Source organism: Vibrio ishigakensis (assembly GCF_024347675.1).
GTDB lineage: Bacteria > Pseudomonadota > Gammaproteobacteria > Enterobacterales > Vibrionaceae > Vibrio > Vibrio ishigakensis.
On sequence record NZ_AP024882.1, the window covers coordinates 864,513 to 977,847 of the forward strand.

Below are 113,335 nucleotides of genomic sequence, written 5' to 3' on the forward strand. Positions count from 1 at the left end.
TCTATGGCAGTGGAGGCAGACTTATCACCGGTAAAACAGGCGAAGCGCTGATGCCCTTGCTTCGCCAAATATGCGACTAAGTCGCTGGCTGCTTGTTTGTTATCGGTACAGACTGAGCTTGCGTATACATTGGGTACGTGGCGGTTGATAAAGCTGAATTCTATGCCTCGGTTTACATACTGATTGATCAGCTTGGCATCGATATTGGCACTGGCCAAGATCACCCCGTCAACCTGATATTGGTCAATAAGAGGCAGGATATCATCCACGCCTTTTTCATCCTGATTGAACAGAACTACACGCTGATTGGCCGCGCGCAGTAACTCAAGCAATTCCAGTAATAGCTTTGAATAGAACTGGGGGTTGTGTGAGATAGGTTGAATGACTGCGATGCAGTTGGAGTGGCTTGAAATCAGCGCTCTCGCCATCTCATTAGGTACATACCCAAGCTGCTTAGCCGCTGCAAGGATCTTCTCTTTCTTCGCCGCTGAGATAGAGCCGTTCGCTGAAAACGCCCTAGAGACAGAGGCTTGGGAAACACCCGCTAGTTTGGCAACATCTACTGAGTTGGCTTTTCTTCTCTTTTCCATCAAGTGTTTCCGTATCTTGTGCTGGTGCCATAGGTTACTAAAAACTATGAACTTTTTCCGCTACTTGTTTGAACCCATTAATAATCATGGCGTGTTCTGAGCTAATCGCAAACAGACTGGTTCCTGTTTCTTGCCACCACTTGAGCTGGTCAGTATTGGCGAGGAAGGTGCCCACTGGCTTGTTGTGTACTTTTGCGCTCTCGCAGATCTTAAGGCATGCAGACATTACTGGCTCGGCGTTAGGGTCGGTTTCCCCATAGGCCACGGTTAGGTCAACGCGTCCAATAAATAGGGCTGTAATTCCCTCTACCTGTGCGATCTCATCAATGTTCTCAACACCATCGATATCTTCAATCTGAGCGATGATCAGAGGTTCTTTATTTTGCTCTAGATGTTTTGAGATGGTGCTGTTGCCAAATAGGGCAGGTCTTGTAGAGCCAGCGAAGCCTCGACCGCCGTCACCGTACCGGCTTAGCTTAACCAGTTCGCGGGCTTGCTCTGCGGTTTTGATGTGCGGAACTTGTATGCCGGTAGCGCCACTATCCAATACGCTGAGTATGGTCGAAGCATCGGCATTAGGAATGCGCACAATGCAGGGAAGGCCAGCTAATCGACAAGTGGCGATACATTGGTCCAGCTCGCGCTTACCAAAGGGAGCGTGCTCCGCATCCAGAATCACGTAGTCTAAGCCGGATAGTGCTAGAACCTCCATGATGATGGTGTCGGGGGTTTTAACAAAAGTGCCAACTAACTGTTTTTTATCTTTAATATCAGTAATAAGGGACATAGGTACTCCAAAAAAGGTAGCCACATGGGCTACCTTATACAGCGTGGATTTATGCTTCTTCTGCCTTGTAACGACGAACGCGGATGTCGGCCTGCTCCTTATGACCGGCAAAGCCCTCGAGAGCACATAGACGTGAACAGTATTCACCTACGGTCAGTGATGCTGCTTCTGTTACGCGCTGATAGGTACAGGTCTTGATGAACTTGCCTACCCATAGACCACCTGTGTACTTGGCAGCTTTGTTGGTTGGTAGGGTGTGGTTGGTGCCGATAACCTTGTCACCATAAGAAACGTTGGTCTCTTTACCTAGGAATAGCGCGCCAAAGTTAGTCATGTTATCTAGGAAGTATTTAGGATCCTTAGTCATCACCTGAACGTGCTCAAATGCTAGCTCATCAGCTACCTGAACCATCTCTTCATAGGTATCACACACGATCACTTGGCCGTAATCTGCCCAAGATTTAGCCGCAATGTCGGCGGTAGGTAGGATAGTAAGCTGACGCTCGATCTCCTTGATGGTCTCTTCGGCAAAGGAGCGTGAGTTAGTCAGTAAAACAGACGGTGAGTTGTAGCCGTGCTCTGCTTGACCCAGTAGGTCTGCTGCTGCCAACTCTGGATCACAGCCAATCTCATCGGCAATTACTACCGTTTCCGTTGGGCCTGCAAACAGGTCGATGCCTACGCGACCAAATAGCTGGCGCTTAGCTTCTGCCACAAACGCATTACCCGGGCCTACGATCATATCCACTGGCGCAATCGTCTCAGTGCCGATAGCCATAGCGCCGACAGCTTGAACTCCGCCCATGCAGTAGATCTCGTCAGCGCCAGCCATAGCCATAGCCGCGACTACATAGGTATTTGGTTTACCTTCGAATGGAGGCGCACAAGCGATAACGCGCTTAACGCCAGCAACTTTAGCCGTAAGTACACTCATATGCGCTGAAGCAACAAGTGGGTACTTACCTCCTGGGATATAACAGCCAGCGCTGTTAACTGGGACGTTTTTATGACCAAGGATAACGCCCGGTAAGGTTTCTTGCTCTACGTCTTGCAGGGATGCTTTTTGGATTTCCGCAAAGCGACGCACCTGAGTCTGTGCAAAGGCGATATCTTCTTTTTCTTGGTCGGTCAGCGCATCTACGCAAGCTTTGATCTGCTCATCTGTGAGACGGAAGTTTTCTGGGCCCCAGTTATCAAACTTCTCTGATAATTCGCGAACCACGCTGTCACCTTCTTTTTCGATGCGACCTAGGATGGTTTCCACTGTTTGGCGAACAGACTCGTCATTGTTTTTAGCAACTTCAACGTCGATTCCATTTTTTACGTATTCGATCATTTCTAATTTCCTTTTGATAAATCTACACAGATGGCGTTAGGTTTGGAGTAGTGTTGTTCGTTTTTTGGCGTCCAATCAGGATCATTGCAACCACAGTGGCTGCGGCTGCTGCCTTGATCCAGATGACTGGACTAAAGATGGCGACCGCTGGGATGGCCCAGAGTAACCAGCTGTATTTGTTTTGCGTGATAGGGTAAGCCGCCAATAGAGATGAGAAGGCGATTACCTGCAATATGGTGATGACCAGCATAGAGACGATGCTGATAGCCGAGCCCTCAAGCAGCAGTTCAGGGTTGAATAGAAATAGCAGTGGCAATAGATAAGCCGTTCCGCCCAGCCTTAAGGTGTAGCCGGCCACTTTGTGCCACGGGTCTTTACTGATGGCTGCTGCAACGAATACCGAGATACATACAGGTGGTGTAATTACAGATAGAGCCGCGTAGTAAAGCACGAATAGGTGTACTGTTAGTGCTTCAAAGCCTTGCTGAATAAGTGCCGGAGCAAATACTGCAGAAACCAGTACGTAAGCAGCTGAGGTTGGAAGGCCCATGCCAGCAATTAGACACACGATAGACATTAGGCCAGCAATCAGTAGTACATCTCCGTTAGCAAAATCTAGGATGATATTGGTGATGGTCACACCAACGCCGGTTAGGTTCACCATGGCAACGAATACCTGCGCAGAAACCAGCAAGATACCCACAACTACAACGCCTTTACCGCCATCGATAAGTGCCGCCTTGATGCTAGATAGCATCTCACCTAGAGGTTTCTTCTGAATGACGCTACAGGCTACATAAGCACCCACGTTACCCATGATGCCAAGGCAGGCTGTCATGTTGATAGAGTAGCCGTTGATAACACCCACAATGATACCGCCGAAGGCACATACGATAGGGGTGATACGGTGCCAAACCAGTGATTCGCGCCAGTCTGGAAGCTCATCTTCAGAGACCTTGCCAAAGTTAGACTTCTTCGAGATAAGGTGAACCGTGTTGAAGATGCCAAAGTAGAGCAAGATAGCCGGAATGAAGGCTACCGTGATGATGGTCCAGTAGTTCACACCTACAAGCTCTGCCATTACAAAGGCTGCAGTGCCCATGATAGGTGGAGCCAACTGACCACCGGTTGATGCCATTGCCTCTACCGCACCAGCAAATGGGCTCGGGTAGCGCAGACGCTTCATTAGGGGGATAGTGAAGTTACCGGTTGTCGCTACGTTCGCCACAGAGCTTCCACTGATTGAGCCAAATAGACCTGAAGCAATGGTTGCAATCTTAGCTGCGCCGCCCACGCTAGAGCCACTGATGCGCGATGACATATCTAGGAAAGTTTGACCAGCACCTGTATGCAGAAGGAAGCTACCAAACAGGATGAATGAAGCTAGGGTAGTGGAGGCGATATTTACCAGCATGCCCCACATGCCGCGGTCTGAAAGATAGATAACCTCGGTCAGATAAAATATATCAAAACCGCGGTGACCCATGACTCCGCTGATGTACTCGCCAAGGTAGGCATAGGCGAGAGCCAGTCCCACTAGAATAGGGAATACAGGGCTAGCGCAGCGACGGGAAAGCTCCAGTAGACCGACCAAGGCAGAGCAAGCAATCCAGACATCTACCTGCTCAGCAAACGGCAGGTCGTTCATTATGGTTTCGAAGTTAACGATAATGTAGCCAACGCCGGTCAGTACCATGCCTACGATAGCAGTATCGATAACCAAACCCAGAGGGCGCCACCGCTTCTGGTCGCCCAATGGATAGAGTAGTACCGCCAATACAGTGATCAGGGCTACGAACACCGAGCGCTGTATCAGGGTTTCAAAGGTGCCGAAGAAGGAGGTGTAGAATATGAATATCCCGATCGCCCCCCCAACGATTGGAATGGCCATTTCGCGCAATGATTGAGGGGATTTGGTTGCAGTTTCCATCTTCATATACCTCCTGTAACGGACCGATTAACCTTCGATTAGATTTGCTGGTACTTCGTAGCCTTGCTCTTGGAAGTACTTAACTGCACCTGGGTGTAGCGGTGAAGTAGCATATTTCAGTGTCTGCTCGATTAGGTTCTCGCCTTTAACTGCAGGGAAAGCCGTTGCTTGCTCAACCTCGTCTTCCATTACTGACTTCACTATGTTGTAAGCCGTTTCTGTATCCAGTTTTGGAGATGCAGATACACCGATCACAAAGCCCCAAGTCTTGTATGGGCCACGGTTAACCAACTTGTCTCCTGGCATATCAACGATGGCAACCTCAGGATGGTTTTCGCTGATGGCTTTCACTTCAGTGTCGTTTAGACCAATCGCAGTAAGAGGGGTAAAGGTACCGATGTCGGTCGTAAGCGCGTCGTAGCGGTTACCCACAGAGGACTTGATCATGCCGCAGATGCGGTTGTCTTTGATGCCATTGGCTAGCTCACCGTTTGAACCTCGAACCCACTCAGGCTCAATGCTCAAGGTCTTCATGATGGCAAGAGTTGTTGCCTCTGTAGCCGAACCACGCATACCGGGACCAAGGCGGATACCAGTCAGTTCAGTTAGAGAGTTAACCTCACAGTCTTGGCGAGCAATAATGTTTTGTGGCGCTGGGTTATAGGTCCAAAGCAGTTGTGATTTGATTGGACGCTTGAAGTTGTCTTGTCCGTAGTACGCCTTGTGCAATACGTTCGAGGTGATTAGGCCGATGTCTAGTTGGTTACGGTCCATACGGCGCAGGTTATCCACGGTAGCACCGGTTTCGATTACTGATACCTTGTAGTCATCATGGTTTTGCTCAACCACCTTCTTGATAGACGCAAAGTAAGCGTAGTGGGCAGACTGAGCGTTAGTCGCGCCAAAAGCGAGTCGAGTCTCTGCATGTGCATTAACGGCAAATGCACCAACAGCTAGGGGAAACAATAGGGATTTTAGTAGGCTGACCTTCATGGTTATTCTTCCTTTTTTGTATACGTATACATTTCTGTTTCAAGCGCAATTATAAAAGCACAAAAAAACCGCATCTCATGTGACCAAAACCACAATAATCTGTTGTTATAATGTTAATGAATGGTTTCTGGGTTGGAGATCACAATCTTTATTCACCCACTGAATTAGATTTACATCAGGTTTTGAATAGGTATTCGGAGAAGGTATGAGCAAGGCAACTTTTATTACAGGTGGAGTGGGAAAGATAGGCAGAGCCATCTGTATTTCGCTCGCTAACCAAGGCTATAAGGTGTTCTTCACCCATAGAGGAAGCGAGGCTGGAAAGGCCAATGCCAGTGCATTGCTAGAAGAGTTAAATGGAGAAGGCCACAAGGCAGTTTGTGTCGATATCACCGACCATAAAGCCTATGAATTAACACTACGAGAGGTGATAGACGCAGATCAGGCTATCGATCTTGTGATCAACTGTGCCGGTACCACCCAGTTTGTCGCGCCGTCTGATCTCGATGGCTTGAGTGAAGAGCTGGTGGATAGGATATTTCAGGTAAATGTGCGTGCTGCGATTACAACAGTAAGATTGTTAGAACCTCACCTTCAGCTCTCCGATAACCATCCGTGCATTATCAATATCAGTTCGATTGCGGCTAAAACCGCTATCGGTAGTAATATCGCTTACTGTGCCAGTAAGGCAGCTATGGACAGCTTGACCATGTCGTTGGCGAGAAGCCTAGGACCAAAGATACGCGTGTTGTCGGTTTCACCGGGTCTTGCGGATACCGACTTTGTGAAGGGGGTAGACACCCGTTGGCGCGATGAGCAATTAGATAAGACGCCACTTAAGAGCTTGGTGTCACCAGAGCAGGTGGCAGAGGCGGTGCTGAGTGCCAAAGAGCACCTATTGTTTACTACAGGCGCAGTGATTCCTGTGGACGGTGGTCGCCCTCTAAACTAGTTAACTTCCCTTAGGCTAGGCTGAAATTTCAGCGAGATAACCGAGGTATAGCAAGAGTCTAGGCATTGGCCGCAGCCGATGCAGGATTCTTGATCTATTTGTGGGGCCTTGTCTTCATGCCATGCTAGCGCATCATAGCTGCAGCTATCCTCACAACTAGCGCAGTAACTGTAGATATTCTCACAGCTATTGCTAACAGTAGCGATTAAGCCGGTTTGAAGGTTAGCATTGGATAGCGCGAGGCTTGGGCAAGCGCTTTGGCATGCACCGCACACAATGCAACTTGAGTAATCGACTTCAATGCTCGCCAACCCATCCTTTATGCTGATGATGTTTGGCTCACATACCGCAACGCACTTTCCGCAACCATCGCACTCTCGCTGAAACATCGCTTCGGCGATGGCATAGGGCGGGCGAGGTGCTGCAGGCTTAGGTTCAAATTGAACCTGAGGTCTGCCAAATAGGTGACGTTTATTGAGGTCGACTTGCTCTGTCATTACTTAGCCTGTACCGCTTGGTTGATAGCCATAACTAGATTTTGGCTAAAGTGGCCTAAGGATTGATAGCTTGAGCTTTTCGCGTGCTGATTAAAGCGCCCAATAAATTGTTCAAACCAGGTATTTAGGTGCTTATCTAGTAGCGTGGTTGCACGGTCGATACGGCCTTGCTCGAGCAAGATACCCAATACCATCAGTATCAAGCCTACTTGATCCTCGGGCTCATTCTGTGCCGTGTTGAAGTCGAGGTTACACTCTCGCAGAAAGGCGCGAAAGGCGAGGGTAGACTCACCAAATACCACTTCTTCTTTATCGAGATAGACAGAGCCCCATGGCGGCGCTTCCATATCGCCTATACCGGCTAGCAGGGTATCGTGTTCCGCTTGAAGCTCAGTGAGGTCACAATTGGCAAAGGCTTGAATTAGGTCATTCAGCCCTTCAATTTCAAAATCTGCAGAAACAAACGAATCAAGTAGGTTTGTCTCTTGATACTGGCTTGGCCGATAGTAAAAAAGCGCGCCTGTGAATTTGCATAGAGCGCTGTAGTCAGCAAAGTTAAGTTCAGTTAGTTTCATCATATAAAAAAGCCCGAGGCGAAACCTCGGGCCTCCGTTTTAGTACAGACCAGCGGTAAAGTGCATACCGTAGAAGACATTGCGACCGGCAAGCTCTGCAACCATCAGCACCACAAAGGTGATGCAAAGCAGTGCTGAGCGAGTCGATTTACCCAGTGCAGAGAACGCCGAGATGATCCACAGCACAATTGCTACAGCCGATAGCATTACCTGAGCGGTCAGGTAGCCAGATAGGCTTTGCAGTTGACTAATACCTTGATGGATAGCAGTAGTGACACCACTAAAGAACAGGGTTTGTAGAACAATCGATGCTAGGTGAAAGGCGATAAAGGTAATGCCGATCAGCGCCAGCGCTTTGGTAGCGCAGCCTCGCGAAAGGCCCAGAACCTGAACTAGGGTTGCCGCTAGCAGCACGCCTAGAGTTAGTACGGTAAACCAGAACTCGACGAAGGTATTCATGCTAAACCAGGTCGGTACTGACGGGATGTAGTAGACGTTCGCCATAGCAAACATAAACACAACACCCACTACCACAGACAATGCGGTTAGTAGTTTCTGGATAGCTCGGCCGCCAAGGTTTAGTAGCGATGTGAGCCACGCAAGGCCGGCTAGGGTCAAGAAGCTTGAGCCAGTCAGGATCTCGTTGGATAGTGCCGAAGCGCCTACGCGGTTAAAGGCGTTGAACGCTCGTAGCGGCGAACCAAGGTGCGTGGTAGAGCACATAAAACCGATGGCCATAAAACCAAGGATGATAAAGCGTGCGATATGAAGTTCTCGCGATGGCTTATCTAGGTTCTTCCATTGATACAGGCTAAGGGCGATATGCGCACCTACCGCAGTTTGTGCCAACGTGGTAAAGCCTACCAAAGGCAGTTCATAAATCATTATTTAACCTCCCTTGGGTTTTGTAGGAAACCACTGCGGTCATCGGTGGGACGACCGTTTGGATTAAGCTTCACAATCAGGTTAGGGCTAGTGATGCGAGAGTCTGGAAGTGGCGCCACATCAGCGTTGCTACCGTATTTAGCGCGCAACTCGTTGATTGGACCAAACTCGATAGCACGCAGTGGACAGCTGTCTACACATACTGGCATTAGGCCTTCGGCAACGCGCTCAAAGCAGCCGTCGCACTTAGTCATGTGGCCTTTCTCTTCGCTGTACTGTGGCGCGCCATAAGGGCAAGCCATGTGGCATGACTTACAACCAATGCACACGCTCTCATCTACAACTACCAAACCGTCTTCTTCACGCTTATGCATAGCGCCCGATGGGCATACCTTGGTGCAAGCAGGGTGAGTACAGTGGTTACAAGAGATAGACAGATAGTAAGCAAACACATTCTGTCTGAATGCGCCGTCTTTCTCGGTCCAGTTGCCGCCCACGTATTCGTAAACGCGGCGGAAGTTGCGGTCGATACCTAGGTCTTTGTTATCTTTACAAGACATCTGGCAGGTCTTACAGCCAGTGCACTTGCTAGAGTCGATATAGAAGCCGTATTGCTGTTTAGGAGTCATTATTTAGCCCCCATCTTTTTGATAAGTGACACTTCCACAAGGTTGGTGTGGCTCGGGTTTGATTTAGCCAGAGGGCTAGGGCGCTGAGTGGTTAGAACGTTGATGGAACCTGCCTGATCGATACCCTTGTTGTTCGGGGTATACCAAGCACCTTCACCCAGTCCGGTCATGCCAGGCATGATGCGAGGGGTTACCTTAACGCGAACGTGCATCTCACCATGGGCGCTACGCACGCTAGCAAGGTCGCCGTTTTCTAGGCCGCGAGACTGTGCATCCATAGGGTTGATCCATAGCTCTTGTGGTGCGGCTGCTTTCAGAACGTCTACGTTAGCGTAGGTAGAGTGCGCACGTGCCTTGTAGTGGAAGCCAGTTAGCTGAAGTGGATATTCAGAGCGTTCTTTTGCATCCCAACCGTTAAAGGTTGAGTGGTACTCAGGAAGCGCGGTTACATGCTCGTCTTCATCGAGCTCCCACGTGTTAGCGATCTCAGCCAGTTGCTCTGAATAGATCTCAATTTTGCCCGATGGAGACTTCAACGGGTTGGCAATTGGGTCGCGACGGAAGTCTTCGAACGCCACGTGTGGACGGTCGAACTGCTTCTTGAAGATGCCCTGCTTACGCATATCGTTATAGCTTGGCAGGTTCGGATCTTGGTTCTGTTCTAGGGTCAGGGCATACAGATGTTGTAGCCACTGCTCTTGAGTGCGACCCTCGGTGAACTCATCGAATACGCCCATGCGTTTAGCCACACCAGACATGATCTCGTAGATAGGCTTACATTCAAATCTCGGCTCGATAGCTTGGCTAGCAAAGATGAAGTAAGGCATAGAAGCTGCCGCGCCATCCATACAGAAGTCCGATTGCTCTGAGGTCGTGCAGTCAGGAAGCACGATATCCGCATACTTGGCTGACGCCGTCATATGGTTATCGATCACTACGATCATCTCACACGCCTTCTCATCTTGCAGGATGTCATGAGTGCGGTTGATGTCTGAGTGCTGGTTGATAATGCAGTTACCCGCATAGTTCCAGATAAACTTGATGTTGCTGTTCAGCTGATTAACGCCCTGCACGCCGTCCGTTAGGTCGGTCATCTCGGTGCCGCGTACAATCGCATCTGTCCATAGGAACATAGGGATAGATGCCTTGATTGGGTTACTCAGGGTCGGGAAGCGAACGAACGGATAGCTGTGATTACCTTCACGGGCGCCAGTACCACCACCTTGCAGGCCTACTTGGCCGCGAAGCAGTGACAGCATCATAATAGCTTTACACGCCTGCTCACCGTTTGCTGAACGTTGTAGACCCCAACCTTGAGTGATGTAGATGCGTTTCGCATCGCCGATCTCACGAGCTAGCTTGATGATGATATCCGCTGGAATGCCAGTGATAGGCTGAGCCCACTCTGGAGTTTTAGCGGTACCGTCAGGGCCCGTACCTAGCACATAGTCTTTATAGCTTCCGTTCTCTGGCGCGCTCTCTGGCAGCGTTTTTCGGTCATAGCCGATGCAGTAGGTATCAAGGAATTCTTGGTCTACCTTGTCTTCGGTGATCAGCACGTGCGCAATAGCTGCAACTAGGGCTGCATCTGTACCGTGCTTGATTGGAACCCATTGATCTTCTCGACCTGCAGCAGTGTCGGTATAGCGAGGGTCGATACAGATGGTGCGAGTACGGCTGATGTTTTTGCCATCCACATAGCTATGCACCTGACCACCACCCGACATACGAGTCTCGGCAGGGTTGTTACCGAACATCAGGCAAAGGTCGGCGTTTTGAATATCGTCGATGCTGTTGTTGTCTACCCACTGACCGTAGAAGTACTTAGACATCCATTCGATGTTAGCCGCTGAGTAGTCACCATAGTGGTTAAGATAGCCACCGCACAGGTTCATCAGACGCGCAACCAAGGTTTTACCCGGGGCCCAACTCTTGGTCACTGTGCCGCCAAGGGTACCTGTGCCGTAGTTTAGGTATACAGCCTCGTTGCCGTGCTCTTTGATGATGCGTTTTAGGTTGTCCCCTATGGTGTCGAAGGCTTCATCCCATGTGATGCGCTTAAACTTACCTTCACCACGCTTGCCCACACGTTTAAGTGGGTATTTCAGACGATCTGGTGAGTAAACACGACGGCGCATAGAGCGACCACGCAGACAGGCACGGACCTGATGATAGTTGTTGAAGATATCATCGCCGGTGTTGTCGGTTTCAACCCATTTGATCTCACCATCAACCACGTGCATGCGCAGTGGACAGCGAGAGCCACAGTTCACCGTACATGCCGACCAAACAATCTTTTCATCCTGTTTAGGAGGTGTTGGTTTAGCCTCGGCTTTAGTTGAGAAGGGAAGAGAGATAGCGTTGCTAGCCAGGGCTAAAGTGCCCAATGCGCCACTGCCTTTGAGAAGGGTGCGCCTTGAAAGAGTAAATTTATCTTCCGTAGCCATGAGGCCTCCAGTGCGAGCTTCGATGAGGCAAGACCTCACAAAAACTAGGTGAATAATTCTGCGCACAGTATCTACGGAGGTATTCAAGGAATCTTGATTGAAATCAATTTCTTAAAATGGGTGGGAGCAAGCTTAAATTGCAGTTTTGATATGAATTCTTCAAGGGAATAACTGACTTAGCACCGGGTTCGCTTACTCAATAAAGATTTTTGAGGCGGGAGGTTGAGATGGCTTCTGTAGTATCACCAGAGATAAGTCAAAACTGGCCTATTTTCTCCAATCTAATCTGTCTTTTTGAGATTTTTATGAAGTATTCACTACTGAGTTTGATGTGTGTATTTAGCCTACAAGTAAATGCCACACTCGTTCCGGACATACCCCACAAGGACTCCAACCCATTCTATCCAATTCTCGAAGAAGTCATCTTGGAGGGTAATACTAAGAATATTGATGTGAACACCTTGTCTTGGTTTTACCTGTCTGCTGATAGCCCTAAACAAGGTGATCCAGCACTCTTAGCCGATATTATTTTTATTATCGATTCTATTCTGACTGCTCCACAAGGGGATGACGTCAATATAGTGATATTTGATACTGCTCGAGTGCTAGACGCCATAGACCAAATCTTACTTACTGAACCTAATGCTTTGTCAGATGAGTTGTTAGCTCGCTGGTGGCCGTATCTTGAGCAAAATATGCACACCATCTATGAAAAGAGACGTAACCCTGAACATAAACCGAATGAACACGGTCTCAATTACCCGAATCCTGATGCATTTGCTCTGTTGGCTGTGAGTATTGCAAAGCGCTACTTTGAATTGGAAGAGCCTGATCTGTTTGAGGCTGAACTCCTGCAAGGACTGTCGGACCATCTTTATGCCGATGGTGCATGGTCCTATCTGTTCGAGAGCAATGAGGAGCCTGCATACCATGGTGTCGTATTAACCGGCCTAGCTCGATACTATGAGAGAACGGGGTCTGTGGCAGCGCTATCCTTGTTGGTTCGTTCAGCACCCTACTATCCACTCAGCGTTGAGGTGGGTGGGGTGACAGAAGGCTCTACATCCCCTTATTGGAAACATCGTTGGGACGTCATCTTTCCTTGGTTCCCTGGACTTATCGCAGGTACGACCCATGATGCGGCTAATCAGGCGCTCTACCAATCCATCCTAGAGCACAATCACAGCTACGATGTTGACTATGGAGAAGTAGCCGAAAAGAGTGATCCTCATTCGCAAATGTTGAGGATGGCGGCATCTAATTATAAAAATGACATTGAAGTAACTACGTTGCCTGATGATTACCTCGTTTGGGATCGCAATATCGAAGGGCCTAGAGCCAGACATGGCGACTGGTCGTATACCTTTACAGGGCGAGACCTAGAGAAAAATCGAGGTAAATATACCTTCTTCGGAACCATGGTAACCGATACAAGCAACGGGCTATACCCACTCAGTGGAGCGGTACAGATAGTCATGCCAAGTGTTTATCACAATAGCCAAGACAGTTACATTCTTGGGATGAACGATGTAAACCGTATCAAGATTGAAGAGGGCGTGTCTTATATGACCACGGTCTACGATCTTCAAGAACCGGTTTCTGGAGGAGGAGACTCTCGAGCGGTGCCATGGCGAGGTATACAGCTTTGGATAGCTGATAGTGAGCGAGCCGCAGGTCTGGTCTGTATTGAGCCTAAGGTGCCACAAATTGCCTTTGGCTTAGAGGCAACCATACGTATTGGAGCTGGAAGAGGCTTGCCTTTCAAAGGGTTGACTTATTCTGAGCTAGAAGACCACGACAACATGTCCTATTCGCGAGGAAAGCAGGACGTAAGAATCGTATCGCATAATTTTGAAGATGTTATCACTAGAGATGCGCCAGATGATTATCGCGGAGAATCTGACGATATAGTACTGAGGGATAGTGTTCGGGTGCAGGGTACAGAGCATCATTACACTGACGAGAGGCACTGCATGACTCTTGAGATTAAGCCCGCTGATTCAGAATATATTCAAGTGAGTAGCGAGGTATCAAAAACAGAATTGAGCTTGAATATGGGCAAGTACCAATTACGTCTGTAGCAAGTTTAGAGCCTAGGCTTTACCTAGGCTCCTAGATGCTAATGGCTGGGTGCCTTGCTGACATTGGCGCTCTTTGGAATACGCACCAAAAATAGTAACGGCACGATCAATACGAACAGCAGCGTTATAAAGGTAAAGGTATGCACGAAAGCCAGTATCTCCGACTGTTTGTGTACCTGCTCTTGCAGTATGGTTTGTGTGGTAGGGTCGTTTAGCGATTTACCCGTTTCAGCAAGCCAAGTCTGCAGGTTTGGGTTGTATGGTGTGATGGACTGACTTAGGGCATTCCATTGCTGCTGTGCATCGCGGAACTGGAAGGTTGTCGCAATAGAGATGCCAAACGAGCTCCCGATAGTCCTGAATAGGTTAAAGATGCTGGCACCCGCTACGCCTTGCTCTGGAGTAAGCGTTGTGTAGGAGATGGAAGACAAACCACTGAACACTAGGCCCATACCACAGCCTTGGATAAGGCTAGGGAAAATAATCCAGAAGAAGTCGATGTTCTCTGAATAGCGAGACATGATAAGCCCTGCAATACCGCATAATAGCGCTCCGAAACCTACCGATCCTTTTAGCCTAGAGTTATTCATAAACTTGGCGGTAGCAATCAGGGTGATGGCAGCTGCGATACCGCGAGGCGCCATTAGAAAGCCTGTGGTATCTACCGGATAATCTAGAACCCCTTCTAGCATCATTGGTAGTTGCGCGGTCAGACCAAACAAGGCACTGACGAAGATGGCCATCATGGTCGAGCCTAGGGCGAGGTTTCTGTTACTTATCATCCAGATAGGGGCTACCGGACTTCGAGTCTTAAAGCTTCGATAGACGAAGAACACAATGCCGACAATAGCGACAAGCAGGCTCGCCTGAATCATACGCGATTCGAACCAATCCTTCTGGTTCCCTTGGTCGAGCACTAGCTGAAGCATACCAATACCAATCGCCATAGAGATGATGGTTGGCCAATCTATCTTAGCCTCGCGTTTGTTAGAGATGTGCACAAAGAAGTAGATCATCAGCAAGCAGAAGATGCCCACAGGTACGTTGACATAGAAGACCCAACGCCAATCGGTGTTTTGGGTGATGATGCCACCCACCGTTGGACCTAGGATAGGGCCAAGCAGGATACCAATACTGAAAATAGACATGGCTTTGCCACGCTCTTCAGGTGGGAACACCGCAATTAATAGTGACTGTGAAAGCGGGATTACTACCGCACCAAACGCACCCTGAATAACACGGAACAGCACCATGGCTTCGATAGACTGTGCCTGACCACACAATGTTGATGAGACAATAAAACCAGTAACCGCAACCAACAGGAGTTTGCGCTCACCTAACTTGCCTGAGAAGAAACTGGTTAGCGGGATAAATACCGCTTCCGCCATGGTGTATGAGGTTAATACCCAAGTGATGGTATCTGAAGTGGCGCCGAGGGAGCCTTGCATCTGTGGCAAGGCTACGTTGGCTATGGTCATGTCGAGCAATACCATGATGGCCGAGGTCATGACCCCGATGACGATCATCCATCGCTGGAATGGAGTGATATCTTGCACCCTTATTCTCCAGCTGTGGTGTCTACGGTAACTTCAGTGCTTGCGCCGATACGAAGTTGTGGTTTGGAAGCAAGGTCGTCGGTGATCTCAATCTTAATTGGGAAGCGTTGGCCGATCTTAACCCAGTTACCAGTCGCGTTTTCTGGTGGTAATAGCGAGAATGCGGTACCAGAAGCAGGAGAGATCTTAGCTAGCTTGCCGTGCCACACTACATCAGGGTACATATCTACCTTAATCTCTACTGATTGTCCTTCACGAAGGCGAGGCATCTGAGACTCTTTAAAGTTGGCTTGTACCCATTGGCTGTATTGCTTAACAAGAGGAAATAGAGGCTGACCAGTCGCGGCAAAGGTGCCAAGGTGAAGCTTGATATCGCCTACATAGCCATCAAACGGTGCGCTGATTTCTGTATAGCTTAGGTTTAGCTCAGCTTGAGCCAGTTTAGCCGCAGCTTGCTGAACCATAATAGATTCTTCACCCTTACCACCTTGCGCATCGATAGCTTGTTGCAGGTTAGCTTGAGCGGCATGTAGATGTGCCTGAGCATCGGCTAATGTGGTGCGGTCGGTATCCCCTTGTTTGATAGGAACCAATTTTTGCTCAAGGAGTTTCTGGGTACGGCGATAGTTTTTCTGCGCGTTCTCTAGATTCGCTTTCGCTTCATTCAGTGTCGCGATGGCCGCGTTTACGCCAGATTCTTGAGACTTGTTGGTTTGCAGCGCTGCTGAATAGGCCGCTTGTGCCTCTTTCACTGCTAGTTGATATGGGGTTGGATCTATGGTGATTAGGTGATCGCCCATGTGCACGAACTGATAGTCGTCTACAGAAATCTTAGTAACTCGACCATTCACAAGCGGTGCTACCGAAACGACCTTGCCATGAACGTACGCATTCTCTGTTGATGGGTGTAAATCACTGTAGTGCCAGTAGTAAGCCAAAGCACCTACAACACCTAAAACAACAACCGCGGCCAGGTAGCCTTTCAAATACTTTTTCATAACAAATCCAAATCGGGTCGCGTGATAGGGAAGGAATAAGAATCATCACGCGTATAAATCGCTCGACCCTAACTATAGGGAGATCGCCGACTTATAGATATGCGAAAAAGTGCACACTTAATTTCAAAAAATGTGATCTGGACCGACCTGATTTAAAATGTCCTAGTGAATGACAGGCTTGAGTTTTCCACCTCGATCACTGATGGATCCCTTTGGGATTGCTGCCCTTATTTCTCTAAGATATGTGTCCAGATACTCGGTTTGGTTCTCGGTGAATTCAAGATACAGTTTGGTGCGGCGCTTAAGTAAGTCCTCAGCGGTGAGAACAAATTCCACATCCATGAGATAGTCCACTTCAACCTTGAATAGGCTGTCAGAGAACGCGAGCCCAAGGTCCCGCTTAGATTGAATGGAGTTGGTGAAGTTCAAGGCGCGAGTACCATAGGCTTCTACCCAACGTTTGATAAGGGACTCTTCCAAGAATGGCATCTGTTTTATGAGGTCTGCTGTCAGCTGCTCTCTATCAAAACCTTCCGCACCTGGGAGCAGGGTTTGGTCTGTGGTGCATTGGTCGATATGCGGGAAGATGGGCTTGAGCTTTTCCATGGCCGCGTTTGCTAACTTGCGATAGGTGGTGAGTTTCCCCCCAAATACCGACAGTAGCGGGGCAGTTTGTTGATTGTGTTGCAGCGTTAATGTGTAGTCACGGGTAATAGCCTGAGGCGAGTCTGATTCGTCGTCACAAAGCGGTCTCACACCACTAAACGAGGCAATGATCTGCTCCTTAGAGATCTGATTTCTAAAGTGCTGATTGACCACGTCTACTAGGTAATTCACCTCTTCGTCATCGATATTAACTTCTCTTGGATCGCCCTTATATTCCACATCTGTAGTACCAATGAGCGAGTATTTATCTAGGTAAGGAATAACAAATACGATGCGCCCGTCCTTGTTTTGCAGGATATAGGAATACTCTTGCTGGTGGACTTTAGGCACTATGATGTGTGAGCCCTTTATAAGTCGGATACCCATAGGTGAGCGAGTGTTTACTTGCTCAGTAAGGAAACTTTTCACCCAAGGACCGGTGGCGTTTACCAAGGCTCGACAGCGACGAGTAAAACTTTGGTTAGTTCGTTTGTCGAGGATCTCTAGAGTCCAGATCTTGTCCTCTTGAGTAGCACTGACGACCTCGCAGTAGTTTCTTACCTCCGCACCACGCTCTTGGGCGTGCATAGCATTGAGAGTGACTAGCCTTGCATCATCCACCCAGCAATCTGAGTACTCAAAGGCAACCTTAAACTCATCAAACAAAATGCCGTCTTGACTAAGGGATACCTTCTTTGAAGCCGGCAGAGTATTGCGAGTGCTTAGATAGTCATACAGATACATGCCAGCGCGTATCATCCAAGCAGGACGTAGATAGGGTCTGTGAGGCAGACGAAACCGCATTGGCCATGCGATATGAGGGGCTTTTTTTAGGATTACTTCGCGCTCGGCGAGTGCTTCGGAGACTAAGCGGAATTCATAGTGTTCAAGGTAGCGTAGGCCGCCATGAATAAGTTTAGAGCTTGCCGATGAGGTGGCAGAGGCAAAGTCAGAGGCTTCAAACAAGGCTGTGGAAAGTCCTCGTTCTGTGGCATCTGCTGCAATACCGACACCGTTGATACCACCGCCTACCACGATAATATCGAGGATTGGATCCGTGCTCATATCCTTGCTACTTGCCATACTCACCTCTCCATGGAAACGTTTACATGTAAACAGTTAACTAAACAGATTATAGGTTTCGTACGGAATTAATGAGAGCTATGAGCGATTTTGTACAAGAAAATCGTTTAATTTTTAGAAGGTGGGATCTAGGCTGAATTTCACAAGCAAACCCAGCCTTTACCCAAAGTAATTGGAGATGCAGGTAGGCGGCCAATGAGCCAAGCGCCTGAGCATAGATATACTATGTGATGGTGTTGGCGAGTGCCAGCCAACACCCCTGCATCTTCAAGTACGACGGGTAAACGTTAGTTGCTGTTTACGTACTCTTTGAAGCGAGCCTTGGTCTCAGCGTCAGCCTTGCTGTACCAGAAGTGAAGCATCTCTTCAGCTGTATTAGCATCTACGCTTTTAGCTGCTGGGCTGGTCTCTTGTAGCGCAGGCTGAGTAACACCCGAGGTGTTTTGCTGTGCCTGTTGAGCGGCGGCGATAGTCGCTGCAGTACCAGTCAGGGCCACAGCTGCAACACCGCCATTAGCGTTGTAAGTGATCAGCTCTTGCGGGTAGTCACGACCAATCTGCATACCATTGTGGATCAGCTTGTCTTGCTCGAACGCTACTGGTTGGTCAAGGCTGTCTAGCAGCTGCCAGTTAGCTTCTTTGTCGAACTTCAGCTCAGCTTCACGTAGGTTACGATATTTAGGGAATTCAAACTTCAGCTGTTCCTCTTCAGCGTTGAATTTCGCCACGATTACTTGAGAGTTGAACTCGTCACGGTCTTTACCATTTTTGTAGGTTGGTACATAACGGAAAACAATCTGGTTTTCGCCGTCAGGCATGGTGACTTTTTTGTCTGAAGAGAAGAAACCGCCTTCTACCTCTGGCTTCTCTCCATTAACCAAGATTAGGTCTACTTGATCGGTTAAATCTAATGTAACAGCTGCAAAAGTTGGGGCAGCTAAAGTTAGGGCTAGTCCGCTTAGCAAAACTTTTTTATACATAGTTTTTCTCTACTCTTATGTTTTTAATTGTTCGTCTTAGTTAGTGACGAAAGTTCCTTACCGAGAGCCTTGAGTTCCGGCAACATGCGGTGAATTAAATCCAGTTGTTGCAAGATCATCTGCGCCGAAGAGCCATCGCTCTCACGCCATTGTGACAATCTTTGCTTGATTTGGTTCTCATCAAATTGCTCTTCTGAGACCTCTTGATGCTGCAACACCTGCTCAATAGCATCGAGCTTAACATGAATCGATTGATATGCATCTATTACTAATTTGTGCGTTGTCGCATCATCGAGACGAGTTCGGTGTGCACCAAGGGCAGAAATGTAGCTGAGTAGCGCATGATTCAGAGTTAGAACTCGGAAGCTTAAATCACTCGAACCTCGATACTTGCCGGGCTCAGCCAACATATTGGTGATGGCGGCGCTCAGTTGTGCATCGTTATTGTGCGCCGCACGTCTTGCGATGCGATAGGCTAGGTCATCGCTCTTACCTAAGCGGTATTGCGAGATGATCTGTCCTAGATATTCTTTGTTTGCTCGAATGGCGCTAGCCATAAACTGAGGGATTTTCTTTGCCTGCCAGTCAGGAAGAACAAAGTACACAGCCCCGACCGCCAACGCACTGCCTATCAGGGTATCCACAAGTCTTGGCAAGATAACCGCATAGCCGATACCCAGTTGCGAGAACAGGAACAGCACCAAGATGGTGATAAAGGTGGTGGCATAGGCGTAGTTTTGGATGCGAAAGGCAAAGAAGAGCACACTGCTTATCACGATAACAAACAGCTGTCCTTCAACCTCTGGAATTAGATTTAGCAGTAAGACACCTGCAACCAAGCCCACTAAGGTGCCGCCGATTCTATGGAACAGTTTCTGCTTGGTGGCGCTGAAGTTTGGTTGGCAGACAAATAGGGTAGTGAGCAAGATCCAGAAGCCATGCTCTATGCTGAACACCTCTATGATGCCGTAACCTATAGTCAGCGCTAGCGACATACGCACAGCATGGCGGAATAGTTGAGACTTTACAGTCATCGCTGAGCGCACGTTTTGCCACATTTGGCCTGCGGTATGCGCAGTTCTATCGTCCAGATGGTTCTCGGCATTGCTCGCATCTGGATTGTTGATGTTATTGAACAGCTGATCCACGGTGCACAGGTTATTGAATAGGAACTGGAGCTGACTCAGAGAATCTTTCCATACAGGATTATTCTTCTCGCGAAGCGCCGCCATTGACGCTTGCAGTTCGTCTAGAGCAAGGGTGGTATGTTGGCTTCGCTCAAATGGAATACCTAGCTGCAAGGCTCTGCCTATACTTCGACATTCGCTGGCATAGGCTTGCAGCAGGTGCTTAAAGCGAAATAACACATCTGAGCGTTCGAAATGGCTGGCGAGCTCTTGGTAGCGATAGTGGCTAGAGCTCAATCTTTCATGGATATCCTGCACAATAAAATAGATGCGTAGAAAGCGATCTGATGGGCCATCCACATGGCCTCGGTTAGAGCGCTTGAGTAGCGTCTGACGGCAAAGCTCTAATGCTGCTACGGTATTGGCATTCTGCCTAGCTGCTTCTATACGCATTGGCTGAGGGTTCAGTCGCTGAACCGGGTGGAACAGTTTGCTCTTGGTATCTATGTAAGTGGCCAGCGTCTTAAAGGTCTCAGCAAGGCTGTTTTGCACCGGTTGCATTGGCCAAAAGCTCTGCCAAATCAACGACAGCAGGTAATACCAAGCGGCGCCACTAAGAAGCAAGATAGGTTGATACCAGATACTGGCGCTGTGCTCAGCACCTAGCATGGTGTAGATGGCAATCAGCAAAGAGCCAAAGGCGATACTGGCGTACCTAGGGCCAATAGCGCCGAGCATAATAAAGGCAAAGGTTGAAACGAATAGACCTAATGCAAACAGCGGAGGCGATGGAAACAGTATCTCGATAGAGAGACTAGCCAACGCAAAGCAGATAAAGGTGAGCAGAAGGGCGCGCAATCGTCCCCAGAAGTTGTCATCGGTTTCGGCAAGAGCCGCAGCGATAACGCCCAGAACCAGCGGATTGATGATGGAGTATTGCTCAAAATACCAACAAGGAATCACCACACCTAACATGGTGACTAGGATCTGAAGGCTGTTGTTGATGGTTTTGTTGGCCCAATATTGGCGAAGGCTTACAGCTGCTGGCACGGCACTTTTTGCAGTCTAATGAAACGGTTAGGCACATTGTCGTGAAGTTTCATACTTGTGTCGAGTTTCTGTGAACAAAAAATTCAACTATGGGTAATTAAGCCCAATCGTAGTAAACTGAAATCCTTAGCAAGTTAGCTTTGCTCCAATTCTTTGGGGCATTTTTATTTAAGGACGAGTTACCCTCTATGCAGTTGCAAGCTACAACCGCTGCCCAGTTTTTTCTTCAAAGTGAATATTTCGACGTTCAACTCGAGCGTGATCAGTTGATCCTTTCTGCCCGTGAAAGCAAGACCACCATCCCATTCTCAGAGTGGAGCGGCAAGACTTCGGTCAAGCGTGGCTTGATATGGGGTAGTGTGACCTTTTACGGCTATGAGCAAGATAAAACGGTTTCTGCATGGCAAATCCAGGGATTACCTTGGACAGCGGCCAAGTCTTTAGCGCGCACTGCGGTTCAATATTATGAGAAATGGCACAGACTTCAGTGTCGTCAGCTCAATCTCTATCTGCCGAAATGGCAACAAAAGCTCGACTTACTGCGCCGTCAGCCTTCGTATCTTGCCTATTCTGAACTGCTAGCTTGGCAACAGATGGTTATCTCAGACTTAGCTGAGATGGAGATCTCCCAAGATGAGGCCGAGCAACGTATGCCTGATGCTATGGCGGATATTCAGCGTTGGATGACAGATGACCCTGAGCTCTTAGAAGAGCGCAACGATATCTGGCTTCAGAATGAGATGCAGAATTGGCAGGTGCTGTTTGCCCAGATTGAGAACTCGCCACTAAATACTTCACAGCAAAAAGCAGTGCTCCTAAACAATGACCATAACCTTGTACTTGCAGGTGCCGGCACGGGTAAAACTAGCGTACTGATGGCTCGCGTGGCTTATCTGCTACAAAGCCACCAAGGCCAAGCGGAAGAGATGGCATTGCTTGCTTTTGGTCGCGACGCTGCAAACGAGGTTTCAGAGCGCTTAGCCAACAAGATAGGCATTACCGCTCAGAAGGTGAATGTCAGCACCTTCCATCAGATGGCGCTCAAGATCATCTCTGATGTGGAAGGTGGTGCCCCTGCGATCAGCTCTCTGGCTACTGAAGAGAAACAAAAGCTGCAATGGTGCGGTGTTTGGCTAAAAGAGCATTGGGTCAATGCGACAAACTTTAAGCGCTGGCAGAAACACCTCTCTCTATGGCCGATTGCTTATCTTAACGGTGATGAAGAGCTGGTTAATCAGTCAGAAAACCCGAAACTGCTGGCTTGGCTTAATCAACAAGTTGAGCAGTTGATGACCATGAATGTGACCAAGAAAGCCATTCAGCAACAGATCATCGACCATCCAGAATACTCTCGCCTAAACAGCGAATTGCAACTGGCTTGGCCTGCTTATCAAGCATGGAAGCAATACCTAAAAGAGCAGAATGAGCTCGACTTCCACCTAATGATCGAAAAGGCCACCCAGTACGTTGCCAAGAACAAGTTCAAGTCGCCTTGGCGTTTCTTAATGGTGGACGAATACCAAGATATCTCTCCTGCGCGCCTGGCACTGCTTGAAGCCTTGGTGAATCAGCCAAGTGACAAAGGAAGACGTTCGCTATTTGCCGTGGGTGATGACTGGCAGTCTATCTATCAGTTTGCTGGCTCAGATGTAAACCTAACCACAGAGTTTGCTATCCGTTTCCCATACTCCACTACCCATGCGCTGGATACTACTTATCGCTTTAACTCTCAGATAGCTGAGATTGCCGGTGACTTTATCACCCAAAACCCAGCTCAGCTTGCTAAAGATCTGACTGCACATAAAGAACAGAAACAAAAAGCCGTGACCGTGCTGGCAGAAGATAAGCTGGCGCGCTGCCTGGCAAGGGTTAACAACACACCGAAACCACTCAAGGTCCTTGTACTTGGTCGTACCCATAAGCAAAAGCCAGAGCAATTCGAACTGTGGCAAGAGGAATACATAAACCTTGAGTTTACCTATATGACTTGCCATTCGAGCAAGGGTAAAGAGGCGGATGTGGTTCTGATTGTTGGTGCAGACGAGAACTTCTTCCCGATGAAAGAGCGAGCGCCGCACTTGGATGCTGCCCTTAAATCAAGTAATGAAGAATACCCATTCGCTGAAGAGCGCCGCTTGTTCTATGTAGCCATGACTCGAGCAAAGAACGAGGTGATAGTCAGCTATAGTCATCAGCCATCTCCGTTTGTCACTGAATTGCTGGAAGGCGATTACGCGATTAAGAAGAAATAACAAAAGGGGCTTAGGCTCCTTTTTTACCACTTAGACTTAGAGGTCATAATGAAATTAGATGCGGTGCTTTGGGATTACGATGGAACCTTAGTTAACTCTGTTCCTAAAAATATAGATATCACCAAAACTATCTTATCTATTGTTGCTCCGCATTTGACTGGAGACTTTTTACCTAAATATCTGAGAGATGAAGATTCGTATCATGAAGCCAATCACGGAGCCAAAAATTGGCAGGAGCTCTACACCGACTACTATGGTTTGACTCATGATGAAATGATTCTTGCTGGAAGTATGTGGGCCGAGCATCAAGAGACGAATACGACCGAGGTAATACTATTCGATGGTATCAAAGATGTGATTACCGAATTCGCTATGCTTCCCCATGGTATTTGCTCACAGAACTCTCAAAGCAACATACGTCGTGTATTAGATAACAGCGGTATTGGGAAACCGTTCAAATCTATTGTCGGCTATGATGATGTATCTAGTGGGAACCAAAAGCCGGACGCCTTTGGTGGTATCAAATGTTTAGAGTCCATATTTGGCCATACTGATAGCCAGTGCCTCATGTATATTGGTGACCATGAAGCGGATGTTAAGTTTGCTCGGAATCTACAAAGCGCACTCGGTGATAACAGGAAAGTAATCTCAGTGGCTGCGAGCTACAGTCGCTCTGAGCCAGAATCTTGGCAATGCCAACCCGACTATACGGCACGCTCAGTACAGGATCTTTTCCAAATTATTGGAAAGTATGCGTAAGTTTCAAAGCTTCTGTGCTTTAATAGCGCCCTTAAAATAAGTGGAGCCTAAGCGCAGGCTCCCAGAGGAAATATTTATGTCTGAAAATAAAAAGTTTGCGGTTCGCACCATCGAAAAACGCAATGGCTGGTGCGCGGAGATCGTTCGCCAAGTAACGGCTCGCAGAACCACAGTCTCAAAGCGTGAGATGGGCTTCGCAACAGAAGCTGAAGCACAAGCTTGGGGCGAGAAAGAGCTAGAAAACTTTGTGAAGAATCAGGTTGAGCGTAACAAGCGTAAAGCACAGGAGCGTAGCGCTCGAGGTTCTGAATAGTAATGCATCAAGGCGCTTTGCTGTGAGTCGTTAATAAGAATATCTATAAAAGGGCTTAGGCCCTTTTTTTGTAGCTACAGAACTGAGTAGCCTACGTTGAAGTACATTGTTTCAAGAACTTGAACTAGGTCCGTTAAGTGAGAGTTAACTGCTTTAGAATCATTGCCATAGTCAAATCATGGAATAACAAGCAGATTTTCAAATGGATAGCAGTAAATCAAATATAGCGGATTCGAATGGTAATAAACTCAGTCTTGGTGTGGTTGGCCTGACCCATACCCATGTGCACTGGTTGTTTGAAAGCGAGCGAAGAGGCGAGTTCGAAGTCGTTGGTATCACAGAGCCAAACAGGGACTTAGCTCAGTCTTATGCCGAGCAGTATGGCTTCGACATGGCTTTAGTTTTTGATGATATGAATAGCATGCTGGAGCATGGCTCACCAGAGGCTATTGCCGCATTTGGAAGCATCTATGAGCATTTGGAAGTCGTTGAGTGTGCGGCGCCCCTAGGTATCCATGTCATGGTTGAAAAGCCTCTTGCGGTGAGTATGGAGCACGCCAATAAAATGCATGAGTTAGCGGTGAAGCACGATATTCATTTGCTGACCAACTATGAGACGACCTGGTATCCAACAAATCACAAAGCCGATTCGGTCCTTTCGCAGGGCAGTATAGGGCAACTGCGCAAGGCCGTTATTTGTGATGGTCACCAAGGCCCAGCAAAGCTAGGTGTAAATAAAGAATTTCTTGATTGGTTAATCGACCCTGAACAAAACGGTGGCGGAGCCATCACAGACTTTGGTTGCTATGGTGCGAATCTAATGACTTGGCTGACAAAGGGCGAACGACCAGTTTCAGTGACCGCGATAACGCAACACTTTCAGCCTGAAGATTATCCAGATGTGGATGACGAGTCGTTGATCATCCTTAAGTACAAAAATGCCAATGCTGTGATTATGGGTTCTTGGAACTGGCCGTTCCCGCGCAAGGATATGGAGCTTTTTGGTACACAGGGTAAGCTTGTCGCACACGACAAAGAGTGCATCGACATCGATTACTTAGACGCAGATGGTGTCGATAAAAATGAGGCTTTGTCGCTATCAGAACGCCCTGTACCTCTTGATGACCCATTCAGTTATTTCAAAGCTGTAATTCGAGGTGAGATTGAGTGTCAGCCACATGATTTGTCAGCACTTGAGAACAATATGCTGGTGGTAGAGATTCTGGATGCGGCTCGCGAGAGCGCAAAGACAGGTCGAACAATCACTTTATAGAGGGCTCATTAACTGCCAAGACAACTAAGCCCCGAATTATCGGGGCTTTTGTGTTTAGTGGTGACGCTGAATAGTAACTAGTTTGCTTGTTGCTGAATATCAGCCAGTAAACTAGTTAAGCCTTGAGATAGAGCTGTCACCAAAGCCGGATACCCGTCCTCAGCTAACGGCTCTTCAATATCAAACTCCCCATGCTTTTCGCCCAGTTGCCAGCTACCTTTCAGCTCTGCATTACCGGTATATGAGCCATTAAAGCGCTCAAACTCGATTTCAAGCATGGGTGCGTCTGTTGTGTGTGGCATCTGATACTGTTCAACTTTGTCTTTCACCAACTCTCTCAGGTTGTCAGCCCAAACGTTGCGGTTAGCGACTCTGATTTCAGTTTCTGACAAACGATATACAATCCCAGGGCCTTGCAGATAGCTAGGCATCTTGATGCTGACGCTATCAAACACCAACTCTGTTGAAGGCTCAGTGCTCGGTAGGAGATAGGTCTTTGTCTCGTTAGATCCGCCACTGCTGCAACCGGCTAGGAGAAACGCTAATACTAGAATCCATTTCTTCATTATTTATCTCCTCGGGTTGGAATTGGGTCTGGCTTGCCATCATCGCCAAAGACAAGGGCGTTTGGCTTCTCATTTACTTTTTTCAGCACAGGTTCTAGCTGTTGCATTACTTGCTCTAGCTCGGTAACCGCGCTTTGTAGCTGTTGATACATAGGTGAGTTGGCATCAAATCCAGCAAGGGTGGTTTGCAGCTGCTCTAGGCTCTGATTAAGCTCTGCTGGGATCTCTTTTGTTTCAGGGTCTGCAAGAATAGCCTCAAGGTCTTGAGCTACCTTATCTGCGGAGTTGAGCGTGCTTTGAGCTGCTCTTAGGGTGCCATTGAGGCTGTTCACAGTGTCCTCAAGGGGCAAGCCATTGACCTTGTCTAAAAACTCACTGATTTGACGTTGGATCTGGGCAAATCCACCGGCGATAACAGGAATGACTTCATAGCCAAGGAATTCCTCTATTTTTCCTTCACCGACATCCTCATAGAAATCTAGGTCAACAAATAGGGCGCCTGTGACTAGGTTCCCTGTCTTAAGTGTGCCCCTCAGGCCTTGTGCTATTTGGTATTCGAGCCTTTCTTTAAACTGCTTTAGGTTGGTTTGACGCAATACCTCTGAAACACGTTCAACCTCGATGCGGATTAAGACAGGGATACGCTTACTTAAGGTGCCATCTCCCGAGATTGGAAGGGGCAGCGGAACGGTTTCTACCGTACCTATGCGCACACCTCGATACTCTACAGGTGCACCTGCTCTTAGTCCTCTGACTGACTCTTCAAACAACATTACGAAGTGCAAGAAGTCAGAGTATTTATGCTCGACCACGTCTGTGTAGTCTTCAAACAGCTTGAACTCTTGCATACTGGTTTTCATCTGCGTGCCTGCTTCAATGTTTTCCGGAACATCAAAGGCGACACCGCCAGTGAGTACTGTCTCTAGCGAGCCGACTTTCACGTTAAATCCGCTTGCGTTCAACTTCACATCGATACCTGACTCTAGCCAGAACTGGGTTCTCTCGAACACTAGGCTATCGTAAGGTGCAAAGATAAACAGCTGATACTTGGCGAGGCGGTTTTCATAGTCGTAGCTGGTTTTTTCTACTCGACCTACGGTAAAACCGTGGTGCAGGACAGGCTCTCCAACGCTTAGCTTGTTTGCTTCGCTATGAGTTAAAACAACACGTATGCCTTTAGCATCAGGGCTGGCAACTGGAGGTAGATCTAGCACCTCAAATTCAAGCTTTTGGTTGTTCGAAAGCCCTGGCTTGAGCCTGATATAAGAACCAGATAGCAAGGTCTCTAGGCCTGATATACCACTAGCGCCTATATGGGGCTCAACGATCCAGAACTGCGAGTCTTCACGCAACATGCGCTCAGCCTGCTTATTTATCTGAGCCTTGGCAATAATGTGGTCGTAGTTCTCACTCAAACGCACTTTAGTGATAGTACCAACGGTAACGTTGCGCGCTTTAATCTCGGTTTTGCCTGCGACTATGCCAGAGGCGTCAGACAAGATGAGCGTCACTTCCGGACCTCGGCTGTTTATATATTGAAACAGCATCCAGATACCCATGCCGAAGGCAAGTATGGGCACTATCCAAACTGGGGAGAGGCCTTTGCGTTTCTTGATACTTGCTTGAGAATTTTCCATGTATATTTCCCTTTAGCGCCACATCATACGAGAGTCGAAGATCATGGCTGACAACATGGTGAATATGACCACAGCAGCAAATGAGAGCGCCGCAGGGCCGGGATAGATGGCCATCAGGCCTTCTAGTTGAACTAGAGCCACCAAGATGGCGACCACGAAGATATCTATCATCGACCAACGGCCAATGAATTCGGTTATGCGATAAACCTTAAGAAAGCGGTACGATTCTGAATGAGGCATGTTCCTCACTCGCTTGGCGTTCCAGTAGAGGTAGGCAAGGGCGAACATCTTGGCCATCGGAATGAAGATGCTAGCGAAGAAAATCACTGCCGCTATAGGATAAGAGCCCATATTCCACAGCAAGATCACACCGCCCATGATGGTAGAACCTTCTGCGTGACCGAAAGCAGAGGTGTACATCATCGGATAGAGGTTTGCTGGCACGTAGAAAATGATAGAGGTGAGTAGGAGGGCCCAAACCAACTGCAGATTATTCTCTGGCTCGAATCTAAGCAGATGTGCATGACAGCGCTGACAATGATGTGTGTAGACGCTGTAGTCGTGGATAAGGCCACATACATGACACGCCAGGTGTTCTTTTTGTTGGAATACACTTCCGCTTAAGGCTTGTTTGGATTCGCTTACTGGGAATAGCTGGCTCCAAACCCAGTGTAGATCTGAGATGGCAATAGTTTTTACCACCAGAACCGTAAACACGGTAAACGCCCAAAAGGAGATCCCCATTGAGACCTCCGCCAAGGAGGCAATCTTAACTAGGCTCACCAGAACGCCAATAAGAAACACATCCACCATCAGCCACGGCTTTATTCTCGAGAGACTCTTAAGTATCCCTTTTTGAACACTTTTGTACTTGTTCCCAAGCCTTGCAAAAGAGATGCAAGAATAAAGATAAAGTACGCAAACTAAATAGATACCTGGCAGGATGAGAACAGACGCGAGTAGGATAAACCCGAGAGCCGTGTTATCGAAGGTGCTGAGCACCTCTGCGGATTGATAGAGACTGATTTCCTGCGAGATCCCCTGAACACTGAATGACATAAAGGGATATGCAAGGCTTGCCACAAAGGCGATAAGACTCGCCAGTGCATAGCTGATTGGGCCATGTACTGGGTCTGTATCTGAGCTGAGTAGGTGATGATGACAGCGAGGGCAGGTGGCGTGTTCACCTGGGTTTAGTTCCGAGACTTCACTGGCCATTCCACATTCATGGCAAGACAACACTGGCACGGTTAAGAGGCTCTCCTTGTCCTTTTCACTAGCGCATTAAAACTGAAAAATGCAGGCGCGCGTTTTCGCACCTGCATCCTATAAACATAGACTTATCTATTGATAATCAACAACTTTTGATGCGTTTAAGGCATAGCCCATTGTGATATCGCTCGCACCATCCACGATATAGATGTTCTCTGTTTTTAATTCTGAGCTGATGGTTCCTTCAACCCAGACCGGATACTGAACGGTTCTCATCTCATACCCTTCAGGATAAGACACGCGAACGATCTGATTGGCCGGTGGTGGAGGCATGTGTATACAAGCGCCCGCAACAGGAACCAACAGAAATTCGGTTGCGACCATGGCATCTTTAAATTCGATAGGAACGAGGAAACCCGGGATGCGCACCTTGGTACCATCGAACTCAGTGGTGATGGTCTCAGCCGCTTTCTTCTGTGATGCGATATAGTCAGCGCGAAGTTGCAGTAGCTCATCGGCATCGACGTTTTCTTTCTTTAGTTCCGCCTTTATCTCTTCAATGCGTTCGGCATCACGAGGATTGCTAGAGTGCATCAGGGTAAAGATGCGTTGCAGTTTAAGCTTGTGCTCATACGACAACTCTGGGAGCGTGATGTGCGTTTGAGCCACTTCTGGCCTTAGGTTCTGCCAATCCAGAGTAACAGGCTCGCTGGCAAAACAAGTAAAGGACCATAACGCTATTAATGTGGTGATAATTCTTTTCAAACTGTGTGTCCTTACATCGAGTTCAAAACATCTGAACTAAGGCAGACCCACCAACTCGTGACTGGTGGGTCTGTTTACCTAGTTAAAGGGTGTTCTTGTAAATAACCCCATCTTTCATGATCAGCTTGATGGTCTCTGGGCTGTCTGGGCGTTTGTCTGCGCCAAACCATTTGTCACCAGTACCCACCACCGAGAAGTCCTCTAATGGGTTACCGTCAAGAAGCAAGATGTCGGCATAGGCACCGGTTTCGATGACCCCCAGTTTTGCTTCTGGATAAGGGTTAGTAAAATCACCTGTCAGGGTTGCAATCTCACCGCCTACCGAGGTCAGTGTTTTCATCGACTCGTAAGGGCCGAAGAAGTCATTGTTGAGCTTCTTCTCATAAGCGATCTGTATGTTGCAGGCATCCACTGAGCCCACACAGTCTGTTTGGAAACCACGCTTAACTGGACACTTCTTCATGTTTGGAATGTAGTTCTTGAAGGTCTCAGTTGCCGATTGTGCTTTACGGAAACTTGAAGGCACGTTTTTGATTGCCGGTATGTCCATTAGACCAGGGTCAAAGGCGGTGAGGTTGGTCGTAATGTAGGCGCCTTTTTCGTTCATGACTTCTGCAATGTCACAGTCAAAGGCAAAGCCGTGCTCGATAGACATTACGCCCGCATCCAACGCGCCAAGGATGGCCTCTTTTCGATATGAGTGCGCCATTACATAACTGCCGTAACTATTAGCGACTTCCACTGCAGCAGCGATTTCTTCTGGCGAACCCGCCAGCAACTGCCATGGGTCGAATGCTGAAACCACACCACCAGACTGCATATATTTCAACTGAGTCGCGCCCATACGGAAATTGTTGCGTCCGTATTTTTTAACCTCTGCAACGCTATCGACCTCTTGAGCTAGATTCAAGCGACTCATGTTTGAGGATTGGCCGACTGGAGCAGTGTAATTAGCAAAATCGGCGTGGCCACCACGAGTACTCAAGAAGGCGCCTGATGGGTAGTAACGAGGACCAACAATCTGCCCAGCGTCGATGGCGCGTCTCAAGCCGCCATTGGCACCACCGGCGTCACGCACTGTGGTGAAGCCTTGCATCAAGTACATTTCCGCCATGCGCGTTGCATGGATAGCAAAGTCTTCCCAAGTAGATCCAGATTCCATTGCTGGAAGGCTAGGGCCCATCAGCATCAAGTGAGCGTGGTTTTCGATAAAGCCAGGGGTGAGGGTTTTACCTGTACCATCTATAACAGTGGCATCAGCACCAACGCTGATCTCTTTGGCAGAGATGGTTTTGATTTTGTTACCTTCGACCAATACGTGATGATTTTCGTAGAGTTTATTCTCTGTGCCGTTGAATATATCAACGTTCTTGAATACCGTTTGCGGGAGTTGTGCTTCCTCTGCCGCGAAAGCCATAGACGTCATCATAGCCAGTGACGACAGGAGAAAAACCTTCTTCATTTTTATTCCTTCCTTTGAAAGTATCTCTTTGTTATCAAACAGATTACTGCTGTGTAAAAACTAGCCTACATAAGAGTTAAGTACATGGGTAGGCAGGGGTCAAAAGAGGTTCGCCTGTTTTTCTGCCTTACTCATTATTAACTGGTGTCTCTCAGCGAGTTTCCTTACGGCAAAGACACAAAACTGATCACTAGTGGGAGAGGTTTATTCGTGGATTTGATGAGTAGCTTGGCTTACAAGGCAGTGAAAACTAAGTTTGAGAAGTTATTCAGCGCCTGTGTGCCTATCAAAAATCAAACAGTTACTGAATAACATCTGCTCAAGGTGATGATGATTTGCTCTGTGAAATGGTGGGATTAGTATGGCTTATCGTGGAGCAGTTTTTGGATTTTTGATTTAATGTATTGATTTTTATGAATTTATTTACTTTGCATGAGAGCGGTTCACATGAATTAAACTAATGCATTAGATAAAAAAGCATAGATTGCATTTTTCGCAAGCGGCTAAATTTCGTGATCTTGATCGCCTTTTTTTATTGCTCTAGTGTGCGAATCATTAGCTGGCTTCGTCCGTTTTGAATCCAGCTGACCGATTCATCACTGGCAACTGGAGCATTGCTTTGACGATAAAAACACTAACTAACGAGCAGAAAGCCTCGTTCTCCTTGCTGATAATCCAGACGTTCTCGACCCTTGGATTTGCAGTTCTTTATTCAACCCTAGTTCTTTACGCAACAAAGGAACTGGGATTCAGCGACGCTGACGCCACCATCATCATGGGTGTGTTCGGTGCATTCAACTACGGCCTGCATCTTCTTGGTGGACTTCTTGGCGGTCGTTTGATGAGTAACCGTAACCTGTTCATTATCGGTATGGCGCTACAAGTAGCCGGTTGCTACGGCATCGCGCAGTTTGGACAGCCTGGCCTGTATTGGGGCTTGGCATTCTTCCTAACCGGTAGTGGCCTTAACGTTACCTGTATCAATATGATGCTGACTCAGCGTTTCCAACCGGATGATCCTACGCGTGAGACCGCATTTCTTTATAACTATGCGGGTATGAACCTAGGTTTCTTCGTTGGCTTTGCGGTGGCGGGTTACTATCAAAATCTTGCGGACTATAAATCACTATTTATGTTCGCAACGCTGGGCAACCTAGCCGCGGTTGTTGCTACTGGTATCTTCTGGAAGCACATCGGCGATTTGACCACACCGCTTGTAGGCAAGACCAAGAAACAGTGGCGTAATGCCTTTGCGCTGGGCATCTTGGTAATTGCTGTTTTGGTTCCTGTAATCAAGTTCTTGCTGGTTTCGGCTGCATTCTCTAGCCAATTGGTAGTGGTTATTTCAGTTCTGGTGTTCCTGACTATCCTAGCGCTTACTCTGAAACACAAGCACAAGGCTGAGAAAGGCCGTATGGTTTCTTATCTTGTGTTGGCGCTTGGCTCATTGATTTTCTGGTCTCTGTATCAGCTAGCGCCTATGGGGTTATCACTGTTTGCTGACCGCAATGTAGATATGGTGGTTGACGGCTTTAAAGTCGCGCCTCAGTGGATCCAGAACATCAACACAGTTGTAATTGTGGTAGGTGGTCCTTTGATGGCGACGCTGTTCAATAAACTGCGCGCCAAAGGCTACAACATCGACATCCCGCTACAGTTCTCGGCGTCTCTCGTCTTTATCGGTGCAGGTTTCTTGGCTCTGCCACTGGGCATCATGCATGCGGACAGTGCAGGTATGGTTTCTATCACTTATGTGGCAATCAGCTATGTATTGCAGAGTATCGGTGAGCTTCTGATCTCTCCAATCGGTTATGCCATGGTGGGTAAGCTTGCTCCTAAGAACTATCAAGGCGGCATGATGGGTGCTTGGATGTTGGTAACTGGCGTGGCATCTATCATCGCGGCTCAGTTCTCCGAGATGATGCCGGGACAGGGTCCGGCTATCGTGACCGATGCTGGTTACTCTTCGGTATTCAGCGGTCTAGGCATAGCCGCAGTGGCTGGTGGTATCGTTTTAGTGTTATTAACTCCAACACTGCGTCGCTTGATAGGTGACAAGGTAGCAGCATAAAACAAGCGCCCCTCAATTGAGGGGCGTTTTGCTTAGGTTTCAGGTTTATCAACCATATGCAAATGCACATCTTGTTGAGGGAAGGGAATAGAGATGCCTTCTCTGTCGAAGGTGAGTTTTACTTCTTTGGTCACATCCCAATACACATCCCAGTAGTCATCGGTTTTCACCCACGGACGAACGATAAAGTCGACCGACGAGGTATTTAGGGTATGAACGCGAATATTTGGCTCAGGCGTTTTAAGAACCGCAGGATGTGCCACCACGATATCAGTCAGTATCTTCTCTGCTTTTAGCAAATCATCGGCATAGCCAATGCCAAACACCATATCGACACGGCGCAATCGTTCGTGGGTAACGTTCTTGATTACATCGCCCCATATCTTGCCATTGGGGATGATGATGATCTGATTATCGAAGGTTTTGATGGTGGTGTTCACCAAGCTCATGTGACTTACCTTGCCATCTACACCGCCCGCAAATACAAAGTCCCCTACATCGAATGGACGATAGATAAGCAGCATCATGCCGGCCGCGAAGTTGGATAGAGTGTCTTGCAGAGCGAAACCAATGATAACGCCAGCAATACCAAAGCCGGTAAGCACAGGGGCGAGGTTTAACCCCACCTGAGACAAGGCGATCATAATACCTATGATCCACACTATGTTGCCGGACATGCCAATAAAGAAGTCCTGCATCAGTTGTGAAAGATTAAGGTTCTTGGACTCAACCGTTTTACTGGTGATTTTCCTGACCAGTTTTACCACCATCTTGGTAATGAGTATCAGCAGAATAAAAATGAACAGCTGAAATAGGTGCTGAGGAGCGGTGGTGCCAAGCCAATCCCAAACCGATGAAGACCAGTGGGTAAGGATAGATAGGATAACCTTACCCTCGAATAGGTCTTGAGTAATGCTGCCTGTAACCTCAAACAGCAGTCGTTTGTATTCTGAGGTATCAATACCGAGTTGATCCGACACGCTTATTAAGGTGGTTAAACTCTCCACTGCAATGCTTTGACGCTGCTTAACCACTAGTTGAGCCAGTTGCAGGCCGGCTTTCTCCGACTCAGGGGCTACCGAAAGCTGTTTACCAATCACACCGATCTGTTGATTAAGGTATTCAACAGAAGCAGAGGTGAGGCGTAATTTCTGCACTACAACACCTCTAAACTGCGCTTCCGCTGCGCTCTCGTCAACGCCGAGAGTCTGTAGCCATTGGATATTCTGCCAACTAGAATTGGTGACGCTGTTGAGATAGTGTTGCAGCTCTTGAAAGTCGTTGATAAGGGAGAGACGCTCTTCGTTTTTGGCTGCATCAATCTTTGCATTCAGTGCCTTGATTTTCTCCTCTAGGTAAGTGTTAGCGCCTTTGGAGTAGCTTTTCTGGATCTCTATCTGTGCAATCAACTCTTCTTTGGGAATAGAGTTTTGATTTACAGCCGTCGCAAGAATTGCTCTGAGTTCCTCGTTTTTTTGGAACAATTTAAGCTGTAAGGCATCTGTGGTATCACCGCTGGAGATAGCTAATGCGTCTGAGAGCTCTTTAAGGTCCTTATTGACCTTGTTCAGCTCATGCTCGATACGCGATTTGGACATGGTAGCGACTGCCTCTTCGGCGAGGCTATTGCAGCTGAACATCATTACCAGCCAGAGCAATACTAGCCTAGCGAGTCCCTTGCGTGACGAGATTTCCATATACCCTTCTTAAAGACATTAGGGTCTGTTGACCTTTTGAGTTCGTTTTTGTAGCGAGTTGTTGGGCTTTTATACAAGGCAGACACTTTTAGGTGTAGTGGTTCTACATGAAAAGTGTCTAACGCGGTAGAAATGCCCAACAAACGCTACCCGAAGGGCTCGGCCAGAGACGATTTACTCTTTGTTGAGGCCCTTTTGCTTAGATGACTAGGCTACAAGAACCTCGCCGCGATTAAATCGTCTCTGACTCGAGCAAAACTCAACCGCAAAAAGTCAACAGACCCTAGCAAGTCTCGGTTTAATAAGACGTTACCAAAGAGTGTACAACATAAATGAGCGTTCATAGTGAGCTAGATACTTGTAATGCGCACAAAAAAACGCCCCTCGATTGAGGGGCGCTTACTTATCTATTTGTTTAGCTTAGAAACGTAAGGGATGTTTCTAAGTTCATCTTGCCAAGGCAGTCCATAACCCACCAGTAGGTCATCGTTTTCCATCTCATAGGCGTAGTATTGCGGTACTGGAATATCGACACGGCTTGGCTTTACAAACAAGGTAGCGATCGAGAGTGATTTCACCTTGTAGTTACTCTGAATATGTTCAACCAGGCGTTTCATGGTGCCACCTGATTCGATAGCATCATCGACCATGATGACATCCTTGCCTTCAATAGCGATGTTCTGGTGGAAAATTATCTCAGAGCTATTATTTCTATCGCCGGGCGTATGGGGGCAAGAGATGTAATCCATCTTTATCGTGAAGTTAAGCTTACGCACTAGATCAGCAGTGAACAGAATGCCGCCAGGCACAACCGTAATCACAACCGCATCTTCAAAGGTTGTATTCAGCTTATTGGCAACGATTTGAGCGCCATCAGCAATCTGCTGCTCGCTAAGAACCAAGTCACCTAGGTGTGGATGAGTCATGTGTATCTCCAAATATTAGAACTGTTAATATCCTATACCCACTACGAACATGTCGGTGGAATATAGGCAATTCTTGAGATCTATTTGGCGTTATACATGCGCTCGAAATTCTTTGGATTCCAGCCAATCATGATTTGGTCACCAATCTTGAGCACAGGCAATGAGCGAGCACCGATTGCGTCTAACTCTTTTCGGCCACGTTGCATCTTGGCGTTGGTTAAGCGGTATTTATAGCCCTTTGAATCAAGGTAGCGTTGAGCATCTTTGCAATGGGGGCATTTGTCTTTAACGTATAGGACGAGTCGTTTCATTTTCTTACTTCCAAAAATAGAGCCACTCGATGGTGGCTCTTTAGATTCGCTTAAGTGTATCAGACTCTAGATACGCTTGTTTAGATATGCCTGATAATCAGGGATTTCAATCTCTACTTCTTGCTCGAGCATAGGAGAGTTGAACAGGAAGTTAGCAGTAGCGCGGTTGGTTGCCACTGGGATGTTCCACACACTAGCGATACGTAGTAGAGCTTTTACATCTGGGTCGTGTGGTACCGCGTTTAGTGGATCCCAGAAGAACACCATCATATCGATCTTGCCTTCAGAGATAAGTGCGCCAAGTTGTTGGTCGCCCCCCATAGGACCGCTGATAAGCGGAGTGACATCTAAGCCAGTTTCACGCTTTAGAAGGTTACCTGTGGTGCCGGTCGCGAACAGGTTGTGCTTTTCTAGCTTGTCTTTGTTTTCTTGTGACCAGCGGATTAATTCTTGTTTGTAGTGGTCGTGGGCAACTAGAGCGATCTGTTTGCTCTGTTTCATCACGCGAGTAGTTTTTTCCATTAATGGAGTTCCTTGAACCTTTCTTTAAACTGATTCGATAGTAACACTCAATCGAGCAACGAAGGGACAGCAAAGTGCATTTTTGTGTGTCAGTTTGTACAAGATTTGCTCATTTAAACGGGCTGGGAGGTATATTTAGCCCAAAATCACCATGAATATAATAAATAGACCTAAACAAATTCATTATAAAATAGATTTATAACTCCGAACTTATATTAATTAATAGATGAAGTTTAGAGACAAATTTATATATCTATCTAGAGCCTCTTTATTGCTTGAAGAACCATTTTTGTAAGGTCGCTGGCTCATTAATGAAAATCTAAATTGCAGGATTAGCCCTAAGCCCTTTGCTGGTAAAGGCGTATACTTAGCGCAGGCAATGATTCATAGCGCAGAGGAGACGGTATCTTCTGCCTATATGACTCGAGGCAGACACCTAGGGAAAGGCTAGTCCAAAGGGCTTGGTGTGGGTTCAGGTGACAGGTTCGGTCATTAGTTGTTCGTTTCTTCTTAAATATGCTTCAAATAAAAACGAGCAAATAAATCTGGCGAGAAATAAAGATTCTCCCTAGATAAAAATACGGAAGTTTTGTTTACATAAATGAAAGCCCTCACTCTTTTCTGAGCGACTATCCTGATTTTGGGTTAAGTCTAACGGCGTGTTCAGTCTCCTCGAACGATCCAGCCTAGATTTCAGTAGCAACGTAAAGAATGAGAGTTTTAAACTATGCCAACGCGAGAAGTGATAATTAAATCTGTGTTAAATCGAGTTCCTAAGGATGCGATTAACCAGTTTATCTCTCGCGACAAAAGCAGCTTCTCCGTTCTTATCATGGCTTCCTTGGTTGGCATTCTCGCCGGTATCGTCGGCACCTACTTCGAGATAGCAGTACGTTTCGTTTCTGAAACCCGCACCGATTGGCTGAAAAGCGAAATCGCTGGCGTGGTTCCTCTTTGGCTTGCGGCCATCCTTATCAGTGCAGCTCTTGCTTTCGTCGGTTATTTTCTTGTTCACCGCTTTGCCCCAGAAGCTGCAGGCTCAGGTATCCCTGAGATTGAGGGCGCTATGGATAACATCCGCCCAGTGCGCTGGTGGCGCGTGCTTCCTGTTAAATTCTTCGGCGGTATGGGCGCACTTGGTTCTGGTATGGTGCTTGGTCGTGAAGGCCCTACCGTGCAGATGGGCGGTGCTGTAGGTCGAATGATCTCAGATATCTTCCGCGTAAAAGATGATGATACTAGACACTCACTACTGGCCTCAGGTGCTGCGGGTGGTTTGGCTGCTGCTTTTAATGCGCCCCTTGCAGGCATTATGTTTGTTGTCGAAGAGATGCGTCCTCAGTTTCGCTACTCACTGATATCTATTCGCGCGGTTATCATCTCTTCAATCTTGTCGAACATTGTATTTCGCTATATCAATGGCCAAGAGGCGGTAATTAGCATGCCTAAGTATGAAACCCCTGAGTTGGTTTCATTGTGGCTATTCCTATTACTTGGCACTCTGTTTGGCATCGTGGGTGTGTGCATCAACAAGCTGATCACCTTCTCTCAAGACCGCTTTGTTGCCCTTCACAACAATGACCGCAAGCGTTACCTCATCACCGGTTCTATTATCGGTGGGACCTTTGGTTTGCTACTTCTTTACGTACCTGAGCTTACCGGCGGTGGCATCAGCCTTATCCCAGATATCACCAATGGCAATTACTCGGTGACTATCCTTGCGCTGTTGTTCTTTGGCCGTGTAATCACAACCCTTATCTGCTTTGGCTCTGGCGCACCAGGCGGCATCTTCGCACCTATGCTGGCGCTGGGAACTCTGTTTGGCTACACCTTTGGCGTTATTTCTCAACAATACTTCCCAATCCCGGGGGTTGAGCCTGGCATGTTCGCTATCGCAGGTATGGGGGCACTGTTCGCTGCAACAGTAAGAGCACCCATCACAGGGATCCTGTTGGTGATTGAGATGACAGATAACTATGACCTGATTCTGCCACTTATTATTACCTGTCTTGGCGCTGTTATGATGGCGCAAGTGCTAGGTGGAAAACCTATCTATAGCCAGCTTTTACACCGAACCCTAAAGAACAGTAAGCTACAGCAAAAAGACCTACCGGAAGATAACAAGGCTACCGAATAGGCTAGGGTCGAAATAGTGGGCGTTCTTTGCTACATTTGCGCCATTAAAATTCAAGCCTAAGGATTGAACCATGAATAAAGCCGTAGTGATTTTTAGCGGTGGTCAAGACTCAACAACCTGCCTTGTTCAGGCTCTTGAGCAATATGATGAAGTACACGCGATTACCTTCGATTACGGTCAACGTCACCGTGAGGAGATCGAGGTAGCGCAGAAGCTGACCTCTAAGCTTGGCGTTAAGGCGCACAAGGTAATGGATGTAACCCTGCTAAATGAACTCGCGGTGAGCTCTCTAACCCGTGATGACATCCCAGTTTCGCATGAGCTTCAAGAAAATGGTTTGCCGAACTCTTTTGTTCCTGGCCGTAATATTCTATTTCTTACCCTTGCTGGTATCTATGCATACCAAGTGGGTGCGAAGACCCTGATCACCGGTGTGTGTGAGACAGATTTCTCTGGTTATCCTGATTGCCGTGATGAGTTCGTAAAAGCGATGAACTCTGCGTTGGCGCAAGGCATGGACTATGACCTTGAAGTGAAGACCCCGCTGATGTGGTTAAACAAAGCGGAAACTTGGGCCATGGCTGACCACTACAAGGCGCTGGAGCTTGTGCGTGATGAGAGCCTAACCTGCTACAACGGCATTGTGGGTACAGGTTGTGGTGACTGCCCTGCGTGCTTGCTACGTGCGAATGGCTTGCAGGATTATTTGGATAATAAGTCCGAGGTGATGAAGAGTTATTTGGCTAAGGCTTGATTTGGGTTTTGTGGATGGAAGATACCGGACAGCTTTTTCAAAGCTTCCGGTATGACGATAATTGTTTGATTCTATTCCACTTTAATTTGCGTCATCCCGGAATGCGAAGCATATCCGGGACCTTCATAACGTAAAGAGCTACAATTGATCTGACGGCTTACAGCTAAAAAAACGCCCTGCAAAAGCAGGGCGTTTCTTCATCTAAACCCTATTCAGTCACAATCTCCACCGGACCATGGTCATCGCAATGACCGTCATGCACATGGTGCAGTCGACCATCGACAATATAATCGAAGTGATCCCCATGAGGTACACGCTCATGACCACAACCCGGACCGTGAACATGGCCACTATCGCATTGGATTGGGTGGCAACCGTCAGGGTTGGTGTCAGAGACCTCGATCACGTGTTCGTCGTAATGGTCTTCATGTGGGCAGTGTAGGTGGCCGTCGTGGACATAATCTATGTGGTCGCCGTGCTTGATGGCGGTATGGCCGCAACCCGGGCCGTGGGTGTGCTCTGGATGGGAAACTGAGTGAGAACAAGCCATGTGAGATACTCCGTGTCAGTTGGATTACTACACTAAGTATAGGTGGATTCTATTCCCACATAGCTTGGTCTTCTCTAAAATTAGCTTTCAAATGAAAGCTTATCTCCAAAAGCCTCTTTCCAATCCTTATCAAACTGTTCAACCGCAGGCGCAACTGCTGGGTGAGCGAACATCTGAGCGGCTACGTCTGTGGGTAGCGTAATCGCTTCGATGCCTAGTTTCATTACTTCCATTGCTTGCTGAGTATTCTTAAAGCTCGCCGCCAGGATCTTCGCTGGTAGCTGGTTTTGATCAAGAAGAAGCTGTAGATCGGCCACTACCTCTACACCGTTTCCGTTCATCGCATCGATGCGGTTTACGTAAGGAGCTAGATAATCCGCGCCACAAAGAGCCGCTAGAAAGCCTTGCTGTGCTGAGTAGATCGCGGTAGCAAGTACCTGAATACCCTCGGCTTTCATCATTTTAATCGCCGTAAGACCGGTTTCTGTCGCTGGCACCTTCACTACCATGTCATAAGGCAGCTCGTTTAGTTGACGGGCTTCTTCAAGCATACCTTCTGCTGTGGTGCTGACTACTTGAGCGTGAAAGCGAGGAGTGCCACTGACCGCTTCATTCATTCCTTTTAGCGTTTCTGTTAATCCCTGTTTAGATTTTGCCAAGATGCTTGGGTTAGTCGTAACGCCTTTCAAAGGTAGGCAAGAGTTAAAGCGCTTAACCTCTGCTACGTCTGCAGTATCTAGATAGAGTTCAATCATGGTTTTTACCTATACAGAAAAATATTGTGTTTGTTAAGTTGGGCTCACTATAGATCTGGCTATCGAATCAGATCTTGATTTGGATCAAGTGAAATTTCATTTGAAAGTATAATAATTTCAATTAATGAAAGTTAAGCGAAAGTGATGGGCTGTCATTTGAAAGCTAAACATCACTTTTTCCAGACCAAATGCAGGTGAAACTATGTACTTCAACATTCAGCGATTCTCTACCCATGACGGTGATGGGATCCGCTCTATTCTGTTTCTAAAGGGATGCTCCTTGGCCTGCCCTTGGTGCCAGAACCCTGAAAGTCGTAGTGAAAAGCGCTCACTTCTATTTGATGAAAGAAGCTGTATGGATGAGTGTCAGTTGTGTGCTGAGTCGTGTGATGGCATAGAGCGCATCGACAACAAGATAGTGGTTAATCGCAAGGCTATCTCTGAAGAGCAGTTGATTGCTCTGCAAGACGTTTGTCCGACCCAAGCACTAACCGTATGCGGTGAAGAGTCTGAAAAAGAGTTTCTGTTTGATGTTCTTATGAAAGACAAGCCTTTCTATGACCAAAGTGGTGGTGGCGTCACTTTCTCAGGTGGTGAGCCCTTAATGCAATCCAAGTTGGTAAGTGAGATTGCCACGCAGCTTAAGCAAAATGGTGTGTCGACTGCGATTGAGTCCTGCATGCATGTGCCTTGGAAAAATATCGAACAAGCTGCGCCGCACATCGATTGCTGGCTCGCCGACCTTAAACATACAGATGAAGAGAAGTTTCTCACTTGGGCTAAAGGTTCACTCAAGCGTATCAAAGAGAACTTTAGAAAGCTTGCGCCTATCGCCAAGCGCATTGTGATTCGTGTTCCTGTAGTGCCGGGCTTTAACGACACCATCGAAGAGCTTCAACAAATTATCGATTTTGCTGCTTCACTTGAAAGCTGCAAAGAACTTCATTTACTGCCGTACCACACACTCGGCATCAATAAATATCGTTTGCTAGATATGCCTTATCTCTGCTCTGACAAGCCATTGAACAAGCCAGAGCTTTTAGAACTGGCAAAGCAATACGCAAGCGAAAATACCCAACTTAACGTGACTGTAAGAGGTTGATCATGGACTTAAATTTCCTACCTGAGCGCATCAAGGCGCATAAATCAGCTCTGGTAAACATAGTAACTCCGCCGGTATGTACTGAGCGTGCTGAGGCCTATACTCGTGCTTATCAAGCGAACGAGGACAAGCCTGTAATCGTGCAGCGTGCACTAGCGCTTCAAGAGCACCTTCGCACTCGTACCATCTGGATCAAGCATGATGAGCTTATCGTCGGCAACCAAGCGAGCAAGGTTCGCGCCGCGCCAATCTTCCCTGAATACACGGTGCGTTGGATTGAAGCTGAGATTGATGACCTAGCCGATCGTCCAGGCGCTGGCTTTGCGGTAACCGAGCTAGACAAAGAAAACATCCATGCCATCACTCCATACTGGAGAGGCAAGACGGTGCAAGACCGTTGCTATGGTCTGTTCACTGATGAACAGCAAGAGATCTTGGCTAGCACCATTATCAAGGCAGAAGGCAACATGACCTCGGGTGATGCGCACCTTGCCGTAGATAACGAGAAGGTCCTTAAGCTAGGTATGAACGGCCTGATTGAAGAGGTTCGTCAGCACAGAGCTAACAATGATGTTTCAACGTTCGATGGTTTGAAGAAAGAACAGTTCTATAAGTCGGTTGAAATTGTGCTTTTTGCTATTCAAGAGCACATGGTGAGCTACGCTGATCTAGCAGAGCGTATGGCGCAGGATGAAGATCGACTACAGCGCAAATCTGAGCTTATGTCGATTGCGGAGAACTGCCGTCATGTGGCTTACGAGGCTCCACAAAACTTCTGGCAAGCGCTACAGCTATCTTACTTTGTACAGCTGATGCTACAGATTGAATCTAATGGTCACTCTGTCTCTTTCGGTCGCATGGACCAGTTCTTAAATGACTTCTATGTTCGCGATATCAATGAAGACAAGATTGAGCACGGTTTTGCTCTTGAGCTTCTACAAAGCTGCTGGCTAAAGCTACTTGAGGTGAATAAGATCCGTTCGGGCGCACACTCCAAGGCATCCGCAGGTTCTCCGCTTTATCAGAACGTCTGTATTGGTGGCCAAAAACTGAATGACAAAGGTGAAGCTGAGGATGCAGTAAATCCGCTATCTTGGGCGATCCTTGAGTCTTGCGGACAGCTTCGTAGCACCCAGCCTAACCTGAGTGTTCGTTATCATGAGAACCTGAATCAAGAGTTCCTGATGGGTTGTATTGAGGTCATCAAATGTGGTTTCGGTATGCCTGCGTTTAACAACGATGAAATCGTAATTCCAGAGTTCATCAAGCTTGGCGTTGAGCGCGAAGACGCGTACAACTATGCCTCAATCGGCTGTATCGAGACAGCGGTTCCAGGTAAATGGGGCTATCGCTGTACTGGGATGAGCTTTATCAACTTCGCTCGTATCTTGCTAGCGGCGCTAAACGAAGGTGTGGATGCAACCACAGGTAAAGCCTTCTTGCCACACGACAAGTCACTAGCAAACGGCAGCTTTGGTAACTTTGATGAAATCATGGCCTCTTGGGCTGAACAGATTCGTTATTACACTCGAAAATCTATCGAGATTGATACCGTGGTCGACAGCGTGCTGGAACAGCAAGCGCACGATATCTTCTGCTCATCGCTGGTGGATGACTGCCTTTCTCGTGGTAAAACAGTGAAAGAGGGCGGAGCTAAGTATGACTGGGTGTCGGGGCTACAGGTAGGTATTGCCAACCTAGGCAACAGCTTGGCAGCAATCAAGCACTTGGTGTTTGATGATGCGCAAATCACTCAGCCTGAGCTTGCCAAAGCACTAGCGGAAGACTTTGATGGTATTGAGAACGAGCAACTTCGTCAGCGCCTAATTAACTTCGCGCCTAAGTTTGGTAATGATGACGATGCAGTAGATAACCTGCTAGCCGAGGCGTATCAGGTTTATATCGAAGAGCTGGATCAGTTTGTAAACACCCGTCATGGCCGAGGCCCTATCGGTGGCGGTTATTATGCAGGTACCTCAAGTATCTCAGCTAACGTGCCGTTCGGTGCATCCACAATGGCAACTCCGGATGGACGTAAAGCGACTACGCCACTGGCAGAAGGCGCTAGCCCATCATCAGGCTCAGACCGTTTAGGTCCAACGGCGGTGTATAACTCGGTAGGCAAGATCCAAGCGAATAAGATCCTCGGCGGCGTGCTTCTAAACCAGAAACTCAGCCCGGCAGCGGTTGAATCCGATGGCGATAAGCTGAAGCTATCTATGCTGATCCGCACCTTCTTCAACCACCATAAAGGCTGGCATGTGCAGTACAACATAGTCTCTCGCGATACCTTGTTGGCTGCGAAGAAGAACCCAGAGCAGTATCGTGATTTGGTAGTGCGTGTGGCGGGTTACTCTGCGTTCTTTACTGCCCTGTCACCGGATGCGCAGGATGACATTATTGCGCGTACTGAGCATGAGTTGTGATTTGAGTTTTTAAAGAAAACTCTGCTGGTGGGAAGATACCGGATAACCTCTGATGAGGTTTCCGGTATGACGGATCTTTTTAAAGGGGAGAGGTAGAGTGCCTCTCCTTTGTGCAATCGTCATTCCGTAAAATCCGACAGGATCTATACGGGATCTTCTCAACGCACCAAACTCATCATCCCAACTTCAACACAGTATTACTCAGCATAGGGTTACTCTTAGCCGACTCAATACCCTGTTCAATCTCATCAAGACCAAAACTAGTCACTTCAACCTTATTCAGGTCAATTAATCCAGCCTTAACCATATCAACCAGAGCAAGGTAATCATCTCGGGTGTACATGAAGTTACCCTTGATCTCCCAGTTGTTCAGAAGCAACTTGTTGTAGTCCACAGGAAGCGGTGTCAGCATGCTACCCATGAGTACCAACTGTCCATTTGGATTCAGTGAGTTAAGAGCAACCATAGTGCTGTGAGCACTGTTTGACTGGCCAATCATATCCAGTGCTTTGTGCACGCCATTACTACTTAAAGCGCGAACCTTGGCAACGTCAGCCTCAAGATCATCACTTAGCCCAACTACCGAAACACGCTTGCTATTTGGCGCTATGCTATCGGCAATCTTCTGCAGTTTTTCTGCATTTCGGCCTAGCATGATTACGTTTGCCCCCATAGCCAGAGCACCCATAGCGGCGGCAGAACCAAAGTAGCCAGACGCTCCGTTAATAACCACAGTCTCACCCGCTCTAAGGTTCATGCGGCGCAGACCACCAAAAGGTACGATAAATCTTGCTAGGGTGACCAGTTGTGTCGAAGGAATATCGTCGACACCTTCAATAGGCATGATCACCTGAGCAGGAAAATCGCCGTACTCACGCCAAGTACCATTAGGGAACTCTTCCAGCATCGGTTGGCTATTGGCGCTGATACCGGTTAGGCCGATAAGCACGCGCTCAGGGTTTGCCACACCTTCGGATTTTTCCCAGTTGCAATCAACTACTACGCGCTGACCTTTCTTCAAGCTAACCACACCTTCACCCACTTCATGGATAACACCGATGGCGTTAGTGCCTGGGGTAAACGGCATTGGTGGGTAGGCGTAAGGTAGGTTGCCCTGCAGGTAATCACGGGTATAGCTTAGTAGCGGCGTTGCCTCGAGTTGTACTACTACGCTGTCTTTTTTAGGCGTAGGAATGTCACTTTGGATTAACTCAACAGGCTTTGAAAAGTCGCGCAGTTTAATGTCTAACATGGCTATCTCCTGATTACTCGTCACCGAATTGGAAACCCTGCTGTTGCATGGTTTTTGCAACCTCTGGGAAGTATACGTTTTGATAGAAGGCTGCAGTTTCTTCTGCATAGCTACGCATGTTGTTTAGCTGCTGAGCATCCCACCATTCACGAAGTTGTTGGTCGTATTGTTCAACGCCTTTATCTACCGTCGCTTGGTCGTATTTTTCGTACATAGCGAAGCTCTCTAGTGGTACGCGTGGTTTGATTTGAGCGCCTTGGCTATCGTCGGCCACACCTAGGGTGATACCCACGATAGGATAGGTTTTCTCTGGAAGACCAAGTAGGTCGATCATCTGTTGAGGGTTATTACGAATACCACCGATAGCGGTTGAGCCATAGCCTAGGCTATTCGCCGCAGTTTGCAGTGCGTTGAGCATGATGCCTGCATCACCTGCACCCACTACTATGCCCTCTGCAGAGCGATGGATTACCTGCTCTTTGCCAGCAAGTTCGGTTGCCACAGCGGTGCGGTGGTAGTCGATAACGATAGTGATAAATACATCGGCACTGGCTACTTGAGGTTGGCCACCTGCGATTTCAGCAATCTTTTGAATGTTCTCTTTGTTACGGGTGATGACTAAGCTCACCTGCTGCGCATTGATTGAAGTCGGCGCTTGCTGAGCGGCTTTTAAGATAAGTTGTAGGTCCTGCTCTTTTACTGATTCGCCAGTAAAGTTACGCACTGAACGACGAGTATTAAGTTGTCTAGAATTGGGTTCATCTTAATCACCTTTGGCTTAAATTCGATGAGGCACTGATATGCCGTTGGGGTATATTTAAGCAAAGGGATGGTTTAAATTGTAGATTACAAGTAGTTACAATGGTTTCAACCAAAGGTTACAAATGATTCCAAGTCAATTGCCTATCTTCCTGAAAGTGGTAGAGCAGGGGAGCTTCTCAGCGGCCTCGCGTCAGTGCGGTATTTCTCCCGCTGCGGTCAGTAAGGCCATCTCTCAGCTTGAAAAGAAGATGCAGCAGCGCCTGTTTCATCGTTCAACCCACTCATTGACCCTGACTCAAGAGGGAAAAGTGCTGTATGACAAGACGGCACACCTGATGGCGGAGTTAGAAGAAAGCATTGAGGCGAGTATTGATGCTACCCAAAGCGTGGCAGGGGAGATCAAGATTAATCTTCCCGATCATATGGGTCAGACGCTGATCTACCCAAGGCTACTGGAATTTTTAAAGCGCTATCCAGATGTTCAGTTGGATCTCCACTTCAATGACCAAGTCCAAGACTTGATAGAAAACGGTTTTGACCTTGGGATAGGGAACTTCATCAATCAAGACAGCCGCTTGATTGCTCGTTCCTACATGGATGTACAGTTGGTGTATGTGGCGTCCCCAGACTATTTAGAAGGTAAACCACTGCCAAAAACACCAGAAGAACTCAAAGGCTTGAACTGCATAAGTTACTGCTCACCAAGTACGGGGCGATTGATTCCTTGGCGTTTTGTCGTGGATGGCAAAGAGCAGCTCTTGATGCCAGAGGGGAATCTCAAGGTAAATAGCCCAGGTGCAGCTTTTCGGGGAGCACTAGAGGGAGCAGGGGTCGCTTGTGTACCAAAGAATTACATCAATGATGAACAGGCATCACAGCTGGTGGTGTTGCTGGAAGAGTATTCGCCTCCAACCTTCACAGTTTGGCTCTATTTCGCTTCTCGCTCTTATCTTCCAGCCCGGGTACGTTTTCTGATTGATTTTTTATTGGAAGAGTCTGCTTAAGATGTTTTAAATCAATCTTCATTTGTCTTTCATATGAAACTATAATGCTGTTGTTTGTAATTAAAAGGTAGTGGAACAGATGAACTCAAGACAAAACGAAATCGTGCAGATAGTGAATGATAGAAAGCGCGTTCAGGTGACCGAACTGTCTGAGATTATCGGGGTGTCTGGAGTGACTATCCGTCAGGATCTGAACTTCCTTGAACAGCAGGGCTATCTAAAGCGGGTGCATGGCGCGGCTACTGCGCTGCAAAACGACGATATCGATCATCGCTTAGAGGTGCGCTTCGATATCAAGCAGACACTTGCCAATAAGGCGGCAGACCTAGTCGATCCAAATGAGACAGTGCTTATTGAGGGTGGCAGTGCCAACGCGCTATTGGCTCGCACCCTTGCCGAGCGCGGTGACGTTACCATTATCACGCCTTCGGCTTACATAGCTCACCTGATCCGTAATACCTCAGCCAACATCATCTTGCTTGGAGGTGTGTACCAGCACCAGGGTGAGAGCCTAGTTGGCCCACTAACTAAGCTGTGTATCGAGAACATCCATTTCAGCACAGCATTTTTAGGCGTAGACGGCTTTCATCAGGATACTGGGTTTACCAGTCGGGACATGATGCGTGCAGATATTGCCGAGATGATTCTAGCTAAGAAGCGTCGCAATATAGTGCTCACTGACTCCAGTAAATTTGGGCAAATCTATCCCTCTACCATTGGCTCTATTAGCCAGATCTCACTGCTACTTACCGATGAATCGGCTCCGAAAGAAGACCTTGATTTCCTTGAGTCACAAGGGGTTGAGGTTCAACTAGGCTAGAAAGCCTCTGCCTATCGAATCGATAAGAAAGAGTGAATGTCATTACGTCGGTTAACCCCTTATTCTAGGCCCAGTTTAGATTTAAGGAAGTCGTGATGAGTAGTAAGGCTTTAGTCGTTGAAGGCGGTGCAATGCGTGGCATCTTTGCCGCCGGTGTTTTAGATGCATTCTTGGAGCAAGAACATAACCCTTTTGATTTTGTAATGGGCGTCTCTGCGGGTGCGTCGAATATGCTGGGTTACCTTACGGGCGCTCATGGGCGTAGCTATAAGGTGATTACTGAGCTTGCCACCTCAGGTGAGTTTTTCAATCCAGCTCGTTTTGCCAGAGGTGGAAACCTGATGGATGTGAAGTGGCTCAGTGAAACCTCGATGCAACGTTATCCTCTCGATTTTGACCGCTTGTTTACCTCTGTTCCTTTCTTTGCTGCCGCCACCAATATCAACACAGGTGAGGCGGACTACTTTCGAGTCTCGCAGGATAATCTTGCTGATGTTATCGAGGCAACCACAGCCTTGCCTATTGCATACAAACGAACCCCATGCTTTTCAGGCGGTTGCTACGCCGATGGTGGTGTTGCTGATTCTATCCCAGTGAAAGAGGCGTACCGCAGAGGGGCCCGTGATATCACGGTTGTTCTGTCAGAGCCTTTGAGCTACAGCATGCCAAAGCTAAAAAACAATTGGTTTATCAAGAAGTTGCTCAAGGAAAACTCAACCATAGCAGAGGCGCTTCAGGGTCGGGCCGATCGCTACAATCAGTCGCTAGACTTCATTCGTAATCCGCCAAGGGACGCCACTATTCGAGTTATCGCTCCGCCTGAAGGTTTTCCGGTGAGGCGCTTAACTCGTAAGCGCAAGCTGTTAGATACTGGCTATCAAATGGGGCTGGACGAAGGTTTTGCTCACGTGATGAATCTGCGAGGCATAGAGCACCTCTCGCCGGAAGAGTGCCCAGCTTGCTATGCCTGACCTCTGATTTACGCAGCCTTTGCGATTATCTTAGTGACTAGATTGCCAAAGACTCCTTCACCGAATAGGCGAATGGTTAGCGCCATCAGCTTAGCGTCTGTGGTGCTCTGATAGACCAGTTTAGGGTTGCTAGCGAAGCCTGCCTTGATAAGGGTGTTTACTGTAGATGTGGTATCTGAGCCCTTGTCGTAAGCGGTCTTTAAGAAGGTATGAGATTTCTTAATCGTTGCTTCATATGCGGCGACTCGGTTGCTGCTCAGCATATCTCCTAGCTGTATATCCGGCAGTTCAGTCTGCACACAACCCGGCTCTACGGTCGATATCTTAATATTGAAGTCGTGCACCTCTTGCTGAAGCGCTTTAGCCATACCGCTAAGTGCGTGCTTACTTGCGGAGTACCAAGCATTCATGCTGGAAGATGCACGAGCAGCTATGGAGGTAGTAAATACTATTCGTCCCTGCTTTCGAGCGCGCATATGTGGTAGCACGGCTTGGGTAACGCGCGCCGCGCCATATACATTTACATCGAACTGCTTTTGTATATTGCAGATACTCTCGGACTCTACCGGCCCTGCAATTGGATAGCCTGCATTGGAGTAGACGATGTCGATACTTCCCACCTCCACAATCATGGCATTGACTATGTTTTGGATGCTACTGGCCTTGGTTACATCAACCTTAAACACCTTGGCACCTAACTCTTCCAGCGGCTTTAGTCTGTCTAAACGCCTCGCTCCGCAATAGACATTATGTTGCTGTTTCAGAAGCTTCACTGCTAGGTCATAACCTATGCCAGATGAGGCACCTATGACCAAAATATTCTTGGGTTTCATATTTATTATTCTTGTTACATCAGAGGGCTATGGTAATTCTGATGCTTGTTAAAATATGCAGTAGAAATTACTGCAAAACATCTTAGCAAGTTGACTCATAATTAGCCGTTGTTACAGTGGTAGTAGCCCAAATCAATTCTTTGACTCCTTATGCCTGAAATTTCCTTCGAAGCCCTATTAACCCAACAGGTTGACGCGCTTATGTCGAGTAAACCTGCTGAGTTTGAATCTACCTTTAGAGATGTCGCTTTACAGGCGTTGCAGTGGTTTAACCTTGATAGGATGACTCTGTTTCCTAACTCGATGATTTTGCTCAACGACGGTAAATCAATATCTGTATCTAGGCAGGGGATACCGGAGCTGGATAAGACAAAATATGTGGTCGGAAACTACAAAGGCTATCTCAAGCTACTGCGCCATAAGAGGGAGATCCAGACCTTTAACTCTGATCAATTAGCTACTTCAGGTGTGGGGCCTCTTGAGGAGCTATACAAGGATGGCGGCCGCTGGCATGGCATAATCCGTCTCGAGCTTTTCGGGCAGCTATGGGGTGCGCTGGCTTTTTCTCGATTCTCCGAAGGCGAGCATGACCTTAATCAAGAAGAGGTCAGGCGCTTAAAACTTCTTTGCGATACTTGGCTGGTTTATTGGCAACATTCCACTATCACACGTAGCCTTCGTCAGACGGCTGAGCAACAGGGTGATGAGAGTGAAAAACTGCTTAGACTCAGCAAGAAGCAGTGCACCGTATTAGCACTCTTAGCTCAGGGACTGACCGCGAAACAGTGCGCAGAGAAACTCTTCTTAAGCCCGCGAACCATAGAGTCCCACAAGTACCGAATGTTGGATCTTCTGGATCTTGAGAACCACACAGAGCTGGTTCAGTTTGCCCTTCGTAACGGGCTTGGAATAGAGGCTAGTTAACCTGCCTGATAATCCACAGTCGATGGCTTGGCCTCAAACCAGTAGCCTAAGGTATACAAGCAAATGGTGATGTCGGTTACTGCGAAAGGGATAAAGTACTGGTTTAGATAAGCGGTCTCAGGATTAAAGTGGTTTGAGCTAAACAGATACACCATGAATAGCTTTTCTAGGAAAGAGTAGAGGATAATCGGTTCTCTCCAGCGCTCTACAAACGCTGCCATCACGATAAAAAATCCCATCAAACCCACCATGATTCCCCAGTGCCGAATCAGAAATACGTAGCTGGGATCGTAACTAAGGTTATTCATCTCTCGCAGTGCATCGGCCGGGTCGATGGCATAGATCCCCGCATACATAGTGATGAGCCCACCTATGATCAGAAATGGCTTCAAGAATCGGTTAAATATCATATTAAGTGTCGGTCATTAGTGTTTGCCAAAGAGTAACCAGAGGTGACTTTGTTGTGAGCAGTAAAATCTACTGCAATTCAATTAGTTGACAAAATCAATTACCTTTAATATAGTTGTCATTGTCAACTACATTAAAGGTGAGAATATGATGAATGCACAAACTGCGACCATGGATCTTGAGGTAAGCAAAACTCCACTTGTTCTAAAGGTTCTGGTGGTGCTTGCAATGATGACCTTGATGGGAGGCACTCTAACGGGAGTGATGACTTACTTTAATCTCGGCTACAGCGACAGCTTTTTCAAAGATTGGTTTGGTTCTTTCTCCACAGTGGCTATGACGGTAATGCCAATGGGATTTGTGCTAATGGTGAGCTTGACTAAGCTAGCGGAGCGATTGTTTTCCAATGTGAGTGAACATGCTCGCAATCTTGTCATCGGCGTTATCATTGCAGGCATTATGGAGTCAGGAATGGCCTTTGCAACGGCTATGAACAATATCGGCTTCGACGACAAAGAGCTGTTTATGGATGCTTGGTTTAATGGTTTGATTGGAGCACTGCCTGTTGCCTTGGTACTAATGATTACCGTAAACATGACCATCAAGCCAAAGGTAGAGAAGTTCTTAAAAAGTTAACCTTTTAAAGGCTAAAGGCCATTACTAGCAAACTAGCTCTATTGTGGATAAAACTTAGTTTTTATCCACGTCGATTGGTATTTATTCACGTTCCGATAGGATGGTAAGCACGTACGCAGGTTACAGGAATAGGGTAGTGCTCAAGGAACTGGTGCTTTTTAAACACGTTTATGAGGGAGATAACTTTAGGGAATCAGCCAAAAAGGCCGGAACCTCGATAGCTTCTCTCTCACGTGCTATTGCAGGGCTTGAGCGAGACTGCGGCAAGAAGCTATTTCTTAAAGATGGCACCAGCACCATACCCACCAATGAAGCCCGCTCTCTCTACTACAGCGTTGTTGATTGCCTCAATTCAATTAACCATGAGTACGAGGTTTTTCGTAACCACACACCTCAGATCACCTTGTTAAAACCACTGCAAGTTCATAGCGAGTTATTTGTTCAACTGCTGCATGACGAAGAAATCATGGGCAGCCAGTTTTCGTTTAAAGAAAGGAACAATTACCCCTCTAGAAACAAGGCCTATGCTGATCTCTTGATTGGAGAGATAGACCTGTTTATCGATAAGAAACCGATACAGGATAGGCGCTATCAGTGCCACAAGATTGCGGTCTGTGACCTAGTATTTATCTACTCCAAGCAGTTTCACCAACAAACCTTAGATATCGCTGTCGAGCGACTCATCAAGCTTAAGTGGCTAGACGATTACAGCGAGAAGTTTGTTGCCAATGCAAACAGCGGTGAATACCTGATTGATAGCCTTGCTTCTTTCTACGAGATCATCAAAAACTCCAAATACGTGGGCATTGCGCCAAAACAGACTGCAAACCAGCTAAATTCAAATCATTATTGGCATTCAGAGCCTATGGGGCAGTTGGAGTTGTATTTGATTGCTGCTAACCGAAACCTAGTCAACAAGCCTGCTGTACAACAGCTTCTTGATAAGATCAGAAATTCTGAGTTGATTCTGCGCTAGATATCAAAAACACTGTCGTTCACCACTTCCCATGCTGAAGGTTGCTCTGCCTTATTTAAAGCGAGCTTGCTAGTAGATGGTGTGTCATACATTCTCTCGATTACTTCTTTTGCGGCTTGTTTATCGTTGAGGTAACCAGATAGCGTCGAAAGAAGTTGATTGTAGAGTTTGGAGTGTTTCTGATCTTGTCGAAACTCGCCTCTAAGGTTGCCATAGTAAGGACTGTGCACGTCTAGGCTAGCTCTATGGTGCGCCTTTCGGTAAATACCAGCTAAGAACATATACACACAACTTGAGTTGCAGTAGGTCTCTACATGGGTGTTCCAGCCGGCCTTGTGTATGTAGTCGCTGATCTTCAGTGCATCGTCAAAATAACCGCCATTAGATTGCAGAATGACTGAAGAAATCTTGGTTTTTACCGCAGAAACAAAGTTTAAGAAGTCTTTGTACTCACCGTCTCGAATGTCGCCATTGATCACCAAGGCTTGTTCCTTATTACCCTTCATCTGATAGGTTTTGTATTGGGCTGCATTGGCATTGATTGAGAGGCTCATTAATAGCATCAAAGACAGACTGAGAGAGAAAAGTTTCTGTGTCATAAAAGGCCTCGTCCATTGAAATAATTATGCGACCCCCTTGAACAGATTTATAACCGCTACCCATTAAGGGTTAAATGAAACAAAGCGTTTCATCGGTTTTGAGTGATGCAGGTCTCGTTCACTTCAATTAGTTGTTGAACTTATTTTAGGAAAAGCTCGGCTTATAGAAGCGATCCAGTTCTTAATTGACACTACTGTTAGCTTTAGCCTAACAAATGTATAGGTTTAGCCTGTCTAGTCCGAACGATTAGGCTGGAATATTATCCTCGACACTTAAGCAGGAAAGCTCCTGCTGTTATCTATTTAGTGTCCATGAGTGGACGAGGAAATCCGTATGACCTCTATTGCTAAGCATGCCGAACAGGGCAGTACTCACAGCAAACCTAGCGTTAGTTTAACCCTTTTAGTGGGTCTCCCACTGTTTACCCTTTTGCCCCTAGGTTTGGATATCTTTTTACCGGCCGTGTATGACATTGGTGCCTTCTTCGGCAACACAGACGTGCCATCATTTGCCATCAGCATCTACATGCTGTTCTGGGGAGTAGGCCAGCTCTTCTAGGGTGGTATGGCAGACAAGCTGGGCAAGAAGAATATTGCACTTATCGGTCTGGTTACTTTTGCCTTGAGCTCGTTTGCCATTGCCAATGTTGGAAGCAGTGATAGCTTTGAGTTCCTTGGATTAAGGGCATTGCAAAGCTTTGGTGGTAGCGCTTGTTTTACCGCGATTTTTGCATTGATCCGTATGCGTTTTGAAGGTGAAAACCTTAACAAAGCCTATAGCTATCTAAACGGAATCTTGGCATTCGTACCTGTGAGTGCTCCGTTGATTGGCGCTTATATCGTTGCGCACAGCTCTTGGTTTGTTCTATTTGAAATCATGGCTGTTTTGGGAGCTCTGAGCCTAGTTTGGATCTTCTTTATGCTGCCTGCAGAAAAAGCCGATACATCTTCCTCGGTGGGTACTTCTAAAGCGAGCCTGGTGCAAGGTTATCTATCGGTGCTGGCGAACGCTAGATTTAGAACGTATCTGTTCTTCGCTCTTATCGCCCAAACCTTGTTTATCTATCTACTGACTGTTGCACCTATGTATTTGATGGGAAGCCTAGACATGTCACAAGTGGCTTTTGGTGAGATGTTTATGGTGATTGCGATTGTATTTATGGTGGGCAGCTTCTTGTCACCGAAGATCAATCAGATGATAAATATCCAATCGCTAGTGAAGCTCTCATTGGTGTTGATAGTGGCTGGTGGCGCAATGATGTTTTTGATGAGCGGTATTGCGCAATGGTACTCACTGATTGTCCCTATGGTTATCATCGCCTTTGGTTGTACCATGCTACTGAGCAGTTCACCTGCTAACGCATTGGCTGAACTAAAAGAAAGCGCAGGTGTGGCTAGCGGTTTATATACAGCAACAACCTTTGGTATGGGCGCAGTAATCTCAGCACTTGTAGCTAATTTCGTGGATAGTGCCGACCTATCTCAAGTGTCATTGGTTTATACGCTATTCGCGCTGCTTGCTCTGGTGGTGTTTTTCTTCAACGAGAGCATGAAGAAGGCTTAAAAAGCAAAAGAAAGGCCACTGTGTTTACAGTGGCCTTTAGCTTTAGGTGAAAATTACCACTCGATGTCTGAGCCATCGAAGACCTTGAAACTTCCTGATGTCTCTAGGGTAAGCTGCTCCGCTTGATTGATGATGCCGGCCACACTTTCTTGAGGGGTGAATGTTGCATCTTTACCGCCCATATCTGTCTGAACCCAGCCAGGGTGTACGGCTAGTGTTTTCACACCTTGCTCAGCTAGGTTGCGTGCTGCAGATACAAGGATCTGGTTTAGCGCCGCTTTAGAGGTGCGGTAGCTGTACATGTTGCCAGAACCATTGTCACCGATACTCGCTACACGGCTTGAAATACCGATAATCGTTTTATGCTCACTCGCCGCAACGTTGTCACGAAGCGCTTGAATAAGAAGGGCTGGTGCAACAGTGTTGATGTTAAGAACTTCCAGCCATTTGCTCTGAGTCATTTCACCCAATGTCGCGCAGTCGTCACCCAGAACACCCGCGTTTAGGATAAGGTGATCGATAGCTTGGCCTTTAAGTGTCTCAGGCAGAGCATTGATGTCAGCCTCATTGGTTACATCTAGTTTGATGAGTTCAACCTTAGGATTGTCCGAAGCGTATTTTGTTAACTCTGTCGCGCTTTCTGGTGAGCGGCATGCTGCTAGTACATCCCAACCCTTTGCACTGTACTGACGAACAAACTCAAGACCCAAGCCTCTGTTTGCACCTGTGATTAAAACCTTTGTCATCTTCATATCCTCTGTTTGATTTCGATTGGAATGGCTGAATTCTAGTTTTCAGATAAGGGTTATTGAGGGATTGTTGTAAAAAACATAATTGCATTCGACATTGTCGAATGTTGATGATGAGCAAGGAGTAGGTGAAGGTTACGACAACCACCTTGGTAGAAAACACTTCTTTGACCCTAGCGATGCGCCGCCTCGTTAGTTTTATTAGCCATATATGAGTTGAAAGTGATAGTGACTTTAACCTTTAGTTTATGAAATCTTTACCTAGCTAGTTACCCACCTTTATCGATTAATTTTAGGAGTAAGCTATTGTTAAGTATAAAGAAAGCCATGTTTGGTTTAGTGTTAGCCTGTTTTACTTGGGTTTCTAGTGCCACAGACCTCAAGAACTACTTTTCGGAGAGCGTTTTTAGGTGCATGTATCAAAACCCCATCTCTCGATCAGTTGTGATAACCGAATACCGAGAAGACGGCAGTTACTCGGGGACTCAACAGATACAAGTATCTAAGCTAGGTGAGCCCAAAATGGAAGCTATGGTGGAGTTTAATGGCAGTTGGCATGTTTCTTATGACAGTTTGCACACTCTAGTAGAACACTATGAGATGAGGCCGACTAATCCCTTGGGTGAGAAACTTGTAGCTGTTATGCACGATTCGGCCAAAGCTATCGATCCTATCAGTAGCATTAAGGTTAAGGTTGAAAGCCGTGATCAATATATAGAAGCCAGTAGTGATTCGAAGGCTAGGTGTTATCGGGTGTATCAATAAATTTATAGGTGGGGCTGATGAGCCAAGGGAGTAAACTCGCGTTTAAAGTGTGGGCAGTAGACATGGGCAAGTTCGTTATTGTCTGTAACCTAGTCGCCATCTTATCTGTGGTGGTTATAGAGTCGGTGACGGGTTTGTTTGGGCTTAAATATTGGACAGACTATGTTTTCTTCAGTTTGATACTACAGTGGGGCGTAGCAACCTTATTCTTTATGTATCCCCCTATGGGAGGGATGGGCGCATCTGACGATAGAGCAGACAGAGTGGCTGATTCTATGGTGGATAGAAGCCTGGCCGATGAGGTGGATGCAAATCGTTTCTCTGATAACACCGTGTTTTGCATAAAGTTGATTTTGTCGGGACTACCGGCTTTCGTTATGTGTATTTTTGTCAGCCTATACGGCTAATCGACTCAGCACAGAATAATGCCCTCATTCAGAGGGCATTTAATCAAAGCTTATTACTCTCAGACCAAACCCTAAGGTCATCCAAGATCTTCAATGCAGAGCGACCAAAATCAGTTAGCTCATAACTCACCGCAATAGGGCGGTCGCTGATTACTTTTCGCAGCACCATGCCTTCGGCTTCGAGTTCTTTCAGTCTTTGGTCAACCATCTTTTTGCTGGCGCCACCTAACATGCGGGATAGGTCGTTGAATCGAACTGGGCCGTCCTTGAGATGATAAATCAAAGAACCTTTCCATTTACCACCGATAAGGCGCATACCCTTTTCGATCGCACACGGCTCTTTGCATACATTAGCGACGGATTTACGCCCTTTACTGTCTATATTTACAACGCTTTCCATCAAACTCACCTTTAGGTTACAAAAAGTATACTGGTTGAATACTTTCTTAAGGTTACCATAATAAACCTAGTTGGAGAACTAACAGGTGTAAACATGAGCGAAAAACTGAAACTAGACTTTATCTCAGACGTGGTATGCCCATGGTGTGCTATTGGATACAAGCGTCTTGAGCAAGCAATCAAAGAGTTGGGTGTTGAGGACAAGGTTGAGATAGAACTTCACCCATTTGAGTTGAATCCAAACATGCCTGCTGAGGGGCAAAACCTGCGTCAGCACCTGGCAGAGAAGTACGGCACTACATTGGAAGACAGCATCCGAGCGCGTGAAAACCTTACCCAGCTTGGCGCTGAGGTGGGTTTCACCTTCGATTACTATGACGATATGAAGATGTATAACACTCGTGAAGCGCATCTTGCTATCCAGTTTGCAGCAAAATACGGAAAACAGCTGGAGCTGAAACTCGCTCTATTTGATGCTTTCTTTGGTGAGCGAAAAGATGTCTCTGATAGAGAAGTGTTGGCGCAGCTACTTGCTAAGGTTGGTTTACCAGTCGATGAGGGCATTGCCTATCTAGATGATATTAATGCGATTTCTCAGCTTCAGAATGAAGAAAGTTACTGGCAAGGCTTGGGCGTTCGCTCAGTGCCAACTATAGTTTTGAATAGTCGTGAAGGCCTGCCAGGAGCGCAGCCTGTTGAGGTCTATAAACAAGTTCTAGAACACTACCTATCAGCATAGGGGGAGTATGAGCCTCGATCGTCACCCGCTGTGGCGCAAGCCACAGCACCATCTGGATGTTACTGAAAGCAGTCAACATGTTCATTGGATAGAGCTCTTCTATGACTTGGCGCATGTGGTGGCTATCTTCATGCTGGGTAACTTCCTTAGCCATCACCTAACCGTTTCTGGTTTCCTAATTTTTGCTGCTCTGTTTGTCGTTATCTGGTTCGCTTGGTTTGATCTGAGTTTGTTCAATTCGCTGTATGTCAGCACAGACATGCAGCACAGATACATAATGACCTCGCAAATCATTACCATAATGGTGATGTCAGCATCCATACCTCATATAACGGATACCAGTTGGCCCTACTTTGCCATCGGATACGGGATAAATCGGGCGTTTATTGCTTTTCTTTATTGGCGAGTCAGGCAGGTGGGTGACTCAGATGGTGAGCTTCCTCGTAAACTCTCACGTAACTTTTTCGGTAGTGCATTCCTGTTCTTGCTGAGCGCGTTTTTACCTCATCCTTATAGCTATCTTGTGTTTGGTTTAGGTCTACTTATTCTGGCTTTGCTTTACGCCTTACCCCGAGTGGGTGCCTTAGAGTGCCATCGGTTTGTTCCACGCTTTGGACACATGTCCGAGCGTTTCGCTCTTCTACTGCTCATTGTTGCCGGGGAAGGCTTCTTTAAGTTGGTGGTGACCCTGAGTATTAAGGGTATAGATAACGTCGTAGGCGATGTGCTGTTTAACTATGTGATAGGCGGTGCCGCGATCTTCGTGCTTTGTTGGATGTACTTTGATTTCGCAGGAAATGGTAAGCCGAGAAATACGGATAAAAAGACACTAGTGCAGTGGGTATTGGCGCACCTTACGTTGATGTTATCCGCAGTAATGATCGGGGTCGCCTTGTCGGCAGAAGTGAAGGTCTCCTTTATGGAGCAATACCCTTTCAAATATGCGGTAATTGGCTGCTTGGGGTTAGCGCTTTACCTATACAGTCTGCTTCTGATCCAGAACGTCATCGAGCTTAGAACCGCGCATCGATTTGCTACAGCTAAATTACGCTACTTTGGCATCGCCATGGCGTTTGTGACTCTGGCTGTAGTGTCATTTGTGCCTTCTATTATCGGTAACCTGTTCTGGTTTAGCGCCTTGCTGTCGCAGATCGTTGTGCCTGCCACTACAGCTTATCGGACATTTACTCGAGAAGGTTAACAACCAAAGGGCCACTATTTGCAACTAGTGGCCTGCTAAAGCACTTAACCAAATAAGCCTTGGGCTATTTCTTCCTTCTCTTTTGCGGTACGCGAAAGGTGTTTTTCTAGAAAGCTTGCGGCTTCTGTGAGCTTTCCTTCCTCTATTAATCCAATTAAGACTAAGTGCTCCTCACACTCCTTTCTCGGAACTGGGCGCTTTCCGTTTACATTGTATTCGACCAGTCGGCGTAGTCGATTTACCCGCTTCAAGGCATCGAGTAAGAATACGTTGTTTGACATGCCTACTATGGTTTCATGGAAAAGCACACCAGCGTTAAACATATCAGCTGCGGATACCAGTTTCTGCTTGTTATTGAGTATGTCTATCTGAGACATGCGCAACATCTGCAGTCTTGTTGGCTCTATGACAAAGCTAGGGTCTCTTATTGCTTCGGGCTCGATAAGCTGACGGAAGCGATAGCTTTGTGCATAGGCGGTAGGGGAGGAGATAAACTCGTTGAACTCCCAACCATAGCCAATATTTCTCTGTAACCATCCATCCTTTTCCATCGCTATCAGTGCTTCTTGGATGCTTTTACGGCTCTGTTGATAGCGGCTGATGAGCTCATTTTCAGTGAAGCTTTTCTTTAGAGTGCCAGATAGGTAATCCTGGCCGATTGCATAGCAGAGTGGTGAAAGATCCGTTGCTTCGCTGTCATGAGAAGATAGCTGCGCTGCTTGGGTTTGCTCGGGAACCTTGGCTAGAAAGAAGCCTTGATTGGGTTTTTTTACCAAGAAGCCATTTTGTTGAAGGTGGAGAAATGCATTACGAATTGGCGTTCTTGACACCTTAAGTACACTTGCAAACTCGGTCTCTTTTATATGAGCGCCTATTTCCAAATTGTGTTCTAAAACATGGCCTAGCACTCGCTCTGCAAGTAATTCTGCAGAGGTTGGCTTCTTATTGTTTGTTGTCGTATCCATACTTTACCGCTTTCTATACCTAGCCTTTTGTGCCTTTCCTACATTGTTTTTTGTTTCTCGGAAGCACCGCAAAACAGTATTACCTATAAATTGTATTTTGTGAAGAATATGAATCACATTGAAGTGGTGTTGTTAATAATGTGTTGTATTTCACATTTCCAAAATACAAAAATATCTTGTTACTAATCCAAAATACTCAGTTTCATCCTACTAAGTCCTTGTTTTAACTAGCTTGGTGAATATAGAGGATATGTTGCGGCAGTTTTGTTGTTGTTAAATGCATGTTGACAGAATTCTACTTTATAGTCATAAATGTATTTGTGTTTTACAAAATACAATTTTAAAGATGACTAAAGTAGCTTTGATACATGCCGTAGATATCGCTATCGAACCGATAAAGCGTGCATTTGAAAATGAGTGGCCGGAAGCTGAAACCCTGCACCTCTGGGATCAGGCGTTGAGTGTTGAACGCGCTAAAACTGCATCTCTCACGCCATTTCTATTTCAGCGTGTTGAGTCCCTTTACCAACTCGCTCGTGAATCTGGTGTTGATGCGGTGATGTTTACCTGCTCTGCGTTTGGTGAAGCGATCGAAAAGCTGGCGCAGCATTCCGAAATCCCGGTGTTAAAGCCAAACCAAGCCATGTTTGAGCAAGCTATCGAGCTGAATAAACCCATTGCAATGCTGGGTACGTTTGAGCCTGCAATGCAGGGCATGGTCGAAGAGTTTTATCAGCTAGCTGATGAGAGTGCTGAGTTGGTAACCCTTTGCGCTCCTGAGGCGAGAGTCGCTCTTAATAAGGGAGATGCGGACACACATAATCAGCAGCTTCTCAAAAAGGCAGAATCTCTAGATGAGATTGATGTGCTCATGTTGGCGCACTTCTCTTCTTCTATTGCTAAGTCATTGATTGAAAAGGAAACCCATAAAACTGTGCTGTCGAGTCCAGAGTGCGCAGTTCGTTATCTAAAACGTGTTCTCTGCTCCTAACGGAATACGTCATTTATCACAAGTACGAGAGGAAACAATGAAACTATTAGTTTTACCAGGGGATGGTATCGGTCCTGAAATTACTCAAGCTGCCGTTAAGGTTCTGAATGCGGCAGACAGCAAATTTAATCTAGGCCTGAGCTGTGAATTTGATGATGTAGGTTTTGACAGCTTGGAGAAATATGGCACTACGCTTCGCCAAGAAACCCTAGAAAAAGCGAAGACCTATGACGGTATTATTCTAGGCACTCAGTCTCATGCAGACTATCCAAAGCCTGAGCAGGGCGGGCGCAATGTATCGGCAGGTTTCCGTATCGGCCTAGACCTATACGCTAATGTACGCCCAGCGCGTTCACGCTCTTTCTTGCCTACCAATATGAGTGAAGGCAAGAGCATTGATCTAGTTATCATGCGTGAGGCTACTGAAGGCTTCTATCCCGATCGCAACATGACCGAAGGTTGGGGTGAGGTGAAGACCACTCCAGATATGGCGCTTTCTATTCGTAAGATTACCCGTCACTGCTCTGAGCGCATCGCACGTAAAGCCTTTGAGCTTGCTATGTCACGTGACAAGAAGGTAACTGCGATTCATAAAGCAAACAGCTTTCATATGACAGATGGTCTGTTCCTTGAAGCGGTTAATGATGTAGCAAAAGAGTTCCCAGAGGTTGAGCTTGACGACCTTCTCGTAGATGCATCAACCGCTCACCTAGTGCGCACCCCTGAGCGATTCGATGTCCTAGTCGCAACTAACTTCTATGGCGACATCATCAGTGACCTTGCCAGTGAGTTGTCGGGTAGCCTTGGTCTTGCGGGCTCCATGATGGCGAGTGATGAACACTGCTGTGCGCAGGCGCAACACGGCTCAGCACCGGATATTGCTGGGCTAGATAAAGCGAACCCAACCTCAATGATCCTTTCAGTCTCCATGTTGATTGAGTGGATGGGACAGAAGCATCAGCGTGAAGATCTGATAACTGCGTCAAAGGCAATCAATGCGGCGGTTGACGCAACTCTAGAAAACCCAAATTATCGCACTGCGGATCTTGGTGGCTCACTGGGCTGTCAGGCGTTTAGTGATGCGGTAGCAACCCAATTAGCAAACAGCTAATCATATTTGCTGAGCAATGCAGTACAGCACGAAACAACGTGAATTAAGTACCCAAATAAAAAGGAAAAACACATGTCATTACTAAAGAAATTCGCAGTCGTACCCCTAGTAGCTGCGGTATTGGCATCCCCTGTGAGCTTTGCAAAGGATCTGGATTACCCTACTAAACGTCTGAACTACACCATAGCGTTTGGCCCGGGTGGCGGTAACGATTTGATGTCTCGTACTGTTGTAGACATCTTGAAGAAATATAAGCTGTATGACCGAAATATCCGTGTAGATAACCTTGCTGGTGGCAGTGGTGCGGTAGGATTTAACTATGTAGCACAGCAGTCGGGTAATCCATACCACCTGACTTCAACTAGCGGTAACTTCTTGGGCACGCCATTGGTATCTAACACTGGCTGGACTTATGAAGACTTCACTCCAATCGGTCTTCTAGCACAAGATGCCATGTTTATCGTGGTGCGCGCTGACTCTCAGTTCAAGTCAGCGAAAGACTTTGCTGAGTATGCGAAGAACAACCGTATCACCATTGGTGGTACTGGTGCGGCAGGTCCTGAGCGCGTGGTTGCAAGCCTATTTGCGGAAACTGCAGGCTTCAAATACGACTATGTACCATCGCAAGACGGTGGTGGCATGGTGACTTCACTGACCTCTAAGAGCGTTGATGCCATTGTGGCTAACCCATCCGAGGTATCAGGTCAGATCAAAGCGGGTAACTTCCGTCCTCTTGCTTACTCTGAAGCACAGCGCAGCACCATCTATAAGGATGTTCCGACCTTCAAGGAACAAGGCTACGATTTTGCTTTCTCGCTTCCTCGTGGTGTCGTGATGCCGGATAACGTGGATGCTGATGTTCAGCAGTGGTGGGTAGAGACGCTACAAAAGGTAGTGGAGACCCCTGAGTGGAAAGACTATCTGAACACCAACAGCCTTTCTGGTAATACGGTTTGGGGTGATGACTTCGCCGACAACCTAGCCGCTACCAATGCTGACTTTAAACGAGTGTTAACTCAGATAGGTGCGATTAAGTAGGAAAATAGGCTGTGCGGTTAGCGCCGCACAGCCAAGGAGAAGTTATGCGTTTTTGGTTTTCACTTAGCACCTTATTGTTTTCTATCGGTTTTACTCTCTATGGGCTAAACACCTTGAGTATGTACGACCTAAATGGACGACCAGGGCCTGGCTATTTCCCTTTGATTATCGGTGTTGCACTGGTCATCTGTACCGGAATCAATGTCTATAAAGACCTCAAAGAACTGCGCAGCAAGCAAGCTGTGAAGCAAGATAAAGAGTTGTATCAAAAAGATACTTTTGCGGTGGCAGTGTGTATCGCACTACTGATTTTTACCCTGAACTCACTCGGAGCCATCGTCTCCATGGTGGCTTTCTGTTTGGCGTTTCTCTCTTACTTCAATCGTGGCAAACATGTTCAAAACATCGCGTATTCAGTGGTGTTCCCTATGGGAGTGTTCCTGCTGTTTGATGTTTGGCTACAGGCGGGACTGCCTGACGGTCTGCTACGTCTCTTCTATTAATCACAGGGAAATGTGTCATGTTCTTTGTTGAAATATTTGAAAATCTATCATTTGGTTTGTCGGTGGCGTTTACGCCGGCCAACCTGTTGTTCCTGCTCATCGGTGCGCTGGTGGGTATGGTAGTGGGCTTGTTCCCAGGCTTTGGCCCTGCGGCGGGTATCGCGATATTGATTCCTATGACCTTTGGTCTTAACCCAACTACTGCCATTATTATGCTCTCGGGTATCTATTACGGTTCTATGTATGGGGGAACCATAACCTCCATATTGATCAACACCCCCGGAGAGTCTGCCACAGTAGCCTCCACCTTGGATGGTTATCCTATGGCGCAAAACGGTCGAGCTGGTCCTGCTCTTGTAATGCAAGCGATCGCTTCATTTGTGGGTGGCACCTTGGGCGTGATCCTAATCTGTGGATTTGCCCCATTGCTGGCAGACTTTGCGTCCTCGTTTGGCCCGTCAGAGTATTTCCTGATCATCATGTTAGGCCTACTTTTGTTGACCACTATGATGGGTGAGAACCGTCTGAACGGCGTTATCTCTGCGCTGTTTGGCTTTGCTATCGCTATGGTTGGGGTAGACTCGGTCAGTGGTGCACAGCGTTACACCTTTGGTTCACCTGAGTTGATTGGTGGTATCTATTTCGTACCAGTTGCCATTGGCTTGTTTGGTATTGGTGAGCTTCTTTATTGTATCTATACCGGACAGCACAAACGTGAAAATGTGCGTGTTCAATTTAGCTTCCGCTCTAAGGATTTCTGGCCGACAGCTAAAGACTATATCAGCTCTCGCTACACCTTTATCCGAGGTTCTGTGATCGGCTTTGTCGCAGGTGTATTGCCAGGTTCTGGGGCGACCATTGGCTCTATTCTGGCTTATTCAGTAGAGAAGAAGGTTGCTAAAGACCCTGAGAGTTTTGGTAAGGGTGAAGTCCGTGGATTGGTTGCGCCAGAGACAGCAAACAATGCAGCATCGGCAGGAGCTATGGTGCCACTTATCTCATTGGGTATTCCGGGTTCTGGTGCTACCGCTGTTCTACTTGGTGCGCTCATGATGTGGGGTCTACAGCCAGGTCCAATGCTCATCGACAGCAACCCAGACCTTGTATGGGGTCTAGTGGCAAGTATGTACATGGGCAACATGATTCTGGTGGCACTGAGTGTGTTAGCTATCCCACTATTCGTAAAGTTCCTAGATATTCCTTACCGACTAGTGGTGCCTGTTATCGTGATTCTATGTGTTATCGGCTCTTATGCCCTTAACAACAGCATCATCGAGACCTCAATGCTATTGATTATGGGGCTAGTGGGCTTTGGCATGAAGTTGTACGGCTATTCTCCTGCAGCAACGGTTCTGGCGCTTGTTCTGGGTGGTATGGCTGAGAGTACCTTCTTGCAATCTCTTATCATCAGCCAAGGCAGTCTGTGGATCTTCGTTGAAAGACCAATCTCGCTTGTGCTCACCCTAGTTATGTTTGCCACTATCGGCCTTTCGGTTGCTCTGCGTCTATTCAAACGCATGCGAGCCAATAAGGTTGAGCAAGCAAATTGCAGTCACTCTCAGTAAAGGACGGTAATGATGAAAATAGGAGTTATCGCTGACGATTTTACTGGGGCGACTGATGCTGCAAGCTTTATCGTCAAGGGAGGCTTGAGTGCAATTCAGCTCTCAGGTATCCAAGAATCTGCAAAGGGTATTGATGCTGATGCCCTGGTGGTGAGCTTGAAATCTCGCTCTTGTGAGGTGAACAAAGCCATCGAGGATTCCATCAAGGCTTGTGATTGGCTCTTAGAAGAGGGGTGTGAGCTTATCTACTTCAAGTATTGCTCAACCTTCGATAGTACTGAAAAGGGCAATATTGGGCCTGTGGTAGAGGCACTAAAATCACACCTGTCTCAGCGCAGTGTGTTGCTCTGCCCCGCGTTGCCTGTTAATGGTAGGACTGTGTATCAAGGACACTTGTTTGTGTTTGACAAGTTGCTCTCAGATTCTGGAATGCGCAATCACCCTATTACTCCAATGAGAGACTCGAATCTGCTGAACGTTATCGAGTCTCAGTCTGAGGGTAATGCGGGTCTGGTGAGCCTTCAGGACATAGCTAAAGGTGGTATCTCAGAGAAACTGGCAGAACTGGAGCTAGAAGGTAAAGAACTCATCATCTGTGACAGTGTCAGTGACAGCGACCTTGATAGGTTGGCGCAGATAGCTCAATACCAAAGGCTAGTTTCAGGTGGTTCAGGCCTAATAGGCGCCATAGCCAAGTTGGTTTCTGGCAAAGGCGCATCTTTTGAAGAGCAAAATCAGGTGCAGGATCAACGAAAGGGTGTGGTGCTATCCGGCTCATGCTCTGAGATGACCAATCAGCAGGTCAGTGTCTACAAGAAACTCGCACCTAGCTTGAAGCTGGATGTAGGTCGATGCTTGCAGGATGGCGCTTATCTGGAGGAAGTTATGATCTGGATTGTAAGTCACAGCAACCAAGCTTATTTCCCAATGGTGTACGCCACTGTGAGCCCAGATGAGCTTTCGACTATTCAGTCCAAGTACGGTGATAAGGCATCAATCGGTGTAGAGAACTTGTTCCATGAGCTTGTGAAAAAGCTGTATAGCATGGGTTTTAATACCTTTATTAGCGCTGGTGGAGAGAGCTCTGGAACCATTACTCAAGCCTTGAGTATTGAGAGCTTTAGGGTTGGCAAAGAGATCGCACCAGGGGTCCCTTGGATGTCGAGCTTAGATGGCGAGGTAAGACTCGCACTTAAATCTGGTAATTTTGGAGATGCTCAGTTCTTTGAGCGTGCACAGGAGTTATTGCTATGACGGAACATGAACAAAGACTCGAGCTAGTCGCCTTGGCAAAATCTCTATTTGAGCGTGGCTACGCTACCGGCGGCGCTGGTAATATCTCGGTAAGACTGGACCAAAATCGTGTTTTGACTACACCAACGGGTTCCTGCTTTGGCCGACTCGACCCAGATACTCTATCTGTAGTGAATATGGACGGTGAGCACTTAACCGGAAACAGACCGTCTAAAGAGGCGTCGTTCCATCTGGAGATCTATAAGAATCGCGCACAGGCAAATGCAATTGTGCATTTGCACTCTACCTATCTTACAGCCCTATCTTGTCTTGAGGGTTTGGATAAATCGAACGCAATGAAAGCGTTCACACCTTATTACGTGATGCGAGTGGGTAGGCTCCCTGTGGTGGAATACTTTAATCCAGGGGATTCTCGCATAGGTGAGGAACTAGGGAAGCTAGCGCCTGACTTTAGAGCCTATTTGTTGGCAAATCATGGCCCGGTTGTGACTGGTAGTGATTTGGTAGATGCCTGTGATAATGCAGAAGAGCTAGAAGAAACCGCAAAGCTCTATTTCCAGCTGAAAGGTAGCAAGGTCGCTTATTTGTCAGATGAAGACGTAGCCTATCTTGAAACCAGAGGAACCTGAGTCGTGCACTTATGACCGCTAGGTCATTTTGGAGACTTGCTGGGGGCAGTAAGTCTCTGTTTTTATGATCGCTATTTGTGTTATTTTGAGTCATCACTGTCGATGATCTCAAACCTATGTATTTTCGAACCTACACTCCTGCTGACAAAGACCAGCTTATTTCCATTCTTAAGTCCAACTGCCCTAAGTATTTTCGTATCGAAGACAAAGATGACCTTATCTATTTTTTAGATAATTTTGCTGATGACAACTACCTAGTTGCCGTAGAGGGCGACACTATTATTGGTTGCGGCGGTCATTACACTAAAGCCGATTGCCACGGTATTGCATGGGTGATGTTCAAGTATGGGTCGCTTGGGTCATCAAGATTATTTGAAGTGGCTGATGCCTTTTATGCTGAAATAGAATCTCGTCTACTTTCTGAGAAAACGGGTTTTGATATAGTGATTAACACCACTCAGCTGATGCAAAAATTCTTCTCACGCTATGGGTTTCACACCACTTCCGTTGTGAAAGACGGGTTTGGTGAGGGATTAGATGAGTGTTGTATGGTGAAACCAACTAAGGACTAGTGATGCTGAGTTTGCAAAGGATGCAAGAGAAACACAGGGAGCAGGTGCTCCAGCTAGAAGTTCTTCCTGAGCAGGTGAAGTTTGTCGGTGAAATCGAGGAAATACTGGCAAACGAAAGCGAGCAGGTTTTGCCCCATGTAATGGTCGATGATGATCAGGTGGTCGGCTTTTTTCTAATTGACCTTAGCTACCCACAGCACTATGAATTCGCTTCCAGCAATAGCCTTGGACTTAGAGCTTATTTTGTTGGTAGACAGTTCCAAGGCAAGGGATATGGCACTCCAGGTGTTCAGCATCTGCCGAGCTTTTTGGATGAAACCTATAACAGCTATGATGCGGTATATCTAACCGTGAACTGTAAGAATCTAGCCGCGTTTCAATGCTACCTAAAGGCGGGTTTTGTGGATACGGAGGAATTGTATCTTGGTGGCGATGCGGGCCCGCAACATATTATGAAGCGAGCCCTGTAGCTTAGATTGAGAAGATCAAATAGCCGGTATAGATAGAGTAAGCGAGCAGTAGGCCAGCGCCCTCTAGGCGATTGATGCGACCCTGACGGCCAAATCCAAACGCCATAAAGAATAGAGCTAGAGTCATACTCAGCATCACAGGCCAGTCTCGTGACAGCACTTCTGCTGACATCTCCGAGATTGGCGATACCATGCCAGCAATACCCACTACAGCAAGAATATTAAACATATTCGAGCCGACTATGTTGCCTATTGCAATATCGTGCTCTCCCTTGCGAGCTGCTACAACTGACGCAGCTAATTCAGGCAGTGAGGTGCCTAGAGCAACCACGGTAAGGCCTATCACTAGGTCACTGACACCTAGAGATTGCGCTATGGTCACCGCTCCCCACACAAGGATGCGTGAGCTGATCACAAGCAGAATCAAACCAGTTACCAACCAGATGATTGCGGTTGTTAGGCTTAGATCAGCTCTTTGCTGTGACTCTTGTGAGTCGTTTTGTTTGGTTCCGGTGTAAATACTCCAGATGATCAGGCTTATGAAACCAACAAGCAAGATAGCCGCTTCAAAGCGAGTTAGGCTTCCATCCAGTAGCTGAACCCCCAGGAGTAGGCTTATCACGAGTAGCAGTGGCAGTTCTTTTTTCACGATCACGGACTGAACCATAATAGGCGCAATCAAAGCCGTAACACCCAGAATTAGACCTGTGTTCACTATGTTAGAACCAAGAGCATTGCCCAGAGCCAGCTCAGGATTGCCATCGATTGCCGCCATTGCTGACACCACCATCTCTGGAGCTGAGGTACCAAAGCCAACTACCAGCATACCGATCAAAAGTGGCGACATACCAGCGTGAGTTGCTGTTGCAGCAGCTCCGTCAACGAATCGTTCAGCACTCCATACCAAAAGCATCAGTCCAATAAAGATAGCGATAAATGCCAATGTCATTTCCAAGCCTCATTAGGAGTAACACCTCGACTCGAGGTGAGTAGGCGCGCAATCTAGATCAGGGAGTCAGCCAAAGACAGCGAATTATTTTTATCTTTTCCATCAACAAAATTTGTCGATTTTATTTAAATTGATCGTCGCTAGGTTGGCACATCTGAATGGGGCATGTATGGTAATTATTGCTAGGGTCAACGGACCCAAATAATGGAGGAACCTATGGCATTTAACGTTTATCTTTCTGGTGAGATTCATACCGATTGGCGTCAGCAGATTATCTTTGGCTGTGAAGAGCTTGGCTTGGACATCAACTTCACTTCAGCGGTTACCAACCACGAGGCCAGTGATGCTGCAGGTGACGGTTTAGGCGCTGAAACCGACTCGTTCTGGCGTGATCATAAATCGGCGAAGGTAAATGCGATACGTATCCAAAATGCCATAAAGAACTGCGACATGGCGGTGATTCGATTCGGTGAAAAATATCGCCAGTGGAATGCGGCCTTCGATGCAGGCTACTGCGCAGCTCTTGGTAAGCCTTATATCACACTGCATGACGAAGCCATTGTCCACCCTCTAAAAGAGGTGGATGCTTCGGCTCAAGCGTGGGCAACTACGCCACAGCAGGTGGTGGAGATCCTAGAATACTTGCTCGCTCAGGCATAATACCTTGAGCGTTATCTGCGAAACCGAACGCCTTGTGATAAGGCAGTTTAAGCTGACCGATGCTGATTTCATTATCGAACTTCTAAACCAAGAGTCCTTTATTCGATTCATTGGCGATAAGCAGGTAAGAAGCATCCAAGATGCGGAGTATTACCTGACCAAGGGGCCGATAGCGAGCTATACCCAATATGGTTTTGGATTGAATTTGGTTACGCTGAAAGAGAGCGGCACGCCGATTGGTATGTGCGGCATTTTAAAGCGTGATGAGCTCGATGAGCCGGATCTAGGTTATGCCTTTCTGCCTGAATATTGGGGGAAAGGGCTAGCTAAAGAAGCGTCGATAGAAGTGCTTAATCAGGAAATGGCTAGACATAATCTTGAGACAGTTTTAGCTATCACATTGCCAGACAACCCAGGCTCAAACGCCTTACTAAAGAGTCTTGGATTTAGGTACAGCGGCGTGTTTGAGATATATAATTCAGACAACAATCTGTATCGCTTCGGTAAATAGACAAAAGAAAAGGCTCATCTGATTAACTCGATGAGCCTTTACGTTGTCTGAAGATCTCGATTAGTAGGTTTCATCATCTTGGAAACGTCCCTCTATCGCGTAAGGATCGTCTTCAAAGACATGGCTTGCCTTCCCTCTCAACATCTCTAGCTGCTGTTCTAGATTGTTCATTGTCTCGAAGTTGCCCTCAGAACATGCAATGTATATTTGCTGTTCCAAGTCTTCGATTCTATCGCGTATCGTTGTCATATCTGCCTCCCTTTAGCGTGCCATTGCTTACGAGTGGCTCAGGTTTCTGGCTCAATTGTTTAAACAAAAATTCCATTTCGACAATGAGTCCATCTCCTTGGACATCAGCCTCAAAAAACTTCGAGACTCAATCGAATTATAGTAGAGGGTCACGGCTATCAAAGGGCCTCTATCGCCCGAAGAGGGCAGATCTAAGCTAAGTTTTTGACTCTACTTGCAAAGAAATTTTCTATATTTTTTATATGCAGATTTCGCAATGTGTGGGCAGTGATGAGACCTTTAGAGATACTTGGCTTGGACCATGTGGTGCTTAGAACCACAGACCTTGAACGCATGTTGCTGTTTTATCGAGATATATTAGGTTGCCCTCTTGAGAGACAGCTAGTTGAAGAGGGGCTCACTCAGCTCAGAGCAGGCAATGCCCTTATCGATCTTGTAGAAGTGGACAGTAGATTAGGTCGATTAGGCGGCAAACCGCCGCAACAAAGTGGTCGCAATGTGGATCATTTTTGCCTTCAGGTGAAGGCGGTAGAGGTTGATGTGCTGGTTGCCTATTTGAAAGAGCAGGATGTCGAACTATTGCTCGATGCGGTGCGTTATGGCGCCACTGGCTACGGTTGGTCTTTGTATGTTCATGACCCAGAGAGAAACGTCGTAGAGCTTAAGCCTGTCGGGAATCCCATTGGAAACCCAGTCGGCGATTAAACACACAAATTTACAAAAAGCTCGCCCATCTTGCAGCCCGCCCACAGCAACTTCACCCTTGGCTGACAATGTAAAATCCTATAACAGCGACACTCTTTTGCACAGTGGTTCACATACTCAAGCTGAATAATTGAGAATATAAAAGTAAAAGAGAGTCAACGAATGGAGTTTACCGAAAGAGATCGCACCGCCCTCTATGACACATGGATGTCACAAAAGGCGAAGATGCGCTTAACCCAGATGGAAATATCACGCAAACTAGGCGTTACCCAAGCTGAATTTGGCGAGCTTCTTCGCGGCCGAGCAGTACTCACCTATCCATTTGTTACCCGTTTTTGTGAGTTGCTCAAGGTTGACCCTGCTTACGCCATTCCTGCGATGCGTGCCAATGTAGTTGTTGAGAACAGTAGCGTGACTCTGTGCTCTCGAATGACAGTGGATGGCGATATTCGCAATGTCTACGTGGAAGGCAATCAGGTTGTGGTGGAGTACGAACACAGAATCTGCTAACCCGAGACTTTCATCTCTCTGGTTGGCTAAGCAATCAAGAGAAATGGAGTCTCATGCTTATCTTCTTAATCGCCCTTTGTTACTACTTTTTGGTATGGAAACTGTTTAGACATCTGGATAACAAAGTGGCGGCCCTAAATCTCGACGTGCATAGGCAGATGAAGCCCCTGTTTATGTACGCTATGTTCCTCACTTGCTCCTTAGTGGGGAGCTTGTTCCTATCTATTGCCCTAACAGATACAACCGAGCCCTTGTTTGTGCGCGTAGGTATCTGTCTGTTTTCTATTGTCTTTCTGACCATAATGGCGCTGATGTGTGTTCAGTCTGTGTATATGAGTAGAACTCATATTGCGGTCATCTCTAAGACCTTTAGAGTAAAGGTTGGGGCACGCTCTGAGCTTATTAAAACAGAAACCAAATCTTATGTAGGAACCGGTGGAGGCGGCGGTGATACCCGCTATCGCTTCACCTTTAATGACGGCACTCGTATCGATGTTTTTTGTAATCAGCTGATGGACGATACCTTGCTTCAGGACTGGTACAACAGTGCCCGTCTGGAAGGGTAATCTTTATTTGCAACAGTTTGAAAAGTCATAGGTTTGGCATCAGTCAGATTATTGGTTACAGTCGACTCAAATTAGGGAAAATCAGCATTAGTGATGAGTGTGATAAGTAAATTAAAGAAAGAGTGGTTCTTGGTGGGCATGGTTGTGGCTACGGTGCTGGCCGTGTTTACCCCAGACTTAGGTAAATCTGGTGGGGTACTGCACCTAGATACCATTACTGTATTTGGCATTGCCTTGGTGTTCTTTCTGCATGGTTTGGGGCTTTCTCCGAAGGCGATCATGGAAGGGGTATCAAACTGGAAGCTGCACCTGTATGTTCAAGGGGCTACCTTTGTCGCTTATCCAATCCTGTGGCTAGTGTTTGGTCATACCTTCTTAACCTATATGCCAGCAGCACTGGCGTTTGGTTTCTGCTATCTGTTTGTTCTGCCGAGCACCATATCCTCTTCGGTCGCCATGACCGCAATCGGTAAGGGTAACCTTCCTGGAGCTATCTTTAATGCCTCTCTGTCTAGCATTATAGGTGTGTTCATTACTCCGCTTCTTATTCAGCTATTTATGGGGATGGAAGGGGCAGAGATGGACCTGCTGGACTCGGTTCTGTCTATTTCCAAGATGTTGTTGCTGCCAATGGTTCTGGGGCAGTTGATGCGTCCTGTGCTACTCGAGTGGACACAAAAACATAAGTCGGTTGTGAATAAGCTGGATAAGTACGTGATTCTGCTGATCGTCTATAGCGCTTTCTGTGATTCTATTGACCATGGTATCTGGAGTGATTTCTCACCGGCATTATTAGCCGTTTCTGCCCTGATTTGCTTAGTGGTATTGATGGTAATGGTTCACGGCATTCAGTGGGGCGCACGCAAGGTTGGCTTTAGTCATCAAGATGAAGTGGCAGCGGTGTTCTGCGGCACTAAAAAGACCCTAGCAGCGGGTATTCCTATGGCTAAGGTTATCTTTGGACATGATCCGAACCTTGGGATGATCCTGCTGCCGATCATGCTGTATCACCCGATTCAGATTTTCTACTGTGCTGTGTTGGCGAATAAGTACGCCAAGGTGCCGTTGGAGGCGGGTGAGGTTAAGTAGGGGTAGGGCTATTGGAGTAAGTTTGTTGGGGAGGTCCCGGATAACTTCTGTCGAAGTTTCCGGGATGACGGCGGTGGTTCGAATGTTTGAATTATTCGTCATCCCGGAATGTCCAATAGGACATATCCGGGATCTTCTGAAAGCTCACAGCTTAAAGCTGATAGCTCAAATCTGACAGCTACTCTCAAGCCGCCGAAAGAATCACCGGATGTCTCTCCGTAGGATGAGCCATTATCTGCGTTTTCCAGCGATACACTTCTTCAATAGTTTCTGAGGTTAGAACCTCCCACGGTGAGCCATCGGCAACGATATTGCCTTGGTTTAGCACTACGATTCTATCTGCATACTGAGCTGCTAGGTTCAGATCGTGCAATACCGCAACCACGCAAGCGCCATCTTCGGCTTGTGCTTTCGCGAGTTTCAAGGTGTTGTGCTGGTGGCTAAGATCCAGAGCTGAGGTTGGTTCATCTAAGAACAAAACCTTGTTGTGCTGGGTAGCACTCAACTGTGTGAGCACGCGAGCGAAGTGCACACGCTGTTTCTCACCGCCAGAAAGACTAGGGTAGAGTCTGTCTGCTAGGTGCAATACACCCGTCTGGTTCATCTTCTCACGAGCCACACGAGTAATCTCTTTTTGACCGCCTTCTAGCGTAAGGCCACCCAACTCCACAACCTCTTGAGCGGTGAAGTTGAAAGTCAGCGAGCTAGATTGAGGAAGAACGCCAAACTGCTTTGCTAATACCTTTTTGTCCCAATCCTGAGTCGGTTTACTAAACAGATAATGCTGTCCCGAGTGGGGCATTTCATTACTCAAAGTCTTTAAAAGTGTGCTCTTACCTGTGCCATTTGGCCCTAATAGAACCGTAAATTCACCTGCGTGGAATTCTATGTTTACGTTATCCAGGATGGACTTGTTACCTATCTTGACCGAGATATCGGTGCATTTCACATAAGGTGTGTTCATTAGATACGTCCTTTCTGAGAGAGAAGTAGCCATAGGAAGAAAGGAGCGCCAAGCACAGCTGTAATGATACCTACAGGGATTTCTAGTGGAGCAACCAATACGCGCGATAGCATGTCAGATATCAGAAGTAGTAGCGCACCCAATACGGTAGCAAGGGGGATCAGCACCTTATGGTTTGGACCTGCAATCATACGACCTAGGTGAGGTACGATAAGGCCGATAAAGCCTATCATTCCCGCTAGCGAAACGGTGACACCCACGCCAGCGGCGGTAAGAAGAATCAAACGACGTTTAAGCTTCTGTACGTCGATACCAAGGTGGCTCGCTTCTGCCTCACCTAGCAAGAGTGCGTTTAGGTTGGCGGCATCGCGATAAAACAGCACCCCAAGGATAACCAGAACCACAAAGCCGAACATTACACCCGAGAAGTTAGCTCCGGCGAGAGAACCCATTGTCCATAGTGACAGATCGCGCAGGGCTTGATCGTCCGCGTAGTAGTTCAAAAGTCCCAACATAGCCCCTGACAGAGCACCAATGGCAACGCCTGCCAGAAGCATCATGGTTACTGAGGTGCCAGTTGGTGATGTGCCAAGCTGATAGACCATCAGGGTAGTGATAGCGCCACCTAGGAAAGAGAACACAGGTACAGTGCCGAACATGAGAAGCGCTGGGTAGGTTTGGGCCAGCGAGCCAAACACCACGATTGCCAGAGCTGCACCAAGCGCAGCACCGGCAGAGACACCAATAATACCTGGGTCAGCAAGTGGGTTTCGGAATAGGCCCTGCATCACTGTGCCACAAATGGCCAAGATACCACCAATAGCGATAGCAAGTAGGGTGCGTGGCAGGCGCACCTGCTGAACGATCATGTTTACATGTGCGGGAAGGTCACTGTTTTGAATACCTGGTAACAGTGCGCTCAGGCTTTGTGAAAAGCTAATATCCATGGGGCCAACGGCTACTGACATGACGCTGGCGATGTAAACGGCAACTACAGCAACGCCCAATAGCACAGGCGTTGGTAGCTTAATAGATTGAGCAAAATTCATCTTAGTTACGCTCAAATGTTTGGTATAGAGACTGGCTTAGTTCGACACTCTCAATACCAAATCCACCGATGATGGCACTACTAGGTACTGGAATGATCTTGTCGTTGGTTGCCGCAGGTGTTGCGGCTAGCAAAGGAAACTTCTCTATGATTCCTTCGCGGCCACCTAGTGCATCCCAAGAGCGTTGCGCGACCAAGATATATTCCGGTTGGATATTCACTATGGCTTCAAAAGACATTGACTTATAAGAGCTGAAGTCTTTGTTTGCTGGGTTCGCCCCGCCTGCTAATTGGATGATTTTGTCTATTGTGGTCTCTGAGCCTGCGATAGTGGCAGGTCGGCCTTCACTTAGCATGGCAAAGATAGCCTTGGGATGATTGTTGTGCTTTTGATTAGAGAGTGTCTCAATCTGCTGGTGGAGCTTGTCTTTAAGCTCAGCAGCCTTTTCTTCTCTATGGGTGATCTTAGCGATGGCATCGATGCGCGCCGCTAGATCGGCTTCACTGTCACCCGATGGCACAGTAACTACCTTGATACCCGCCGATTTTAAAAGCTTAAGTGTGGATTCAGGGCCCATCTCGTGAGAGCCAATGACATGGGTTGGGCTCTGAGCCATCAGACCCTCGGCAGATAACTGACGGTGGTAACCCACTTGTGGCATCTCACCACTTTTATCAAAGTGACGACTGGTCACATCGATAGCCACCAATTGCTCTTTCGCATCCAATGCATAGAACAGTTCTGTGATACTTGAACCGACGCTGATGATTCGATTCTCTTTTGCGTCAGAGGAGGTATCTGCAAAAGTGGTAAAGGCTACCGCTGAGGCGGCAATAAGTAGCAGAAGTCGTTTCATCATTTATTCTCTTCCATAACGATGTTTGTAGCGCTGATATTGTTGTTTTGTAGCCATGCTAATACCTTGAGCATGGACTCTACGTCTGCGGCTTTATCCGGTGAAATGATAAGGTCGCGTTTTTCTTTTGAAGCTGTATCGGTCTTATTGACCTCAGTCAGCAGAGCTTGGGTAAACTCATCCCAATCTGAATAGCTTTTGCCATCGATGGCCCATTTAGGGTCAGAGGCAAGGATATTCACCGCAATAACCTGCTTGTCTTGGTCGTTCAACACCTCGGCATCTTCGGTCTGAGGTATCGCCACTTCCATGGTCTTGATACTGATATTGGCAGTCAGCAGTAGGAACACCATCACGATAAAGATGATGTCCAGTAGTGGGGTCAGATCAGGTTTGAACTCTTCTTCAAACAGATTTGATTGTGACTTGATCATGCGTGCTCCTGATTGAGCAGGGTCGCTTCATTGCAAGACTTAGACTCTTCTGGACACTCGATTGAGATGCCTTCGATGTGAAGATTGCTGTGGTTTAGTGTGTACTCGATCTTGGATAGGGTTTTTTCTACCCACATACCTAGCAGTTGAGCGCCGGTAATAGCGGGAAGGGCAATCAATAGACCCACAGCCGTAGTAGACATTGCAAGACCCAGACCATCAGCGAGTACAGCTGGGGAGATAGAGCCCGAGGTATGCGCCAATCCCTTAAACATATCGATTAGGCCAAGCACTGTACCAAGAAGACCGATCAGCGGGCTGATCACACCGATAATAGACAGGATACGGATACCAGATTTGTATTGCTGACGTTTTTTGAATAGCCAGATGCTAACCGCTTCTTCGCGCAACTCTTTGGTGAAAGTGCGGTGGCCAATGAGCATACGCATTGCTTGATAGATGATGGTTTTACCTTGCAAGTCTTCAGCAATGAAGCGCTCAACTTGAGCACAATTACCAAAATCAATGCGGTGAACTCTATTTAGGATCTGTGTGGTATGAGTACGACCGTTAACCAACATATATACGGTGCGTTCAATCAAGAGCATCAGAGTCAATAATGACAGGAGTGTAAGCGGAACTGTCATCATTCCAAGTTGGCTGTGAAGTGTGATTATGGTTTGCATAGTATTTCTCAGGGCCAACTGGCCTTACTTAAGTTGAAAATTAATTGGCACCTGCACTCGGTATGCGATGCGTTGTCCTTGCTCACTGCGACGCTGGAATTGCCATTCGGCTACAGCTTTCATTGCGGCTTCGTCTAATATCTTGTGTCCCGAAGAGTTCACGATCGCTTGCTTGATCTGCTTACCCTCTTCGTTGATCCAAATCTCAATAAGGGTATTGCCTTGCCACCCACGCTTTTGCGCCAATCTCGGATATCCAACTGGGGTTGGTTTCGCTGAAAACGTCGGCTTTTTCACCATCTTTGGTTTGCTCGCACTGGCTGCGTTAGTTGAGGCTGTCTGCTGTTTCTTCTCTACAACCTCTTTTTTCTCAGCAATCTTTTTCACCGGCTCTTTGATCGGCTCAGGCTTTTTCTCAACCGGTTTAGGCTTAGGTGGCGGTGGTGTTTTCTTTACAACCTGTTTTTTGGGTGGCTCAACTGGCTTTGGCTTTGGCTTTGGCTTTGGCTTTGGCTTTGGCTTGGGCTTTGGCGGAGGTGGTTTTTTCTCAACCACCTTTTTAACCGGCTCTGCTGGCTTCGGCGGTGACTCTACGACAGGTTTTGGCGCGGCGGGCTCTGGTTTGGCGGGTTGTGCCACGGATACAAACTGGATGCTAACGGCTTGCCCGGCGTTATCACTGGCCACCTTCATCTCTTGCTTAGGAGAGGCAAAGGATAGAGCAACCCCATGAATTAGAAGGGATATTCCGCCTGCAATTAGATATCTGTATTTCTTCACTGTGGCTAAAAACCGTTGCCAAAATAGATTGTAATGAGAGGCATTATGCAGATAATGTAAATAATATCAATTATCATTTGCATTTATTTTCAATATGAATATAGTGGTCACAAATTTGAGCGAATGAGATTTGTTCTCATTTGTTTTTCTGGCAAGAATAGAAGAAGTTCTTAGCCTAAGTTGATGATTGAAATAATAAAAAATGAATCTCGAACTGAACAATCCAGATATCACTGGCAAGCATACGCCAGATCCTTTGCGCTTTGCTTTCGATAAGAAAAAGGGCCCCCATGCTGGTGGTATGGCTAAACCAATTCCACCGCAGCAGACACAATCCGCTTTAGAGAACGCTTTCTCTGATTCAGGAGAGAAGGGGCCTCGTTGCCTGTATATCCATATTCCGTTTTGCCGTGTTCGCTGTACCTACTGCAACTTCTTTCAATATGCGTCAAGCAAGAAGCTGATCGCTGAATATTTTGAAGCTCTTAAGACAGAGCTTTTGTGGAAAGCGGCTATGCCTTGGACTCAGGCTTATCCATTCCAAGCCGTATATTTCGGCGGTGGTACTCCTACAGACTTGAGTGCCGACCAAATCAAAGAACTGGGTGAGATGATTCGTGCCTATTTCCCTCTGACGCCAGATTGCGAAATCACACTCGAAGGACGTATTAATCGCTTCGATGACCGTAAATTCGAGTCTGCTCTAGAGGGGGGGATCAATCGCTTCTCTTTTGGTGTTCAGAGCTTTGATACCAAGGTTCGCCGCGCAGCCAAGCGTCTTAATGATGGAGATGAGGTACTTGAGCGTTTGCAGCATTTTGTGAGCTATGACAGCGCGCCAATCGTGATTGACCTGCTTTACGGCCTGCCACATCAAACCCTAGACAACTGGGCCACAGACCTTGAGCTGTATCTAGAGAGCGGTGCTCATGGTGTAGACCTTTACCAACTGATTGAGATGCAAAACCTGCCTATGGGTCGCTTGGTAGAGCAAGGTAAATTACCAGAGCCAGCCAACACCCAAATGAAGGCTAGCATGTATCAGATGGGCGTTGATTTTATGGCTAAGCATCATCAAAGACGCCTAAGTGTGAACCACTGGAGTTCAGATAATCGAGAGCGCTCTATCTACAACAGCTTGGCTAAGACCTCAGCTCAAGTGATGCCATTGGGTGCCGGCGCAGGCGGTAATGTGAACGGGGTGAGCACCATGCAATTCCGTGACATGGAAAAATACATCGAAGCAGTAAACACAAACCAATTTGCGGCTGGGATGGCTTTCCAAAGCGCATCTAACGCGGCTTTGGTCAACACCATCAAAGCAGCTTTCGATAGAGGCGTGTTAAGCGCTTCAAGCCTGCCACAGGGCCTATTTGAATCTGTTATGCCTTTGTTTGAGGCATGGACCAAGAATGGATTAGCAATCGTGTCGAATGGCTATTTGTCTTTGACGTTAGCGGGACAGTTTTGGTCAGTGACTCTGGCACAAAACCTAATCCAAGTTATTTCTAATAATCAAAACAACGCTACAAAAGCGGCTTAAATCTGAGAGGAAAAATGTACACGTCATTAACTAAGCAACAGGTGCTAGAAGCTGTTGCAACCATGATGGAAACGGACAGCACAGTACCAGTATCACAAATGGCGACTGAGCTAAGTGCAACTGAAGGTGAGATTACTTTTGTACTTCCATCTGACATGGTAACACCTGTCCCTGGAGAGAAGGCTCAAGAGATCCTAGAAGCACTTCCAACTTGGGGTAAGGTAACGACAATCGTTCATTCGTTCGGTTCTATCTTTGAATATAAAGCACCATTCCCTAAGGGCAAAGTAGCACACGGTTACTACAACCTAATGGGTCGTGATGGTGAGTTGCACGGTCACCTAAGACTGGATCTAGTAAAGCATGTTGCCTTGGTATCTAAACCATTCCGCAAGATGGAAAGCCACTACATTGGTTTCTTTGATGAAGCGGGTGAGTGCGTATTTAAGGTTTACCTAGGTCGCGATAAGAAACGTCAACTTTTCCCAGAACAGATCGAAAAGCTAGAGCTAATGAAAAAGGAATTTGCATAATGACTGCTCAAAACACTGAAAAAAGCCGTGACGAAATCAAACAAGAGCGTCTGCAGGGTCGTTTAGGTCCTGAGGTTCAAGAGTTCCGTGATGCATGCCAAACACTTCAGCTAGCAACCATCACTAAAGACGGTCTGCCACATGTGAGCTACACGCCTTTCGCATTTGATAAAGCGGGCTATTACATTCTAGTGAGCGATCTAGCCGCTCATGGTCAGAACCTAAAAACCACTAAGAACGTTTCTATCATGATGGTAGAGGACGAGTCTCAATCTAAGAGTGTTCACGCACGTAAGCGTCTAACTTTCGATACAACGGCTCAGCATATAGATAAAGAAACCGAAGAAGGCAAGGCGGGTGTTTCGGCTCTAGTTGAGCGCTTTGGCGAGATGGCACAAAACCTAGCAAACCTAGGTGACTTTAACCTTTACAAACTGACACCAAGCAGCGGTCGTTATGTGAAAGGTTTTGGTCAAGCATTCAATGTATCAGGCAATGACTTGGTAGATTTCCTGCACTTGAATGAGGGGCATGTTCAAGACGAAAAAGACAAACTAGCTGCGCTCTAGCTCCTATAACTGCGTTAGCGCTTCTTGATTTAGGCCCACTAAACCTGCGAAGCGCTGCCTTGTTCTAGAAGCTATAGCTTTGCTAGTGGCTTCTACAAAAAATACCAATAAAAACAATTTCATGCTGACTGGCATTTGCCAGTCGGTAGGGCTTTCTCTGCTTTTAACAAACGGATTTTGGGTCAAACCATGTATAAAAAAACAAGTCTGGCACTGGCAATTGGTGCTATCTGCGCTTCGACAGCGGTATTTGCTGAAGAGACATTCACATTTGATGAAGTGGTAGTTTCTGCAACACGTACTGAACAAAACAAAGAAGACGTATCTTCTTCAGTTGCGACGGTAAGTCGCGATGATCTAGATGCACAAATGAACAACAACCTTAAAGACACACTGAAATATACTCCGGGCGTTCAAGCTCAAGGTAGTGGTCGTTTCGGCGTATCTGGCTTTAACATCCGTGGTATGGAAGACAGCCGCGTTAAGGTGATGGTTGATGGTGTGCAGCAGCCAGTTCCATATAACCCAGGTGCTAATCAGCAGCGCAAATATCCAAACATGATCGAAACAGATACCCTAGCCGGTATCGAGGTTAACAAAGGACCTTCATCTAGCCTTTATGGTTCTGACGCGCTAGGTGGTGTGGTACTTATGCGCACTAAGAACCCTGATGATGTGCTAATCACAGATGGTGATGAGAACCGCTTTGGTATCAAGTCTGGCTACTCTTCGGTAAACAGTGAATTTAAAAACACCGCTACTTGGGCAATGCGCCAAGGTAAGTGGGAAACACTAACTATGTTTACCTATGCAGATGGTGAAGAATATCAAACCCATGGCGATGGCGCAGACATCAACGGTGAAGACCGTGGTGCGGCTAACCCAGGTGATTCGAAGCTATATAACGGTCTTGTGAAAGCCTACTATCAAGCGAACGATGATCACCGTATCGGCATGACCTTCGAGTATTTTGATCGTAGCTTCGATGAGAAAGTGTTGTCTGAAGAGGGTTGGGAAATCATGCCTGGCTTTGTTTACTCAGATGTTTCGGTGCACGATAACACCAACCGTATGCGCGTGAGTCTTGAGCACGAATGGGCGATGAACAGTGTTATCGCAGATGAGCTCAAGTGGACTCTTGGCTATCAGATGACAGAGAGTGAGTCTGATAACTACGATACCACCAACTGGTTCCCTATCTATGATGATCGTATCCGTAACCGTGAGCGTATCGCGCAAGATGACTCTATCCAGTTTGATATGCAGTTTAACAAAGTCATCTTGGCGGAAAACCACTATCACGAGCTTACCTATGGTGCGAGTTACCTACATAACGATTTCTCTCTAGAGAATACAGACCACTTTATTCAAAGCGGTCAACCGGGAGTACCACCAAGCTCAGCGCCTGGTAGCACGGGTCTGCCAAATGCCACCGTTCAGCAATGGGGCGTATTCATCCAAGACCAAGCCTTCTTGATGGATGAGAAACTAGTGCTATCGGCGGGTCTTCGTTATGACTCATTCAGAACTGACCCTGAATCAAACGATGGCTATGTAGATTCTCACGAAGCGAACAAGAACGATGCCTTTACAGGTCGTGTGGGTGCGGTATACCACGTAGCAGATGCGTTCAGTCCATATGCTCAGATTAGCCAAGGCTTCAAAGCACCAACGGTTTATGACCTTTACTACATCTATGACACAGGCGCTATCTTCTACGGCAACCCAGACCTAGAAGCAGAGAAGAGCTTGTCGTATGAGATTGGTTTCCGTGGCAAGGGCTCTATCTACCAATATGAAGTAAGTGGTTTCTACAATGAATACGACGACTTCATTACCACTCAGAAGGTAGGCACGGATGGCCCGACTGGTCGTGATATCTACACCTCTGTGAACATCGATGAAGCGAAGATCTACGGTGCAGAAGCAGCAGGTACGATCTTAGGTCCTGTTGGTACCTACACTAAGCTAAGCGTGGCATACGCTTACGGTGAAGATGTGAACACGGGTCGTGAGCTAGATTCTGTAGCACCGCTGACGGGTGTGATTGGTCTAGGTTATGACAACACAGATAAGACCTTTGGTGCGCTTGTGAACTACACCATGGTAGCGAGCAAAGACGCATGGACCGAAGTGGATAACGTAGACGCGCCATCTTATAGCCTACTAGACGTTACGGCTTACTATCGTCCAATCAATGATCTGACGCTACGTGCCGGTCTGTTCAACGCCTTTGATGAAAAATACTGGCTATATGAAGACCTAAGTGGCAAGGATGAGAGAAAAGACTTTGATACCCAAGCAGGTCGTAACTGGGGCGTAAGTGCTGAGTACTTCTTCTAAAGCAAGAGTCTTTGACTAAACAACCGAAAAGCTCGCAACTTAGTTGCGGGCTTTATTAGGTTATAAGCCAGTCAACCAAACCCACATATTTTCGTATACCCTTAAATAAAAGAGTTACCCAAGGAATGCTCGTGCCCATAGAAACGCCATCTACTCAGACTCCGAGACTAGATAAACAGTGGCTCTATCAACAAGCGATACGCCACAAAAAGAAACTACTATATGCTAACGTGATAGCCTTCTTTGCTACCCTTATCAGCGTGCCAATCCCGCTTTTACTGCCATTGATGGTGGATGAGGTTCTACTAGATAAACCGGCAACTGGTATAGATATTCTCAATACTATTCTGCCTGAGTCTTTGCATACTGCGACGGCTTATATCGTTACTGTTTTGATTGCCATCGTATTAATGCGAGTGGGCAGTCAGGCGCTTAACATATTGCAAACGCGTCAGTTTACTCTGGTCTCGAAACAGCTCACCTGTAATCTGCGTCAGTGGATTCTTGAGAAACTAGGTCGAGTTTCCATGCAGCAGTATGAAGAGAAGGGCAGTGGTGGCCTTACTTCACACCTAGTAACTGACATTGAGACTATAGATAAGTTTATCGGCTCGACCCTAAGCCGCTTTGTTATTAGTGTCCTGAGCGTTATCGGTATCGGCGCTATCTTGCTATGGCTCAATTGGCAGCTCGGTCTTTTCATCATCCTGATGAACCCTGTGGTTATCTTCTTATCGCGCCTGCTTGGTCAGCGCGTGAAGCACCTGAAGAAGAAAGAGAATCAATCTTTTGAGCGCTTCCAACAGCGCCTAGTAGAGACTCTAGATGGTATCTATCAATTGCGAGCGGCTAACCGAGAGCAGGATTATCTAAACAAGCTGAAAGGTGATGCTGAGGCTATCCGTGTAGATGCAGACAAATATGCTTGGCAGTCGGATGCAGCGAACCGATTATCGTTTTTGATGTTCCTGATCGGCTTTGAGATCTTCCGCGCGGCAGCCATGCTGATGGTGCTTTTTAGTGACCTCACTATCGGACAGATCTTTGCGGTATTCGGATATCTGTGGTTCATGCTATCGCCGGTGCAAGAACTGCTGAGCATTCAGTACTCTTGGTACAGCGCATCCGCAGCGATGAAACGCTTGAACGGCATCTTGGATATGCCAGAAGAAAACCGCCCTGTGGCTACCGTGAACCCATTTGTAAAAGGTGAGCCAATAGATATCGAGTTTGAGGGAGTTAACTTCTCTTACGACTCGGATCGTAAGGTACTTGATAACCTGTCTCTCAAGATCCCGAAAGGGAAGCGTGTTGCACTAGTTGGTGCTTCAGGTGGGGGTAAATCTACACTTATCCAACTGTTGCTGGGTATCTATCAAAAAGACAGCGGGAATATTTTGGTAAACGGACACAGCATAGAGTCTGTAAGTTATGAGGCTCTGCGTAAGAAGCTAGCCGTGGTTTTGCAGCAGCCAATGATCTTTAACGATACTCTGCGCCAGAACCTTACCTTGGGGCAGGATTACCCAGAGGATGTGCTGTGGAATGCTTTAGAAGTGGCGCAACTTGGAGATCTTCGCACAACTTTACCTGAAGGCCTTGAGTCTCACATTGGTCGCCAAGGAGTTAGACTCTCTGGTGGTCAAAGACAGCGTCTTGCAATTGCGCGTGTGGTTTTGGCAGACCCTGAATTGGTGATTCTAGACGAGGCAACCTCAGCGCTAGACACCTCTACCGAGGCTACGCTTCATTTAGCGCTGAACCGCTTCTTGCAGAACCGCACTACCTTGATAGTGGCGCATAGGCTGTCTGCCGTTAAACAGGCAGACCTTATCTACGTGCTTGAGGATGGCAATGTGGTCCAGTCTGGCACGCACCTTGACCTTATTCAATCTGATGGCTTGTATCAAACCTTGTATGGAACCCTGCAAGCAGGATAAAGCTAAGCCCTGAGAGTTTCAGGGCTTTTTCTTAATTGACCCAAAGGCCATCAAATTCTGGATTGGGCTGACAGCGATGCACCTTTACTGGTGGCAGTACCTTAGGCTCAAGGTTACGTCTCTCAAAGTCGAACTGGCTCAAGATATGACGTATCAAATCTAATCGTCCTGTTCGCTTGCAGTTATTATCCACCACATACCAAGGACAATGGTCGGTGCTGGTCTCACGAAACATGATCTCTTTAGCCTTGGTGTATTCGCGCCACATACTGCGAGATTTCAAGTCCATCGGCGACAGTTTCCAGCGCTTGGTGATCTTGTTTAGTCTTTCATGAAAGCGCTGCTCTTGGGTCTCATGAGTTATTGAGAGCCAATACTTGAGAACGATGACGCCTTGGCGAACCAAGCTTTTCTCAAAAGCTGGGCAGTCCTCTAGAAAGTTTGAAACCTGAGCCTGGGTTGCAAAACCCATCACAGATTCTACACCCGCTCGGGTATACCAACTTCTATCGAATAGAACGATTTCACCCTCGCTGGGCATCTCTTTAACCCAGCGCTGAAAGTACCACTGCTTTTCTTCTGCATCGGTAGGCTTACCCTTGGCAACCACTCGTACATGGTTTGGATTGAGTTTATCGATGATGCGCTTGATGCTTCCACCCTTACCAGCAGAATCCCTTCCTTCAAACAAGAGAACCACTTTTAAGCCGTGCTTAATAATATAGGATTGCAACTGAACTAATTCTGCTTGGAGTTTTTTTAATTCTTTTTTGTACTCTTTTTTATTCATTTTGTTATTTAATCCAAAGCCGAATTATTCTCCCTCTTCAGACTTATTTCTGTGATAGATAAAATCTTGAACATTTTCGGGTAGAACAGGACCGTAGCTTCCCATGCTACATCCACATAGCTTGACGCACTCTTGCTGATAACCCACAGGCTCTGACTCAGTCTCTACTTCTTTTACTCTCGTGGCTTTAAGAGCATTATAAGCCTTGAGCGATATCCAACCGGCTCCTATTAGAGCGAGTACGTACATAAGCATGTTTCTACCTCTGATTAATTTAGTTGCTTATTAATTTATCTATTAACTAGAAAAAGGGAATGAAATTCTGAAATTCAAAATTGAATAACCAAGCATAAATATAAAGTGATAGATTAAACGCAGTTTTATTAACAATCGAAAATACTATGAACGCAAATATTAGTAAGCTCTGCTTCTCTTTATTGAGCGAAGCACAACAATCGGCTTTGGTGTCATTGTTTGTTTTGGAACAGCACAGGGGCAAGGCGGCTTTTGTATCTGATGATGGGATTGGTGTTTGGCTCAGTGATCTCGACTTTGAAGAGATGTGCAGCTTTAAAAATGAATTAGGGGTTTATTCCATTGAGAAGTCGGTGCTGACGGGCTTGCTAGAGAAGGGTTTGTTGCTGATGAAACCCGTTGAGCGTAATCAGGTTAAGATGTACCAGAATGTGCGCCACAGCTATCACCTACTACCTGAGATCAAGCGTCAGATCTGTGCCTGGATAACCATGAATGAAGTAAAGCTACCGATTTTGGTGGAGTTTGATTACTGAAGAGTAAAAAGCCCTATCACTATGACAGGGCTTACATTGGGTTTAGGCTTGGCCTTTAACTGAAGCCATTGCGCCCTTGCCGACACCCTCATAGGCGATAACATCAAGTGTTGCCCCAGGCTCTACAGATTGGCTAACTTCCTCTGCAATATATTGAGCCAGTAGCTCGACCGTAGTATCAGTATCTATCATCTCAACATCGCTACGAGCGATCGCAAGCTCGAACTCACCCTGTGGCGCGGTGTAGCGAAATGCATGATGAGTCATCTCGGTTAGAGAACTAGCTGCTGGACTCAAGTTTAGGTCTGCTAGCTCACATTCATCTTCTTGGCTACCAAGATAGATATCCTTCCAACGCTCAGCCCATTCTTGTTCCAATTCAAGATCACGCTTGCCGTTTACTAGAAGTTCTACTGGAGAGCGGTGACCATGAGCGATACGCTGGCAGTTACCATCGTGCTTTTTCAAGCCGTGGCTGTAGTGATAGAAAGGGCCTACGATATCTTCATGTCGCAATGTGATCTCAAGGCCTTGCACGTTTTCAGGAAGCTTGCCTTTCAATACTTCGTAAACATGTTGAGTCACTGACTCGATAGTCACCTCATCAGCATTGATGAAGCAGTAAGCCTCGTCAGGGCAGTGCAGGTGAAGGCTATTGTCTTCGCGAAGCAGGTCTACGGTCGAGTAGCCAGGCTTGGTTGGTTCGGTGCGGATTGCTGGATTTTGGCTCGGTACAATCAGTCTGTGGTCAATGTATTCATCGACAATCTGCTTAATCTGTTTCTTTACGCGGCTGAAGTCGAGCACCATGCTCATCTCATTCAACTCACCTGACATTACTACATCGAGTATCCAGCTTTCTCCCACCATGCCACGCTGGGGGCAAAGGTAAGAGGAATCGATAACAGTAAGATCTCTAACAAATAGCTTCAAACTGAAGTCCTTATTGATTCTGATAGGGGCAAGGCATTATACGTGCCTTAAAGCCCGAGTAAACCGCTCAAGCTCTTTCAGAAATTATTTTAAACAATGATTGTAGATTTGTTTAGGCAGGATGGCTGTCTGTAACTTTTTCAACCGTACATAAATTCTTGCGAGCTATTATGCAGTTTGCTTCTTGAGCTTAATGCGATTGATTTTACTGAACTAATCTTATGAGGTTTTTAACCGGCGCATGGAATGCTCATGAAGATAGTCTGCACTCTAATTACATTGATGGTTATGGTCCCTTTGCTGGTTGTAGCGAAGGACAAAGATGATTCTTCGGTATATCGAATCAGCGTACTTCCGGGACAAACCCTTGAACAAACGGTGTCATCAGAAAAGCAGTTTAAGTCTTTTGAGTTGGAACTGCATTCAGAAATAGAGTCTTGGGTATCGGTGACAAAAGAAGTTGAGACGAAAAGTTCTAAGCACAAAGGTAAGAGTTTAGTAATAGCACTGACCGTACCGGAAGATGCCTCTCCAGGGGTGTATTTATCTCAAGTTTACTTCGATAAGAAGCCCTCGAAGAAATCGAAGTCGTTAACCGTAGAGCTAGAAGTGCTCGAACCAGTGATCTCTCTGCCGCCGGAACCTGGCAATGAGAATGATACAACAGTGGAGGGAATCGATAGTGATGCGGACGGTGTGAGGGATGATGTTCAGCGCTATATCTACTTTGAGTATGCAGGCCAACCATCGGTACAGTTAGCCCTTATGGATGTGGCTCGTTCGCTTCAGTCGGCGTTGATTGGAGCGGAGTCTAGGGAGCAGGCTTATCAGGCAGTTAAAGCATTTGATTCTGCATATAACTGCTTAAGCTGGGTCGTTCCAGGAACTAGTTATGAAGTGGCGTCTAGGCTGCATGCGAAGCAGATGAACACAAGAGATAGAACTCGAAGTTATGACGATTTTCAAAGTTCGACGGTAGGTAATGTAATCATGAATAACAAACCTACTGAAAAATATTATCAAGAATGCTCGTTTGATGTGTCCAGGTATCAGGAGTGAGAAACATGAAAGCTATAGTGTTTACAGCAATGTGCGTAATGAGTGCACAGTGTGTTACTGCTTCCGAGTTGGTTTGCGAGCCGCATTTAAAAGTGTTCTATGGGAATGGTATGCGAAACTCTGTTCTTGATGCTAAGGAATCATCAAATGTACTGAAACAGGCAATTGAGGAGAGAAACAGGTCGTTAGAAATTGATAAGAAGATTTCGCACGGCAGGGTAATCAATCCATCTGAAAGCATCGGTGACTTTTTTGAATCAGTAGACCAAAAGCTCAACCTCGAAGAGAGTCAGTTGTGGTTGTATTTTTCAGGCGTTGAAGCCATGCCCGACGAGATGAAAGAGATTTTAACTAACCTCGCTACAAAATCTATTGAGATTTCCTACGACGCACAACCAGAACTGCGTAATCATGTGAACATTTACGATGCAGCCCTTTTAGAGGGAAACAAGGTAATCGTGGTTTCTCATTCCCAAGGTAATCTGTTCGCAAATCAAGCTTATAACCATATTCACCCACAATATCGTGATGCTTGGGGAATGGTAGCAGTTGCTAATCCTGCAACTTATGTGGCGGATGGTGGACCTAATACAACCATCACTGAAGACCTAGTAATGTATTTTACTCCAGGGTCTATGGAAGCGAACTTTTCAAATTTTGATACGCTGAACGCCAATGATTGGAGCGGACATAGATTCGTTGAGTCTTATATGGTCGAAAACACTCTAGCAAGAAGAAAGGTTGTAGAAGATGTGTTTATTGTAGAGGAAGGCTTACAGGTTGCTCCGGAAGTGCTTGGAGGGAGTGCATTACATGTAGCTCTATCGTGGAAAGAGCATATCGATTTGGATCTTATTACATTCGAACCAGACGGTACGCATGTTTACTACGCTAACAAAGAGGGTAACTTCGGGCTTTTACACGGGGATGCATTAAATGATGCCGAGAAAAAGATAGAACATTACTCAGTACCTTGTACCAACGTTGTTGAAGGAGAGTTCCAGTTTGGAGTTAACTACTTTGCTGGATACTACCCCGATACCGCAACCATGGTAGTAAAAACACCAGATGAAACTAGAACTAGAACTCTCTATCTAGAGGATAAGGTAGGGTCAGCCGGAAATAAGACACCCTCTATAATGTTTGAGTTAGATATTGTTGAGAATGAAGACGGCGAGTTGAGTTACAGCATCGAATAGACGTAAAAAAGGGGAAGTTACCTTCCCCTCAAACTGATAAACCGGAATTTATTGCGCAGTAGGCATATCCCTCAAAACAGTATCTACATAACTATTTATGCGGCGCTCGCTGTGTTCTGGGTCGCGCTCTGCTTTGGCACCACTCTGTGCCAGAGCCTTCCATTTTGGCTCCAGTAGCGGGTAGTTATACATGGCAATGAACAGAGTGCCTTTCTCATCTTCTTTGAAGTCTGCCGTTGGGATACCGGTACTCAGTTGAGTCTTGGAGTAGATCTCTTCATCTGAGAGTTCAGACTCTACTGCGAGTCCATAGCCAACAACAAAGTTTGGTGACTGCTCCATAGTTACTCGAACGTAGCCTTTTTCGGCAAGAGTATTTTCAATGGCATCGTTGAACATATGACGTAGGGTTTTCTTGTCGACCGATTTACCTACATAGGTCACACCCGAAGTAGGATGCCATGCATAAGTTTTTGCACCTGCCGGAATGAACTGAAAATCGCCACTGATGGCAACACCGATCGCGAAATTGTTTTCTTTTTCTACTGGAGAGGTGACGCATGCGGTTAGGGCTGCACTAGCAAGTAATGCCGAAATCCATTTCATAAATGCTCCAAGCCTTGTTAATTAAATGTTTCATTGGCTAGAATAGTCGAGGGCGCTGAAAAAAGTCTAGTTAAAACGGATACATAGACTAATTAGTGCGCACTTTTTTGTAGCAAGGAGCGCTGATGTACCACACATCTCTGTCTCGCCTGGTGGTGAGCTCAACGTTAATTCTCTCTTCTCTTAGTTTTGCGGTCGAACCCTTGTTTCCAACCCCAGCTGACGCTGAACCTACGTTTGTAGATCGAGCATTTGATTTTGTAGGTGCGGATGGCGGCTTTGATCCAGATAAGGGTGTGGATATGAGTTATATCCCGTCCGTGTTCTATAACCCAGAACAAGAGTTTGGGGCAGGTGCGCTTATCATAGGTCTGTATCAAACAGACTCGGCTAAAAACTATGAACAGCCCTCTTCTTTTGTCATTAATACTTATGTTTCAACCAACCTATCTCTTGGCCTAAGTTTCGATAACATTACTTTCTTGAATGATGGTGAGAACCGATTTGAGATAGTGGCAGAGGCTTATGATGAGCCTGTCGTTTACTATGGTAAAGGCTATGAGTCAGCTAGCAACGACGAAAACAAGGTCCTTTATACCCAAACGCTCCTGCAGGTGACTCCCCGTTGGTATCACAAGATTGCTGAAAATTGGTTCTTGGGCGTTGGGGGTAACATCAACTACACAGGAACACGCGACCCTGAGCTCGGTGATGATGTCGTGGTTGGTAATCCACTGCTGTTTGATGACCTAGAGTCAAATACTTCATTTGGTGTATTAGGCACTTTGTTATATGACTCTCGTAACTTCGTTGAGAACACAGAAAGTGGCACCTTGTTGCAAGCTGATTTCGGTGCCTACTACAGCGATTTAAATTCGGAGTCTTTCGGTCGATATGATATTGAAGTAGCGCACTTTATCGACCTTGAGCCAGTACCTGGCGTATTAGCGTTGCAAGGGCAGGGCAATTTTACCTCGGGCGATGTTCCTTGGAACCGACTACCTGATCTCGGCGGTGCTTACGCAATGCGTGGCTACATTGTTGGGCGCTATCGAGATGAGCAGATGGCGATGGCGCAGGCAGAGTATCGACTTCCTATTTACCGTCGCTGGGGTAGCGTATTCTGGGCTGGTGTCGGTTCAATTGGTGAAGACTTCGATGAGCTAAGTGATGACTTACTTGCCAGTTACGGTGTCGGTTTACGTTATCGCTTGAAAGGCAGGATAAACCTAAGGGCCGACCTTGGCTTTGGTGAAGATGAGACCTTGTTCTACTTCAATGTGAATGAGGTGTTCTAAAAAGAAAAACGGCTGTCTAGAGAGGAAGAGCAGCCGCTTTGATTTATCGATTTAAGGAAGAAAGTAAGTTAGAAGAAATGTCCTAAACCGTGCAGTGAAGAGATAATTGTCGGAACTGCGATTAACGCAAGTTTGACCGCAAAGATTATCCCAATCAGAGGTAGCAGGCCTTTGGTTGCACTGCGATTAATCTCTTCTGCATGTTGGCTGTAAATCATGGTAGCACCTCATGTCTTTTGTTTTAGCTGATGGGGTAACCATACGCCTAAAACTGATTAAATCATCGCCTAACGATAAAAAGTTTGAGCTCTGTTCACTATCGTATTTGGTTTTTTGATAACGCCCACATTTTGCGCAATCATGCATTTTCCTCACAATATGCATACTATTTCATGAATTTTATGCGCTTAAGTTCAGTCAACTCTATTCGTTACCTATCTAAAGTTTAGCTCTCATTCAAACAATGAATGCAAATCATTCTTGATCTCGGTTTCATAGTACTCTATAACATGTATATAAAATATATGTTTAAAGGAAAAGCCAGATGACTCAAGCAATTTACCCATCAAACCAATTCGATTTCGCCAAAGTTACCCGAGTAGGCGCCATGACCATGATCGGGTCTGCACTTATGATGTGTATCAGTATCTTGGTCAGTTTCCCATTGGCTGAGAACTTCACCATTATTCAACAGGCGGTGGCTCATATCGGCACCATCGTCTTTGCTGGGTTGTTTAAGGTTGGGTATGTGACGTATATCGTTGGACGTAAGGAAAGGGATTTGGAGATTTGATGGGGATGTCTTTGGTTTGTGCAATTTCGCATATGTGCGATTTGAAGATACCGGAATGCCGGCCCAGCGGATAAGCCCTTGGTGGGCTTTCCGGTATGAACTAGGTTTGGCGATTAAAAATTGTCGTCATCCCGGGGTGCCGGCCCAGCGTAAAATGCGGAGCATTTATCCGGGATCTGTCCGAAGAACAATGCTCACCATTCATACCAACCCCCAAACACAAAAAAAGCCCGATAAAATCGAGCTTTTTAAACATAAAGGAAAGGTTAGTTCGTCTCAGTTTCTTCTTTGTCCGAGGTAATAGACAACAGCCAAAGACAAATCACTGCTACGGCGGCAAACCCACCTAGGATGATGACTGGCATAGCGCTGTAGCCTAATACATGCCAAATTATGGATTCTAGTTGACTCATATCTCTCCCTTACCAACCTTCTACGCCGTGCATGTCAGGTAGTTTGTGCGCAATACCCTTATGACAATCTACACATGTTTTTTCACCAGATGCCAGAGCGGTTGAGTGTTGTTGAGAGCTTCGAGAGCTTTGCTCTGAGAAGTCCATATACTCGAACTGGTGACAGTTACGACACTCGAGGGAGTCGTTCTTCTTCAAACGTGCCCACTCACGCTCTGCGAGGTGACCACGACGAGCTTTAAACTTCTCTTCCGTATCGATAGTACCGATGAAGTGGAAGAACAGCTCTTTAGACGCTTGAACCTTACGAACAATCTTATCGGTCCATTCATGCGGTACGTGACAGTCCGAACAGATTGCACGAACACCTGAACGGTTCGCATAGTGGATTGTTTCTTGGATCTCATTCACGATAGGCTCATGGCAACCCGCACAGAACTCCTCGGTGTTCGTCGCTTCCATACCTGTGTTGAATGCGCCCCAGAATAGAAGACCACCAGCAAACCCCATGAAAAGAACCACACCTGCGGCTGCTTTACTTGGTGTTGTTAGTCTCTTCCAAAACGCTTTTAGTAATTTCATAGATAGCCTCTTATGTTAACAACCAGCAGGGGATTACTTCTTAAGTGAATCAACACTTTCAAAGCTGTTCTCTACTAGAGGTTTAGCGTTTGCTTGTGGTACGTGACACTGCAAACAGAAGTAGCGTCGCGGAGATACGTCGGCCAATACCGCATCTTCACGGTTCACATAGTGAGTTACGCTGATTTTCGTTGCGCCCATCTCTTTAGCATTTTTCCAGCTATGACAAGCTAGGCATTTGTTCGCGTTGAGATCCACTTCGTAAGAGCGGATGTTATGTGGGATCAGAGGGGGCTGATACACATAGTTACTCTCGATGATCTGTTCACGAGGATATTTTTTGAATTGGTCAGCAGGGCGCGTTGCTTCGAGCTCACTCGCACCACGCAGTGACTCAACACCACCGATGCCACCAGGGTTGTACAGTTCAGCTTGTTCAACGCCAGCATTCTCTGCTTTTTCCATTTCTGTTTGTTCAAGCACCATATCGTCGGTATCTGCTTGTACAATTCCGGCGCCAATAGCACTTATTGATAAAAGAGCAATCAACAGCTTTTTCATTATTATTTCTCCGCCTTATGGCTAGGGTAGGGGGCTAGATAACTAGCCCCTAGCATTTGACAAAGGCCTAAGCCACATTCAGGTTGGTGATCTTAACTGGACACTTCTTGAAGTCTGTCTGCTTAGAAAGCGGGTCAGTAGCATCAAGAATCAGCTTGTTGATCAGGATACGCGCATCGAAGAATGGTACGAATATCAGACCACGAGGTGGACGGTTACGACCGCGAGTTTCAACACGTACGCGAACCTCACCACGCTTGTTAGAGATCAGTGCCTCATCACCACGGCGCAAGCCTTTCTCTTTCGCGTCTGCTGGGTGGATATAAACCACAGCATCCGGAACGGCTTTATACAGCTCAGGAACACGACGAGTCATAGTACCTGTGTGCCAGTGCTCTAGGACACGGCCGGTACATAGCCACATATCATGCTCTTGATCCGGCACCTCTGGTGGAGCCTCATAAGGAGCGGAGATAATCCAGGCTTTACCGTCTGGCTTACCGTAGAAGTCCCAACCCTCACGCTTCGCGTATGGATCTGAACCGTTTTTGTAGCGCCATAGGGTTTCTTTACCGTCAACTACTGGCCAACGTAGACCGCGCACTTGGTGGTAGGTGTCGTATGGTGCCAAGTCGTGACCGTGGCCGCGACCAAATGTTGCATACTCTTCGAACAGGCCTTTTTGAACGTAGAAGCCTTGTGCTTGAGCATCATCGTTCAGCTCTTGAGTTTCGCTTAGTGGGTATTTATCCACCTGACCATTCTTGAACAGCATGTCGTACATGGTCTTGCCACGATACTCAGGTGCTTTCGCTAGTAGCTCTTCAGGCCAGATCTCTTCCATCTTGAAGCGTTTAGAGAACTCCATTATCTGCCAAAGGTCAGACTTCGCTTCACCTACTGTATCTACTTGTTGGTACCAAGCTTGAGTACGACGCTCTGCGTTACCGTAAGCACCCTCTTTCTCAATCCACATAGCGGTCGGAAGGATAAGGTCAGCGGCTTGAGCTGTTGCTGTTGGGTAAGGGTCAGAACATACGATGAAGTTGTCTGGGTTACGGTAACCCGGAAGACGTTCTTTGTTGATGTTTGGTCCAGCCTGCAGGTTGTTGTTACACATTACCCAGTAAGCGTTTAGCTTGCCGTCGTGTAGCATACGGTCTTGAAGTACCGCGTGATAACCTGGTTTCGGTGGGATAGTGCCTTCAGGCAGTTTCCACGTTTTCTCAGCGATTGCACGGTGTTTAGGGTTCGCTACTACCATGTCCGCTGGCAGACGGTGAGCAAAGGTACCAACCTCACGAGCAGTACCACACGCTGATGGCTGACCCGTTAGTGAGAATGGTGAATTACCCGGAGTTGCAATCTTACCGGTTAGTAAGTGGATGTTATAAACAAGGTTGTTCATCCATACGCCGCGGGTGTGCTGGTTCATACCCATGGTCCAGAGAGACATTACCTTAGTATTTGGATCCGCATATTGCTCTGCAAGTTGGATTAGGTGTTCTTCAGAAACGCCTGAAATCTCACTCGCTTTCTCTACTGTGTATGGCGCTACAGATTTCGCGTACTCATCGAAGCTAATGTCAGTAACATTGCCTGAGTTAGGGTTTGCTGCCGCTTGTTGTAGAGGGTCATCGTCACGCAGGCCGTAACCAATGTCGGTATCAGCTTGCTTGAAGTTAGTGTGCTTGCTAACAAAGTCTTTGTTTACTTTGTCGTTTTGGATGATGTAGTTCGCGATGAAGTTAGCGATTGCCAGGTCAGACTGAGGATGGAAAATGTAACCATGGTCTGCCAACTCGAACGAACGGTGGTAGTAAGTAGAAAGTACGTTTACTTTCACATGTGGGTGGCTTAGACGACGGTCAGCGATACGAGTCCAAAGGACTGGGTGCATCTCTGCCATGTTCGAACCCCAAAGTACGAATACGTCCGCATTTTCGAAGTCATCGTAACAGCCCATTGGTTCATCGATACCAAAAGCACGCATGAAACCAACTACCGCTGATGCCATACAGTGACGTGCATTAGGGTCGATGTTGTTTGAGCGGAAGCCCGCTTTCATCATCTTAGCGGCTGCGTAGCCTTCCATTACAGTCCACTGACCAGAACCGAACATACCTACGCTAGTTGGACCTGACTTCTTAAGTGATTCTTTCCACTTGTCTGCCATGGTGTCGAAAGCAACATCCCAAGACACGGGAGCAAAGTCACCATTCTTGTCATATTTGCCGTCTTTCATACGTAGAAGAGGCTGAGTTAAGCGGTCTTCGCCGTACATGATCTTAGATAGGAAGTAGCCCTTGATACAGTTAAGGCCTTTGTTTACTGGCGCTTCTGGGTCACCCTGAGTCGCAACTACTCGACCATTTTGCGTACCAACTAGAACCGAACAACCCGTACCGCAGAAACGGCATGGTGCTTTGTCCCATTTGATTTTGGTTTGGTCAGAGCTTGCGATGAGGTTGGTGGCTCCGGCGGGAAGTGAAATCCCCGCCACCGCTGCTGCTGAAGCGGCTGCGTTTGCTTTCACAAACTCGCGTCGTGTCATTTTCATAGTCAGTCCTCTTGCACAATTAGTTAACCGATGCTGGCATCGGTCGTAACCGTTGCATGGATGTCGGTGTCTAGTTTTTCGATGTCTGCTTCAATTTGGTGGTAGACCAGAGCAGTGTTCACCACTCCGGTTAATTCATTTATTTGGTCTATCGCTGAGGTGATGAAGCCCTGATTTTCAGTCTCCATCACTACCACGAATTTGCCTTCTTCACTCTCGGCGTAGATCTCTGTGCCATCGAGTTGATTTATAAACTGGCGCACGTCACTCACGGTTTCAGGTGAGCAGTACACTACAAAGCTGGAGATATGTACTTCACTGGCCGGCATTAGTACCCTCTTTATTGTCGGTCATGGAAATAGCGGTCGCTGGACAAGCGCTTACGCAAGCACCGCATCCGGTGCATAAATTTGAGTCTAGTTTAGGTTGTGCAACTCGCCCAATTTGAAGAGAAAATTGTATTGCGAAGGGTTCGCATACATCACTGCAGGTTCTGCACTCAACGTTCTGCAGGGCGAGACATGACTCTTTAATTGTAGCCTTTATTTCCCAAGGTGCTTCATCTGTAGCACGGAAAATTGGTTCAGGGCAGACGCTTGCACACCCTTCGCAGAAGGTGCATTCTCCCTTCTCAAAATCGATAGATGGATAACCGCCAGAACCTTTCACTATGATCTTGGTCTCGCATGCGTCAATACACTTTCCACACTGCGTACATCCATCAATAAACAGAGCGTCCTCCTTTGCCCAAGGAAGACGCGTTCCAACTTGATAGATCAATTGATTTTGTTGTGAGCGCCTTGTAAACAGACGGCGCCTAGACAAATCGACCAAAATGCACCTTAGTCATTGAATTAATAAATATTTATTATAGTTGGAGTGTAGGTGATAAATTTTATAACCATATACCTAATAAGGGTTAAACTGATATGTAATTTGTTTTAGATCAATTGTTTAAAGCGATCACATTCACACAACCAAAACTTACTTTTTAGAGAGCAAATTTGATTAAATTTAAAACCCGTTCGGTCTCGTTCACCATAGGTGGAGCGGTCACTTTGATGGTGCTGGTGGCGGTGACAACCATCACCATAGCGGTGGCTACCGTCTATTCGAGCTTTGATGATGCAGAAGCGGTCAACGTCTCTGGCTCTATGCGTATGCAGAGCTATCGACTCGCTTTTGATGTGGTGACTGACTCTGATGAGCTAGCCAGACACATTACAGAGTTTGAAGGCTCGCTGTTCTCGCCTTCTATGCGCTCACAGCTTCATTGGACTGTGCCTACTGAAATACGAAAGGACTACCAAGACCTCACTGCCCGCTGGATTGAGATTAAATCACTGATGCTGGGCGAAGAGCGTCAAAGCTATGCTCACCTAGTTCCTGAGTTTGTTTCTCGTATCGATAAGTTCGTATTCAAGATCCAACAGCACTCAGAGCGAAAGCTGCTGAAAATGGTCGTGATCAGCGTCTTCGGTATTACCTGTATCGTACTGCTCTCTTTGGTTATCATGCGCTTTGTTCGAGTGAAGGTTATTCAGCCTTTGGAGGCTATGGCACAGGCGAGTCGTGAGGTAGAGGCAAACAACTTCAACGTTAAGCTAAACGAGTCGGTTGAGAATGAGTTGGGGGAGGTAGCAGCCACCTTCAACGGCATGACCAATAACCTGAAGAACCAATATGCTCGCCTTGAAACAGCAGTAAAGAACAAAACCGAAGAGTTATATAAGGCCAACAGTTCATTGCAAGTGCTGTACGAGAGCTCACAAGAGCTCACCGCTTCAAGACTTTCCACTGAGCAGTTCAAAAATATCATTGCAAATCTAGCCTCGGTAGAGTCTGTGTATGCTGTCAAACTGACGATCGATGATACCGCCGGGCAACCTATTGAGTTTGTAGCCGGTGATCAAGTGGAACAAGAGTGGAGCAACACGCCTCTAGAGCTTGATGGCTTAGTGCTCGGCACTCTGGGTACTCAATTGGCACCAGATTTTACCGAGCAGGGTCTTCTCAAGAATATGAGCCAAATCCTAGCTCGCGGTATCTACTACAATCAGGCGCAGAAGAAATTTGAGCAGCTACTGATTTATACCGAGAGGGGAGCTATTGCTCGAGAGCTACACGATTCCTTGGCACAATCGCTGACCTTTTTGAAGATACAGATGAATCTTCTCAAGAGGCAGTTAAAGAAAGCCCCATCCAGCGAGCAAGCGAACCAAGTGGTTGAGGAGATTGATGCTGGTCTTAAAGATGCTTACACTCAGCTTCGCAGCCTGTTGACCACCTTTAGACTCAGTATCGAAGAGGCTAATTTTGGAGAAGCACTGAACGTGTTGATGGAGAAGCTTCAAACTAACACCAGTGCGCGTATAGAGATAGAGAATCATCTGTCATCATTGCAACTTCAAGCTCAACAACAAGTGCATCTGCTTCAGATTATCCGTGAAGCAGTAAATAACGCCATTAAACATGCTGATGCTGAAGAAATCCGCATAAACTGTATTCAAGACGCTGATTTTATTGAGGTCTCGGTTACAGACAACGGTGTTGGGTTTGACACCAGCCATGAAAAAGCAGAACACTATGGATTAGGTATCATGCAGGAGCGAGCTCAGTACCTGAAAGGTGAGCTCAGCATCTCTAGCGAACCCGGAAAAGGAACTCAGGTTCGTGTCGTTTTCAATTGTGAGGGTCAATTAGACAGTGAGTAATACATATCGCGTAATGATCGTAGACGATCACCCATTAATGCGTCGCGGCATCAAGCAATTGATCTCGTTCGAGCCTGAATTTGAGATGGTGTGTGAGGCAAGCAATGGTACCGAAGCGCTAGCTATGGCTCATATGCATGAGCTCGACCTTATCCTTCTCGACCTAAACATGAAAGGCATGTCAGGCCTTGCCACTCTAGAAGCGCTGCGTAAAGAGCGTGTGGAAGCCAAGGTGGTTATCTTAACTGTTTCTGATGCCGCAGCGGATATCGATGCCATTGTGAAAGCGGGGGCCGATGGTTATCTATTGAAAGATAGCGAACCGGATGAGCTGCTAAATCATCTGCACAATGCCTTGGATGGTGACAAGGTATATAGCGATGCCGTTGCAGAGCACATTCGAGACCGTGCAGAAAACCCAAGCTTGCTTGAAACCCTTACTGAGCGCGAGATGGAGATCCTTTCTAAAGTTGCTTTGGGCTATCGCAACAAGCAGATTGCAGACGTGCTGTACATCTCTGAGTCTACCGTTAAGGTGCACATGAAGAGTCTGCTGAAGAAGCTTCAAGTAAAGTCGCGCACTGCTGCCACCATTATCTATCTGGATCACCATGGACAAAATTAACTATGTGGTTACAGATACGCCAAGTGATGAGGATATTGCTTGTGTGCGCTCGGGCATAAAAGAGCACAACACGCCATTTTTGAAAGGACTGTTCCATCAAGACCTCGCTTGTTTCGCCAAAGATGAAACAGGCGCTGTTGTTGGCGGATTAGTGTCTGAAATCTGGGGTAGTTGGCTTGAGATAAAGTTTCTTTGGGTTTCACCAAAAACCAAAGGGCAGGGTGTGGGTAGTGAGATACTAAAGCGTGCCGAAGAGCAGGCTAAATCTCTAGGCTGTCACAGCTCCCTACTAGATACCTTCAATTTCCAAGCCAAGCCTTTTTATGAAAAACACGGATACAGGGTGCAGATGACTCTTTATGATCATCCTGTATCTACTGAGCGCTATTATATGGTTAAAGAATTAGGTTAAGCCTGTTTTAAACTCGCACGTCTCGCAATCAGATGAAATAATCGTGGAAGCCCTTCGCGAATAAGGTAAGCTAGATTTACCTTGGGAAATATCAAACACATCATGACTCCTCTTCACGAACTCGTTAACTCTATTGGCTTTACCATTCCGCAAACCATGAATGCTGATCCCAACTCGCTGGATGATCTTTGTGGAAAGCTTATGCCGCTGTATGAGACCTCGAGTAGTAAGTTTCCTGAGCACAGTGACCTAGAACTGCTACTGGGTTTGCTGAGTGTGCACCACGATAGGCTTTTGCATCAGTTGAATGCTCAGCGTGACGCTTTGGTGGCGATGCAGGAGGTTATCGACCAATCTCTAGACAGAAGCCATTCTCGCAAGTTTAAAGCTCCGGTCATTATTGAGTTTTGGCTTACCATGCACTTGTGGGTCTATCTGCAAGGCATGCTAAGAATGGATTACTCATTGGCTAACGACTATGCCGCTGAAGCGGGTAAGATGCTGGCTCCAATGACAGATAAGAATCTGGATCAACTGCGTGTGGAGTGGAATCAAACCTACTACGTGGGTCGTGATGCTAAGCAGAATAACAACTCATTTTTGAAACAAGTTTCTGGTTCTCTTCGCAAACTACTGAAGTAACATCATTTTCTCTGCATTTAGGGGCATAAAGCTGGCGTAAATCGCTGTTTTTATGTTCTGACGCAAACGTTTGCTCTTTACTTGTGCGCAAATTTCTTTATCATCCTCGCCCAAAATAGCTCGTATCATTTTTACCCTCGAGGAAGTCATGCTGTCGGATATTGAAATCTCGCGTATTACCCCTTTGCGTCCAATCGCGGACGTAGCAACCGCTGCAGGATTACGCAGTGAAGAGTTTCAAACGCATGGAAAGCACAAGGCTAAGATTTCTCTAGATGCGCTAAAGCGTCTAGAGAGCAAACAAAGTGGCAAGCTAGTGGTTGTAACCGCTATGACTCCAACGCCACTGGGTGAGGGTAAAACCGTAACCGCAATCGGTCTCGCTCAAGGTCTATTCAAGATTGGTCAATCCGTAATGGCCTGTATTCGTCAGCCTTCTATGGGACCAGTATTCGGCGTTAAAGGTGGGGCTGCTGGCGGCGGCTATTCTCAAGTTGCACCAATGGATGAGTTGAACCTGCATCTTACTGGTGATATCCATGCGGTAACGGCGGCACATAACCTAGCTTCAGCGGCGCTGGATGCTCGTATCTATCATGAGCAGCGTAACGGCTATGAAGACTTTGAAGCTCGCACAGGTATGCGCGCCCTTAAGATCGACCCTGAACATATTGTATGGAAGCGTGTGGTTGACCATAACGACCGTGCGCTTCGCAAGATCACCGTAGGCTTAAACGAGCCAGGTAAAACCATCAATGGCATTGAGCGTGAAGATGGTTTTGATATCTCAGCTGCCTCTGAGCTTATGGCGATTCTAGCACTGGCGAAAGACTTGCAAGACCTGCGCGCTCGCATCGGCAAAGTGGTTGTGGCTTATGACTTGGATGGCAACCCAGTAACTGCAGAAGACCTTCAGGTAGCGGGTGCGATGACAGTGAGCATGCGTGAGGCTATCGAGCCTACTATGATGCAAACCCTAGAAGGTGTTCCAACTCTTATCCACGCAGGTCCATTTGCCAACATCGCTCATGGTAACTCATCAATTATCGCCGATGATATCGCGACTAAACTGTCTGACTTTACCGTAACCGAAGGTGGTTTCGGTTCAGATATGGGCTTTGAGAAGGCGTGTAACATCAAGGCACAGGCATCTGGTAAAGCGCCAGATTGTGCGGTAGTGGTAGCAACCCTTCGTGGCCTTAAGGCAAACTCTGGCCTGTATAATATCAAGCCAGGTCAACCTATCCCTGATGCACTGTTTGAAGCCGATAGCGATGCACTAGAAGCGGGTTTTGCTAACCTGAAGTGGCACCTTGAGAACGTGGCTAAATATGGCGTACCGGCGGTAGTGGCGATTAACCGCTTCCCACAAGATAGCGAGCAAGAGCTAAACCAGCTTAAGGCTATGGTTGAAGCGCTGCCAATGAATGTGGAAGTGGCTATCTGTGAAGCCTTTGCTAAAGGCGGCGAGGGTGCGGCTGAGTTGGCAACTAAGGTTGTAGAGCAAACGCAAAAATCGTCTACCTTTAAACCTCTGTATACCCTAGATCAGACTCTAGAAGAGAAGATCATGGCGATCACTGAGGTGGGCTATGGTGCAGCGTCAGTGACACTAAGTGACAAGGCGAAAGTACAGCTCGAGAAATTCCAAAAGCTAGGCTTTGGCAATCTTGCGGTATGTATGGCTAAGACCCCTATGTCTATCTCAACCGATGGCAACGTGAAGGGTGCTCCGACTCAGTTTGACGTGCCTATCCGTGAGTTCAAGCTATGTGCGGGTGCCGGCTTTATCTATGCGTTGTGTGGCGCTGTGATGACCATGCCGGGCCTTCCAGAGAAGCCGGCCTTTATGAACTTGGATATTGACGAAGACGGAAATATTCTAGGCCTTAGCTAAATTCCATTAAAAAACACCTCGAGCCTCGCAAAATGCGGGGCTTTTTTTCGCCGTAAATAATTCAAAAATTCAATTGATCCCCCGTCCTGTGGAGCCTCGTAATAGATGTGCTCGGGATTTATCTTAACGACAAAATCTTTTTGTTAGACTCATTTGAAGTTTTATCCGTTAATGCGCCCCACACGGTAAATGAGAGAAGAGAGTGAACCCGTGTTGGGTATGGCTTAATGCAGTTTCGAGTCATGTGTCTTCCTTCCTGTCTTTGTGAGATTCGACATGGAAAACATTTCAAAACTAGATCGCGTACGCGCTGACTACAACGTTCATTACTGGAGCCAAGGCTTCTACGGCATCGACGACCAAGGTGAAGTATATGTATCACCTCGCAGTGATGCGCCTCATCAGGTTCCATTAAGCAAGATTGCTGCTCAACTAGAAAAAGAGCAACTCAATATGCCGGTGTTAGTACGCTTTCCGCAAATTCTGCACCAACGTGTTCACGCTATCTGTAATGCATTTAACCAAGCAATTGAAGAGAACCAATATAAGAATAACTACCTGCTTGTTTATCCAATCAAGGTAAACCAACAGAAAGAGGTAGTAGACGAGATCCTTGAGAGCCAAGCTCAGCTTGAAACCAAGCAACTTGGCCTAGAGGCGGGTAGTAAACCTGAACTATTGGCGGTATTGGCTCTAGCGCAGAAAGCGAGCTCAGTAATTGTATGTAACGGCTACAAAGACAGAGAATACGTTCGCTTGGCGCTTATCGGTGAGAAACTGGGTCACAAGGTATTTATAGTACTGGAGAAGCTTTCTGAGCTTGATCTAGTGCTTGCTGAAGCCAAGAGCCTAGGGGTTAAACCTCGATTAGGTTTACGTATCCGTCTCGCATCTCAAGGTGCTGGCAAATGGCAATCAAGCGGTGGTGAAAAATCTAAGTTTGGTCTGGCGGCGTCTCAGGTGCTGTCTGTAATCGAGCGCCTAAAGCAAGAAGATCAGCTAGATGCCATGCAGCTAGTGCACTTCCACCTTGGCTCGCAGATGGCGAACATCCGCGATATCCGCAAAGGGGTGAATGAGTCAGCACGCTTTTATTGTGAGCTAAGAGGTATGGGTGCAGGCATCCAATACTTCGATATCGGCGGCGGCCTTGCGGTGGACTACGATGGTACTCGCAGTCAGTCTTCAAGTTCAATGAACTACGGCCTGATTGAGTACGCACGTAACATAGTGAGCACGGTTAGCGATGTGTGTGAAGAGTATGTTCAGCCAGTTCCGACCATCATCTCGGAGTCTGGGCGTTCATTGACTGCGCACCATGCAGTGTTGATCAGCAACGTGATCGGTACTGAGTCCTATCAAGTGGAATCAGTGACCGAGCCAGGCGAAGACTATCCAACGCTTCTACAGAACATGTGGAACAACTGGCAGAGCTTGCAAGATGGTAGCGACGCACGCGCTTTGATTGAGCTGTATAACGACACACAAAGCGATTTGGCTGAGGTTCATTCTCAGTTCGTGACTGGGGTGCTAAACCTAGAGCAGCGTGCATGGGCAGAGCAGTTGTCACTGCGCATTTACTTTGAGCTGAGCCGCTTGATGAGCAACAAGAACCGTTTTCATCGTCCAATCTTGGATGAGCTAAACGAGCGACTAGCGGACAAGTTCTTTGTGAACTTCTCGCTGTTCCAATCTATGCCGGATGCATGGGGTATCGATCAGGTATTCCCAGTGTTGCCTCTGTCAGGGCTTGAGAATGTCGAGGATCGCCGCGCTGTGATGCTAGACATCACCTGTGATTCAGATGGTGCTATCGAACAATATGTTGAAGGCCAAGGCATTGAAACCACACTGCCAGTGCCAGCGTGGACCAAAGATAAACCGTATTTGATGGGTTTCTTCCTAGTTGGAGCTTATCAAGAGATCTTAGGTGACATGCACAACCTATTCGGTGATACCCACAGTGCTGTGGTGACCGTTGATGAAAATGGTGAGGCGCACATTGAGCGCATTGACCAAGGCGACACGGTAGAAGACATGATGCGCTACGTGCACATCGATGTAGATAAGATTCGTCATAACTATCGTGAGTTGGTTGCTGAGCGTGTTGAGCTAAGCGAACAGGCGAGAGTGCTTGAAGAGCTTGAGGGTGGCCTTGTGGGCTACACCTATTTAGAGGATTTCTAAATGAATGATTTGTTTACAAAAACCGATTATTCGCTTTATTCAAACTCGATGAGTTTTATGCGCAGACCATACCTGCGCAATCCTCTCGAGTCTGATGCTGACCTAGTTGTGCTTGGGGTTCCATTGGATATGGCGACCTCGGGCCGATCAGGGGCGCGCATGGGCCCAGATGCAATTCGTCGTGCATCGGTTAACTTGGCTTGGGAAGGCAACAAGTTCCCGTGGGACTTTAATGTCTTTGACCGAGTAAATGTTATCGACTCAGGTGACTTGGTATTTGACAGTGGCGATGCAGAGGATATGACCCAGCGTCTGCAAGCCGCTACTGATGAGATACTCAAGAGTGGTAAGACTGTTTTGGCATTGGGGGGTGACCATTTCATTACCTTGCCACTGCTACGGGCCTATGCGAAACACTATGGTGAGATGGCGTTGGTGCATTTCGATGCCCACACCGATACCTATGCTCATGGCAGTCGTTATGACCATGGCACTATGTTCTATCACGCGCCAAATGAGGGGTTAATCTCACCTGAGCATTCAGTTCAGATAGGTATCCGAACTGAATATCAGAAGGAGAGTCATGGCTTTAACGTCATCAATGCCATGGAGGCAAACGACCTAAGCGCTGATGAGATAGTGGCTCGAATCAAACAAACGATTGGTGATAAACCTGTGTATGTCACCTTCGATATTGATTGCCTCGACCCAGCATTTGCGCCGGGGACAGGGACACCGGTTTGCGGTGGCCTGAATTCAGATAAGGTGCTTAAGATCCTGCGTGGTCTGGCCGAGGTGAACATAGTGGGTATGGATGTAGTGGAGGTTTCCCCTCCGTATGACCATGCTGACTTAACTGCCCTTGCCGGTGCAACAGTAGCGTTAGAGCTAATGTACGCCTGGGCATCAAAAAATTAAATAATAAACCTAACCCAAAGTAATTGGAGATGTTGGTAGACGGTCAGAGAGTCCATATCTCAGCATCTTCAAGTAACGCGGGTTTACCTACTTCCTAGTTTTGCTAGTCTTGGCACATCGGTTGCTCCATTCCGATGTGCCTTTTTTATGGCTCCTCACAGATTAGCGGGAACAACTACTACTTCAGATTCATGTGCTCACTCTGCCAGTGATGCATTGCAAGCCGCCGTAGATACCTCCCTGTAGGCTTGGTTTCGGCATCCTTGCCTCAAACACTTACCCTGCACCACAGCCTGCCGTTCGCAACTCAGGAAAAACCTTTTTTAATTGAGCCTTCCTAAATCTTGCTTCACACTGAGCCTAGATGTGTTTTCTAGGACGAAACTATGTATTGCCCAAAATGCGGTGCTGAAACTTTGATGAGTGAGCAGAGCCGTAAGTATTCTTGTAGTGAGTGTGATTTCCTTTTCTTTCAAAACGTAGCAGCCGCCACTATGGCCGTGGTGACTCAATTCAACGAGGGGAAGTTGTGGCTTTTGGTGGCGACCAGAGCCAAAGACCCAGGTAAAGGTTTGTATGATTTACCGGGTGGCTTCGTTGATCCTGATGAGAGTGCCGAGCAGGCTCTGGAGAGAGAGCTTGTAGAAGAGATTGGCGTGAAGCCGATTGCTTATCGCTATCTAACCTCTTTTCCCAACACCTATCCCTATCAGAATGTGGTGTATAAAACCTGTGATCTGGTTTTCCATGTGGAGCTTGAGCCTAATGCTAAGGTTCGAGCCGACGATGATGTAGAGAGCCTAGAATGGGTGCCTCTTGCTGAGATAACCACCGAGCAATTTGCTTTTGACTCCACCAAACTCGCCATATCTGAGGCGAAACGTCAGTTATTGGATTAACCTCAATCAGAGAATGTGTCATCTTTTGATAGCAGGCTGTCACCTTTCGCCAGTGTGTGTCACCAATTGATAGCTTAATATTTCTGCATCCAATGAGAGGAGCGGAACAATGACTTATTCAAATCTAGCGTTAATTACAGGAGCATCAGGCGGTATCGGTGCGGAGTTTGCTCGAATCCACGCTGAAAAAGGCGGTGACATGGTGCTGGTGGCACGCTCAGAAGATAAGCTTAATGAGCTGAAAACTGAGCTTGAAAGCAAGCATGGCGTGAATGTCATCGTCTTGGCTGAAGACCTTGGTAAGCCGGGCGCAGCGAGTCGTGTGTTTGAGTTCACCGAATCTCAAAACATGCAGGTCGAAGTGCTGATTAATAACGCAGGATTTGGTGGTCATGGTAAGTTCGTTGAGCGAGATATCGAAGCCGATAAGGCGATGATTCAGCTTAACGTGACCGCGTTGACTGAACTGACCCATGCCTACCTGAAAGGCATGGTAGAGCGTCGCAGTGGCAAGGTATTGAACGTATCGTCCACCGCCTCTTTTATCCCTGGTCCTTTGCAGGCTGTTTATTATGCCACTAAGGCGTTTGTGACCTCTTTTTCTCAGGCCATCGCCGAAGAGGTTTCGGAATACAATGTCTCTGTAACGGCACTGTGTCCCGGTCCGGTATCTACTGGCTTTGTTAAGGCAGGGGATCTAGACAAGGTAGATGTGTGGAAAAATGCAAAATCGGCGCGCTCTGTGGCTGAGGTGGGTTATCGAGATATGATGGGTAAAGAACTTCTATCGTTTAATGAAGGCGTGCTGAAATTTGCTATCAACTGGGTGTTCCCGCTGCTTCCACGCAAGCAGGTGCTTAAGGCTTCACGCAAATCAATGGAAAAATCTCACTAGTCATGAAAAGAGCTTCAAGGTTTGCGGTTGCCTCAAACTGGCAACTGCTACTGACAGATATGAAAATAGATGTGGAGAGCGTGTTCAAGCACGCTAACCTTCCTGCCGATACCTTTGTACGAAAAGGGGCAAGCCTGACGGTCGAGCAATATTTTCATTTTTGGCTGGCTATGGAAAAGGTGGCAGGGGATAGAGACCTGCCGTTGTTGTTGGCAGAGTACTTGTCGGTGGAGTCGTTCGATCCTCCTATCTTTGCCTGTATCTGCAGTGATAATCTGAATATCGCCCTCGAACGTCTGAGATACTATAAACCCTTGATTGGTCCTCTGGTGTTAGACATCACCAAGAAGCCTGACTCTACCCATATGGTGATCAGCTGTTATGGAATATCTCGTGAGCTTCCTATCTACCTAAATCTCACTGAACTAGTGTTCTTTACCCAGTTATCTCGGCTAGCTACCAGACATAGAGTGGAGCCGCTTCGGGTTGGTCTGCCTGAGCTTCCAGAGAATATAGAAAAATATGAGGGGTACTTTGGTTGCCGACTTGAGAAGAGCGAACACACCTTTATTGAGTTCAGCTCGCATGATGCCAATAGGCCATTTTTGACCGGAAACTCGGCCATGTGGGAGTTCTTTGAGGCAAAGCTTAATCGTAAGCTAGCAGACCTTGACCAAGATGCTTCTACCACAGATAGAGTGCGCTCAGTGCTGTTAGAACAGCTACCCAGCGGAGACAGTTCGGTGGAAACAGTGGCATCGAAAATGGCAATGAGCAAACGCACATTACAAAGAAAGCTCACTGCCGAGGCAGAGAGCTTTAAGTCGGTATTGCAGAGTGTCAGAAGTGATCTAGCGGATCACTATCTTAGGAAGTCACAGATGTCGCTAGCTGAGATCTCTTTCCTGCTTGGCTTTCACGAGGTGAACTCCTTTATCCGCGCCTATAGTGGTTGGAAGGGCATTTCACCAGGGCAGTTCAGAGAAAGCCATTAACCTTTTAGACTCGTTGGCACGCCACTTAAGAAAGATTGAAATGACTCGCCTTCAACCTTAGAAAGCACCTTTCTTAGGTCTTGGATTACCTGATCCTCAGACCAATCCACTCGAATATCGATAGGTGCCTTATTTGGGTACTCGATTCTGAGCGAGGCTGAGTAGGTGCCACGCTTGTCACCACCTGAACTCAGCGCCGCTTCAAGGGCGTCGATAAGGCTGTGAGGCAAGGTATCTTCATAGCCTTCAACAAAGCTTGGCTGTTCACCATTCTCAATTACCTCATCGGCATTGTCTGTGGTGGCTTTTACAAAGTGGTTATAGAAGGCGCTTAGCACTTCGGGAGTGGCAAGCATGTTCCCTGCAACCCCAACCTGCTTTCCGGCTATATGGCCGATATAATCAATGTTATCCGTACCATTTAGGCAAGCTACTTCACCTTTAGCGTCCACAACCATGCATTGTCTTTGTGCGTGATTGCTGTCCTCGGCTTTGATCTTCTGAATGATCTGGGAAGCGCTCAAACCCTCACGTAGCTTCTGCTTAGCAAACTCCGCATACCAAGGGTTAGTGTAAAGCCCTTGTGTGGCGCAAGCTCCGAGGTTGCGCCAGCTATGGTTAACATAGCCACCAACGCTAGGTCCGCCAGTGGCGGTGATGGAGGCCGAAACGCCTGTATCCGGGTTGTAGTGAACTAAAGAGATTGTCATAAAGATTCATTAGGGCACCGAAGTGCCCATTAATATTAGGTTAACAGACCTTATTTAGTAACCGATCATCTGACCGATGAAGAGTGCAACCCAGCAAAGTGCGTACACAAATAGCATGAATGGCAGGATAGCTTTTAGCCAGCGCTCATAAGAAACACCGCCAAGAGCTAGCATTGCTAGAGTACCACCAGAGGTTGGTACGATTAGGTTAGTAAGGCCATCACCCACTTGGAATGCGGTGATCATTAGCTGACGGCTCATACCGGTTAGATCCGCAACTGGGATCAGGATAGGCATGGTCACCATAGCTTGGCCCGAACCACCTGGGATGAATAGGTTGATCACGCCCTGAACAACACTGGTTACGATTGCAGATAGAGCAACTGGCATGCCTTGTATTAGCGAGCTAAGGCCATGAACTATAGTATCGATGATCTGCGCTTGGTCTAGGATAACCTGAATCGAAGCCGCCACACCGATGACCAATGCACCAGCGGTTACGCCAGAGGCACCTTCCATCATCTGTTTAACAATACCGTTCGCATCAAGGCCGTTGAGCGCGCCTATGATGATAGCCATCAACAGGAACAGACCTGCGATTTCGTTGATGTACCAGCCGTTAGCAAACACGCCATACAGCATTACGCCAAGACCAATAACAAATGCCGCTAGGGTCATCTTGTTTCGTTTGGTCATGGTGTATTCAGAAAGCTCTTTCTGCAGGCTGTCACCCGCAATGGCTTCGTCGTCCATCTTAGCCACACGTGTGCAGATGTAGTAAGACAGCAGAGCAAGAGATGCCAATACCAGCGCGGTACGCAGGCCAGCACCTGAGAAGATAGGTAGCTCGGCAATACCTTGAGCTACACCTACTGTGTAAGGGTTGATTGGCGATAGCGCGAAGCCGATACCAATACCACCTACAGCCATAGTGGTACCCACTAGGCGAGAGTAACCCACAGCCGCTGAGATAAGTACCGCTACAGGCACTAGGGCGATGTTGTTCTCAAAACCAACCGCAACACCGAAGAAACCATAGATAAAGGTACCCACAGTGATGATGAGGTTACGGTTATGCACACCCACCTTGTTTACCGCGACACCGATTGCGTTTTCAAGCGCGCCAGAGCGTTGCAGGATGTGGAACAGGCCACCTGCGATGAATACGATGAACAGGTAAGGCGCTGCACTGATCAGGCCTTTAGGGATAGCCACGAAGATATCGAATACGTGTACAGGGGCTACTGCTTCGATATAGTGGAAAGAGTCAGCGACTACTGTGGTTTTACCGTCAACCACAACGCGGTCAAAGGTACCCGCTGGTACTAGATAGGTCAGTAGAAAGGTCGCAACCAAGATACCGAAGATCAATACCATAGGGTCTGGCATCGCTCGATACCAAGGTTTAGAGACTACGTCTGTCGTTTGTTTGGTCATATCCATGCCCAATTTTCTCCGTTGTGTTTGTATTAGGTCAGAAAAAAGCATCAAGATAAACGGCTATCTCAATGCTTTTGTCTTGTGTTTTTGATTAGAGAGTAGTGATAAAGCTCTCTAGTACTTCCAGAGCGACGCGAATGTCTTCGCATTTTATTGCCTCGTCTGGGTGGTGACTTACGCCGCCTTTGCAGCGCATGAACAGCATTGCGATGTCGGTCAGTTGCGCCATAGCTAGGCCGTCGTGGCCAGCGCCACTAAACAACACCTTGCCTGGCATATTGCGAGACTCAACAGCCGCCTTAAGCTGAGCCGTCAGGCCTTCTGAACAGATCACCGCTTTTTGTTCGTAGGTTTGTTCACAGTCTGCTTTTAGGTTTAGCTCTGCCATCGCTTGCTCGATCTCAGCGAACAGCTTTTGACGAGCTTGAATGCGTTTTTCATCGTTTGGTGAGCGAAGCTCGATAGTGATATCCGTTTGCTGAGGAATCACGTTTACACCATTCGGGAAGTTGCTGATCTTACCTACAACGCCCACTAGGTCTTTATCGCTCTTACAAATGCTATCTAGGATAGAGATGATGCGTGCTGCCCCTACCAGTGCGTCCTGACGAGATTCCATAGGCACAGTGCCAGCGTGACCGGCCTTACCCATTACAGATACTGTGTGACGTTCGATACCAGTGATAGCCGATACTACACCCACCGCTAACTCTTCTTGCTCAAGAACAGGGCCTTGCTCGATATGTACCTCAACAAAGCCAAGTACGTTTTCACGCTTGTAAGCATCTTTTGCAATCAGTTCTGGCTTACAGCCAAACTCGCTCAGCGCCTGATAAAGGGTCACGCCATCTCTGTCTTTGCTGTCTAGCATGGCCGCATCAAAGGTGCCTGCCAGAGCTTTTGAACCTAGAAGTGTTGACTGAAAGCGTGTGCCTTCTTCGTCGCTAAACGCCACTACATCGATATTAAATGGCAGCTCAACGCGATGACGGTTTAGGTAGTGCACTAGAGCGATAGGAAGAACTACGCCCAAGATACCATCGTATTTACCGCCGTTTGGCACTGTGTCTTGGTGTGAACCTAGGATAAGGGTTTTAGCATTAGGGTTGGCGCTAGCGTAACGACCGATAAGGTTACCAGCGTTATCCATTCTCACGTCCATGCCGCTGTCGTACATATAAGAAGATAAAAGACTGTTAGCACGACGGTGTTCTGGCGTGGCGCAAAGACGAGTTACACCTTGTGAATTTGGCTCTTGGGTTTCAGAACAGTTAGCCAGTTCTTCTAGCCAGTGCCATGTCAGATTTGCTGCGTTTGCGATCGTCAAAACGGATTCCTTGTATTAAACTCAGTGCATAATTAATCATGATTAATTATTAATAAATACCTATTTATCATGATAAATGCAATCATTGATTAAAAATACGGCTCTCTGAAAAGGGTGGTATTATGGATTTTCATAGGGTAGTAACGGATGCTAACCCCTTATCAAATATCGATTTTTTGGAATAGAAGATTACAAAATTGACCACTAAGCAAAAACAGACCGAACGCGTAGCGCTTGCAATTAAAGACTGGATAATGCAGGAGGATTTAGAGCCAGGAGATCGCCTTCCCGGAGAAGCTGAGATCATGGAAACATGGGAGGCATCTAAGAGCACGGTGCGTGAAGCCATGCGCATACTCGAGGCTCAGGGGCTTATTAAGACTAAGAGTGGGCCAAAAGGCGGCACCTTTGTCAG

The 113,335-nt window shown here is 47.0% G+C and carries 114 protein-coding genes and 1 pseudogene (2 of these 115 only partly in view); 59 read left to right on the forward strand and 56 right to left on the reverse strand.

The features are described from left to right. The 5 genes in view from Pcarn_RS17760 to Pcarn_RS17780 are tightly spaced (at most 49 nt apart) and all read right to left on the reverse strand, a layout consistent with a single transcriptional unit that may run on beyond the window. On the reverse strand, window positions 1-590 hold the 5' portion of the coding sequence (locus tag Pcarn_RS17760) for a LacI family DNA-binding transcriptional regulator (protein ID WP_261837257.1). Its footprint begins 412 nt before the window's first position; only the first 590 of its 1,002 coding nucleotides appear in the window; the start codon lies at window positions 588-590; its stop codon lies beyond the left edge, outside the window. A 37-nt stretch (window positions 591-627) separates the two neighbouring features. Then, window positions 628-1,377: an HpcH/HpaI aldolase family protein gene (locus Pcarn_RS17765; protein ID WP_261837258.1), complete on the reverse strand. Its 750-nt coding sequence runs from the start codon at window positions 1,375-1,377 to the stop codon at window positions 628-630. 49 nt (window positions 1,378-1,426) lie between these two features. Beyond that, on the reverse strand, window positions 1,427-2,713 hold the full coding sequence (gene hisD / locus Pcarn_RS17770; RefSeq protein ID WP_261837259.1) for a histidinol dehydrogenase: 1,287 nt from the start codon (window positions 2,711-2,713) through the stop codon (window positions 1,427-1,429). A gap of 22 nt (window positions 2,714-2,735) precedes the next feature. Further along, window positions 2,736-4,649 (reverse strand): TRAP transporter permease, encoded by a 1,914-nt coding sequence (locus Pcarn_RS17775; RefSeq protein ID WP_261837260.1) that lies wholly within the window; start codon window positions 4,647-4,649, stop codon window positions 2,736-2,738. A gap of 21 nt (window positions 4,650-4,670) precedes the next feature. Further along, window positions 4,671-5,636 carry a TAXI family TRAP transporter solute-binding subunit gene (locus tag Pcarn_RS17780; RefSeq protein WP_261837261.1) on the reverse strand — a complete coding sequence of 322 codons (966 nt, stop codon included), beginning with the start codon at window positions 5,634-5,636 and terminating at the stop codon, window positions 4,671-4,673. A gap of 205 nt (window positions 5,637-5,841) precedes the next feature. On the opposite strand from Pcarn_RS17780, the gene Pcarn_RS17785 reads away from it, so the two are divergent. After that, window positions 5,842-6,588, forward strand: a complete 747-nt coding sequence (locus Pcarn_RS17785) for an SDR family NAD(P)-dependent oxidoreductase (RefSeq protein WP_261837262.1) — start codon at window positions 5,842-5,844, stop codon at window positions 6,586-6,588. On the opposite strand, the gene Pcarn_RS17790 is transcribed toward Pcarn_RS17785, so the two are convergent. The 5 genes from Pcarn_RS17790 to Pcarn_RS17810 are packed head-to-tail and all read right to left on the reverse strand — an operon-like array spanning window position 6,585 to window position 11,621. Beyond that, entirely contained in the window at window positions 6,585-7,085 is a 501-nt protein-coding gene (locus Pcarn_RS17790; protein WP_261837263.1) for a 4Fe-4S binding protein, read from the reverse strand. The genes Pcarn_RS17785 and Pcarn_RS17790 overlap by 4 nt on opposite strands. After that, on the reverse strand, window positions 7,085-7,663 hold the full coding sequence (locus Pcarn_RS17795) for a TorD/DmsD family molecular chaperone (RefSeq protein ID WP_261837264.1): 579 nt from the start codon (window positions 7,661-7,663) through the stop codon (window positions 7,085-7,087). The genes Pcarn_RS17790 and Pcarn_RS17795 overlap by 1 nt, the downstream gene beginning before the upstream one ends. Before the next feature lie 36 nt (window positions 7,664-7,699). Next, entirely contained in the window at window positions 7,700-8,545 is an 846-nt protein-coding gene (locus Pcarn_RS17800; RefSeq protein ID WP_261837265.1) for a dimethyl sulfoxide reductase anchor subunit family protein, read from the reverse strand. Then, window positions 8,545-9,174, reverse strand: a complete 630-nt coding sequence (locus Pcarn_RS17805) for a DMSO/selenate family reductase complex B subunit (protein ID WP_261837266.1) — start codon at window positions 9,172-9,174, stop codon at window positions 8,545-8,547. The genes Pcarn_RS17800 and Pcarn_RS17805 overlap by 1 nt, the downstream gene beginning before the upstream one ends. Then, window positions 9,174-11,621 carry a DmsA/YnfE/YnfF family dimethyl sulfoxide reductase gene (locus Pcarn_RS17810; RefSeq protein ID WP_261837267.1) on the reverse strand — a complete coding sequence of 816 codons (2,448 nt, stop codon included), beginning with the start codon at window positions 11,619-11,621 and terminating at the stop codon, window positions 9,174-9,176. The genes Pcarn_RS17805 and Pcarn_RS17810 overlap by 1 nt, the downstream gene beginning before the upstream one ends. A gap of 305 nt (window positions 11,622-11,926) precedes the next feature. On the opposite strand from Pcarn_RS17810, the gene Pcarn_RS17815 reads away from it, so the two are divergent. Continuing rightward, window positions 11,927-13,702, forward strand: coding sequence for a hypothetical protein (locus tag Pcarn_RS17815; protein ID WP_261837268.1), 1,776 nt, complete (start codon window positions 11,927-11,929; stop codon window positions 13,700-13,702). 38 nt (window positions 13,703-13,740) lie between these two features. On the opposite strand, the gene Pcarn_RS17820 is transcribed toward Pcarn_RS17815, so the two are convergent. The 5 genes from Pcarn_RS17820 to yccS form a co-directional block, all read right to left on the reverse strand. Beyond that, window positions 13,741-15,228: a DHA2 family efflux MFS transporter permease subunit gene (locus tag Pcarn_RS17820; RefSeq protein ID WP_261837305.1), complete on the reverse strand. Its 1,488-nt coding sequence runs from the start codon at window positions 15,226-15,228 to the stop codon at window positions 13,741-13,743. A gap of 32 nt (window positions 15,229-15,260) precedes the next feature. Continuing rightward, on the reverse strand, window positions 15,261-16,256 hold the full coding sequence (locus tag Pcarn_RS17825) for an HlyD family secretion protein (RefSeq protein WP_261837269.1): 996 nt from the start codon (window positions 16,254-16,256) through the stop codon (window positions 15,261-15,263). Between the two features lie 162 nt (window positions 16,257-16,418). Beyond that, window positions 16,419-17,984 (reverse strand): glycerol-3-phosphate dehydrogenase, encoded by a 1,566-nt coding sequence (gene glpD / locus Pcarn_RS17830; protein WP_261837270.1) that lies wholly within the window; start codon window positions 17,982-17,984, stop codon window positions 16,419-16,421. A 287-nt stretch (window positions 17,985-18,271) separates the two neighbouring features. After that, complete coding sequence (locus tag Pcarn_RS17835; protein ID WP_261837271.1) at window positions 18,272-18,964, reverse strand: DUF2057 family protein; 693 nt, start codon at window positions 18,962-18,964, stop codon at window positions 18,272-18,274. Between the two features lie 23 nt (window positions 18,965-18,987). Then, entirely contained in the window at window positions 18,988-21,141 is a 2,154-nt protein-coding gene (yccS, locus tag Pcarn_RS17840) for a YccS family putative transporter (RefSeq protein ID WP_261837272.1), read from the reverse strand. A gap of 188 nt (window positions 21,142-21,329) precedes the next feature. Between yccS and helD the strand changes: the two genes are divergently transcribed. The 4 genes and pseudogenes from helD to Pcarn_RS17860 all read left to right on the forward strand — a co-directional run bounded on the left by helD (window position 21,330) and on the right by Pcarn_RS17860 (window position 25,738). After that, window positions 21,330-23,393 carry a DNA helicase IV gene (gene helD / locus Pcarn_RS17845; RefSeq protein ID WP_261837273.1) on the forward strand — a complete coding sequence of 688 codons (2,064 nt, stop codon included), beginning with the start codon at window positions 21,330-21,332 and terminating at the stop codon, window positions 23,391-23,393. Window positions 23,394-23,441: 48 nt separating this feature from the next. Further along, on the forward strand, window positions 23,442-24,152 hold the full coding sequence (locus tag Pcarn_RS17850) for an HAD family hydrolase (RefSeq protein ID WP_261837274.1): 711 nt from the start codon (window positions 23,442-23,444) through the stop codon (window positions 24,150-24,152). Window positions 24,153-24,228: 76 nt separating this feature from the next. Continuing rightward, window positions 24,229-24,453, forward strand: a pseudogene (locus Pcarn_RS17855) (DUF3622 domain-containing protein); the annotation flags it as partial. A gap of 214 nt (window positions 24,454-24,667) precedes the next feature. Next, entirely contained in the window at window positions 24,668-25,738 is a 1,071-nt protein-coding gene (locus tag Pcarn_RS17860; RefSeq protein WP_261837275.1) for a Gfo/Idh/MocA family protein, read from the forward strand. 77 nt (window positions 25,739-25,815) lie between these two features. On the opposite strand, the gene Pcarn_RS17865 is transcribed toward Pcarn_RS17860, so the two are convergent. The 5 genes from Pcarn_RS17865 to Pcarn_RS17885 form a co-directional block, all read right to left on the reverse strand. After that, window positions 25,816-26,304 (reverse strand): PqiC family protein, encoded by a 489-nt coding sequence (locus Pcarn_RS17865; protein ID WP_261837276.1) that lies wholly within the window; start codon window positions 26,302-26,304, stop codon window positions 25,816-25,818. Next, window positions 26,304-27,941, reverse strand: coding sequence for an intermembrane transport protein PqiB (gene pqiB, locus Pcarn_RS17870; protein ID WP_261837277.1), 1,638 nt, complete (start codon window positions 27,939-27,941; stop codon window positions 26,304-26,306). The genes Pcarn_RS17865 and pqiB overlap by 1 nt, the downstream gene beginning before the upstream one ends. A 12-nt stretch (window positions 27,942-27,953) precedes the next feature. Then, complete coding sequence (locus Pcarn_RS17875) at window positions 27,954-29,159, reverse strand: paraquat-inducible protein A (protein WP_261837278.1); 1,206 nt, start codon at window positions 29,157-29,159, stop codon at window positions 27,954-27,956. Between the two features lie 126 nt (window positions 29,160-29,285). Continuing rightward, entirely contained in the window at window positions 29,286-29,918 is a 633-nt protein-coding gene (locus Pcarn_RS17880; RefSeq protein ID WP_261837279.1) for a DUF3299 domain-containing protein, read from the reverse strand. 82 nt (window positions 29,919-30,000) lie between these two features. Continuing rightward, window positions 30,001-31,380: a metal-dependent hydrolase family protein gene (locus Pcarn_RS17885; RefSeq protein WP_261837280.1), complete on the reverse strand. Its 1,380-nt coding sequence runs from the start codon at window positions 31,378-31,380 to the stop codon at window positions 30,001-30,003. A 619-nt stretch (window positions 31,381-31,999) separates the two neighbouring features. On the opposite strand from Pcarn_RS17885, the gene Pcarn_RS17890 reads away from it, so the two are divergent. Continuing rightward, window positions 32,000-33,451 (forward strand): peptide MFS transporter, encoded by a 1,452-nt coding sequence (locus Pcarn_RS17890; RefSeq protein WP_261837281.1) that lies wholly within the window; start codon window positions 32,000-32,002, stop codon window positions 33,449-33,451. Between the two features lie 32 nt (window positions 33,452-33,483). Here the strand turns inward: Pcarn_RS17890 and Pcarn_RS17895 are convergent, their stop codons facing one another. From Pcarn_RS17895 to Pcarn_RS17910, 4 genes are all read right to left on the reverse strand, one after another. Next, window positions 33,484-35,148, reverse strand: a complete 1,665-nt coding sequence (locus Pcarn_RS17895) for a mechanosensitive ion channel domain-containing protein (RefSeq protein ID WP_261837282.1) — start codon at window positions 35,146-35,148, stop codon at window positions 33,484-33,486. A 407-nt stretch (window positions 35,149-35,555) separates the two neighbouring features. Continuing rightward, window positions 35,556-36,074: a phosphoribosyltransferase gene (locus tag Pcarn_RS17900; protein ID WP_261837283.1), complete on the reverse strand. Its 519-nt coding sequence runs from the start codon at window positions 36,072-36,074 to the stop codon at window positions 35,556-35,558. 80 nt (window positions 36,075-36,154) lie between these two features. After that, a complete protein-coding gene (locus tag Pcarn_RS17905) occupies window positions 36,155-36,385 on the reverse strand; it encodes a glutaredoxin family protein (RefSeq protein ID WP_261837284.1) in 231 nt (76 codons plus the stop codon). A gap of 66 nt (window positions 36,386-36,451) precedes the next feature. Beyond that, entirely contained in the window at window positions 36,452-36,907 is a 456-nt protein-coding gene (locus tag Pcarn_RS17910; RefSeq protein ID WP_261837285.1) for a methylglyoxal synthase, read from the reverse strand. 727 nt (window positions 36,908-37,634) lie between these two features. Between Pcarn_RS17910 and clcA the strand changes: the two genes are divergently transcribed. After that, complete coding sequence (gene clcA, locus Pcarn_RS17915; protein WP_261837286.1) at window positions 37,635-39,044, forward strand: H(+)/Cl(-) exchange transporter ClcA; 1,410 nt, start codon at window positions 37,635-37,637, stop codon at window positions 39,042-39,044. Between the two features lie 70 nt (window positions 39,045-39,114). Continuing rightward, on the forward strand, window positions 39,115-39,798 hold the full coding sequence (gene queC / locus Pcarn_RS17920; RefSeq protein ID WP_261837287.1) for a 7-cyano-7-deazaguanine synthase QueC: 684 nt from the start codon (window positions 39,115-39,117) through the stop codon (window positions 39,796-39,798). Window positions 39,799-40,006: 208 nt separating this feature from the next. On the opposite strand, the gene Pcarn_RS17925 is transcribed toward queC, so the two are convergent. Both Pcarn_RS17925 and Pcarn_RS17930 read right to left on the reverse strand, forming a co-directional pair. Further along, window positions 40,007-40,348: a hypothetical protein gene (locus tag Pcarn_RS17925; protein WP_261837288.1), complete on the reverse strand. Its 342-nt coding sequence runs from the start codon at window positions 40,346-40,348 to the stop codon at window positions 40,007-40,009. Between the two features lie 80 nt (window positions 40,349-40,428). Then, on the reverse strand, window positions 40,429-41,103 hold the full coding sequence (locus Pcarn_RS17930; protein WP_261837289.1) for a fructose-6-phosphate aldolase: 675 nt from the start codon (window positions 41,101-41,103) through the stop codon (window positions 40,429-40,431). Window positions 41,104-41,305: 202 nt separating this feature from the next. On the opposite strand from Pcarn_RS17930, the gene Pcarn_RS17935 reads away from it, so the two are divergent. Together Pcarn_RS17935 and Pcarn_RS17940 are read left to right on the forward strand one after the other, a co-directional pair. Next, entirely contained in the window at window positions 41,306-42,205 is a 900-nt protein-coding gene (locus tag Pcarn_RS17935) for a glycyl-radical enzyme activating protein (protein WP_261837290.1), read from the forward strand. A gap of 2 nt (window positions 42,206-42,207) precedes the next feature. Further along, on the forward strand, window positions 42,208-44,631 hold the full coding sequence (locus Pcarn_RS17940) for a formate C-acetyltransferase/glycerol dehydratase family glycyl radical enzyme (protein WP_261837291.1): 2,424 nt from the start codon (window positions 42,208-42,210) through the stop codon (window positions 44,629-44,631). Between the two features lie 175 nt (window positions 44,632-44,806). Here the strand turns inward: Pcarn_RS17940 and Pcarn_RS17945 are convergent, their stop codons facing one another. Further along, window positions 44,807-45,883, reverse strand: a complete 1,077-nt coding sequence (locus tag Pcarn_RS17945) for a zinc-binding dehydrogenase (protein ID WP_261835693.1) — start codon at window positions 45,881-45,883, stop codon at window positions 44,807-44,809. 13 nt (window positions 45,884-45,896) lie between these two features. Further along, entirely contained in the window at window positions 45,897-46,607 is a 711-nt protein-coding gene (locus Pcarn_RS17950; protein ID WP_261835694.1) for a nitroreductase family protein, read from the reverse strand. Between the two features lie 160 nt (window positions 46,608-46,767). Here Pcarn_RS17950 and Pcarn_RS17955 point away from each other — a divergent pair, with 160 nt between their 5' ends. The 3 genes from Pcarn_RS17955 (at window position 46,768) to Pcarn_RS17965 (ending at window position 49,440) form a co-directional block, all read left to right on the forward strand. Then, a complete protein-coding gene (locus Pcarn_RS17955) occupies window positions 46,768-47,649 on the forward strand; it encodes a LysR family transcriptional regulator (RefSeq protein WP_261835695.1) in 882 nt (293 codons plus the stop codon). Window positions 47,650-47,728: 79 nt separating this feature from the next. Then, the gene (locus Pcarn_RS17960) at window positions 47,729-48,469 is read left to right on the forward strand and encodes a DeoR/GlpR family DNA-binding transcription regulator (RefSeq protein WP_261835696.1); all 741 of its coding nucleotides are present in this window, start codon (window positions 47,729-47,731) and stop codon (window positions 48,467-48,469) included. Window positions 48,470-48,564: 95 nt separating this feature from the next. Next, entirely contained in the window at window positions 48,565-49,440 is an 876-nt protein-coding gene (locus Pcarn_RS17965; protein WP_261835697.1) for a patatin-like phospholipase family protein, read from the forward strand. Window positions 49,441-49,448: 8 nt separating this feature from the next. Here Pcarn_RS17965 and Pcarn_RS17970 read toward each other — a convergent pair whose 3' ends face one another. Continuing rightward, a complete protein-coding gene (locus Pcarn_RS17970; protein ID WP_261835698.1) occupies window positions 49,449-50,273 on the reverse strand; it encodes an SDR family NAD(P)-dependent oxidoreductase in 825 nt (274 codons plus the stop codon). 150 nt (window positions 50,274-50,423) lie between these two features. On the opposite strand from Pcarn_RS17970, the gene Pcarn_RS17975 reads away from it, so the two are divergent. Then, entirely contained in the window at window positions 50,424-51,197 is a 774-nt protein-coding gene (locus Pcarn_RS17975) for a helix-turn-helix transcriptional regulator (RefSeq protein WP_261835699.1), read from the forward strand. On the opposite strand, the gene Pcarn_RS17980 is transcribed toward Pcarn_RS17975, so the two are convergent. Then, complete coding sequence (locus tag Pcarn_RS17980) at window positions 51,194-51,607, reverse strand: hypothetical protein (protein ID WP_261835700.1); 414 nt, start codon at window positions 51,605-51,607, stop codon at window positions 51,194-51,196. The genes Pcarn_RS17975 and Pcarn_RS17980 overlap by 4 nt on opposite strands. 145 nt (window positions 51,608-51,752) lie before the next feature. Here Pcarn_RS17980 and Pcarn_RS17985 point away from each other — a divergent pair, with 145 nt between their 5' ends. Together Pcarn_RS17985 and Pcarn_RS17990 are read left to right on the forward strand one after the other, a co-directional pair. After that, on the forward strand, window positions 51,753-52,241 hold the full coding sequence (locus Pcarn_RS17985) for a DUF2798 domain-containing protein (RefSeq protein WP_261835701.1): 489 nt from the start codon (window positions 51,753-51,755) through the stop codon (window positions 52,239-52,241). Between the two features lie 136 nt (window positions 52,242-52,377). Then, complete coding sequence (locus Pcarn_RS17990; protein ID WP_261835702.1) at window positions 52,378-53,217, forward strand: LysR family transcriptional regulator; 840 nt, start codon at window positions 52,378-52,380, stop codon at window positions 53,215-53,217. Here Pcarn_RS17990 and Pcarn_RS17995 read toward each other — a convergent pair. Then, window positions 53,214-53,816 (reverse strand): hypothetical protein, encoded by a 603-nt coding sequence (locus Pcarn_RS17995; RefSeq protein ID WP_261835703.1) that lies wholly within the window; start codon window positions 53,814-53,816, stop codon window positions 53,214-53,216. The two genes, Pcarn_RS17990 and Pcarn_RS17995, sit on opposite strands and share 4 nt — an antisense overlap. A gap of 334 nt (window positions 53,817-54,150) precedes the next feature. On the opposite strand from Pcarn_RS17995, the gene Pcarn_RS18000 reads away from it, so the two are divergent. Both Pcarn_RS18000 and Pcarn_RS18005 read left to right on the forward strand, forming a co-directional pair. Next, complete coding sequence (locus Pcarn_RS18000; protein WP_261835704.1) at window positions 54,151-54,375, forward strand: hypothetical protein; 225 nt, start codon at window positions 54,151-54,153, stop codon at window positions 54,373-54,375. 6 nt (window positions 54,376-54,381) lie between these two features. Continuing rightward, window positions 54,382-55,380, forward strand: coding sequence for an MFS transporter (locus tag Pcarn_RS18005; protein ID WP_261835705.1), 999 nt, complete (start codon window positions 54,382-54,384; stop codon window positions 55,378-55,380). 53 nt (window positions 55,381-55,433) lie between these two features. Here Pcarn_RS18005 and Pcarn_RS18010 read toward each other — a convergent pair whose 3' ends face one another. Continuing rightward, on the reverse strand, window positions 55,434-56,126 hold the full coding sequence (locus Pcarn_RS18010) for an SDR family oxidoreductase (protein ID WP_261835706.1): 693 nt from the start codon (window positions 56,124-56,126) through the stop codon (window positions 55,434-55,436). A gap of 417 nt (window positions 56,127-56,543) precedes the next feature. On the opposite strand from Pcarn_RS18010, the gene Pcarn_RS18015 reads away from it, so the two are divergent. Further along, window positions 56,544-56,894, forward strand: a complete 351-nt coding sequence (locus tag Pcarn_RS18015) for a hypothetical protein (protein WP_261835707.1) — start codon at window positions 56,544-56,546, stop codon at window positions 56,892-56,894. Between the two features lie 17 nt (window positions 56,895-56,911). Further along, entirely contained in the window at window positions 56,912-57,301 is a 390-nt protein-coding gene (locus Pcarn_RS18020; protein ID WP_261835708.1) for a hypothetical protein, read from the forward strand. 43 nt (window positions 57,302-57,344) lie between these two features. On the opposite strand, the gene Pcarn_RS18025 is transcribed toward Pcarn_RS18020, so the two are convergent. Continuing rightward, window positions 57,345-57,701, reverse strand: coding sequence for a winged helix-turn-helix transcriptional regulator (locus Pcarn_RS18025; RefSeq protein ID WP_261835709.1), 357 nt, complete (start codon window positions 57,699-57,701; stop codon window positions 57,345-57,347). Between the two features lie 93 nt (window positions 57,702-57,794). Here Pcarn_RS18025 and Pcarn_RS18030 point away from each other — a divergent pair, with 93 nt between their 5' ends. Beyond that, window positions 57,795-58,439, forward strand: coding sequence for a DsbA family oxidoreductase (locus tag Pcarn_RS18030; protein WP_261835710.1), 645 nt, complete (start codon window positions 57,795-57,797; stop codon window positions 58,437-58,439). Window positions 58,440-58,446: 7 nt separating this feature from the next. Beyond that, entirely contained in the window at window positions 58,447-59,640 is a 1,194-nt protein-coding gene (locus tag Pcarn_RS18035) for a low temperature requirement protein A (RefSeq protein WP_261835711.1), read from the forward strand. Window positions 59,641-59,684: 44 nt separating this feature from the next. Here the strand turns inward: Pcarn_RS18035 and Pcarn_RS18040 are convergent, their stop codons facing one another. Beyond that, window positions 59,685-60,605, reverse strand: coding sequence for a GntR family transcriptional regulator (locus Pcarn_RS18040; protein WP_261835712.1), 921 nt, complete (start codon window positions 60,603-60,605; stop codon window positions 59,685-59,687). Between the two features lie 346 nt (window positions 60,606-60,951). On the opposite strand from Pcarn_RS18040, the gene Pcarn_RS18045 reads away from it, so the two are divergent. The 9 genes from Pcarn_RS18045 to Pcarn_RS18085 all read left to right on the forward strand — a co-directional run bounded on the left by Pcarn_RS18045 (window position 60,952) and on the right by Pcarn_RS18085 (window position 68,738). Next, complete coding sequence (locus Pcarn_RS18045) at window positions 60,952-61,596, forward strand: aspartate/glutamate racemase family protein (protein ID WP_261835713.1); 645 nt, start codon at window positions 60,952-60,954, stop codon at window positions 61,594-61,596. A gap of 37 nt (window positions 61,597-61,633) precedes the next feature. Next, the gene (locus Pcarn_RS18050) at window positions 61,634-62,707 is read left to right on the forward strand and encodes an isocitrate/isopropylmalate dehydrogenase family protein (protein WP_261835714.1); all 1,074 of its coding nucleotides are present in this window, start codon (window positions 61,634-61,636) and stop codon (window positions 62,705-62,707) included. A 72-nt stretch (window positions 62,708-62,779) separates the two neighbouring features. After that, the gene (locus Pcarn_RS18055) at window positions 62,780-63,745 is read left to right on the forward strand and encodes a Bug family tripartite tricarboxylate transporter substrate binding protein (RefSeq protein WP_261835715.1); all 966 of its coding nucleotides are present in this window, start codon (window positions 62,780-62,782) and stop codon (window positions 63,743-63,745) included. Between the two features lie 44 nt (window positions 63,746-63,789). Then, complete coding sequence (locus Pcarn_RS18060) at window positions 63,790-64,248, forward strand: tripartite tricarboxylate transporter TctB family protein (RefSeq protein ID WP_261835716.1); 459 nt, start codon at window positions 63,790-63,792, stop codon at window positions 64,246-64,248. Between the two features lie 17 nt (window positions 64,249-64,265). Beyond that, a complete protein-coding gene (locus Pcarn_RS18065; protein ID WP_261835717.1) occupies window positions 64,266-65,813 on the forward strand; it encodes a tripartite tricarboxylate transporter permease in 1,548 nt (515 codons plus the stop codon). Between the two features lie 12 nt (window positions 65,814-65,825). Continuing rightward, window positions 65,826-67,067: a 3-oxo-tetronate kinase gene (otnK, locus tag Pcarn_RS18070; protein ID WP_261837306.1), complete on the forward strand. Its 1,242-nt coding sequence runs from the start codon at window positions 65,826-65,828 to the stop codon at window positions 67,065-67,067. Next, a complete protein-coding gene (gene otnC, locus Pcarn_RS18075) occupies window positions 67,064-67,696 on the forward strand; it encodes a 3-oxo-tetronate 4-phosphate decarboxylase (RefSeq protein WP_261835718.1) in 633 nt (210 codons plus the stop codon). Before otnK ends, otnC begins: the two co-directional genes overlap by 4 nt. A gap of 116 nt (window positions 67,697-67,812) precedes the next feature. Next, window positions 67,813-68,268 (forward strand): N-acetyltransferase, encoded by a 456-nt coding sequence (locus Pcarn_RS18080; RefSeq protein WP_261835719.1) that lies wholly within the window; start codon window positions 67,813-67,815, stop codon window positions 68,266-68,268. Between the two features lie 2 nt (window positions 68,269-68,270). Further along, on the forward strand, window positions 68,271-68,738 hold the full coding sequence (locus Pcarn_RS18085; protein ID WP_261835720.1) for a GNAT family N-acetyltransferase: 468 nt from the start codon (window positions 68,271-68,273) through the stop codon (window positions 68,736-68,738). Window position 68,739: 1 nt separating this feature from the next. On the opposite strand, the gene Pcarn_RS18090 is transcribed toward Pcarn_RS18085, so the two are convergent. Next, the gene (locus Pcarn_RS18090) at window positions 68,740-69,687 is read right to left on the reverse strand and encodes a calcium/sodium antiporter (RefSeq protein WP_261835721.1); all 948 of its coding nucleotides are present in this window, start codon (window positions 69,685-69,687) and stop codon (window positions 68,740-68,742) included. 216 nt (window positions 69,688-69,903) lie between these two features. Here Pcarn_RS18090 and Pcarn_RS18095 point away from each other — a divergent pair, with 216 nt between their 5' ends. Further along, complete coding sequence (locus Pcarn_RS18095) at window positions 69,904-70,347, forward strand: YtoQ family protein (protein WP_261835722.1); 444 nt, start codon at window positions 69,904-69,906, stop codon at window positions 70,345-70,347. Window positions 70,348-70,351: 4 nt separating this feature from the next. Further along, window positions 70,352-70,858, forward strand: coding sequence for a GNAT family N-acetyltransferase (locus Pcarn_RS18100; RefSeq protein WP_261835723.1), 507 nt, complete (start codon window positions 70,352-70,354; stop codon window positions 70,856-70,858). A gap of 60 nt (window positions 70,859-70,918) precedes the next feature. Here Pcarn_RS18100 and Pcarn_RS18105 read toward each other — a convergent pair whose 3' ends face one another. Further along, the gene (locus Pcarn_RS18105) at window positions 70,919-71,107 is read right to left on the reverse strand and encodes a hypothetical protein (RefSeq protein ID WP_261835724.1); all 189 of its coding nucleotides are present in this window, start codon (window positions 71,105-71,107) and stop codon (window positions 70,919-70,921) included. A gap of 270 nt (window positions 71,108-71,377) precedes the next feature. Between Pcarn_RS18105 and Pcarn_RS18110 the strand changes: the two genes are divergently transcribed. The 4 genes from Pcarn_RS18110 to Pcarn_RS18125 all read left to right on the forward strand — a co-directional run bounded on the left by Pcarn_RS18110 (window position 71,378) and on the right by Pcarn_RS18125 (window position 73,977). After that, complete coding sequence (locus Pcarn_RS18110) at window positions 71,378-71,812, forward strand: VOC family protein (RefSeq protein ID WP_261837307.1); 435 nt, start codon at window positions 71,378-71,380, stop codon at window positions 71,810-71,812. Between the two features lie 162 nt (window positions 71,813-71,974). Then, on the forward strand, window positions 71,975-72,322 hold the full coding sequence (locus tag Pcarn_RS18115) for a helix-turn-helix domain-containing protein (protein ID WP_261835725.1): 348 nt from the start codon (window positions 71,975-71,977) through the stop codon (window positions 72,320-72,322). Window positions 72,323-72,375: 53 nt separating this feature from the next. After that, complete coding sequence (locus Pcarn_RS18120; RefSeq protein WP_261835726.1) at window positions 72,376-72,888, forward strand: hypothetical protein; 513 nt, start codon at window positions 72,376-72,378, stop codon at window positions 72,886-72,888. Between the two features lie 93 nt (window positions 72,889-72,981). Next, window positions 72,982-73,977: a bile acid:sodium symporter family protein gene (locus Pcarn_RS18125; RefSeq protein WP_261837308.1), complete on the forward strand. Its 996-nt coding sequence runs from the start codon at window positions 72,982-72,984 to the stop codon at window positions 73,975-73,977. A gap of 184 nt (window positions 73,978-74,161) precedes the next feature. Here the strand turns inward: Pcarn_RS18125 and Pcarn_RS18130 are convergent, their stop codons facing one another. The 6 genes from Pcarn_RS18130 to Pcarn_RS18155 are packed head-to-tail and all read right to left on the reverse strand — an operon-like array spanning window position 74,162 to window position 78,746. Continuing rightward, entirely contained in the window at window positions 74,162-74,941 is a 780-nt protein-coding gene (locus Pcarn_RS18130; protein ID WP_261835727.1) for a heme ABC transporter ATP-binding protein, read from the reverse strand. Continuing rightward, window positions 74,941-75,990, reverse strand: coding sequence for a FecCD family ABC transporter permease (locus tag Pcarn_RS18135; RefSeq protein ID WP_261835728.1), 1,050 nt, complete (start codon window positions 75,988-75,990; stop codon window positions 74,941-74,943). Before Pcarn_RS18135 ends, Pcarn_RS18130 begins: the two co-directional genes overlap by 1 nt. Window position 75,991: 1 nt before the next feature. Continuing rightward, window positions 75,992-76,846 (reverse strand): heme/hemin ABC transporter substrate-binding protein, encoded by an 855-nt coding sequence (locus Pcarn_RS18140; protein WP_390904510.1) that lies wholly within the window; start codon window positions 76,844-76,846, stop codon window positions 75,992-75,994. Next, window positions 76,846-77,280, reverse strand: a complete 435-nt coding sequence (locus tag Pcarn_RS18145) for an ExbD/TolR family protein (RefSeq protein WP_261835730.1) — start codon at window positions 77,278-77,280, stop codon at window positions 76,846-76,848. The genes Pcarn_RS18140 and Pcarn_RS18145 overlap by 1 nt, the downstream gene beginning before the upstream one ends. After that, on the reverse strand, window positions 77,277-77,966 hold the full coding sequence (locus Pcarn_RS18150) for a MotA/TolQ/ExbB proton channel family protein (protein WP_261835731.1): 690 nt from the start codon (window positions 77,964-77,966) through the stop codon (window positions 77,277-77,279). The genes Pcarn_RS18145 and Pcarn_RS18150 overlap by 4 nt, the downstream gene beginning before the upstream one ends. Before the next feature lie 24 nt (window positions 77,967-77,990). Continuing rightward, window positions 77,991-78,746: an energy transducer TonB gene (locus Pcarn_RS18155; RefSeq protein ID WP_261835732.1), complete on the reverse strand. Its 756-nt coding sequence runs from the start codon at window positions 78,744-78,746 to the stop codon at window positions 77,991-77,993. Between the two features lie 202 nt (window positions 78,747-78,948). On the opposite strand from Pcarn_RS18155, the gene hutW reads away from it, so the two are divergent. The 5 genes from hutW to Pcarn_RS18180 all read left to right on the forward strand — a co-directional run bounded on the left by hutW (window position 78,949) and on the right by Pcarn_RS18180 (window position 85,674). After that, window positions 78,949-80,289: a heme anaerobic degradation radical SAM methyltransferase ChuW/HutW gene (hutW, locus tag Pcarn_RS18160; protein ID WP_261835733.1), complete on the forward strand. Its 1,341-nt coding sequence runs from the start codon at window positions 78,949-78,951 to the stop codon at window positions 80,287-80,289. A 14-nt stretch (window positions 80,290-80,303) separates the two neighbouring features. After that, window positions 80,304-80,822: a heme utilization cystosolic carrier protein HutX gene (hutX, locus tag Pcarn_RS18165; protein ID WP_261835734.1), complete on the forward strand. Its 519-nt coding sequence runs from the start codon at window positions 80,304-80,306 to the stop codon at window positions 80,820-80,822. Next, the gene (hutZ, locus tag Pcarn_RS18170) at window positions 80,822-81,391 is read left to right on the forward strand and encodes a heme utilization protein HutZ (RefSeq protein ID WP_261835735.1); all 570 of its coding nucleotides are present in this window, start codon (window positions 80,822-80,824) and stop codon (window positions 81,389-81,391) included. Before hutX ends, hutZ begins: the two co-directional genes overlap by 1 nt. 189 nt (window positions 81,392-81,580) lie before the next feature. Then, a complete protein-coding gene (locus Pcarn_RS18175; protein WP_261835736.1) occupies window positions 81,581-83,734 on the forward strand; it encodes a TonB-dependent hemoglobin/transferrin/lactoferrin family receptor in 2,154 nt (717 codons plus the stop codon). Between the two features lie 137 nt (window positions 83,735-83,871). Next, the gene (locus tag Pcarn_RS18180; RefSeq protein ID WP_315972704.1) at window positions 83,872-85,674 is read left to right on the forward strand and encodes an ABC transporter ATP-binding protein; all 1,803 of its coding nucleotides are present in this window, start codon (window positions 83,872-83,874) and stop codon (window positions 85,672-85,674) included. A 31-nt stretch (window positions 85,675-85,705) separates the two neighbouring features. Here the strand turns inward: Pcarn_RS18180 and ppk2 are convergent, their stop codons facing one another. Both ppk2 and Pcarn_RS18190 read right to left on the reverse strand, forming a co-directional pair. Continuing rightward, on the reverse strand, window positions 85,706-86,464 hold the full coding sequence (gene ppk2 / locus Pcarn_RS18185; protein ID WP_261835738.1) for a polyphosphate kinase 2: 759 nt from the start codon (window positions 86,462-86,464) through the stop codon (window positions 85,706-85,708). Between the two features lie 24 nt (window positions 86,465-86,488). After that, the gene (locus Pcarn_RS18190) at window positions 86,489-86,719 is read right to left on the reverse strand and encodes a hypothetical protein (RefSeq protein ID WP_261835739.1); all 231 of its coding nucleotides are present in this window, start codon (window positions 86,717-86,719) and stop codon (window positions 86,489-86,491) included. Window positions 86,720-86,865: 146 nt separating this feature from the next. On the opposite strand from Pcarn_RS18190, the gene Pcarn_RS18195 reads away from it, so the two are divergent. Further along, the gene (locus Pcarn_RS18195) at window positions 86,866-87,255 is read left to right on the forward strand and encodes a hypothetical protein (RefSeq protein ID WP_261835740.1); all 390 of its coding nucleotides are present in this window, start codon (window positions 86,866-86,868) and stop codon (window positions 87,253-87,255) included. A gap of 42 nt (window positions 87,256-87,297) precedes the next feature. On the opposite strand, the gene Pcarn_RS18200 is transcribed toward Pcarn_RS18195, so the two are convergent. After that, complete coding sequence (locus Pcarn_RS18200; RefSeq protein WP_261835741.1) at window positions 87,298-88,188, reverse strand: 6-pyruvoyl trahydropterin synthase family protein; 891 nt, start codon at window positions 88,186-88,188, stop codon at window positions 87,298-87,300. A 252-nt stretch (window positions 88,189-88,440) separates the two neighbouring features. Between Pcarn_RS18200 and Pcarn_RS18205 the strand changes: the two genes are divergently transcribed. Beyond that, on the forward strand, window positions 88,441-89,247 hold the full coding sequence (locus Pcarn_RS18205) for a hypothetical protein (protein ID WP_261835742.1): 807 nt from the start codon (window positions 88,441-88,443) through the stop codon (window positions 89,245-89,247). Between the two features lie 5 nt (window positions 89,248-89,252). Further along, window positions 89,253-90,446, forward strand: a complete 1,194-nt coding sequence (locus Pcarn_RS18210) for a hypothetical protein (protein ID WP_261835743.1) — start codon at window positions 89,253-89,255, stop codon at window positions 90,444-90,446. A gap of 48 nt (window positions 90,447-90,494) precedes the next feature. Here the strand turns inward: Pcarn_RS18210 and Pcarn_RS18215 are convergent, their stop codons facing one another. Beyond that, window positions 90,495-91,052, reverse strand: coding sequence for a DUF4136 domain-containing protein (locus Pcarn_RS18215; RefSeq protein WP_261835744.1), 558 nt, complete (start codon window positions 91,050-91,052; stop codon window positions 90,495-90,497). Window positions 91,053-91,177: 125 nt separating this feature from the next. Here Pcarn_RS18215 and Pcarn_RS18220 point away from each other — a divergent pair, with 125 nt between their 5' ends. Next, the gene (locus tag Pcarn_RS18220; protein ID WP_261835745.1) at window positions 91,178-92,350 is read left to right on the forward strand and encodes a BamA/TamA family outer membrane protein; all 1,173 of its coding nucleotides are present in this window, start codon (window positions 91,178-91,180) and stop codon (window positions 92,348-92,350) included. Window positions 92,351-92,418: 68 nt separating this feature from the next. On the opposite strand, the gene Pcarn_RS18225 is transcribed toward Pcarn_RS18220, so the two are convergent. Next, a complete protein-coding gene (locus tag Pcarn_RS18225) occupies window positions 92,419-92,568 on the reverse strand; it encodes a hypothetical protein (RefSeq protein ID WP_261835746.1) in 150 nt (49 codons plus the stop codon). 326 nt (window positions 92,569-92,894) lie between these two features. Here Pcarn_RS18225 and Pcarn_RS18230 point away from each other — a divergent pair, with 326 nt between their 5' ends. Beyond that, window positions 92,895-93,143, forward strand: coding sequence for a hypothetical protein (locus tag Pcarn_RS18230; protein ID WP_261835747.1), 249 nt, complete (start codon window positions 92,895-92,897; stop codon window positions 93,141-93,143). Between the two features lie 266 nt (window positions 93,144-93,409). On the opposite strand, the gene Pcarn_RS18235 is transcribed toward Pcarn_RS18230, so the two are convergent. The 6 genes from Pcarn_RS18235 to napF all read right to left on the reverse strand — a co-directional run bounded on the left by Pcarn_RS18235 (window position 93,410) and on the right by napF (window position 98,093). Continuing rightward, window positions 93,410-93,556, reverse strand: coding sequence for a TIGR02808 family protein (locus Pcarn_RS18235; RefSeq protein WP_261835748.1), 147 nt, complete (start codon window positions 93,554-93,556; stop codon window positions 93,410-93,412). 9 nt (window positions 93,557-93,565) lie between these two features. Then, window positions 93,566-94,138 carry a NapC/NirT family cytochrome c gene (locus Pcarn_RS18240; protein WP_261835749.1) on the reverse strand — a complete coding sequence of 191 codons (573 nt, stop codon included), beginning with the start codon at window positions 94,136-94,138 and terminating at the stop codon, window positions 93,566-93,568. A gap of 33 nt (window positions 94,139-94,171) precedes the next feature. Then, window positions 94,172-94,699, reverse strand: a complete 528-nt coding sequence (locus Pcarn_RS18245) for a nitrate reductase cytochrome c-type subunit (RefSeq protein WP_261835750.1) — start codon at window positions 94,697-94,699, stop codon at window positions 94,172-94,174. Between the two features lie 67 nt (window positions 94,700-94,766). Then, the gene (napA, locus tag Pcarn_RS18250; protein ID WP_261835751.1) at window positions 94,767-97,259 is read right to left on the reverse strand and encodes a periplasmic nitrate reductase subunit alpha; all 2,493 of its coding nucleotides are present in this window, start codon (window positions 97,257-97,259) and stop codon (window positions 94,767-94,769) included. Between the two features lie 23 nt (window positions 97,260-97,282). Continuing rightward, window positions 97,283-97,588 carry a chaperone NapD gene (locus Pcarn_RS18255; RefSeq protein ID WP_261835752.1) on the reverse strand — a complete coding sequence of 102 codons (306 nt, stop codon included), beginning with the start codon at window positions 97,586-97,588 and terminating at the stop codon, window positions 97,283-97,285. After that, on the reverse strand, window positions 97,575-98,093 hold the full coding sequence (gene napF / locus Pcarn_RS18260; RefSeq protein WP_261835753.1) for a ferredoxin-type protein NapF: 519 nt from the start codon (window positions 98,091-98,093) through the stop codon (window positions 97,575-97,577). The genes Pcarn_RS18255 and napF overlap by 14 nt, the downstream gene beginning before the upstream one ends. Before the next feature lie 170 nt (window positions 98,094-98,263). Between napF and narQ the strand changes: the two genes are divergently transcribed. The 10 genes from narQ (at window position 98,264) to Pcarn_RS18310 (ending at window position 109,443) form a co-directional block, all read left to right on the forward strand. Then, window positions 98,264-99,973 (forward strand): nitrate/nitrite two-component system sensor histidine kinase NarQ, encoded by a 1,710-nt coding sequence (gene narQ / locus Pcarn_RS18265; RefSeq protein WP_261835754.1) that lies wholly within the window; start codon window positions 98,264-98,266, stop codon window positions 99,971-99,973. Between the two features lie 13 nt (window positions 99,974-99,986). After that, complete coding sequence (locus Pcarn_RS18270) at window positions 99,987-100,598, forward strand: response regulator (RefSeq protein WP_261837309.1); 612 nt, start codon at window positions 99,987-99,989, stop codon at window positions 100,596-100,598. Beyond that, a complete protein-coding gene (locus Pcarn_RS18275; RefSeq protein ID WP_261835755.1) occupies window positions 100,585-101,010 on the forward strand; it encodes a GNAT family N-acetyltransferase in 426 nt (141 codons plus the stop codon). Before Pcarn_RS18270 ends, Pcarn_RS18275 begins: the two co-directional genes overlap by 14 nt. A gap of 102 nt (window positions 101,011-101,112) precedes the next feature. After that, window positions 101,113-101,652 (forward strand): hypothetical protein, encoded by a 540-nt coding sequence (locus Pcarn_RS18280; RefSeq protein WP_261835756.1) that lies wholly within the window; start codon window positions 101,113-101,115, stop codon window positions 101,650-101,652. A 148-nt stretch (window positions 101,653-101,800) separates the two neighbouring features. After that, window positions 101,801-103,549 (forward strand): formate--tetrahydrofolate ligase, encoded by a 1,749-nt coding sequence (locus Pcarn_RS18285; RefSeq protein WP_261835757.1) that lies wholly within the window; start codon window positions 101,801-101,803, stop codon window positions 103,547-103,549. A 276-nt stretch (window positions 103,550-103,825) separates the two neighbouring features. Beyond that, complete coding sequence (speA, locus tag Pcarn_RS18290; protein ID WP_261835758.1) at window positions 103,826-105,736, forward strand: arginine decarboxylase; 1,911 nt, start codon at window positions 103,826-103,828, stop codon at window positions 105,734-105,736. Continuing rightward, a complete protein-coding gene (speB, locus tag Pcarn_RS18295; RefSeq protein WP_261835759.1) occupies window positions 105,737-106,654 on the forward strand; it encodes an agmatinase in 918 nt (305 codons plus the stop codon). Between the two features lie 386 nt (window positions 106,655-107,040). Beyond that, window positions 107,041-107,553 carry an NUDIX hydrolase gene (locus tag Pcarn_RS18300; protein ID WP_261835760.1) on the forward strand — a complete coding sequence of 171 codons (513 nt, stop codon included), beginning with the start codon at window positions 107,041-107,043 and terminating at the stop codon, window positions 107,551-107,553. Window positions 107,554-107,662: 109 nt separating this feature from the next. Then, entirely contained in the window at window positions 107,663-108,448 is a 786-nt protein-coding gene (locus Pcarn_RS18305) for an SDR family NAD(P)-dependent oxidoreductase (protein WP_261835761.1), read from the forward strand. 2 nt (window positions 108,449-108,450) lie between these two features. Beyond that, window positions 108,451-109,443, forward strand: a complete 993-nt coding sequence (locus Pcarn_RS18310) for an AraC family transcriptional regulator (protein ID WP_261835762.1) — start codon at window positions 108,451-108,453, stop codon at window positions 109,441-109,443. On the opposite strand, the gene Pcarn_RS18315 is transcribed toward Pcarn_RS18310, so the two are convergent. The 3 genes from Pcarn_RS18315 to Pcarn_RS18325 all read right to left on the reverse strand — a co-directional run bounded on the left by Pcarn_RS18315 (window position 109,440) and on the right by Pcarn_RS18325 (window position 112,920). Further along, a complete protein-coding gene (locus Pcarn_RS18315) occupies window positions 109,440-110,153 on the reverse strand; it encodes a DUF1028 domain-containing protein (protein ID WP_261835763.1) in 714 nt (237 codons plus the stop codon). The genes Pcarn_RS18310 and Pcarn_RS18315 overlap by 4 nt on opposite strands. A gap of 54 nt (window positions 110,154-110,207) precedes the next feature. After that, the gene (locus Pcarn_RS18320) at window positions 110,208-111,596 is read right to left on the reverse strand and encodes a YfcC family protein (protein WP_261835764.1); all 1,389 of its coding nucleotides are present in this window, start codon (window positions 111,594-111,596) and stop codon (window positions 110,208-110,210) included. Between the two features lie 88 nt (window positions 111,597-111,684). Further along, window positions 111,685-112,920, reverse strand: a complete 1,236-nt coding sequence (locus tag Pcarn_RS18325) for an allantoate amidohydrolase (protein ID WP_261835765.1) — start codon at window positions 112,918-112,920, stop codon at window positions 111,685-111,687. Between the two features lie 254 nt (window positions 112,921-113,174). Here Pcarn_RS18325 and Pcarn_RS18330 point away from each other — a divergent pair, with 254 nt between their 5' ends. Further along, window positions 113,175-113,335, forward strand: the 5' portion of a protein-coding gene (locus Pcarn_RS18330; protein WP_261837310.1) for a FadR/GntR family transcriptional regulator. It continues 520 nt past the right edge of the window; 161 of the gene's 681 nt are visible here — the first part of the coding sequence; it begins with the start codon at window positions 113,175-113,177; the stop codon falls past the right edge of the window.

What these genes read in the sequence shown, in the direction of transcription:
- Pcarn_RS17765 (WP_261837258.1), bottom strand. Translation starts at nt 1,377, where the DNA reads ATGTCCCTTATTACTGATATTAAAGATAAAAAACAGTTAGTTGGCACT.
- Pcarn_RS17945 (WP_261835693.1), bottom strand. Translation starts at nt 45,883, where the DNA reads ATGTTAGACATTAAACTGCGCGACTTTTCAAAGCCTGTTGAGTTAATC.
- Pcarn_RS18175 (WP_261835736.1), top strand. Translation starts at nt 81,581, where the DNA reads ATGTATAAAAAAACAAGTCTGGCACTGGCAATTGGTGCTATCTGCGCT.
- Pcarn_RS18085 (WP_261835720.1), top strand. Translation starts at nt 68,271, where the DNA reads ATGCTGAGTTTGCAAAGGATGCAAGAGAAACACAGGGAGCAGGTGCTC.
- clcA (WP_261837286.1), top strand. Translation starts at nt 37,635, where the DNA reads ATGCCAACGCGAGAAGTGATAATTAAATCTGTGTTAAATCGAGTTCCT.
- Pcarn_RS18315 (WP_261835763.1), bottom strand. Translation starts at nt 110,153, where the DNA reads ATGACAATCTCTTTAGTTCACTACAACCCGGATACAGGCGTTTCGGCC.
- Pcarn_RS17805 (WP_261837266.1), bottom strand. Translation starts at nt 9,174, where the DNA reads ATGACTCCTAAACAGCAATACGGCTTCTATATCGACTCTAGCAAGTGC.
- Pcarn_RS17885 (WP_261837280.1), bottom strand. Translation starts at nt 31,380, where the DNA reads ATGAAGAAGGTTTTTCTCCTGTCGTCACTGGCTATGATGACGTCTATG.
- Pcarn_RS18105 (WP_261835724.1), bottom strand. Translation starts at nt 71,107, where the DNA reads ATGACAACGATACGCGATAGAATCGAAGACTTGGAACAGCAAATATAC.
- Pcarn_RS18205 (WP_261835742.1), top strand. Translation starts at nt 88,441, where the DNA reads ATGAAGATAGTCTGCACTCTAATTACATTGATGGTTATGGTCCCTTTG.
- Pcarn_RS18225 (WP_261835746.1), bottom strand. Translation starts at nt 92,568, where the DNA reads ATGATTTACAGCCAACATGCAGAAGAGATTAATCGCAGTGCAACCAAA.
- Pcarn_RS18035 (WP_261835711.1), top strand. Translation starts at nt 58,447, where the DNA reads ATGAGCCTCGATCGTCACCCGCTGTGGCGCAAGCCACAGCACCATCTG.
- Pcarn_RS18115 (WP_261835725.1), top strand. Translation starts at nt 71,975, where the DNA reads ATGGAGTTTACCGAAAGAGATCGCACCGCCCTCTATGACACATGGATG.
- Pcarn_RS17980 (WP_261835700.1), bottom strand. Translation starts at nt 51,607, where the DNA reads ATGATATTTAACCGATTCTTGAAGCCATTTCTGATCATAGGTGGGCTC.
- Pcarn_RS18275 (WP_261835755.1), top strand. Translation starts at nt 100,585, where the DNA reads ATGGACAAAATTAACTATGTGGTTACAGATACGCCAAGTGATGAGGAT.
- helD (WP_261837273.1), top strand. Translation starts at nt 21,330, where the DNA reads ATGCAGTTGCAAGCTACAACCGCTGCCCAGTTTTTTCTTCAAAGTGAA.
- Pcarn_RS17910 (WP_261837285.1), bottom strand. Translation starts at nt 36,907, where the DNA reads ATGGAAAAAACTACTCGCGTGATGAAACAGAGCAAACAGATCGCTCTA.
- Pcarn_RS18135 (WP_261835728.1), bottom strand. Translation starts at nt 75,990, where the DNA reads ATGAATTTTGCTCAATCTATTAAGCTACCAACGCCTGTGCTATTGGGC.
- Pcarn_RS18025 (WP_261835709.1), bottom strand. Translation starts at nt 57,701, where the DNA reads ATGGAAAGCGTTGTAAATATAGACAGTAAAGGGCGTAAATCCGTCGCT.
- Pcarn_RS17810 (WP_261837267.1), bottom strand. Translation starts at nt 11,621, where the DNA reads ATGGCTACGGAAGATAAATTTACTCTTTCAAGGCGCACCCTTCTCAAA.
- Pcarn_RS17955 (WP_261835695.1), top strand. Translation starts at nt 46,768, where the DNA reads ATGATTCCAAGTCAATTGCCTATCTTCCTGAAAGTGGTAGAGCAGGGG.
- Pcarn_RS18270 (WP_261837309.1), top strand. Translation starts at nt 99,987, where the DNA reads ATGATCGTAGACGATCACCCATTAATGCGTCGCGGCATCAAGCAATTG.
- Pcarn_RS18005 (WP_261835705.1), top strand. Translation starts at nt 54,382, where the DNA reads ATGGCAGACAAGCTGGGCAAGAAGAATATTGCACTTATCGGTCTGGTT.
- speA (WP_261835758.1), top strand. Translation starts at nt 103,826, where the DNA reads ATGGAAAACATTTCAAAACTAGATCGCGTACGCGCTGACTACAACGTT.
- Pcarn_RS18195 (WP_261835740.1), top strand. Translation starts at nt 86,866, where the DNA reads ATGAACGCAAATATTAGTAAGCTCTGCTTCTCTTTATTGAGCGAAGCA.
- Pcarn_RS18230 (WP_261835747.1), top strand. Translation starts at nt 92,895, where the DNA reads ATGACTCAAGCAATTTACCCATCAAACCAATTCGATTTCGCCAAAGTT.
- Pcarn_RS18045 (WP_261835713.1), top strand. Translation starts at nt 60,952, where the DNA reads ATGACTAAAGTAGCTTTGATACATGCCGTAGATATCGCTATCGAACCG.
- Pcarn_RS18220 (WP_261835745.1), top strand. Translation starts at nt 91,178, where the DNA reads ATGTACCACACATCTCTGTCTCGCCTGGTGGTGAGCTCAACGTTAATT.
- Pcarn_RS17925 (WP_261837288.1), bottom strand. Translation starts at nt 40,348, where the DNA reads ATGGCTTGTTCTCACTCAGTTTCCCATCCAGAGCACACCCACGGCCCG.
- Pcarn_RS17905 (WP_261837284.1), bottom strand. Translation starts at nt 36,385, where the DNA reads ATGAAACGACTCGTCCTATACGTTAAAGACAAATGCCCCCATTGCAAA.
- Pcarn_RS18215 (WP_261835744.1), bottom strand. Translation starts at nt 91,052, where the DNA reads ATGAAATGGATTTCGGCATTACTTGCTAGTGCAGCCCTAACCGCATGC.
- Pcarn_RS18110 (WP_261837307.1), top strand. Translation starts at nt 71,378, where the DNA reads ATGAGACCTTTAGAGATACTTGGCTTGGACCATGTGGTGCTTAGAACC.
- Pcarn_RS17820 (WP_261837305.1), bottom strand. Translation starts at nt 15,228, where the DNA reads ATGATCGTCATCGGGGTCATGACCTCGGCCATCATGGTATTGCTCGAC.
- Pcarn_RS17875 (WP_261837278.1), bottom strand. Translation starts at nt 29,159, where the DNA reads ATGGCCAGTGAAGTCTCGGAACTAAACCCAGGTGAACACGCCACCTGC.
- Pcarn_RS17970 (WP_261835698.1), bottom strand. Translation starts at nt 50,273, where the DNA reads ATGAAACCCAAGAATATTTTGGTCATAGGTGCCTCATCTGGCATAGGT.
- Pcarn_RS18245 (WP_261835750.1), bottom strand. Translation starts at nt 94,699, where the DNA reads ATGAAAAAGCTGTTGATTGCTCTTTTATCAATAAGTGCTATTGGCGCC.
- ppk2 (WP_261835738.1), bottom strand. Translation starts at nt 86,464, where the DNA reads ATGAATAAAAAAGAGTACAAAAAAGAATTAAAAAAACTCCAAGCAGAA.
- Pcarn_RS18140 (WP_390904510.1), bottom strand. Translation starts at nt 76,846, where the DNA reads ATGAAACGACTTCTGCTACTTATTGCCGCCTCAGCGGTAGCCTTTACC.
- Pcarn_RS18080 (WP_261835719.1), top strand. Translation starts at nt 67,813, where the DNA reads ATGTATTTTCGAACCTACACTCCTGCTGACAAAGACCAGCTTATTTCC.
- pqiB (WP_261837277.1), bottom strand. Translation starts at nt 27,941, where the DNA reads ATGGAAAATTCTCAAGCAAGTATCAAGAAACGCAAAGGCCTCTCCCCA.
- Pcarn_RS17940 (WP_261837291.1), top strand. Translation starts at nt 42,208, where the DNA reads ATGGACTTAAATTTCCTACCTGAGCGCATCAAGGCGCATAAATCAGCT.
- hisD (WP_261837259.1), bottom strand. Translation starts at nt 2,713, where the DNA reads ATGATCGAATACGTAAAAAATGGAATCGACGTTGAAGTTGCTAAAAAC.
- Pcarn_RS18210 (WP_261835743.1), top strand. Translation starts at nt 89,253, where the DNA reads ATGAAAGCTATAGTGTTTACAGCAATGTGCGTAATGAGTGCACAGTGT.
- napA (WP_261835751.1), bottom strand. Translation starts at nt 97,259, where the DNA reads ATGAAAATGACACGACGCGAGTTTGTGAAAGCAAACGCAGCCGCTTCA.
- Pcarn_RS18040 (WP_261835712.1), bottom strand. Translation starts at nt 60,605, where the DNA reads ATGGATACGACAACAAACAATAAGAAGCCAACCTCTGCAGAATTACTT.
- glpD (WP_261837270.1), bottom strand. Translation starts at nt 17,984, where the DNA reads ATGGCAAGTAGCAAGGATATGAGCACGGATCCAATCCTCGATATTATC.
- Pcarn_RS18285 (WP_261835757.1), top strand. Translation starts at nt 101,801, where the DNA reads ATGCTGTCGGATATTGAAATCTCGCGTATTACCCCTTTGCGTCCAATC.
- Pcarn_RS18055 (WP_261835715.1), top strand. Translation starts at nt 62,780, where the DNA reads ATGTCATTACTAAAGAAATTCGCAGTCGTACCCCTAGTAGCTGCGGTA.
- Pcarn_RS18020 (WP_261835708.1), top strand. Translation starts at nt 56,912, where the DNA reads ATGAGCCAAGGGAGTAAACTCGCGTTTAAAGTGTGGGCAGTAGACATG.
- Pcarn_RS18280 (WP_261835756.1), top strand. Translation starts at nt 101,113, where the DNA reads ATGACTCCTCTTCACGAACTCGTTAACTCTATTGGCTTTACCATTCCG.
- queC (WP_261837287.1), top strand. Translation starts at nt 39,115, where the DNA reads ATGAATAAAGCCGTAGTGATTTTTAGCGGTGGTCAAGACTCAACAACC.
- Pcarn_RS17825 (WP_261837269.1), bottom strand. Translation starts at nt 16,256, where the DNA reads ATGAAAAAGTATTTGAAAGGCTACCTGGCCGCGGTTGTTGTTTTAGGT.
- Pcarn_RS17935 (WP_261837290.1), top strand. Translation starts at nt 41,306, where the DNA reads ATGTACTTCAACATTCAGCGATTCTCTACCCATGACGGTGATGGGATC.
- Pcarn_RS17995 (WP_261835703.1), bottom strand. Translation starts at nt 53,816, where the DNA reads ATGACACAGAAACTTTTCTCTCTCAGTCTGTCTTTGATGCTATTAATG.
- Pcarn_RS17795 (WP_261837264.1), bottom strand. Translation starts at nt 7,663, where the DNA reads ATGATGAAACTAACTGAACTTAACTTTGCTGACTACAGCGCTCTATGC.
- hutW (WP_261835733.1), top strand. Translation starts at nt 78,949, where the DNA reads ATGAATCTCGAACTGAACAATCCAGATATCACTGGCAAGCATACGCCA.
- Pcarn_RS18190 (WP_261835739.1), bottom strand. Translation starts at nt 86,719, where the DNA reads ATGCTTATGTACGTACTCGCTCTAATAGGAGCCGGTTGGATATCGCTC.
- hutZ (WP_261835735.1), top strand. Translation starts at nt 80,822, where the DNA reads ATGACTGCTCAAAACACTGAAAAAAGCCGTGACGAAATCAAACAAGAG.
- Pcarn_RS18125 (WP_261837308.1), top strand. Translation starts at nt 72,982, where the DNA reads ATGAGTGTGATAAGTAAATTAAAGAAAGAGTGGTTCTTGGTGGGCATG.
- Pcarn_RS17960 (WP_261835696.1), top strand. Translation starts at nt 47,729, where the DNA reads ATGAACTCAAGACAAAACGAAATCGTGCAGATAGTGAATGATAGAAAG.
- Pcarn_RS18300 (WP_261835760.1), top strand. Translation starts at nt 107,041, where the DNA reads ATGTATTGCCCAAAATGCGGTGCTGAAACTTTGATGAGTGAGCAGAGC.
- Pcarn_RS17930 (WP_261837289.1), bottom strand. Translation starts at nt 41,103, where the DNA reads ATGATTGAACTCTATCTAGATACTGCAGACGTAGCAGAGGTTAAGCGC.
- Pcarn_RS17965 (WP_261835697.1), top strand. Translation starts at nt 48,565, where the DNA reads ATGAGTAGTAAGGCTTTAGTCGTTGAAGGCGGTGCAATGCGTGGCATC.
- Pcarn_RS18000 (WP_261835704.1), top strand. Translation starts at nt 54,151, where the DNA reads ATGACCTCTATTGCTAAGCATGCCGAACAGGGCAGTACTCACAGCAAA.
- Pcarn_RS17790 (WP_261837263.1), bottom strand. Translation starts at nt 7,085, where the DNA reads ATGACAGAGCAAGTCGACCTCAATAAACGTCACCTATTTGGCAGACCT.
- Pcarn_RS17780 (WP_261837261.1), bottom strand. Translation starts at nt 5,636, where the DNA reads ATGAAGGTCAGCCTACTAAAATCCCTATTGTTTCCCCTAGCTGTTGGT.
- Pcarn_RS18050 (WP_261835714.1), top strand. Translation starts at nt 61,634, where the DNA reads ATGAAACTATTAGTTTTACCAGGGGATGGTATCGGTCCTGAAATTACT.
- Pcarn_RS18030 (WP_261835710.1), top strand. Translation starts at nt 57,795, where the DNA reads ATGAGCGAAAAACTGAAACTAGACTTTATCTCAGACGTGGTATGCCCA.
- Pcarn_RS17800 (WP_261837265.1), bottom strand. Translation starts at nt 8,545, where the DNA reads ATGATTTATGAACTGCCTTTGGTAGGCTTTACCACGTTGGCACAAACT.
- Pcarn_RS17785 (WP_261837262.1), top strand. Translation starts at nt 5,842, where the DNA reads ATGAGCAAGGCAACTTTTATTACAGGTGGAGTGGGAAAGATAGGCAGA.
- Pcarn_RS17850 (WP_261837274.1), top strand. Translation starts at nt 23,442, where the DNA reads ATGAAATTAGATGCGGTGCTTTGGGATTACGATGGAACCTTAGTTAAC.
- Pcarn_RS18235 (WP_261835748.1), bottom strand. Translation starts at nt 93,556, where the DNA reads ATGAGTCAACTAGAATCCATAATTTGGCATGTATTAGGCTACAGCGCT.
- Pcarn_RS18015 (WP_261835707.1), top strand. Translation starts at nt 56,544, where the DNA reads ATGTATCAAAACCCCATCTCTCGATCAGTTGTGATAACCGAATACCGA.
- Pcarn_RS18145 (WP_261835730.1), bottom strand. Translation starts at nt 77,280, where the DNA reads ATGATCAAGTCACAATCAAATCTGTTTGAAGAAGAGTTCAAACCTGAT.
- Pcarn_RS18120 (WP_261835726.1), top strand. Translation starts at nt 72,376, where the DNA reads ATGCTTATCTTCTTAATCGCCCTTTGTTACTACTTTTTGGTATGGAAA.
- Pcarn_RS18305 (WP_261835761.1), top strand. Translation starts at nt 107,663, where the DNA reads ATGACTTATTCAAATCTAGCGTTAATTACAGGAGCATCAGGCGGTATC.
- Pcarn_RS18010 (WP_261835706.1), bottom strand. Translation starts at nt 56,126, where the DNA reads ATGACAAAGGTTTTAATCACAGGTGCAAACAGAGGCTTGGGTCTTGAG.
- Pcarn_RS17815 (WP_261837268.1), top strand. Translation starts at nt 11,927, where the DNA reads ATGAAGTATTCACTACTGAGTTTGATGTGTGTATTTAGCCTACAAGTA.
- Pcarn_RS18255 (WP_261835752.1), bottom strand. Translation starts at nt 97,588, where the DNA reads ATGCCGGCCAGTGAAGTACATATCTCCAGCTTTGTAGTGTACTGCTCA.
- Pcarn_RS17985 (WP_261835701.1), top strand. Translation starts at nt 51,753, where the DNA reads ATGATGAATGCACAAACTGCGACCATGGATCTTGAGGTAAGCAAAACT.
- Pcarn_RS18130 (WP_261835727.1), bottom strand. Translation starts at nt 74,941, where the DNA reads ATGAACACACCTTATGTGAAATGCACCGATATCTCGGTCAAGATAGGT.
- Pcarn_RS17860 (WP_261837275.1), top strand. Translation starts at nt 24,668, where the DNA reads ATGGATAGCAGTAAATCAAATATAGCGGATTCGAATGGTAATAAACTC.
- Pcarn_RS17775 (WP_261837260.1), bottom strand. Translation starts at nt 4,649, where the DNA reads ATGAAGATGGAAACTGCAACCAAATCCCCTCAATCATTGCGCGAAATG.
- Pcarn_RS18060 (WP_261835716.1), top strand. Translation starts at nt 63,790, where the DNA reads ATGCGTTTTTGGTTTTCACTTAGCACCTTATTGTTTTCTATCGGTTTT.
- Pcarn_RS17900 (WP_261837283.1), bottom strand. Translation starts at nt 36,074, where the DNA reads ATGACTCATCCACACCTAGGTGACTTGGTTCTTAGCGAGCAGCAGATT.
- hutX (WP_261835734.1), top strand. Translation starts at nt 80,304, where the DNA reads ATGTACACGTCATTAACTAAGCAACAGGTGCTAGAAGCTGTTGCAACC.
- Pcarn_RS17835 (WP_261837271.1), bottom strand. Translation starts at nt 18,964, where the DNA reads ATGTATAAAAAAGTTTTGCTAAGCGGACTAGCCCTAACTTTAGCTGCC.
- Pcarn_RS18065 (WP_261835717.1), top strand. Translation starts at nt 64,266, where the DNA reads ATGTTCTTTGTTGAAATATTTGAAAATCTATCATTTGGTTTGTCGGTG.
- Pcarn_RS18320 (WP_261835764.1), bottom strand. Translation starts at nt 111,596, where the DNA reads ATGGATATGACCAAACAAACGACAGACGTAGTCTCTAAACCTTGGTAT.
- Pcarn_RS18095 (WP_261835722.1), top strand. Translation starts at nt 69,904, where the DNA reads ATGGCATTTAACGTTTATCTTTCTGGTGAGATTCATACCGATTGGCGT.
- Pcarn_RS18310 (WP_261835762.1), top strand. Translation starts at nt 108,451, where the DNA reads ATGAAAAGAGCTTCAAGGTTTGCGGTTGCCTCAAACTGGCAACTGCTA.
- Pcarn_RS18240 (WP_261835749.1), bottom strand. Translation starts at nt 94,138, where the DNA reads ATGAAATTACTAAAAGCGTTTTGGAAGAGACTAACAACACCAAGTAAA.
- Pcarn_RS17895 (WP_261837282.1), bottom strand. Translation starts at nt 35,148, where the DNA reads ATGGAAATCTCGTCACGCAAGGGACTCGCTAGGCTAGTATTGCTCTGG.
- Pcarn_RS17865 (WP_261837276.1), bottom strand. Translation starts at nt 26,304, where the DNA reads ATGAAGAAATGGATTCTAGTATTAGCGTTTCTCCTAGCCGGTTGCAGC.
- otnK (WP_261837306.1), top strand. Translation starts at nt 65,826, where the DNA reads ATGAAAATAGGAGTTATCGCTGACGATTTTACTGGGGCGACTGATGCT.
- Pcarn_RS18150 (WP_261835731.1), bottom strand. Translation starts at nt 77,966, where the DNA reads ATGCAAACCATAATCACACTTCACAGCCAACTTGGAATGATGACAGTT.
- Pcarn_RS18090 (WP_261835721.1), bottom strand. Translation starts at nt 69,687, where the DNA reads ATGACATTGGCATTTATCGCTATCTTTATTGGACTGATGCTTTTGGTA.
- speB (WP_261835759.1), top strand. Translation starts at nt 105,737, where the DNA reads ATGAATGATTTGTTTACAAAAACCGATTATTCGCTTTATTCAAACTCG.
- otnC (WP_261835718.1), top strand. Translation starts at nt 67,064, where the DNA reads ATGACGGAACATGAACAAAGACTCGAGCTAGTCGCCTTGGCAAAATCT.
- Pcarn_RS17975 (WP_261835699.1), top strand. Translation starts at nt 50,424, where the DNA reads ATGCCTGAAATTTCCTTCGAAGCCCTATTAACCCAACAGGTTGACGCG.